Origin of the sequence: Pseudomonas orientalis, from assembly GCF_022807995.1 — a bacterium.
Classification (GTDB): Bacteria; Pseudomonadota; Gammaproteobacteria; order Pseudomonadales; family Pseudomonadaceae; genus Aquipseudomonas; species Aquipseudomonas orientalis_B.
Genome location: NZ_CP094351.1, coordinates 5,578,048 through 5,690,883, shown reverse-complemented (window position 1 = coordinate 5,690,883; position 112,836 = coordinate 5,578,048). Strand labels below are relative to the sequence as shown.

General features: G+C 61.6%; 103 protein-coding genes and 1 pseudogene (1 of these 104 only partly in view). 50 read left to right on the top strand and 54 right to left on the bottom strand.

Translation table 11 applies throughout. From position 1 onward, the window contains the following. Window positions 1-343: the 5' portion of a chorismate--pyruvate lyase family protein gene (locus MRY17_RS25625; RefSeq protein WP_243353049.1), read on the bottom strand. 221 nt of this gene lie to the left of the window's left edge; 343 of the gene's 564 nt are visible here — the first part of the coding sequence; its start codon is at window positions 341-343; its stop codon lies off the left edge, out of view. A 196-nt stretch (window positions 344-539) separates the two neighbouring features. Here MRY17_RS25625 and MRY17_RS25620 point away from each other — a divergent pair, with 196 nt between their 5' ends. From MRY17_RS25620 to MRY17_RS25610, 3 genes are all read left to right on the top strand, one after another. Continuing rightward, complete coding sequence (locus tag MRY17_RS25620) at window positions 540-707, top strand: rubredoxin (RefSeq protein ID WP_017476746.1); 168 nt, start codon at window positions 540-542, stop codon at window positions 705-707. Between the two features lie 36 nt (window positions 708-743). Beyond that, window positions 744-1,892, top strand: a complete 1,149-nt coding sequence (locus MRY17_RS25615; RefSeq protein WP_181285715.1) for an NAD(P)/FAD-dependent oxidoreductase — start codon at window positions 744-746, stop codon at window positions 1,890-1,892. Between the two features lie 190 nt (window positions 1,893-2,082). Then, a complete protein-coding gene (locus tag MRY17_RS25610; protein ID WP_003213368.1) occupies window positions 2,083-2,358 on the top strand; it encodes an HU family DNA-binding protein in 276 nt (91 codons plus the stop codon). 107 nt (window positions 2,359-2,465) lie between these two features. Here the strand turns inward: MRY17_RS25610 and MRY17_RS25605 are convergent, their stop codons facing one another. The 13 genes from MRY17_RS25605 to tssA form a co-directional block, all read right to left on the bottom strand. Further along, window positions 2,466-3,035, bottom strand: coding sequence for an imm11 family protein (locus MRY17_RS25605; RefSeq protein ID WP_243353048.1), 570 nt, complete (start codon window positions 3,033-3,035; stop codon window positions 2,466-2,468). Window positions 3,036-3,191: 156 nt separating this feature from the next. Further along, window positions 3,192-3,839, bottom strand: a complete 648-nt coding sequence (locus MRY17_RS25600; protein WP_241192227.1) for a hypothetical protein — start codon at window positions 3,837-3,839, stop codon at window positions 3,192-3,194. Between the two features lie 21 nt (window positions 3,840-3,860). Continuing rightward, entirely contained in the window at window positions 3,861-8,252 is a 4,392-nt protein-coding gene (locus tag MRY17_RS25595) for an RHS repeat-associated core domain-containing protein (RefSeq protein WP_243353047.1), read from the bottom strand. Between the two features lie 12 nt (window positions 8,253-8,264). Beyond that, window positions 8,265-8,699 carry a DcrB-related protein gene (locus MRY17_RS25590; RefSeq protein WP_191956253.1) on the bottom strand — a complete coding sequence of 145 codons (435 nt, stop codon included), beginning with the start codon at window positions 8,697-8,699 and terminating at the stop codon, window positions 8,265-8,267. Window positions 8,700-8,714: 15 nt separating this feature from the next. Then, window positions 8,715-10,655, bottom strand: a complete 1,941-nt coding sequence (locus MRY17_RS25585; protein WP_057723286.1) for a type VI secretion system Vgr family protein — start codon at window positions 10,653-10,655, stop codon at window positions 8,715-8,717. A gap of 152 nt (window positions 10,656-10,807) precedes the next feature. Beyond that, a complete protein-coding gene (tssH, locus tag MRY17_RS25580) occupies window positions 10,808-13,462 on the bottom strand; it encodes a type VI secretion system ATPase TssH (RefSeq protein WP_191952491.1) in 2,655 nt (884 codons plus the stop codon). Further along, window positions 13,455-14,498 (bottom strand): type VI secretion system baseplate subunit TssG, encoded by a 1,044-nt coding sequence (gene tssG, locus MRY17_RS25575; RefSeq protein ID WP_191952492.1) that lies wholly within the window; start codon window positions 14,496-14,498, stop codon window positions 13,455-13,457. The genes tssH and tssG overlap by 8 nt, the downstream gene beginning before the upstream one ends. Next, window positions 14,462-16,321, bottom strand: a complete 1,860-nt coding sequence (tssF, locus tag MRY17_RS25570; RefSeq protein ID WP_243353046.1) for a type VI secretion system baseplate subunit TssF — start codon at window positions 16,319-16,321, stop codon at window positions 14,462-14,464. The genes tssG and tssF overlap by 37 nt, the downstream gene beginning before the upstream one ends. Beyond that, window positions 16,318-16,833 carry a type VI secretion system baseplate subunit TssE gene (gene tssE / locus MRY17_RS25565; RefSeq protein WP_065883847.1) on the bottom strand — a complete coding sequence of 172 codons (516 nt, stop codon included), beginning with the start codon at window positions 16,831-16,833 and terminating at the stop codon, window positions 16,318-16,320. Before tssE ends, tssF begins: the two co-directional genes overlap by 4 nt. A gap of 78 nt (window positions 16,834-16,911) precedes the next feature. Continuing rightward, window positions 16,912-17,400, bottom strand: a complete 489-nt coding sequence (locus MRY17_RS25560) for an Hcp family type VI secretion system effector (RefSeq protein WP_005792512.1) — start codon at window positions 17,398-17,400, stop codon at window positions 16,912-16,914. A gap of 172 nt (window positions 17,401-17,572) precedes the next feature. Then, window positions 17,573-19,069, bottom strand: coding sequence for a type VI secretion system contractile sheath large subunit (gene tssC, locus MRY17_RS25555; RefSeq protein WP_057723290.1), 1,497 nt, complete (start codon window positions 19,067-19,069; stop codon window positions 17,573-17,575). A gap of 2 nt (window positions 19,070-19,071) precedes the next feature. Further along, window positions 19,072-19,578, bottom strand: coding sequence for a type VI secretion system contractile sheath small subunit (gene tssB, locus MRY17_RS25550; RefSeq protein ID WP_010207547.1), 507 nt, complete (start codon window positions 19,576-19,578; stop codon window positions 19,072-19,074). Window positions 19,579-19,632: 54 nt separating this feature from the next. Further along, window positions 19,633-20,652: a type VI secretion system protein TssA gene (gene tssA / locus MRY17_RS25545; protein ID WP_181285708.1), complete on the bottom strand. Its 1,020-nt coding sequence runs from the start codon at window positions 20,650-20,652 to the stop codon at window positions 19,633-19,635. 395 nt (window positions 20,653-21,047) lie between these two features. Between tssA and tagH the strand changes: the two genes are divergently transcribed. From tagH to MRY17_RS25480, 13 genes are all read left to right on the top strand, one after another. Beyond that, the gene (gene tagH / locus MRY17_RS25540; protein WP_243353045.1) at window positions 21,048-22,388 is read left to right on the top strand and encodes a type VI secretion system-associated FHA domain protein TagH; all 1,341 of its coding nucleotides are present in this window, start codon (window positions 21,048-21,050) and stop codon (window positions 22,386-22,388) included. 56 nt (window positions 22,389-22,444) lie between these two features. After that, window positions 22,445-22,954, top strand: coding sequence for a type VI secretion system lipoprotein TssJ (gene tssJ / locus MRY17_RS25535; RefSeq protein ID WP_181285706.1), 510 nt, complete (start codon window positions 22,445-22,447; stop codon window positions 22,952-22,954). A gap of 18 nt (window positions 22,955-22,972) precedes the next feature. Next, a complete protein-coding gene (tssK, locus tag MRY17_RS25530) occupies window positions 22,973-24,307 on the top strand; it encodes a type VI secretion system baseplate subunit TssK (RefSeq protein ID WP_124434504.1) in 1,335 nt (444 codons plus the stop codon). 6 nt (window positions 24,308-24,313) lie between these two features. Then, a complete protein-coding gene (locus tag MRY17_RS25525; RefSeq protein ID WP_181285705.1) occupies window positions 24,314-25,603 on the top strand; it encodes a DotU family type VI secretion system protein in 1,290 nt (429 codons plus the stop codon). Further along, window positions 25,600-29,100 (top strand): type VI secretion system membrane subunit TssM, encoded by a 3,501-nt coding sequence (tssM, locus tag MRY17_RS25520; RefSeq protein ID WP_243353044.1) that lies wholly within the window; start codon window positions 25,600-25,602, stop codon window positions 29,098-29,100. Before MRY17_RS25525 ends, tssM begins: the two co-directional genes overlap by 4 nt. After that, window positions 29,097-29,750, top strand: coding sequence for a type VI secretion system-associated protein TagF (gene tagF / locus MRY17_RS25515; protein ID WP_181285703.1), 654 nt, complete (start codon window positions 29,097-29,099; stop codon window positions 29,748-29,750). Before tssM ends, tagF begins: the two co-directional genes overlap by 4 nt. Beyond that, complete coding sequence (locus MRY17_RS25510; protein ID WP_243353043.1) at window positions 29,751-30,470, top strand: PP2C family protein-serine/threonine phosphatase; 720 nt, start codon at window positions 29,751-29,753, stop codon at window positions 30,468-30,470. It abuts the gene before it with no gap. Beyond that, window positions 30,467-33,445, top strand: coding sequence for a serine/threonine-protein kinase (locus MRY17_RS25505; protein ID WP_243353042.1), 2,979 nt, complete (start codon window positions 30,467-30,469; stop codon window positions 33,443-33,445). Before MRY17_RS25510 ends, MRY17_RS25505 begins: the two co-directional genes overlap by 4 nt. Then, the gene (locus MRY17_RS25500; protein ID WP_191952500.1) at window positions 33,445-34,149 is read left to right on the top strand and encodes an ABC transporter ATP-binding protein; all 705 of its coding nucleotides are present in this window, start codon (window positions 33,445-33,447) and stop codon (window positions 34,147-34,149) included. Before MRY17_RS25505 ends, MRY17_RS25500 begins: the two co-directional genes overlap by 1 nt. Next, on the top strand, window positions 34,149-35,333 hold the full coding sequence (locus tag MRY17_RS25495; RefSeq protein ID WP_243353041.1) for an ABC transporter permease: 1,185 nt from the start codon (window positions 34,149-34,151) through the stop codon (window positions 35,331-35,333). The genes MRY17_RS25500 and MRY17_RS25495 overlap by 1 nt, the downstream gene beginning before the upstream one ends. Beyond that, a complete protein-coding gene (locus tag MRY17_RS25490) occupies window positions 35,326-37,038 on the top strand; it encodes a formylglycine-generating enzyme family protein (protein ID WP_181285699.1) in 1,713 nt (570 codons plus the stop codon). The genes MRY17_RS25495 and MRY17_RS25490 overlap by 8 nt, the downstream gene beginning before the upstream one ends. Before the next feature lie 85 nt (window positions 37,039-37,123). Then, window positions 37,124-38,047, top strand: coding sequence for a type VI secretion system-associated lipoprotein TagQ (gene tagQ / locus MRY17_RS25485; protein ID WP_124360341.1), 924 nt, complete (start codon window positions 37,124-37,126; stop codon window positions 38,045-38,047). A 124-nt stretch (window positions 38,048-38,171) separates the two neighbouring features. Beyond that, entirely contained in the window at window positions 38,172-38,546 is a 375-nt protein-coding gene (locus MRY17_RS25480) for a hypothetical protein (RefSeq protein WP_003195530.1), read from the top strand. Between the two features lie 168 nt (window positions 38,547-38,714). Here the strand turns inward: MRY17_RS25480 and MRY17_RS25475 are convergent, their stop codons facing one another. The 7 genes from MRY17_RS25475 to exbB form a co-directional block, all read right to left on the bottom strand. Beyond that, the gene (locus MRY17_RS25475) at window positions 38,715-38,957 is read right to left on the bottom strand and encodes a DUF6124 family protein (RefSeq protein ID WP_181285748.1); all 243 of its coding nucleotides are present in this window, start codon (window positions 38,955-38,957) and stop codon (window positions 38,715-38,717) included. A gap of 489 nt (window positions 38,958-39,446) precedes the next feature. After that, window positions 39,447-40,847, bottom strand: a complete 1,401-nt coding sequence (locus tag MRY17_RS25470; protein WP_243353040.1) for an aminoacyl-tRNA deacylase and HDOD domain-containing protein — start codon at window positions 40,845-40,847, stop codon at window positions 39,447-39,449. A 206-nt stretch (window positions 40,848-41,053) separates the two neighbouring features. Further along, the gene (gene recG, locus MRY17_RS25465) at window positions 41,054-43,129 is read right to left on the bottom strand and encodes an ATP-dependent DNA helicase RecG (RefSeq protein ID WP_191952502.1); all 2,076 of its coding nucleotides are present in this window, start codon (window positions 43,127-43,129) and stop codon (window positions 41,054-41,056) included. Between the two features lie 8 nt (window positions 43,130-43,137). After that, a complete protein-coding gene (locus tag MRY17_RS25460) occupies window positions 43,138-44,058 on the bottom strand; it encodes a hydrogen peroxide-inducible genes activator (RefSeq protein WP_191956176.1) in 921 nt (306 codons plus the stop codon). A gap of 152 nt (window positions 44,059-44,210) precedes the next feature. Continuing rightward, window positions 44,211-44,957, bottom strand: coding sequence for an energy transducer TonB family protein (locus MRY17_RS25455; protein ID WP_181285696.1), 747 nt, complete (start codon window positions 44,955-44,957; stop codon window positions 44,211-44,213). Next, window positions 44,954-45,379 carry a TonB system transport protein ExbD gene (gene exbD / locus MRY17_RS25450; protein WP_003195519.1) on the bottom strand — a complete coding sequence of 142 codons (426 nt, stop codon included), beginning with the start codon at window positions 45,377-45,379 and terminating at the stop codon, window positions 44,954-44,956. The genes MRY17_RS25455 and exbD overlap by 4 nt, the downstream gene beginning before the upstream one ends. Window positions 45,380-45,385: 6 nt before the next feature. Continuing rightward, window positions 45,386-46,360, bottom strand: coding sequence for a tonB-system energizer ExbB (gene exbB / locus MRY17_RS25445; protein ID WP_243353039.1), 975 nt, complete (start codon window positions 46,358-46,360; stop codon window positions 45,386-45,388). Window positions 46,361-46,549: 189 nt separating this feature from the next. Between exbB and MRY17_RS25440 the strand changes: the two genes are divergently transcribed. Further along, on the top strand, window positions 46,550-47,401 hold the full coding sequence (locus tag MRY17_RS25440) for an SDR family oxidoreductase (RefSeq protein ID WP_243353038.1): 852 nt from the start codon (window positions 46,550-46,552) through the stop codon (window positions 47,399-47,401). Window positions 47,402-47,588: 187 nt separating this feature from the next. Here MRY17_RS25440 and MRY17_RS25435 read toward each other — a convergent pair whose 3' ends face one another. The 6 genes from MRY17_RS25435 to MRY17_RS25410 all read right to left on the bottom strand — a co-directional run bounded on the left by MRY17_RS25435 (window position 47,589) and on the right by MRY17_RS25410 (window position 52,896). Then, the gene (locus tag MRY17_RS25435; RefSeq protein ID WP_181285837.1) at window positions 47,589-48,329 is read right to left on the bottom strand and encodes a hypothetical protein; all 741 of its coding nucleotides are present in this window, start codon (window positions 48,327-48,329) and stop codon (window positions 47,589-47,591) included. A 55-nt stretch (window positions 48,330-48,384) separates the two neighbouring features. Then, window positions 48,385-48,765, bottom strand: coding sequence for a RidA family protein (locus tag MRY17_RS25430; protein ID WP_003176922.1), 381 nt, complete (start codon window positions 48,763-48,765; stop codon window positions 48,385-48,387). Between the two features lie 39 nt (window positions 48,766-48,804). Then, window positions 48,805-50,910 carry a bifunctional GTP diphosphokinase/guanosine-3',5'-bis pyrophosphate 3'-pyrophosphohydrolase gene (gene spoT / locus MRY17_RS25425; protein WP_181285838.1) on the bottom strand — a complete coding sequence of 702 codons (2,106 nt, stop codon included), beginning with the start codon at window positions 50,908-50,910 and terminating at the stop codon, window positions 48,805-48,807. 60 nt (window positions 50,911-50,970) lie between these two features. Beyond that, a complete protein-coding gene (gene rpoZ / locus MRY17_RS25420; protein ID WP_003176920.1) occupies window positions 50,971-51,234 on the bottom strand; it encodes a DNA-directed RNA polymerase subunit omega in 264 nt (87 codons plus the stop codon). Window positions 51,235-51,401: 167 nt separating this feature from the next. Then, complete coding sequence (gene gmk / locus MRY17_RS25415; RefSeq protein WP_124360338.1) at window positions 51,402-52,022, bottom strand: guanylate kinase; 621 nt, start codon at window positions 52,020-52,022, stop codon at window positions 51,402-51,404. A gap of 10 nt (window positions 52,023-52,032) precedes the next feature. Beyond that, the gene (locus MRY17_RS25410) at window positions 52,033-52,896 is read right to left on the bottom strand and encodes a YicC/YloC family endoribonuclease (protein WP_181285839.1); all 864 of its coding nucleotides are present in this window, start codon (window positions 52,894-52,896) and stop codon (window positions 52,033-52,035) included. Between the two features lie 289 nt (window positions 52,897-53,185). Here MRY17_RS25410 and rph point away from each other — a divergent pair, with 289 nt between their 5' ends. Beyond that, window positions 53,186-53,908 carry a ribonuclease PH gene (rph, locus tag MRY17_RS25405; protein WP_016975928.1) on the top strand — a complete coding sequence of 241 codons (723 nt, stop codon included), beginning with the start codon at window positions 53,186-53,188 and terminating at the stop codon, window positions 53,906-53,908. Window positions 53,909-53,930: 22 nt separating this feature from the next. Then, on the top strand, window positions 53,931-54,299 hold the full coding sequence (locus tag MRY17_RS25400; RefSeq protein ID WP_057723312.1) for a DUF4870 domain-containing protein: 369 nt from the start codon (window positions 53,931-53,933) through the stop codon (window positions 54,297-54,299). A 60-nt stretch (window positions 54,300-54,359) separates the two neighbouring features. Here the strand turns inward: MRY17_RS25400 and MRY17_RS25395 are convergent, their stop codons facing one another. Beyond that, window positions 54,360-55,139: an exodeoxyribonuclease III gene (locus tag MRY17_RS25395; protein WP_003195493.1), complete on the bottom strand. Its 780-nt coding sequence runs from the start codon at window positions 55,137-55,139 to the stop codon at window positions 54,360-54,362. An 82-nt stretch (window positions 55,140-55,221) separates the two neighbouring features. On the opposite strand from MRY17_RS25395, the gene pyrE reads away from it, so the two are divergent. After that, window positions 55,222-55,866, top strand: a complete 645-nt coding sequence (gene pyrE / locus MRY17_RS25390; protein ID WP_181285840.1) for an orotate phosphoribosyltransferase — start codon at window positions 55,222-55,224, stop codon at window positions 55,864-55,866. A 131-nt stretch (window positions 55,867-55,997) separates the two neighbouring features. Here the strand turns inward: pyrE and argB are convergent, their stop codons facing one another. From argB to coaBC, 4 genes and pseudogenes are all read right to left on the bottom strand, one after another. Next, a complete protein-coding gene (argB, locus tag MRY17_RS25385) occupies window positions 55,998-56,903 on the bottom strand; it encodes an acetylglutamate kinase (RefSeq protein WP_015886532.1) in 906 nt (301 codons plus the stop codon). A gap of 19 nt (window positions 56,904-56,922) precedes the next feature. Next, a pseudogene (locus MRY17_RS25380) lies at window positions 56,923-58,338 on the bottom strand (phosphomannomutase/phosphoglucomutase); the annotation flags it as partial. Window positions 58,339-58,584: 246 nt separating this feature from the next. After that, window positions 58,585-59,040 carry a dUTP diphosphatase gene (dut, locus tag MRY17_RS25375; protein WP_065887079.1) on the bottom strand — a complete coding sequence of 152 codons (456 nt, stop codon included), beginning with the start codon at window positions 59,038-59,040 and terminating at the stop codon, window positions 58,585-58,587. Between the two features lie 5 nt (window positions 59,041-59,045). Next, window positions 59,046-60,254, bottom strand: a complete 1,209-nt coding sequence (gene coaBC, locus MRY17_RS25370) for a bifunctional phosphopantothenoylcysteine decarboxylase/phosphopantothenate--cysteine ligase CoaBC (protein ID WP_191956180.1) — start codon at window positions 60,252-60,254, stop codon at window positions 59,046-59,048. 154 nt (window positions 60,255-60,408) lie between these two features. On the opposite strand from coaBC, the gene radC reads away from it, so the two are divergent. Beyond that, on the top strand, window positions 60,409-61,083 hold the full coding sequence (gene radC, locus MRY17_RS25365; RefSeq protein WP_181285842.1) for a RadC family protein: 675 nt from the start codon (window positions 60,409-60,411) through the stop codon (window positions 61,081-61,083). A gap of 54 nt (window positions 61,084-61,137) precedes the next feature. On the opposite strand, the gene MRY17_RS25360 is transcribed toward radC, so the two are convergent. After that, window positions 61,138-62,730 (bottom strand): ABC transporter substrate-binding protein, encoded by a 1,593-nt coding sequence (locus tag MRY17_RS25360; RefSeq protein ID WP_191952507.1) that lies wholly within the window; start codon window positions 62,728-62,730, stop codon window positions 61,138-61,140. A 458-nt stretch (window positions 62,731-63,188) separates the two neighbouring features. Here MRY17_RS25360 and rpmB point away from each other — a divergent pair, with 458 nt between their 5' ends. Continuing rightward, the gene (gene rpmB, locus MRY17_RS25355; RefSeq protein WP_003176907.1) at window positions 63,189-63,422 is read left to right on the top strand and encodes a 50S ribosomal protein L28; all 234 of its coding nucleotides are present in this window, start codon (window positions 63,189-63,191) and stop codon (window positions 63,420-63,422) included. Between the two features lie 11 nt (window positions 63,423-63,433). Further along, window positions 63,434-63,589 (top strand): 50S ribosomal protein L33, encoded by a 156-nt coding sequence (gene rpmG, locus MRY17_RS25350; protein WP_003176906.1) that lies wholly within the window; start codon window positions 63,434-63,436, stop codon window positions 63,587-63,589. A 71-nt stretch (window positions 63,590-63,660) separates the two neighbouring features. Here the strand turns inward: rpmG and MRY17_RS25345 are convergent, their stop codons facing one another. Beyond that, window positions 63,661-64,023 (bottom strand): cupin domain-containing protein, encoded by a 363-nt coding sequence (locus MRY17_RS25345; protein ID WP_191952508.1) that lies wholly within the window; start codon window positions 64,021-64,023, stop codon window positions 63,661-63,663. Window positions 64,024-64,253: 230 nt separating this feature from the next. Between MRY17_RS25345 and MRY17_RS25340 the strand changes: the two genes are divergently transcribed. Next, window positions 64,254-65,747, top strand: coding sequence for an aldehyde dehydrogenase (locus MRY17_RS25340; protein ID WP_191952509.1), 1,494 nt, complete (start codon window positions 64,254-64,256; stop codon window positions 65,745-65,747). Between the two features lie 121 nt (window positions 65,748-65,868). Here MRY17_RS25340 and MRY17_RS25335 read toward each other — a convergent pair whose 3' ends face one another. Next, a complete protein-coding gene (locus MRY17_RS25335) occupies window positions 65,869-67,437 on the bottom strand; it encodes a phospholipase D family protein (RefSeq protein WP_181285845.1) in 1,569 nt (522 codons plus the stop codon). A 62-nt stretch (window positions 67,438-67,499) separates the two neighbouring features. Then, complete coding sequence (locus MRY17_RS25330) at window positions 67,500-68,924, bottom strand: PLP-dependent aminotransferase family protein (RefSeq protein ID WP_243353037.1); 1,425 nt, start codon at window positions 68,922-68,924, stop codon at window positions 67,500-67,502. 166 nt (window positions 68,925-69,090) lie between these two features. Here MRY17_RS25330 and MRY17_RS25325 point away from each other — a divergent pair, with 166 nt between their 5' ends. Beyond that, window positions 69,091-69,315: a DUF1127 domain-containing protein gene (locus MRY17_RS25325; protein ID WP_181285846.1), complete on the top strand. Its 225-nt coding sequence runs from the start codon at window positions 69,091-69,093 to the stop codon at window positions 69,313-69,315. A gap of 1 nt (window position 69,316) precedes the next feature. Here the strand turns inward: MRY17_RS25325 and MRY17_RS25320 are convergent, their stop codons facing one another. Next, window positions 69,317-70,609 (bottom strand): NAD(P)/FAD-dependent oxidoreductase, encoded by a 1,293-nt coding sequence (locus tag MRY17_RS25320; RefSeq protein WP_181285847.1) that lies wholly within the window; start codon window positions 70,607-70,609, stop codon window positions 69,317-69,319. 113 nt (window positions 70,610-70,722) lie between these two features. On the opposite strand from MRY17_RS25320, the gene MRY17_RS25315 reads away from it, so the two are divergent. Beyond that, complete coding sequence (locus MRY17_RS25315) at window positions 70,723-71,076, top strand: YkgJ family cysteine cluster protein (protein ID WP_243353036.1); 354 nt, start codon at window positions 70,723-70,725, stop codon at window positions 71,074-71,076. 198 nt (window positions 71,077-71,274) lie between these two features. On the opposite strand, the gene MRY17_RS25310 is transcribed toward MRY17_RS25315, so the two are convergent. Further along, window positions 71,275-71,763: an Lrp/AsnC ligand binding domain-containing protein gene (locus tag MRY17_RS25310; protein ID WP_003176896.1), complete on the bottom strand. Its 489-nt coding sequence runs from the start codon at window positions 71,761-71,763 to the stop codon at window positions 71,275-71,277. 156 nt (window positions 71,764-71,919) lie between these two features. Here MRY17_RS25310 and dadA point away from each other — a divergent pair, with 156 nt between their 5' ends. From dadA to MRY17_RS25280, 6 genes are all read left to right on the top strand, one after another. After that, window positions 71,920-73,221, top strand: coding sequence for a D-amino acid dehydrogenase (gene dadA, locus MRY17_RS25305; protein ID WP_191956183.1), 1,302 nt, complete (start codon window positions 71,920-71,922; stop codon window positions 73,219-73,221). After that, on the top strand, window positions 73,193-73,546 hold the full coding sequence (locus MRY17_RS25300; RefSeq protein WP_191956184.1) for a RidA family protein: 354 nt from the start codon (window positions 73,193-73,195) through the stop codon (window positions 73,544-73,546). Before dadA ends, MRY17_RS25300 begins: the two co-directional genes overlap by 29 nt. A 77-nt stretch (window positions 73,547-73,623) precedes the next feature. After that, on the top strand, window positions 73,624-74,697 hold the full coding sequence (gene alr / locus MRY17_RS25295) for an alanine racemase (RefSeq protein WP_191952512.1): 1,074 nt from the start codon (window positions 73,624-73,626) through the stop codon (window positions 74,695-74,697). A gap of 116 nt (window positions 74,698-74,813) precedes the next feature. Next, entirely contained in the window at window positions 74,814-75,362 is a 549-nt protein-coding gene (locus tag MRY17_RS25290) for a cupin domain-containing protein (protein WP_003176893.1), read from the top strand. 180 nt (window positions 75,363-75,542) lie between these two features. Then, window positions 75,543-75,959: a c-type cytochrome gene (locus MRY17_RS25285; protein ID WP_181283398.1), complete on the top strand. Its 417-nt coding sequence runs from the start codon at window positions 75,543-75,545 to the stop codon at window positions 75,957-75,959. A gap of 136 nt (window positions 75,960-76,095) precedes the next feature. Further along, on the top strand, window positions 76,096-78,018 hold the full coding sequence (locus MRY17_RS25280) for an acetyl-CoA hydrolase/transferase family protein (protein ID WP_181283383.1): 1,923 nt from the start codon (window positions 76,096-76,098) through the stop codon (window positions 78,016-78,018). Window positions 78,019-78,142: 124 nt separating this feature from the next. On the opposite strand, the gene MRY17_RS25275 is transcribed toward MRY17_RS25280, so the two are convergent. Continuing rightward, window positions 78,143-78,712 (bottom strand): xanthine phosphoribosyltransferase, encoded by a 570-nt coding sequence (locus MRY17_RS25275; protein WP_003176890.1) that lies wholly within the window; start codon window positions 78,710-78,712, stop codon window positions 78,143-78,145. Window positions 78,713-78,770: 58 nt separating this feature from the next. Next, window positions 78,771-80,780, bottom strand: a complete 2,010-nt coding sequence (gene rep / locus MRY17_RS25270) for a DNA helicase Rep (protein ID WP_124360318.1) — start codon at window positions 80,778-80,780, stop codon at window positions 78,771-78,773. Between the two features lie 266 nt (window positions 80,781-81,046). Here rep and MRY17_RS25265 point away from each other — a divergent pair, with 266 nt between their 5' ends. After that, the gene (locus MRY17_RS25265) at window positions 81,047-82,711 is read left to right on the top strand and encodes a putative bifunctional diguanylate cyclase/phosphodiesterase (RefSeq protein ID WP_124360317.1); all 1,665 of its coding nucleotides are present in this window, start codon (window positions 81,047-81,049) and stop codon (window positions 82,709-82,711) included. 128 nt (window positions 82,712-82,839) lie between these two features. On the opposite strand, the gene MRY17_RS25260 is transcribed toward MRY17_RS25265, so the two are convergent. Further along, window positions 82,840-84,243, bottom strand: a complete 1,404-nt coding sequence (locus MRY17_RS25260; protein ID WP_191952514.1) for a NorM family multidrug efflux MATE transporter — start codon at window positions 84,241-84,243, stop codon at window positions 82,840-82,842. Window positions 84,244-84,394: 151 nt separating this feature from the next. On the opposite strand from MRY17_RS25260, the gene MRY17_RS25255 reads away from it, so the two are divergent. Then, a complete protein-coding gene (locus MRY17_RS25255) occupies window positions 84,395-85,315 on the top strand; it encodes a LysR substrate-binding domain-containing protein (protein ID WP_181283386.1) in 921 nt (306 codons plus the stop codon). A 178-nt stretch (window positions 85,316-85,493) separates the two neighbouring features. After that, window positions 85,494-87,470 carry a methyl-accepting chemotaxis protein gene (locus MRY17_RS25250; protein ID WP_191952516.1) on the top strand — a complete coding sequence of 659 codons (1,977 nt, stop codon included), beginning with the start codon at window positions 85,494-85,496 and terminating at the stop codon, window positions 87,468-87,470. 26 nt (window positions 87,471-87,496) lie between these two features. Here the strand turns inward: MRY17_RS25250 and MRY17_RS25245 are convergent, their stop codons facing one another. Both MRY17_RS25245 and MRY17_RS25240 read right to left on the bottom strand, forming a co-directional pair. Beyond that, complete coding sequence (locus MRY17_RS25245) at window positions 87,497-88,993, bottom strand: YifB family Mg chelatase-like AAA ATPase (RefSeq protein ID WP_243353035.1); 1,497 nt, start codon at window positions 88,991-88,993, stop codon at window positions 87,497-87,499. 282 nt (window positions 88,994-89,275) lie between these two features. Continuing rightward, window positions 89,276-89,539 carry an accessory factor UbiK family protein gene (locus tag MRY17_RS25240; protein WP_003195432.1) on the bottom strand — a complete coding sequence of 88 codons (264 nt, stop codon included), beginning with the start codon at window positions 89,537-89,539 and terminating at the stop codon, window positions 89,276-89,278. Between the two features lie 421 nt (window positions 89,540-89,960). Here MRY17_RS25240 and glnK point away from each other — a divergent pair, with 421 nt between their 5' ends. The 4 genes from glnK to sutA all read left to right on the top strand — a co-directional run bounded on the left by glnK (window position 89,961) and on the right by sutA (window position 92,743). Further along, complete coding sequence (gene glnK, locus MRY17_RS25235; protein ID WP_002555808.1) at window positions 89,961-90,299, top strand: P-II family nitrogen regulator; 339 nt, start codon at window positions 89,961-89,963, stop codon at window positions 90,297-90,299. Between the two features lie 35 nt (window positions 90,300-90,334). Continuing rightward, a complete protein-coding gene (locus tag MRY17_RS25230; RefSeq protein ID WP_010207459.1) occupies window positions 90,335-91,672 on the top strand; it encodes an ammonium transporter in 1,338 nt (445 codons plus the stop codon). Window positions 91,673-91,882: 210 nt separating this feature from the next. After that, window positions 91,883-92,308, top strand: coding sequence for a secondary thiamine-phosphate synthase enzyme YjbQ (locus tag MRY17_RS25225; protein ID WP_181283389.1), 426 nt, complete (start codon window positions 91,883-91,885; stop codon window positions 92,306-92,308). Between the two features lie 102 nt (window positions 92,309-92,410). Continuing rightward, window positions 92,411-92,743 carry a transcriptional regulator SutA gene (gene sutA, locus MRY17_RS25220; protein WP_169374915.1) on the top strand — a complete coding sequence of 111 codons (333 nt, stop codon included), beginning with the start codon at window positions 92,411-92,413 and terminating at the stop codon, window positions 92,741-92,743. Window positions 92,744-92,933: 190 nt separating this feature from the next. Here the strand turns inward: sutA and MRY17_RS25215 are convergent, their stop codons facing one another. The 6 genes from MRY17_RS25215 to lptM are packed head-to-tail and all read right to left on the bottom strand — an operon-like array spanning window position 92,934 to window position 97,516. Next, window positions 92,934-93,629: an HAD family hydrolase gene (locus MRY17_RS25215; protein ID WP_191956186.1), complete on the bottom strand. Its 696-nt coding sequence runs from the start codon at window positions 93,627-93,629 to the stop codon at window positions 92,934-92,936. Then, the gene (gene xerC / locus MRY17_RS25210; RefSeq protein ID WP_243353034.1) at window positions 93,626-94,525 is read right to left on the bottom strand and encodes a tyrosine recombinase XerC; all 900 of its coding nucleotides are present in this window, start codon (window positions 94,523-94,525) and stop codon (window positions 93,626-93,628) included. Before xerC ends, MRY17_RS25215 begins: the two co-directional genes overlap by 4 nt. A 2-nt stretch (window positions 94,526-94,527) precedes the next feature. Beyond that, a complete protein-coding gene (locus MRY17_RS25205) occupies window positions 94,528-95,244 on the bottom strand; it encodes a DUF484 family protein (RefSeq protein WP_057723341.1) in 717 nt (238 codons plus the stop codon). Window positions 95,245-95,257: 13 nt separating this feature from the next. Then, the gene (gene dapF, locus MRY17_RS25200) at window positions 95,258-96,088 is read right to left on the bottom strand and encodes a diaminopimelate epimerase (RefSeq protein ID WP_243353033.1); all 831 of its coding nucleotides are present in this window, start codon (window positions 96,086-96,088) and stop codon (window positions 95,258-95,260) included. A gap of 3 nt (window positions 96,089-96,091) precedes the next feature. Beyond that, window positions 96,092-97,339 carry a diaminopimelate decarboxylase gene (gene lysA / locus MRY17_RS25195; RefSeq protein ID WP_191952519.1) on the bottom strand — a complete coding sequence of 416 codons (1,248 nt, stop codon included), beginning with the start codon at window positions 97,337-97,339 and terminating at the stop codon, window positions 96,092-96,094. A 9-nt stretch (window positions 97,340-97,348) separates the two neighbouring features. After that, entirely contained in the window at window positions 97,349-97,516 is a 168-nt protein-coding gene (gene lptM / locus MRY17_RS25190) for an LPS translocon maturation chaperone LptM (protein WP_003195417.1), read from the bottom strand. A gap of 238 nt (window positions 97,517-97,754) precedes the next feature. Between lptM and cyaY the strand changes: the two genes are divergently transcribed. From cyaY to rnk, 3 genes are all read left to right on the top strand, one after another. Then, window positions 97,755-98,087, top strand: coding sequence for an iron donor protein CyaY (gene cyaY / locus MRY17_RS25185; RefSeq protein WP_124360307.1), 333 nt, complete (start codon window positions 97,755-97,757; stop codon window positions 98,085-98,087). A 2-nt stretch (window positions 98,088-98,089) separates the two neighbouring features. Continuing rightward, complete coding sequence (locus MRY17_RS25180; protein WP_181283394.1) at window positions 98,090-98,308, top strand: DUF1289 domain-containing protein; 219 nt, start codon at window positions 98,090-98,092, stop codon at window positions 98,306-98,308. Window positions 98,309-98,439: 131 nt separating this feature from the next. After that, window positions 98,440-98,853: a nucleoside diphosphate kinase regulator gene (rnk, locus tag MRY17_RS25175; RefSeq protein WP_076952006.1), complete on the top strand. Its 414-nt coding sequence runs from the start codon at window positions 98,440-98,442 to the stop codon at window positions 98,851-98,853. Here rnk and MRY17_RS25170 read toward each other — a convergent pair. The 3 genes from MRY17_RS25170 to MRY17_RS25160 form a co-directional block, all read right to left on the bottom strand. After that, on the bottom strand, window positions 98,850-101,690 hold the full coding sequence (locus MRY17_RS25170) for a class I adenylate cyclase (RefSeq protein WP_243353032.1): 2,841 nt from the start codon (window positions 101,688-101,690) through the stop codon (window positions 98,850-98,852). The two genes, rnk and MRY17_RS25170, sit on opposite strands and share 4 nt — an antisense overlap. A 167-nt stretch (window positions 101,691-101,857) precedes the next feature. After that, window positions 101,858-102,112 carry a TIGR02647 family protein gene (locus MRY17_RS25165; RefSeq protein ID WP_032894567.1) on the bottom strand — a complete coding sequence of 85 codons (255 nt, stop codon included), beginning with the start codon at window positions 102,110-102,112 and terminating at the stop codon, window positions 101,858-101,860. Between the two features lie 95 nt (window positions 102,113-102,207). Then, the gene (locus MRY17_RS25160; RefSeq protein ID WP_181283396.1) at window positions 102,208-102,492 is read right to left on the bottom strand and encodes a hypothetical protein; all 285 of its coding nucleotides are present in this window, start codon (window positions 102,490-102,492) and stop codon (window positions 102,208-102,210) included. Between the two features lie 125 nt (window positions 102,493-102,617). On the opposite strand from MRY17_RS25160, the gene MRY17_RS25155 reads away from it, so the two are divergent. After that, entirely contained in the window at window positions 102,618-103,277 is a 660-nt protein-coding gene (locus MRY17_RS25155) for a glutathione S-transferase family protein (RefSeq protein ID WP_181283397.1), read from the top strand. Between the two features lie 415 nt (window positions 103,278-103,692). On the opposite strand, the gene argH is transcribed toward MRY17_RS25155, so the two are convergent. Next, a complete protein-coding gene (argH, locus tag MRY17_RS25150; RefSeq protein ID WP_181285978.1) occupies window positions 103,693-105,087 on the bottom strand; it encodes an argininosuccinate lyase in 1,395 nt (464 codons plus the stop codon). A 501-nt stretch (window positions 105,088-105,588) separates the two neighbouring features. Between argH and MRY17_RS25145 the strand changes: the two genes are divergently transcribed. From MRY17_RS25145 to rsd, 7 genes are all read left to right on the top strand, one after another. Further along, window positions 105,589-106,335 (top strand): LytR/AlgR family response regulator transcription factor, encoded by a 747-nt coding sequence (locus tag MRY17_RS25145; RefSeq protein WP_181285977.1) that lies wholly within the window; start codon window positions 105,589-105,591, stop codon window positions 106,333-106,335. Window positions 106,336-106,473: 138 nt separating this feature from the next. Further along, window positions 106,474-107,415, top strand: coding sequence for a hydroxymethylbilane synthase (gene hemC / locus MRY17_RS25140; RefSeq protein ID WP_191956190.1), 942 nt, complete (start codon window positions 106,474-106,476; stop codon window positions 107,413-107,415). Next, entirely contained in the window at window positions 107,412-108,170 is a 759-nt protein-coding gene (locus MRY17_RS25135) for a uroporphyrinogen-III synthase (RefSeq protein ID WP_243353031.1), read from the top strand. Before hemC ends, MRY17_RS25135 begins: the two co-directional genes overlap by 4 nt. A gap of 18 nt (window positions 108,171-108,188) precedes the next feature. After that, complete coding sequence (locus MRY17_RS25130; RefSeq protein ID WP_191952524.1) at window positions 108,189-109,304, top strand: uroporphyrinogen-III C-methyltransferase; 1,116 nt, start codon at window positions 108,189-108,191, stop codon at window positions 109,302-109,304. 5 nt (window positions 109,305-109,309) lie between these two features. Next, entirely contained in the window at window positions 109,310-110,551 is a 1,242-nt protein-coding gene (locus tag MRY17_RS25125; protein WP_191952525.1) for a heme biosynthesis protein HemY, read from the top strand. A 237-nt stretch (window positions 110,552-110,788) separates the two neighbouring features. Then, a complete protein-coding gene (locus MRY17_RS25120; RefSeq protein WP_243353030.1) occupies window positions 110,789-111,340 on the top strand; it encodes a disulfide bond formation protein B in 552 nt (183 codons plus the stop codon). A gap of 179 nt (window positions 111,341-111,519) precedes the next feature. Further along, window positions 111,520-111,978 (top strand): sigma D regulator, encoded by a 459-nt coding sequence (gene rsd, locus MRY17_RS25115; protein WP_181285973.1) that lies wholly within the window; start codon window positions 111,520-111,522, stop codon window positions 111,976-111,978. 51 nt (window positions 111,979-112,029) lie between these two features. On the opposite strand, the gene MRY17_RS25110 is transcribed toward rsd, so the two are convergent. Next, window positions 112,030-112,707: an FKBP-type peptidyl-prolyl cis-trans isomerase gene (locus MRY17_RS25110; protein ID WP_191956194.1), complete on the bottom strand. Its 678-nt coding sequence runs from the start codon at window positions 112,705-112,707 to the stop codon at window positions 112,030-112,032. Window positions 112,708-112,836 lie beyond the last annotated feature (129 nt).

The window sequence follows — 112,836 nt, the reverse complement described above, 5'->3', positions numbered from 1 at the left end:
TGCCCAACTCATCCATATGCAAGCCGTCATCCTGCAATGCCCCGCGTGACGCGACACTGCGGGCAAACACCCAGGGTTGGCCATGCCCGCGCAAATACACCTCACGCACCCAGCCGACCGTGGCGTGGGGCAGCCCCAGCGCCGCACATTCATCGTCGCGCAACGGTTGCCAGCCTTCGAGCAGCGGCGTCACGCTGAAGCCGTTATCGGACAGCCCTGTCAGCCGCCGCGTCAGCGAGCCTTCATCGAACAGCCAATCGAGGGTCAAGGGCGCAGGCATCGGGCTCAGAAGGCTCTGGGGCAGCCATCGGCAAGCATAAGAAGGGGCAATTGAGTGCGGCACGGCAAGTCAATATTGGCGGCAAAAGAGGCGGCGAGCTTACCATGGCGTCCTGAACTTTTGCCGCGCTGAACCCGCCGTTTGCGCCGATCGTGCTTGCATCTGCCGGCTGCGATCAGTACAAAACGCCCTGAGCCGAGCGGCAGCGCTGGTCTATCGACCGTCGGCCAAGATGCCTGGACCCTGAGGAAGTAAGTAAATGAAGAAGTGGCAATGTATCGTCTGTGGCCTGATCTATGACGAAAAAGATGGCTGGCCGGATGACGGAATCGCTCCGGGCACCCTGTGGCAGGACGTCCCGGAAGACTGGCTGTGCCCGGACTGCGGCGTGGGAAAAATGGATTTCGAAATGATCGAAATCGGCTAATTTGAAGTTTACGAAACGTACTACAAGGAGAAAGGAATGAACTCACCTGTCGTGATCATCGGCACAGGATTGGCCGGTTACAACGTAGCCCGGGAGTTTCGCAAGCTCGACAGCGACACCCCCTTGCTGCTGATCACCGCGGATGACGGGCGTTCCTACTCCAAGCCCATGCTCTCCACCGGCTTTGGCAAGAACAAGGAAGCCGATGGCCTGAGCATGGCCGAACCTGGCGCCATGGCCGAGCAACTCAAGGCCGAGGTGCGCACCCACACCCGTATCAGCGGCATCGATCCGGGCCATAAGCGCTTATGGATCGGCGAAGAGTCGGTGACCTACCGCGACCTGATCCTGGCCTGGGGTGCCGAGACCGTGCGTGTTCCGGTCGAGGGTGACGCCGCCGAGCTGATTTTCCCGATCAACGATCTTGAAGACTACGCGCGCTTTCGCGCCGCCGCCGCCGGCAAACGCCGCGTCCTGTTGCTCGGCGCCGGCCTGATCGGCTGCGAATTTGCCAACGACCTGATCCTGGGCGGCTATGAAGTCGATCTGGTCGCGCCGTGCGAGCAGGTCATGCCGACCCTGCTGCACCCGGCGGCTGCGGCTGCGGTGCAGGCCGGGCTGGAAGGCATTGGCGCGCGTTTCCACCTGGGGCCGGTACTCAATCGTCTGCAACGCAACAGCGATGGTCTCGAAGCCCATCTGTCGGACGGCGAAGTGATCCAGTGCGACCTGGTGGTCTCCGCCATCGGTCTGCGCCCACGCATCGACCTGGCGGCGGCGGCCGGCCTGCAGATCAACCGCGGCATCGTGGTGGACCGCCACCTCAAGACCTCCCACGCCAATATCTACGCCCTGGGCGACTGCGCCGAGGTCGATGGCTTGAACCTGCTGTACGTCATGCCCCTGATGACCTGCGCCCGCGCCTTGGCCCAGACCCTGGCCGGCAACGCTACGGCCGTGAGCTACGGGCCGATGCCCATCACCGTGAAAACCCCGGTCTGCCCGCTGGTGGTCTCGCCGCCGCCACGGGGTAGCGAAGGCGTATGGAGTGTCGAAGGCGAGGGCGCCGACATCAAGGCCCTGTGCCGCGACGCCGGCGGTCGTCTGCTGGGCTACGCGCTGACCGGCAGCGCTGTGATGGAAAAACTGGCGTTGAATAAGGAACTTCCGCCGCTGCTGGCGTAAATGTCGGTCGTTCTGTCGGAATCAGCCTCTTCTTACCCGTAGAAAGGTCGCGGCGAGGCTGGCGGAGCGTGCGACGGCATGCCATCCTCACTCCCGTCTGCCGCAGAGTAGAGCCTGCGGCGCCTTGGCGCTGCTCCACCAGAGAGCAGCACGGACATAACAACAAAAAACCGTCAAAGAGGCTTCACATATGCGTAAACCAGAACTCGCCGCCGCCATCGCTGAAAAGGCCGATCTCACCAAGGAACAGGCCAACCGCGTCCTCAACGCCGTTCTCGAAGAAATCACCGGCGCCCTGCACCGCAAGGACAGCGTCACCCTGGTCGGCTTCGGCACTTTCCTGCAACGCCACCGCGGCGCCCGCACCGGCAAGAACCCGCAAACCGGTGAGCCGGTGAAGATCAAGGCCAGCAATACCGTTGCGTTCAAGCCGGGTAAATCGCTCAAAGACAGCGTCAACCCATAAGTTAAGCGGTACCGTCTCGAAGGGAGGCGGGGCGGTAAAGAAGATGGGCACGCCGACTGGGTTGGGTGCCCATTTTTTGTGAGTGGTGTAAGGGGCATCCCTGTGAGTCAGACTTGAATAGCTTGGGAGCAGTCTATGAACCGCAGTCCTTTGAGCCCCGAGGCCTCACAATGCTGTTTGAATTGAAGGGAGACGAAAATGCGCTGCGAGCTTTCCTTAGCTCTAACGATGTGATGACCCTTTAAAGCAGCAGGTTGTAGGCTTTGAAGGGTTGTGAATATCAGAGGTCCTTCGGGCATAAAACTGAACATGGGGCCATATTGAGAGTGCTCCAAGTCAATGCAAGGTAGCGTTTGGATCACATTGAATACATAGTAACCGTCTAGCTTATCTTCCTTAAGGTATACGTTTGCAGGGAAGAGCTGAACATCATCCGGGTATTCGCGTAGTACGGTAGCCATCGCATTACTGGCGAATTCAAGCGTATCACTTTGCAGAAGATCGAATGACAGCAAGCGAGCTTTGCTGATCTTTTTTTTATTTATAAAGGTCGGCGTAGTAACAACGGATGATTGTTTTTTACCGCCTATAAATAATAGATGGTCGGGCGAGATTTTCTGGTCGTATTTAAACCAGTAAACTTCTGAGTAACTTTCGCTGATGTCCAGTAGATACATATTATTTTCCGCAGCGATCTGCTTGAGAAAAGGGAGAAGGGGACGGATTTATTTTCGCAATTGCTTGGCTAGGCGATCTTTAAATAAATCTTTCCCTTTTTCTACTTTTCTACAAGATAGCCTTGAATTTTATTGGCTGAGTAAGGGATGTCGTTATCAAAGAGCAATTTCAAAAACCACTTTGCCGAGACGATTTTTGATTTTATAAGCAGAGTCATTGATTTCCGCGGTTTTGAATAAGTCGCTCCGGTCAATAAAGCCGGGCAGCTCATGCATCCAGCTTTTTTTATGTGCCGGGAAGAGCTCTTCACAATACCAGCCTTCACCGACTGCAGCATTGAGCACTCGATACACATTTATCTTGGATTTTTTATTTTTGCTGGTTTTTGAGAGCTTTTTGATTTGAGTTTCTAGTTCAAAATTTGTTTTTAATACGGCCTCAGCGGTTGAGTTGATAACATCAACAATGGCTTGATTGTCTTCTTTTTTCGTTGCAATAAGAATGAGTGATTGACGCAACGTTTCCAATAATTTTTCATCCTGGCTGCGGCGGTTCAGAGAGAGAAACTGTTTGAAGTCGAAATGTTCAACGAAGATATTAGTCACGCCTAAGACATTATCAAATACATCTTCGTCTCCGCGAGGTCCCAACGAAACAACTATTTTGCTACTACCGTTTAGCTCGACCTTGGGCAGCAACGTCATGAATATCTGGGTAACGTGATGGCTCAGTTGACGTACACGAACGCCATCTCTCAGAGCAGATGCGTCACTTTCTTGCAGAGTCAGCAGATTTAGATTCATTGCAGTATTCACTTCGAAAAACTAACGGTTATCAGGCGTACCGTACAATTTAAGGTAGCCATCTCTTGTGTCAACCTGTGGTAAGGGGTTTTTGTGAATCGGTGAAGGCATGTTGCCGTTGTTTCGCGCCGCGTGTTTGTCTGTGATTTTTTGCTCAGTAGCTTTGGCTTGAAGTCGCGTTTTGTTTTTTTCAACAATCACCGCCTTATAGCGCCCAGCTTGGGGTTTGTTCAGTGCATTGACCTGTTGGTTAGCACGGGGTGACGTCCCATTTTTATTTAACGCACGCCCGCTGATTCCTGGCTTCATCATTCGTCCTGTTTTCGTATCAACGATGACATAGACGTGATTAGGATTTTTGCTCGCATGGCTGTTGCCATGGACTTTGCCGCTGCCTGCACACGTAAGACCTAAAGGATCTATCCAGCCAAAAGGGTTGTCGGCATAGAGGTAGGTATTTATTCCCCCCGCCAACCCAATCGGATCCGGCGTCGTAAACCGCCCCACATCCGGATCATAAAACCTGAACGTGTTGAAATGCAGCCCCGTCTCCCGATCCAGATACTGCCCCTGAAACCGCAGGTTCTGCTCTTCAATGTAATAAGGCTCCCGCACCTCTTCCAGCGTGTTGCCCCACACCCGATAAGTCGCCTGCCAGACGCTGTGCCCATCGGCCTCGGTCAGTTGTTCCGGCAACCCGTTCAGATCGTTGTGGTAGTAGCGAATCTTCTGTAGCGGGCCAAGGCCGTCGACGCGGGCCAGCGGTTCGTAGCCGTCATCATCGTAAACATAGAGGCTGGTCTGGCTGTATTTATGCTCCTGCAATAACCGCAGTCCATCCCACACAAACTGCGTTTCTCCCAGCGGATACCCGTCATTGCCATGCTCGGTTTTTTCGATGCGTCGGCCCAGCGGGTCGTAGGTCATTCGCACAACGGTGCCGTCATCGTTACGCACTTCAACCAAACGGCTTTCAGCATCGTAGGTAAACCGCTGCACGCCCCGTTTCGCGCTGCGTTTTTCGATCATCCGCCCAAACGCGTCATAGCGATAACGCTTGTCCTGATACGTCAGCAGCTTGTTATGCACCACCAACCCGGCACCCGCCTGCGGGCCGTCGAGAAGATTGGCGGCGGCGTCGTAGGCGAAGGTTTCGCGCTGGCCGTGCAGGCTGTCCTGGCTGGCGATGATGCGGCCGGTGGCGTCGTAGTGCAGCAATTGGCGGTGTTGCGCAGCGGGTTGCTGGTCGAGTTTGCCGATCAGGTTGTCGGCCGGGTCGTACTCGAATTGTTTTTGCACGGCTGCTGGTAGCAGCGACGGTTGGCCTGCCAGTCGACGTTGGCGTGCGCGCAGGCGGCCACTGCGGTCGTATTCGCTGCGCGTGCTGAGTTGGCCCTGGGTACGCAGGACTTCGCGATGCAGACGGTCGCGCTCGAAGTCGCTGATCACCTGGCCGTCGAGGTTGATCTGGTGCAGGTGGCCGCTGCCGTAGTACAGGCGGTTGAGCCAACGGCCGTCGGGTAGTTGGGTCTGGATCAGGTTGCCGAGTTCGTCGTAGTGGTGGTGCAGAGTGCCGGCTGCACTCTGTTCGCCAAGCAATTGCCCGAGAGCGTCGTAGGCGAAGCCCAGGGCCTGGGTATTGCCTTGCAGATCGGTGAAAGTCACCGCCGTGAGCTGGTCCACGGCGTCGTAGCTGTACTCGGTGCGGCCATCGTCGGTGGTTTTGGCAACCAGCCGACCGACCGCATCGCGCTCCAGCCGATGAACGATGGGCGCGGGTGGTGGCTCGGGGACCACCGCCAGGCCGTTGCCATAAGGCGCCGCAATGGCGGTTACCGTAGTGATGTTGTCCAGCAGGTCGTAGTCGTAACGCTTGGAGCTGCCGTCCAGGTCCTGCTGCTCGGCCAGGCGGTCGGCGGCGTCCCAGGCAAACCGATAGCGTTCACCGTTCTCGTTGATCAGCGCTTGCAGGCGCCCGTAGTTGTCGTAGCCGAACTTCACCTGCCGGCCATGGGCGTCGGTGCGCTGGCTGACTTGGCCGCGGCGGTTGTGCTGGTAGAGCGTGGTGTGCCCGGCCGGGTCGGTATACCCCAGCAGTTGACCGCTGATGTCGCGCTGGTACTGCTCGATACGGCCATCCGGCAATTGAGTGCTTAGCAAGCGCCCCTGAGCGTCGTAGCTGAATTGCGTGCGCTCACCCAGTGCATCGGTGATGACTTGCAGATAACCGCGCTCGTCGTAGCTGAAGCGCGTCGGGTAACCCGAACAATCTATGTGCTCGACCAATTGCCCGAGCGGGTTCCAGCGCAGTTTCTTGCTTTTGCCGGTGGCGTCGATGGTTTCCACGACCTGGCCATGGGCGTCATAGCGGTACCGGGTGACGTAGCCCAGCGGATCTGTTTCGGCGATGCAGTTGCCGCGCTGATCGTAGCGATACTGCCAGCTGTTATCGGCGGCGTCGGTCTCTACCAACGGCAGTGCCCAATGCTCCAGCCACAAGGTCGAATCGCTGCGGCCCAGTGGGTCGGTTTCGCCGATCAGGTTGCCGGACTCGTCGTAGCTGTATTCGTAGCGCCCACCCTGCGGGTCGGTGGCGCTGAGCAATTGGCGCTCATCGTTCCATTCGAACAGCCAGGTCTGGCCGAGGTTGTCGCTGTAGCGAATAATCTGGTGCTGCGTGTTCCAGTGCCGGGTGCTGACGCGCTGCAATCCGTCGGTGATGCGGGTAAGGCCGGCGTTCAAGTCATAGTCGAATTGATACGCGTCGCCTTCATCCGTCCAGTGCCGCACCACGCGCCATTCCAGGCCTTCAACCAAAGCCCACTCATAGAAACAGCGCAACCCGGTCGACAACTGATGCTCCACCATGCGCCGGTCGCTGTCGTAGGCGAAGCGCCGCCGCACCTGCCCGGTGGCATCACGCACCTCGGCCAGATTGCCGGCGGTGTCGTAGCCGTACCCAACAAGCGCCTCACGGCGTTGATCGGGATACACCCGTTCGATGCGACTGACCTGTTCGCCGTCGCGAATCAGCTCAACCTGCACCAGGTCGAAGGTATCGCGCAGCCGTACCAGGCGTCCGGCCTCGTCATAATCAATATGGATGCGGTTGTCGTTGCGGTCTCCCAACTGAGCCAGGCGCAGTCGTGACGGGTGCGTCGAAAGTTCAAAAAGACGGTACAGGCCATCATCGCTCTCAATCAGCAACTGCCCATTGAGGTGCCGCCGCACAGCGAGCCCTTCACCGGCGCTGAACACCGCGCCGCCCAAGGGAATCGAGCCCATGTCGATAGGGCGCCCTTGCTCGTCGGTGTAGACCAGCGTCTCGCCGCCGTCGGGATGAGGCCGGACTTCGACGCAGACCTCATACGGCACGCTCCAGCCCGCACCAAACAGACTGCCGGTGCGTTCGTCGCGGCTGTTGTAGAAACGTTGCCAGTCAATCGGCAAGATGCCGGGCAGCACGAAGTCCAGCTCATCGACATCGCCCAATACCTTCGCGCCCGTTGCCGCATGCACCGGATTCGACGAGCCCATCGCCGCATTCGCTAGGGCCCCCATCGCGCTGCTGACCGCCATCGAGGTCGCACCGCCGATCAGCATGCACGGCAACTTGCTGAAGAACTTGCCCTTGCCACCCTTGAGCATCAACAACGCGGTGACCGCCAGCCCCACGCCCGGCGTCTTGCCACTGCGAATCTCGCGCACCACCACGGAGCCACCGCCGATGGTCACGTTGGAGGAAATCAACCCGGACGACACCACCGTCGCATCGCAGGTACTGCGATCACCGCTGCGCACCGCCGGCTGGCCGTTGATCGTGACCTTGTCCGAACCTTCGGCCAGGAATTGCGGCGGCATCGGCGGGTGTTTCATGCACACGACCAGGTCCAGCGGCTTGGGCACGGCACCTGGCGCAGGCGTGGCGACGGTCGGACGCCACATCTGCGAGAAGAAGCTCTCGGCCATGTCCAGGTAGCTGGCCTCAGGCGCAGGCGCCGGCTCTTCCAGTTCGGTACCCGCTGGCGCAACGTGAGAGCTGATTGCCCCGGCAGCGCGGGCGGCGGGGATGTTATTGGTGAGCGTGTTGGTGGAACCGGTGAGAATATTGGCCTGTACCGTGGGCGGAAACAGCGCATTGCTGAAGCTGTCGCATAAATTCGTCAGGCCTTTGTCTGCGCCCGTCTTGCTCATGGCCAGACCGACAATCGTGCCCACCACTGCGCCCAACAGGAAGCAGCCCAGCCCACCGGTGGCGACGGTAATGCCGGTGGCCGCGACCACTGCGGCAGTTGCTACAGCAGTAATCGCGATATTCGCCGCCACCTCCAGCACACCGCCGAGGATGTCGGCCATCATCGAAGTGTGGGAAAGCGCATCGCCCATCCGGGCCGCCCATAACGCGTCAGACATGCAGGCCGCTCATCAAGAAACAGCGTCGAACGACAGTGAGTTTTTTATCAAGGCCCAATGCGCCGCCTCGGCGTCACCCAGCGCATCCGCCTTCACGTAGCTGAGGGCAAGCATCTTGCGCGTGCCTGGAATCACCAGTGCCAGTTGATACTGGAACACCTTGTCATTGCCCTTGTTGAACTGGCTGCGCAACTCGATGCCTTCGACTTCCTGCGCCGCGCCCAAACGCACATCCGCGCCGGGTTGATAACGCAAATCCTGCACCTGTTTTTCCAGGCGCTGGAGTTGGTCATTGAAGTTGCTGTGCAGGGTTTCACCCTCAGCGAGCAAGCTGCGGCTGACGATCAGGGAGGTGCCCAGTTCCGGGAACTTGAGAATGTTGATCGTCGCGTCCTGCAATTGGCCGGCAGGCAGTTGAAACTGGAATTCATTGATTCGATACGTCATGGCAAACAGTTCTCGTCAGGAGCTTTTAGGCGTGGGGAACGCGGCTTTGATATTGGCGTCAATGCTGGCTTTCACGCCCTGGCCATCCGGGGTGGCGCCCGCGCCGCCACCATTGTTCAAGTGCAGCAGGCCGCCGGTATTGAACTCGGCATCGCCGCTGGCGTAGAAGCTGATTTGCACGCCGGTGAGGTTGATCTGCCCGCTGGCATTCAACTCCAGAATGCTTTCGCCACAGACCAGGCGCAGGTTTTCGCCCACTTCAATGACGTAGCTCTGGCTGATGCTGTCGGTCTTGCGCTGGCCCACCGAGAGAATGTCTTCCTGCTTGACGATGCGCAGGCGGTTGTTGCCGATGGTTACTGTCTCGTTGTGGCCAATGCTTTTGTTACGGTCATGCCCGACAGAGTGGCTCTCATCGACCTCCACTACGATGTCCTGATTGCGCTCGGCATGGATATACAACTGCTCCAGCCCCTTCTTGTCCTCCATGCGGATTTCATTGAAGTTGGCCGGCGTGCCGCCTTTGCTGGATCGACTCTTCATGCCGCTTTGGGTCGCGTTTTCCGGCAGGTCGTAAGGCACGGTCTGCTCGGCGTTGTACACCCGCCCGGTGATGATCGGTCGGTCGGGGTCGCCTTCGAGGAAGCTGACGATCACTTCCTGGCCGATCCGGGGAATCTGCATTGAGCCCCAGTTCTTGCCGGCCCAGGACTGCGACACGCGAATCCAGCAAGAGCTGTTTTCGTTGGACTGGTCGTGACGGTCCCAGTAGAAATGCACCTTCACGCGGCCGTATTGGTCGGTCCAGATTTCCTCGCCCTTGGGGCCGACCACCAGCGCGGTTTGCGGGCCTTTGACCACGGGCCGATGGGTGGTGGGCAGGGTGCGGTAGCTCTGTTGCGCGGGGATGCAGGTCAGGCTGCTTTCGAACTGCGCCGAGCCAGAACCGCCGCCGCTCTCCAGGCTTTCCTGGACGATGTAGTAGCGACAGCCGACGATCAGGTATTCGCGGTTCTGGTCCTGGCGGCTGAAGCCGGTGAGGCTGAACAAGTGGCCCGAACCCAGGCCTCGGGCATTGCCGGCGAACTCGATCTGTTCATGCAGGGTTTGCAGGGCTTCGATGCGGGTGCGCGCATAGTGTTCGCCGTCGGCGCTTTGCACGTAGGTGCCGGGATAGTCGTACAGCGGATAGTCGCCGGCGGTGTGCGGACGCGGCATGGCCGAGCGCACGTCGATGCTCGCGCTGGGGCGCTGGAAGTCGTAGTCGTTGAGCTCCAGCGAGCCGGGCTGCACCTCCTGCGCCAGGTGCCAGTTGTGCATGTGGTCGCGTTCGCGCTGCTGCTCGTCCTTGGGGTAATACGGGATCGAGGCGTAGCCGGGCACCGTCGAGTGGGCGCCATAGGCGTCGGCCAGCACCAATACATGCCGGTCCTGTTCGTGACGGAAGAAGTAGTAGATGCCTTCCTGTTCCATCAAGCGGCTGACGAAATCGAAGCTGGTCTCGCGGTACTGCACGCAGTATTCCCACTCGCGGTAAGGCCGGCTCAGGGCGTCTTCGAAGTCGGAAAAGCCCAGGTCGCGAAACACCTGCTTGATGATCTGCGGGATGCTCAGGTTCTGGAAAATCCGGCAATCGGAGGTGCGGCTGAGCAGCCACAGCCATGGGCGCAGGGTCACTTGGTAGCTGGCGAACTGGCCCTGGTCGATGTTCTGGCTGCAGCGCGCGACGAGGCCGTGAAAATGCCGTTCGCCACCGTCGGCCAGTTGCAGGCCCACGCTCATCGGCTTGCCCAGCAACTGGTTGAGGTCGATGTTGGCGTCCAGCGACGTCAGCTGCAGCTCGTAGTTGAACAGCCGTCCCAACTCTTCGCCGCCGCCCATTTCATTGAGCAGCAGCACATCCGGCCCTAGGGGGCTGGTGATCCGGGCCAGGCGTGAGGCTTGGTTGAATAGCATCAGGCGTCTCTTAATGACTAAATAACTGAAGAAACCGGTTCAAAGTGTGGGAGGGGGCTTGCCCCCGATAGCTGTGTGTCAGTTGATGCATTCTGTGACTGATTCACCGCCATCGGGGGCAAGCCCCCTCCCACAGTTTTAACCGCATTCCGTCAGCCAAACTGGTAGTGCAGCTCATTATCCCGGCTGCTGATCCGCACCCCCGCCAGCGCTTTGCCTTCGAGCATGCGCGTGAGGAATTCACGGCTCATGTCCGGCAGCAGGCTGTTGGTGAGGATGGTGTCGATCATGCGCCCGCCGCTTTCGGTTTCGGTGCAGCGCGAGACGATCAGGTCGACCACCGCGTCGTCATAGTCGAAGGCGACCTTATGGGTGTTTTCCACGCGCTTCTTGATGCGGTTCAGTTGCAGGCGAGTGATCGCCTTGAGCATCTCGTCGCTCAGCGGGTAGTACGGAATGGTTACCAGGCGGCCAAGCAGTGCCGGCGGGAAGATCTCAAGCAGCGGCTGGCGCAGGGCCTTGGCGATTTCTTCCGGCTCAGGGATGTTCGCCGGGTCTTTGCAGACCTGGGAAATCAGCTCGGTACCGGCATTGGTCGTGAGCAGGATCAGGGTGTTCTTGAAGTCGATCACCCGGCCTTCGCCGTCTTCCATCACGCCCTTGTCGAACACCTGGAAGAAGATTTCATGCACGTCCGGGTGGGCTTTTTCCACTTCGTCCAGCAGCACCACGCTGTAAGGCTTGCGCCGCACCGCTTCGGTCAGCACGCCACCTTCGCCGTAGCCGATATAGCCCGGTGGTGCGCCCTTGAGGGTCGACACCGTGTGGGCTTCCTGGAACTCGCTCATGTTGATGGTGATCACGTTCTGCTCGCCGCCATACATGGCTTCGGCCAGGGCCAGGGCGGTTTCGGTCTTGCCCACGCCCGAGGTGCCGGCTAGCATGAACACGCCAATCGGCTTGCTCGGGTTGTCGAGGCCGGCGCGAGAGGTCTGGATGCGCTTGGCGATCATCTGCAGGGCGTGGTCCTGGCCGATGATGCGTTTCTTCAAATGCTGGTCGAGGTTGAGCACCGTCTCCAGTTCGTTGCGCGCCATGCGGCCGACCGGGATGCCGGTCCAGTCGGCGACCACCGAGGCCACAGCCTGGTAATCCACGGTCGGCAGGATCAGCGGGGTTTCGCCTTGCAGCGCAGTGAGGCGTTGTTGCAGGTCGATCAGTTGCGTGCGCAATTCGTCGCTGCCGCTGTCCACCACACCGGCTTTTTCGCGCAAGGTCGCACGGGTGGCGAGCAGCTCATCCACCAAGGCTTTTTCTTCAGCCCAACGGCTTTCCAAGGTGGCCAGACGCTCACGTTCGGCACTCAGCAAGGCTTCGCTGTTGGTCTGGCGCGCACCGATGGCAATGCCGATCGCATGCTCGCGGGCGATAATTTGCAGCTCGGTTTCCAGCGCTTCGATACGACGGCGGCTGTCGTCCACTTCGGCCGGCACCGCGTGCAGGCTGATGGCGACGCGGGCGCAGGCGGTGTCCAGCAGGCTCACGGATTTGTCCGGCAACTGGCGCGCCGGAATATAGCGGTGCGACAGCTTGACCGAGGCTTCCAGGGCTTCATCGAGGATCTGCACCTGGTGGTGTTTCTCCATGGTCGAGGCCACGCCGCGCATCATCAGCAGCGCCTTGTCTTCCGACGGCTCGGCGACCTGCACCACCTGAAAGCGGCGGGTCAGGGCCGGGTCTTTTTCGATGTGCTTCTTGTACTCGGCCCAGGTCGTGGCGGCCACGGTACGCAAGGTGCCACGGGCCAGCGCAGGCTTGAGCAGGTTGGCCGCGTCGCCCGTGCCGGCGGCGCCACCGGCACCGACCAGGGTGTGGGCTTCGTCGATAAACAGGATGATCGGCTTGGGCGAGGCCTGCACGTCTTCGATGACCTGGCGCAGACGCTGTTCGAACTCGCCTTTCATGCTGGCGCCGGCTTGCAGCAGGCCCACGTCGAGGCTGCGCAGTTCCACGTCCTTGAGCGCAGGCGGCACATCGCCGGCGACGATGCGCAGGGCGAAACCTTCGACCACGGCGGTCTTGCCCACCCCGGCTTCACCGGTGAGGATCGGGTTGTTCTGGCGGCGCCGCATGAGGATGTCCACCAGCTGGCGGATCTCTTCATCACGGCCGACGATCGGGTCGAGCTTGCCGCTGCGGGCTTGCTCGGTGAGGTCGACGGTAAAGCGCTTGAGCGCCTCCTGCTTGCCCATCGCGCTGGGGGCCATGGCGCCGCTGGCTTCACCCGGCACCGCCCCGGCATTGAAACCATCGCTGGCGCTCAATGCATTTTCCGGCGAGTCGCCGACGTACTCGTCAAAACGCTCGCTCAAGGCTTCGGGTTTGATCTTGTCAAACTCGGCAGACAGGCCCAGCAGCGCATGGCGCAGGCTCGGCGTTTTCAGAATGCCCAGCACCAGGTAACCGGTGCGCACCTGGCTCTCACCGAACATCAGGCTGCCGTACACCCAACCGCGCTCCACCGCTTCTTCCACATGGGACGACAGGTCGGTGATCGAGGTCGAGCCGCGCGGCAGGCGGTCCAGGGCTTCGGTCAAGTCGCGGGCCAGGCGTGCCGGCTCCAGGTTGAACTGACGGATGATGCGGTGCAGGTCCGAGTCCTGCAGTTGCAGCAACTGATGAAACCAGTGGGCCAGTTCCACATACGGGTTGCCCCGCAGTTTGCAGAACACGGTGGCGGCTTCGATGGCCTTGTAGGCCACGCTGTTGAGTTTGCCGAACAGTGCGGCGCGACTGATTTCACCCATGCTCTGGATTCCTTGAAGTGGTGGCGTGATCGGCGTAATGCCGCGCCAGGATTAGGTCGTTGGCGTCATGCGCAGGTTGGCCGAGCCAGGTATTGAAACCCAGGCGAAACTGGCCGTTGAGCTGCAGCGCCGGGACTTCAGGTTGTTGCAGGACCAGATTCAAGTCCCAGTCCAGTTCATGGCCCAGGTACTCGGCCACCCAGGCCACCAGCTCGTTGAACGGCTGATGGCCTGGCAGCATGCCCATGTAATCGGCGAACTTGAGCGGCCCGAGGCGAATACGGAATTTGTGCTGGCGGTCCCACACATGGCTGCCCAGGCAGAAGTCCACGCCCAGCCGGTTGGCGCTCACGCCGACGCGGCTGCGTTCGGGCAGTTCCAGCCATTGGCCGACGTATTCTTCGATCGCCACCGGCACGCCGAAGTACTCGCTGAGGATGGCCTTCAAGCCATCCGGGTAGCGGGTTTGCGCCGACAAGTGGCCGCTGTAATGCAGCTTCGCCGTGTCGGGGATCAAGCCCTGGTTGAGCAAACTGGGCATGCCGCGGCCACTCAGGGCGGCGAGGCGCGCGGACCAATAGTCGTCGTCCGGTCGGTCATGGCTGACCGTCGGCCGCGCTTCGGCCCAGGCCCGGTAGAACAAGGTCAGCAGGCGATGGTGGAACACATCCAGGAACTGCTTGCTGGTGCTGTCGGCATTGTTGCGCTGGCGCTCGCGCACGTACTCGGTGATATGCAGCGGCAGCGGGCCGTTGGGGCCGCCGAGGCCGAAGAAGAATTGCTCCAGCCGCGCCGGTTTGCCGTCGCCGCCCGGGTCGACCGACGCCAGGGTGGCCGGAGCGAAGGTGCAATCGGCCTGCTGCCCCAGGCGCAGCGGGTCATCGGCCAGGCGCAGGGAATGGCCCAGGCGCGGCAGGTCCGGCGATTCGCATTCGATACGCCGCAGCGCCTGGAAGAAGTCATATTCCCAGGGTTCCTGGTGCATCGCGTCCAGGGTACTCACAGGGTCGGACGCCGTCCGGGCTTGGCTTTCCATCGCATGATCTCGCCGCGTTCGGTGGTACGGATCACCGTTTCGGTAAAACTGTTGATCGACACGTAGCGTGCCAGGAAGCGTTCCAGTACGGCACCGAGCAGGAACACCCCGGTGCCGCGAAACGCGTTTTCATCGAATTCCAGGGTGATTTCCAGGCCCCGGCCGAACACAATCGGGCCGGGCATCGGCAGGCGTCGGGTCACGGCTTTGCTGCTGACTTCGCGCAGGCCTTCGATCTGCAATTGCAGGGCGGCGTCGTTGCTGTCGCCGTACAGGCGCAGCAGTTCGCGCAGGGCCCCGGCACCCTGGCCCTGTTCGCTCAAGGACAGATAATTGAGCGACAACTGGCTGATCAGGCGCCAGGCCTTGGCATCATGGGCATGGCTGGCGCGCGGGCGGCTTGGGCCTGCCACACAGCGCACGGCCAATACCGGGGCGCTGTCGGCCAGGGTGAAGTCGGTCTTGCCATTGCCTACGGTCATGAACAATGGCAAGTCGCGGTTGGTGCACAGCGCGGTCACGCCGAGCTGGCGCAGGTCATGCCGATACGGCGCCTGACGGCTGTCCACCAGGCTGACGAAGGTTTCGCTGCCCACATAAGTGGAACGCGGGCCGTTGCGTCGCTGGTCACTGGACAGCACGCGGGGTTCGCGGCGTACCGTGTAGTAGGCCTGGTCACGCCCATAACGGGAGGGATCGCGCACGGCATAAAACGGCAAAAACGGCTGCTCCGGCCCGGTGCCGTGGCCGGTGATGCCGCTCAGGGAGTGAATCTCGAAATCCATCGGCCGTGTGCGGTCGGCGATCACATGGTGTTCGTTGACCCGATCCGACAAGTGAATACGGTCCACGCGCTTGGGGAACAGGTTGATCGCCGGCGTGCAGAACGGCAGGAATTGCGCCGCGCCGACGCTGCCTTCAAGGCTGGGTTCGTGACGGTCGAACAGCACGATCAGCTCCAGCTCCTGGCCGTCGCAACGTTTGACCGCACGGCTCAGCTCGGCGAATTCGACAAACAGGAAACGGTGGGGCAGGGCGAAGTATTCCTGCAACAACCGATAGCCCTGGAACGCCCGCGCCACCACCGGCATGGCCGCGTCGGCATCGTCGAAACCGCGTGAGCGCAACGCATCCTGAGGCAGGCGCTCAACCCAGTCGCCCCCGGGCTTGCGCGCGAACACCGCGCAGGCGTTGCCCAGCAGTTGTTCGTAGAGGCGAAACGGCTGCTCATCGGCGCCGCTGAGGTACAACGGCAGGTTATCCAGATCGAGGCTGTTGAACGGCAATTCGGCGCCGGTGCGCAGGGTCAGGCGCAGACCGGCCTTGGCTTTCGGTTCGCTGGCGGCCAGGCGGCCGAGCACGGCGGCCGGGTTGCCGAAGTATTCGGCGTTGCTCACCTGCAGCGGCCACAGCGTCACCGGGTGCGCGGTACGGTACTCGCAGCAGGTCTGGGTTTCGCGGCCCAATGCGGCACGCAATACCGTGTCGCGGGGCAGGGGGAAACCGCTGGCGAGGGAGCCTTCGTCGGGGTCGGTCTGCAGTTGCACCACGGTCATTGACGGCGTCGGCGCCAGATAGTGCGGGTAGGCGATTTCCAGCAGGTTGTGGGTGAAGGTCGGGTACTCGGCGTCGAGTTTGAGCTGCACGCGGGCGGTGAGGTAGGCAAAGCCTTCGAGCAAGCGTTCGACGTACGGGTCGGCGCAGTCCATACCGGACAGGGTCAGCCGACTGGCGATCTTCGGGTATTCCTTGGCGAACTCGGCGGCGCTTTCGCGCACGTGGTGCAGTTCCTGGTTGTACAGCTCCAGCAGGCGCGGGTTCATGGGCGTCTCCGCTGGTCGGCATTGACCACGCGCACATGCCCGGATTCCAGGTCCAGGTCGGTTTGCAGCAACAGCCGCAAAGGCACCGGCTGCGCCCACAGGTCGCCTTCAATCTCGAAGCTCAGCGCGTTGTGATTCATCTCGCCAGGGCCGACACGGGCCTTGACCCGCAGGGTATGGCGCAGGATGCGCGGTTCGAACGTGGCGATAGCCTGGTAGATCAGGGCTTCAAGCGCCTTGATATCCACGCTGGAAACGCTGTTGCCCGCCAGCGCCGGCAGGCCGTAATTGACCACCGACGTACCGGCCGGGGTGTGCAGCGTGGCATCGGCATCGAGCAACGACGTGGTGTTGAGCAGCCACGCCAGGTCGCGCAGTACCGAGGCTTTCAATTGGGTCAGGGACAGCACGCGTTTGTCGGCGCTTTCCTTGGGATTGGTTGGGTCGTCGTCGGTCAGCCGGTCCAGCAGGGACGGTTGCAGACGGTCGCGGGAAGCGATTTCAGTTACCACCAAAGCAGCTCCACGGACGGGTTGCGAGAAGGACAAAATGTCTGCAGCCGTGGCGCAAAGCCACGGCTGCAGGGGCTATCAGCGCTTGGTGTTGGAACGGATGTTCCAGCCAAACTTGATCGCGCCGCCGTCTTTGGTGCCGTCGGCTTTCTGCGGCTGGTAGTCGACCATCACCTGGGCGAAGTTCAGGGTGACGTTTTCGGTCAGGCGGTCATCGGTGCCCGAACCGCCGGTGCTCAGCGAGGTGACCAGCACTTCTTCCAGGTTGATCACCATGTACTCGACCTGGCTTTCGCCACCGGCCTTGCGCACGGTCAGCTTGACCTTGTCGATGTGCTTGCCGCTGGCGCAGTGCATCATCAGGTTTGGCGACGCCTTGTCGACGTATTTGGTCAGCGACAGGTCCTGAATGTTCACCTTGCCCGCGCCGCCGCCACCGCCCACATGCATATTGCCGGACTGGGCCATGCCCCAGCTCCAGTTCAGCACGTCGATTTCGTCCTTGTGGGCCTTGTCCATGGACTCGCCCTTGATGTCGCCGATCTTGATGAAAATATCAACAGCCATGATTTCTCCCTGTGTGGCCGGGGCCACTGAATTTGGTTATGCCCAAAAGGGCCAATGCTTTTGTGTGGGAGGGGGCTTGCCCCCGATGCAGGCAACTCGGTCTATCAGGCAGACCGAGGTGATGCTATCGGGGGCAAGCCCCCTCCCACAGGAGAGCTAGTTCATCCGAGGTTTAAGCGCTCTTGGCCGAAGGCAGCTTCGATACCAGGCGCAACGACACCGTCAGCCCTTCAAGCTGGTAGTGCGGGCGCAGGTAGAACTTGGAGTTGTAATACCCCGGGTTGCCTTCGACTTCTTCCACGATCACTTCGGCCGCCGCCAACGGGTGCTGGGCCTTGGTGGTCTCGGTGGAGTGCGCAGGGTCGCCATCGACGTAGTTGAGGATCCAGTCCTGCAACCAGCGCTGCATTTCGTCCTTCTCTTTGAAGGAGCCGACCTTGTCGCGCACGATGCACTTCAAGTAATGCGCGAAACGGCAGGTGGCGAACAGGTACGGCAGGCGCGCGGCCAGGTTGGCGTTCGCGGTGGCGTCCGGGTCGTCGTATTCGGCCGGTTTCTGCAGCGACTGGGCGCCGATGAACGCGGCGAAGTCGGTGTTTTTCTTGTGCAGCAGCGGCATGAAACCGTTCTTCGCCAGCTCTGCTTCACGGCGGTCGCTGATGGCGATTTCCGTCGGGCACTTCATGTCCACGCCACCGTCATCGGTAGGGAACGTGTGCGCCGGCAGGTTTTCCACTTCGCCGCCGGACTCGATGCCACGGATACGCGAGCACCAGCCGTAGTGCTTGAACGAACGGTTGATGTTCACTGCCATCGCGTACGCGGCGTTGGCCCAGGTGTACTTGGAGCTGTCGGCGCCGTCGGTGTTTTCTTCGAAAGCGAAGGCTTCCACCGGGTCGGTCTTGGCGCCATACGGCAGGCGCGCCAGGAAGCGCGGCATGGTCAGGCCGATGTAGCGCGAGTCTTCCGATTCACGCAGCGAACGCCAGCCGGCGTATTCCGGGGTGGTGAAGATCTTGGTCAGGTCGCGCGGGTTCGACAGTTCCTGCCAGGAGCCCATGCCCATCACGGTCGGCGACGCCGCAGCGATGAACGGCGAGTGCATGGCGGCGCAGACTTTCGACAGCTCGCCCAGCAGTTCCACATCGGGCGGCGACTGGTCGAAGTAATAGTCGCCTACCAGGCAGCCGTAGGGTTCGCCGCCGAACTGGCCGTATTCTTCTTCGTACATCTTCTTGAAGATCGGGCTCTGGTCCCACGCGGTGCCCTTGAATTTCTTCAGGGTCTTGTGCAGCTCCGGCTTGGCGATGTTGAGCACGCGGATCTTGAGCTGCTCATCGCTTTCGGTGTTGTTGACCAGGTAATGCAGGCCACGCCAGGCGCTTTCCAGCTGCTGGAAGTCCGGGTGGTGAATGATCTGGTTGACCTGGGCGGTCAGCTTGGCGTCGATGGCGGCGATGATCGACTCGATCGATTTGATCGCGTCGTTGGACACCAGGTCGGTTTGCGCCAGGGCCTGTTCGGCGAGGGTGCGCACGGCGGTTTCCACGGCTTCGCGGGCACGCTCGGTCTTGGGCTTGAATTCCTGCATCAACAGCGAGGCGAACTCGCTGGTTTCTTCGGTGGCGCCCAGGTTCAGCGCGCCTTCGCGAACGGTATTGTCAGTCATGATTACTGGTCCCCTGCAGGCTTGGGCGCACTGGCAAGTGCCTGGAGCAGTGCCGGGTCCTTGATCGCCTTCATGATGATTTCTTCAGCGCCAGTCTTGCCGTCCATGTAGGTCAGCAGGTTGGCCAGTTGGGTGCGGGCTTCGAGCAGCTGGTTCAACGAGTCGACCTTGCGCGCCACGGCGGCAGGGCTGAAGTCGTCCATGCTTTCGAAGGTGATGTCCAGGCTCAGGTTGCCTTCGCCGGTCAGCTCGTTGGGGACGTGGAACGCCACGCGCGGCTGCATGGCCTTGAGGCGCGAGTCGAAGTTGTCGACGTCCACTTCAAGGAACTTGCGGTCGGCCACGGGCGCCAACGGCTCGGCTGGCTTGCCGGCGAGGTCGGCCATCACGCCCATGACGAAGGGCAGCTGGACCTTTTTCTCGGCGCCGTAAAGCTCGACGTCGTACTCGATCTGCACTCGAGGCGCACGGTTGCGCGCGATGAATTTCTGAGAACTTTGCTTCGCCACGTTGCTGCTCCTGGTCGCTTGAGCGACGGTGTTGTTACTGCACGGTCCGGCGGCTTATTCGCTGTCCGGGCCGCGCAGGTTTTCAAATTGGGACATGCCGTCGGGAATCAGATTGCGCACGATGGCCGCGAAATCGGCATGCACCAGATTCTTGGCACGGTTCAACAGCACCGGCAGCGGGCTTGAAGGCTCGTGCCGGGTGTAATACGCAAGGATTTTGTCGAGGCTGCGCAGCACGTCGTCACGGCTGGCGATATCGCCGACCGGACGCGGCGCTGCGGGCGCAGCGGCGTAGTCTGCCGAGGGGGCATGGTCTTCATTGACGGCCTCGGGTTCGCTGCCGCCGTCGGCGCCGGGCACCGCTTGATTGAGCAATTGCAGGGCCTGCTTGAGCGGCTGCTTCAAGGCGCTGAGGTCCACGCCCTGGGCGGAACCGACTTGCTCGTTGACCTGTTGTTCGATGGCGTCGCAGGCGGCGCGCGCGGCCATCAGCGCATCGCGGGTGGCCTGCAATTGCTCCGGGTCGCTGTCGAGGAACGCGGCGTTGAGTTGCTGGGCACCGAGCTGTTCATCGGGGAAGCTCAACAGGCCGCTGGCGTTGAGCGCCGCGCGCAGGGTCACGGGGCCGAAGGTGCGCGAGCGCGTGAGGATGCTTTCGCGCAGCAGGCGAATATTGGTGTCGCAGGTCAGGCCGGTGAGGGCGTTGATGCGCACGGTAGGATCGTTATCGTCGTCGGCATCCAGGCGCGGGTGCAGGTCGGCCCAGTAGTCGCGCAGCAACGCGTCGATCAGCGTCAGCGCTTCGGCCAGGCCGGCCACGCCCTGGAGGGCGAGGGTGCTTTGCAGCAGGAAATGAGTGATGCGCAGGTCTTTGCTGCGCTGCAACAGGTCGAGGCTCTGCTGCTGGATGCTGCGCCATTCGGGCGGCTCGGCGGGCAGGATCGAATCGCCCATGCTGCGCTCGGGCTGGCCCCTGGCATCACGTTCCAATTGCAGAAATTGCGCGTCATATTCCATGTCTTCGCCACAGGGCGAAGTCGCAGAAACGGCGGTGAGCAGCAACGGCACATCCACTGAATTCGATCTCCCTATCAGCCCGTTAGATGCCGGGCATTGCATGCAATTAGTTGCGCGGTGAACTTTGCATGTTTTTCTTGGCCATAGTTTCAGCGTGCCACTATCGTGCCATCACTGATGTTCAAGAAGTTGTGCATTTTTGGTGTAGTACTTATGCCTTGTCAAGGTAAGCTATTCGCCCTCTGTGACAGATGTGCGGTGTTTAACAACCCTGCGCGACTGACGGGTCGAACGCTGCGCCCGTAGAGGATTTTTGTCATGCAAGCCGGATAAGATCAGCGATCATGCTGGCAAATGCGAATTTGGACGGTCGGTCCCACGACCTGGCGGCGATATTCAGGCACGCGTAGGCCTGGTCTCGACCGCGCGCGATGTATCAGCAAGGAGGCAAGATGTCGCTGTGTTTGACTATCACTAGTTATCACAAGATTACCCCAGGGCAGTGCGCCGAAAAGTCCATGAACCAGGGCTCGATGGCGATCGGCCGCAGTTCGGAAAATGACTGGGTATTGCCCGACCCGGAACGCCTGGTCTCCTCGCAGCATTGCGTTATCCAGTACAAGGATGGGCGTTACTACTTAACCGATAACAGCACCAATGGTGTGGAGTTGGTCAACGCCGGCATTCGTTTGCGCCGGGGTAACAGCGAGCCGCTGCAAAATGGCGAGTTGATCCGCATCGGCGATTACGAAATCCAGGCGCGCATCGACTTCAACGTGCAGGCCGTCGACAGCCAGCCGTTCGCCGGTGATTCGCCGAACAGCTTTGAGGCGTTGATGGGCGCGGTGGCGAGCCCGCCCGCGCCGACACCGATGATCGCGCCGCAGTTTCATGGCGCGTCGTCGATGGAGACCCTGCCGGACCTGTTCGACTTCCTCAGCCCCACTGCCGTGCCGCCGCCCACCGTGGCGGACCATGTGCCGTCCGAACAGCACGACTTCCGTCCGCCGGCTCCGGTGGCCGTGCCGGTGGCCGAACCCCCGGCGGTGCCCGGTTCGGTCATTCCAGAAGACTGGGACCTGCTTGGCGACGCCCCCGCGCCGCTCGCCCCTGTTGCGCCACCGCCCGCGCCACCGCCCGCACCGGTCAGTGCGCCGCCTCCCGTGGTCGAGCCGGTTGCGCTCCCCGCTGGCGACGCCCGGCCACAAGCCGACCTCTTGCAAGCCTTCCTGCGCGGTGCCGGCCTCGATCAGTTGCGTCTGGACCGGGCCGATGCCTGCGCCCAGATGGAAAGCATCGGCCGCAGCTACCGCCTGATGGTCGAAGGCCTGATCGACGTGTTGCGCGCCCGCGCCAGCCTCAAGGGCGAGTTTCGCATGCAGCAGACCATGATCCGCCCCGCCGAAAACAATCCGTTGAAATTCGCCCCGAATGCCGACGAAGCGTTACTGCTGCTGCTTCGTCACGGCAACCCGGCATTCATGGCGCCGGACGCCGCCGTGCGTGACAGCTTCGACGACCTGCGCGCTCACCAATTGGCGGTGATGGCGGGTGTGGAAGCGGCGCTCAAGCACCTGCTGCTGCGCTTTGAGCCGGCGCAGTTGGAAGAACGCATGGGCAAGCCCGGCGGCCTTTCAAGTCTTTTCAACGGCTCGCGCCAGGCCCAGTACTGGCAGCAGTTCACCGAGCTCTACAGCAATATTTCCCGCGAGGCCCAGGAAGATTTCCAGGACCTGTTCGGCCGCGAATTCAGCCGGGCCTACGAAGCGCACAGTGCACGACAGCGACGCTGAACCGCGTCGCACTGATGGATAGAACGGATAGCTAAACACGTCATTGAGGACGCAGGATGATTCCCAGGTTTTTACTTGCAGCCGCCACCGCGCTGCTGCTGACGGCGTGTGCCAAGGACGCGGTCAAGCCCGAAGCCGCCGCCGAAGCTGAAGCGGACACGGCCGCCGTCGAGCTGCATTTTCACGCGATCGCCGGGCTCAACCCCGGCGCCAACGGCCAGGCCGCCCCGGTGCGGGTGCGTATTTTCGAGCTGAAAAACGCCGCGACGTTCGCGCGCTCCGATTACTTCGCCCTGGCTGACCGTGCGCAATCCACCCTTGGCCTGGACCTGCTGGACCAGGACGAAGTGGTGATCCAGCCCGGCCAACAACTGAGCGTCCAGCGCGACCTCGACCCGGCCACCCGGCAGATCGGCCTGCTGGTGGGCTATCGCGAGCTGGACCGTGCGCAGTGGCGTGCCGTTATCAACGTGCCGCCGCGCCAATACACCGAATTTCAGATCAGCCTCGATGTGCGTGCCGTGCGCGCCGACGTCGTGGCTACCCCCTCCAGCCCAGCCCAATAACAAGCAATCGGAGCCCCCATGTCCTGGAACAATCGCGTGGTCTGGTCGGAAGGCATGTTCATCGGAACGCAGCACTTCCAGCAGCATGACCGTTACCTGGAAAACCTGATCGACGCCCGCAGCCGCCCGCTGTCCGCGGGCGCCTGGGGCTTTTCCGAGGTGCTGATCGACCAGGGCCTGCTCGCCCAGGGCAAGCTGGCAATCGTGTCGGCCCGTGGCCTGCTCCCGGACGGCACACCGTTCAATATTCCCCAGGACGACCTGGCGCCAAGTCCACTGAATATCGACGACAACCTGCGCGACGGTCTGGTGTACCTGGCCCTGCCGCTCAAGCGTGCCGGTGCGCGTGACACGGTGGACGAAGGCGAGGCGTTGGAAGCCGCGCGTTATGTGAGCCAGGTGCGCGAAGTGCGCGACGACAACGCGCCCTTCGAAAACCGCGCGCCGGTGGCCGTGGGCTCGCGGGCGTTGCGTTTGTTGACCGCCCAGGACGGTATCAGCGACTACGCCGCCATCGGGCTGGTGCGCATCAAGGAAAAGCGCGCCGACCGCGCACTGGTGCTCGACGACACTTACATACCGCCGGTATTGGACGTGGCCGCGAGCAAACCGCTGACGGCATTTCGCAGCGAACTGCTCGGCCTGCTGCACCAGCGTGGCGAGGCCCTGGCGGGCCGTGTAGTCGCGTCGGGTGCCGGTGGCGCGTCGGAGATCGCCGATTTCATGCTGCTGCAACTGGTCAACCGCGCCCAGCCGCTGATCCAGCATTTGAGCCAGTTGAGCCCGTTGCACCCGGAGCGTTTCTTCAGCGAGCTGGTGAGCCTGGCCGGTGAGTTTTCGACATTCTCCACCTCTGGCCGTCGCCCCCAGGAATACCCGCAGTACCAGCACGACGATTTGGCGCTGAGCTTTACTCCGGTGATGGCGGCCCTGCGTGAAGCGCTGTCGATGCTGATCGACAGCAAGGCCACGCCGATCCCGATTGTCGAGAAAGCCTACGGTATCCACGTGGCGATGCTGGCCGACAAGACCCTGCTCGACAATGCCAGCTTCATTCTTGTGGTGCGCGCCGATGTGCCGGGCGAAACCCTGCGCGCACGCTTTGGCCAGCAGAGCAAAGTCGGCTCGGTGGAGCACATCCGCGACATGGTCAACCTGCAGTTGCCGGGCATCGGCCTGCTGCCATTGCCGGTGGCGCCACGCCAATTGCCCTATCACGCGGGCAGCACCTATTACGAGCTGGACCGGGGCAGCGAACACTGGCAGCAGTTGAGCAATTCCGGCGGTTTCGCCTTCCACATCGCCGGGCAGTTCCCGGGCTTGAACCTGGCCTTCTGGGCGATCCGAGGATAATCCGCGATGCATCCCAATGATGATGACCGCACTCAGTTCATGCCGCGCCCGGGCGGCCGAGCGCCGGAACCTGCGCGCGCGGAGCCTGCGCCTTTGTCGATGCCGGCCGCGCCGATGCTCACCGGCAAAAGCCAGGGCCTCAACCCGCTGGAAAGCGCCGCCGGCCCGTTGCTGGCGCTGTTGACGCGCCTGCGCAACACCATCGCGCACCCGGCGCCGGCCAGCCTGCGTGCGCAGTTATTGGCCTATCTGCGCCAATTCGAAGAGCGCGCCGAAGCCGCCGGCGTGGCGCGCAACGAAGTGCTGCTGGCCCGTTACGCGCTGTGCACCGCCCTGGACGAAGCCGTGCTGAGTACGCCCTGGGGCAGTACCAGCGAATGGGGCAAACAGAGCTTGCTGATCACCGTGCACAACGAAGCCTGGGGCGGTGAAAAGGTCTTTCAGTTGCTCGACCATTGCCTGCAAAGCCCACGGGAACGCCTGTACCTGCTGGAGCTGCTGTACCTGTGCATGTGCCTGGGTTTTGAAGGCCGCTACCGCGTGATGACCGACGGGCGCAGTCAATTGGAGGCCTTGCGCGAGCGCACCGCTGCGGCGATTCGCAATGCCCGTGGCGAACACGAGCGTGAGCTGTCGCCGCACTGGCGCGGCGTGACCGTGGCGCGGGACCGACTGGCGCAATTCATGCCGCCGTGGATCGCCGTGGCAATCGGCCTGGCGCTGCTGCTGGCGTTGCTGTTTGGCCTGCGCATGAAGCTGGCGTCGGATGCGGAGCCGGTGTTCAAGAATATCCATGCCCTGGGCGAGATCCCGGTGCAGGCCATCGACCGTCCGGTGGCGCAACCGAAAGTGATCGAACGACCGCGCCTGGCCGGCTTCCTGGCCGAAGACATCAAGGCCGGGCGCGTGGCCGTGGAAGACAAGGTGGACCGCTCTGTGGTGACGATTCGTGGCGATGAACTGTTTGCGTCCGCCAGTTCCAGCATCGTCGATGACTATCAGCCGCTGATGCTGCGCATTGCCGACGCCATCCGCAAGGTCAAGGGCCAGGTGCGGGTCACCGGCCACAGCGACAACCGCCCGATTGCCACACTGCGCTTCCCGTCGAACTGGGCGCTGTCCGAAGCGCGGGCCAAGTCGGTGCTGGAGATCCTCGCGGCCAAGACCGGCCAGGCCGAGCGCTTCAGCGCCGAAGGCCGCAGCGACACCGAGCCGTTGGCGACCAACAGTACTGCCGAAGGCCGTGCCCGCAATCGTCGGGTTGAAATCACCGTATTGGCGGAGGGCGTCGAGTGAAGGCGTTTTTCAGTTTCATGATTCGCTGGGTGATCCCCGTGCTGGGCTTGATCGCCCTGGGCCTGATCATCTGGTTTGTCGGGCCGTTGCTCGACGTATTGGTGCCCGAGGGACGCCGCTGGGCGCTGATCATCCTGGTGTTTGCGCTGTGGATCGCCTACCGCGTATTGCGCATCATCCAGGCTCGCCGCCAGGCCGCCGAAGTGATGCGCAGCCTGGCCGCCGAAACCCCGGCCGACCCCAACAGCGTGGCCACCGCCGAAGAGCTGTCGACACTGCGCCAGCGCATGGACGAAGCCCTCACGCTGCTCAAGAAAGCCAAGCTCGGCGGCGATGAGCGCCGTAATCTGTATGAGCTGCCGTGGTACGTGATCATCGGCCCGCCGGGTTCGGGCAAGACCACCGCACTGGTCAATTCCGGGCTGCACTTTCCCTTGGCTGCGCAACTGGGCGCCGGTGCGGTGCGCGGCGTCGGCGGCACGCGCAACTGCGACTGGTGGTTTACCGACCAGGCCGTCCTGCTCGACACCGCCGGCCGCTACACCACCCAGGACAGCAACTCCACGGTGGATAAAGCCGCGTGGCTGGGCTTTCTCGACCTGCTGAAAAAGCAGCGTTCGCGTCGGCCCATCGACGGCGCCTTCATCGCCATCAGCCTGTCGGACCTGCTGCTGGGCACAGACGCCGAGCGCGCCGCCCATGCCGCCGCGATTCGCCTGCGCATCCAGGAGCTGTACACCCAATTGGGCGTGCGTTTCCCGATCTACCTGATGCTGACCAAGCTCGACCTGGTGCCGGGCTTCATGGAGTTCTTCGACAACCTGAGCAAGGAAGAGCGCGCCCAGGTGTGGGGCATGACCTTTGCCCTCGATGACGGCAAGCACAGCGACAGCCCGCTGGCGCACTTGCAAAGCGAGTTCGCCGGCCTGGAGCAGCGCCTCAACGAACGCCTGGTGGAACGTCTGCAACAGGAACGCGACCCGGCGCGCCGCGATCTGATCTACGGTTTTCCGCAACAGTTCGGCGCTTTGAAAGACTGCCTGCAGAGCTTCCTTGAGGGTGTATTCAAACCCAATGCCTTTGAAGAGCGCGTGCTGCTGCGCGGCGTTTACTTCACCAGCGGCACCCAGGAAGGCAGCCCGATTGACCGCCTGATCGGCACCATGGCCCAGAGCATGAACCTGGATCGCCAGCACCTGGCGCGCCAGAGCGGCACCGGGCGCAGTTACTTCATCGAAAAACTCTTCACCGCCGTGGCGTTTGCCGAGCGTGGCCTGGTGGGGGTGAACCCGAAAGTCGAGCGCCGCCGCAAGTGGATCGCCCGGGGCGTCCTCGCGGCCACGGTGGCCTTGGTGGTGGTGGTCAGCAGCCTGTGGTGGGTGAGTTATCGCGCCAACCAGGCGTATATCGCCCAGGTCGATCAGAAGGTCGCACCTCTGGGCCAGACCGTACAGAACCTGAGCCCGGCGCAGCGCGATGTATTGGCCGTGCTGCCGTTGCTCAATGCGGTCAAGCACCTGGCCGGGGATTCGCCAAGCTGGTCCGAAGGGCTGGGGCTGTATCAGGGCGACATGCTCGAAGCCGAGTCCGCAAGCGTCTATCGCAAGTTACTGATTGCGGTCTTCGCCCCGCGCCTGGTCACGCGCATCGAAGAACAACTGCACGGCGGCGGCAACTCGGACTTCCTCTACGAAGGCCTCAAGGCCTACCTGATGCTGGCCGACAACGAGCATTACGACCCGGACTTCATCAAGGCCTGGATCGCCCTCGACTGGGACCGCAACCTGCCGCGCAATCTGCCGGCCGATCAGCGCCAGGCCTTGACCGGGCATTTGCAGGCACTGTTTGACCGCCATCCACCGAATGCGCGTCTTGACCCGCGCCTGATCGACGACCTGCGCCGCCAACTGCAACAACTGCCGGTGGCCCAGCGTGTCTATGATCGGGTCAAGCGCCAGAAACTGCCTGAAGGTGTACCGGACTTTCGCCTCAACGAAGCGGCCGGCCGTGATGCCGCGCTGGTGTTCAGTCGCAAGAGCGGCAAGCCGTTGGGCGAGCCGTTGAGCGGGTTTTTCACCGCCAAGGGCTACCGCCAGGCGTTTTTGTTGAGCAGCCTGAACCAGACCGGCACCCTGGCTGAAGAGCAGTGGGTACTGGGCCAGGAACAGGCCGACCAGCAAAATGTGGTGAGCCTGGCCGCCGATGTGCGCCGCCTGTATTTCCAGGACTATCAGCGCCAGTGGGACGCCTTGCTCGCCGACATCGACTTTGTGCCGATCACCAGCGTGGCCCAGGCAGCCGATGTGCTGCGGGTGATTTCCGGCCCCACCTCACCGTTGAAGAAACTGCTGGTGGCAGTGGCAAAGGAAACCGACCTGCAAGCCGAAGAGCGCCAATTGGCCGCCAAGGGCGTGCCGGTGGAGGGCGGCGTCGACAAGCTCAAGGAGCGTCTGGGCAGCCTGCTGGGCGAGGAACAACCGAGCGTCAGCGCGCCCGCAGCGGCGGATGATCCGGTCACCGCGCACTTTGCCGAACTCAACAGCATCGTCAGTAAAAACGAAGGCGAACCGGCGGCCATCGACGGCCTGCTGTCGGACATGAATGCGCTGTATGTGCAGGTCAGCGCCATGGTCGGGGCCAGCGGCGACGCGCTGCTCGGCGAGGCGAAGAACCAGGCGGCGGCTGCGGCCACGCGGGTCAGCCTGAACGCCGAGCGCCAGCCGCCGCTGGTGCAGGGCATGGTCAAGTCGGTGGTCAATTCCACCACCAACAGCATGATGGGCGGGGTGCGTAACCAGCTGAACGCGGCCTGGGTCAGCGAAGTGGTCAACGTGTACCGCCAGTCCCTGGCCGGGCGCTACCCGATGTCGCCCGGCAGCGCGCGGGACGCGACCCTGGATGACTTCGGCCAGTTCTTCGGCGTCGGCGGGGTGATGGATAACTACTTCCGCAAGTACCTGCAGCCCTATGTGGACACCTCGGCGCAGACCTGGCGCTGGCAGCCGGGCGCGGCGCAGAAGCTCGGTATCGCGCCGGGCGTGCTGCAAACCTTCCAGCGCGCGGCGGCTATTCGTGATGCGTTCTTCAGGTCTGGCGGCACGCAACCTGTCGTGCGCTTCGAACTCAAGCCGGTGTCGATGGACCCGACCATCACCCAATTCCTGCTGGACCTCGACGGCCAGCAACTGAGCTATGACCACGGCCCGAGCCGCCCGGTGGCGATGCAATGGCCGAACCCCGGCAGCATTGGCGTGGTGCGTATTTCCATCATGCCGCCATCGGCCAGCGGGCGTTCCGGTGTAACGCTGGACGGCCCGTGGGCCTGGTTCCGCCTGCTGGAGCAATCGGACCTGACCGCCGGCAACTCGCCGGACCGCTTCAACCTGCGCCTGCGGGTCGACGGCGCGAGCATCGCCTACGAGTTGCGCGCCAACAGCGCCTTCAACCCGTTCAAGAGCCGCGTGCTCAGCGGCTTCAGCCTGCCGGAGCGGCTATGACGACGCTGGGTTTCTACGGCAAGTTGGCCAGTCGCGGGGATTTTGTCAGCCGCGCCTTGCCCCAGAGTTTTATCGGCCCGTGGGACAGCTGGCTGGCGGCGGGGTTGCTCGCCAGCCAGAACAGCCTGGGCGGTGACTGGCTCAACGCCTATCTGGTCAGCCCGCTGTGGCGCTTTGTCTTGGCGCCCGGGGTGTGCGGACCGGATGCGGCAGCGGGTGTGGTGATGCCGAGCATCGACCGGGTCGGGCGGTATTTTCCGCTGGCCGTGGTGGTGTTGCTCGATCACGACACCAACCCCGCCTCCCTGGTGGGCGGGCCGGATGGGTGGTTCGAGCAGGCCGAGGAGCTGCTGCTCGGCACCCTGGACAGCGGCGCAACCTTTGAAGGTTTCAGCGCCGGCCTCGACCGCCTTGGCGTGCCGGCGACCGAGCCGCGCGCACTCGACAGCCGCTTCGCCGGCCTGCAACGTGTGGCCGCCACCATGCCCCACGGGCGCATGGCGGCGTTGGCCGAACAGGCCTGCGAAGGTGCCAGCCTATGGTGGGGCCGGGGTTCGCAGCGTATTTCTCCCGGTTTATTACGGTGTCAGGGCTTGCCTGCCGCCAACGATTTTGCGCAATTTCTGCTCGGACAAGAAGGTGTGGTGTAGATGGGGGCGACGTACAAATCCGCGAGCAAAAGCCATGTGGGCATGGTCCGCCAGGTCAACGAAGATGCGTGCCTGGACCTGCCGGAGCACCGCCTGTGGGTGGTGGCCGATGGCATGGGCGGGCACGCGGCGGGGGATTATGTCAGCAGCCTGATTGTCGACAGCCTGCGCGCTGTGCCGGTGGGGCGCTCCCTTGAGGAGTACGCGGCGGCCTTGCGCAACGACCTGATCCGCATCAACGCGGCGGTACGCGAAGAAACCGCCAACCGTGGCGTGACCATGATGGGCAGCACCGTGGTGGTGCTGGCCGCGCGCGGCTTGCGTGGGGTGTGCCTGTGGGCCGGCGACAGTCGCCTGTATCGCCTGCGCGACGGTGAACTGGAAAGCCTCTCCCGCGACCACAGCTACGTGCAGGACCTGCAAGACAGCGGCCTGCTCAGCGAAGCCGATGCCCGCGTGCACCCGCGCGCCAATATCGTCACCCGCGCGGTGGGCGTGGAAGCGCAACTGAACGTGGCGTCGGTGGAGCTGTTGATCGCCCCCGGCGACAGCTACCTGCTGTGCAGCGACGGCCTGACCAAGACCGTCGAGGACCATGAGATTCGCGAAGTGCTCGGTCATCAAGCACCTGATGAAATCGTGCGCAGCCTGGTGCACCTGGGGCTCAATCGCGGCGCGCCGGACAACATCACCACGATCGTCGTGAAGGTCTCGCCATGAAGATCGAGATCCCGGGCTATGCCATCGAAGGCGAAATCGGCGAAGGCGCCATGGCCAGCGTCTACCTGGCGACCCAGCGCTCGCTGGAACGCAAGGTGGCGTTGAAGGTGATGGCGGCGGCCCTGGCGGCCGACCCGACGTTCTGCGAACGCTTCCTGCGCGAGGGCAAGACCCTGGCACGCCTGTCGCACCCGCACACGGTGACCATCCATGACATCGGCAACGTCGGTGAGCTGTATTACATGGCCATGGAATACCTGCCCAACGGTACGCTCAAAGAACGCATCGCCGCCGGGTTGACTCCGGAGCAGGGCGTGACGCTGATCCGCCAGATCGCCTCGGCGCTCGGTTATGCCCATGCCCAGGGGCTGGTGCACCGCGACGTGAAGCCGGCGAACATCCTGTTCCGCGCTGATGGCACGGCAGTGTTGTCGGACTTCGGTATCGCCAAGTCCCTGGACGACCGCACCCAGTTCACCCAGGCCGGCTTCGCCGTGGGCACGCCGAGCTACATGAGCCCGGAACAGGCACGCGGCCAGGAGATCGACGGGCGCGCCGACCTGTATGCGCTGGGCGTGGTGTTGTATGAGATTCTGGTCGGCGAGTTGCCCTACCGTGGAACCGATGCGCTTTCCACGGCGCTTGCGCACCTGACTGAGCCGTTGCCGGAATTGCCGGTGCACCACGGCCGTTATCAGGAGGTGCTGCGCAAGTTGTTGGCCAAGGACCCGGCGGAGCGTTTCGCGGATGCCGACGCATTAGTGCGGGCTCTGGACAACCTGCCGGCGGACTCGCCGGAGGCCACCTTGGTACGGCCGCTGCCGATTCCACTGAGTTTTGACCTGGCGGGCATCACGCCCGTCACCGTCGACATACCCACCGACAAACCGCAGCCGCAGCCGATTGTGCGCCAACCGGTCGTGACGCCAACGCAGCACAACGCGCCGTCCGAACAGCGCCGTGGGCCGGTGCTGGCATTGGCCGCCGTGGCAGTTGCGGTGGCACTGGCCATTGGTGGTGCCAGCTATTGGTGGTTGAGCAGTAGCGATGAGCCTGCCCAACCGCCGGCTGCCGTAGTTCCCAAGGTAACGCCGCCCGTGGCCGTCGCTGAAGTGGACGGTGGTCAACGACCGTTGCTGATGGCGGGCAAGAAAACTCTGTTCCAGCGCGTGCTCAGCAAGCCCGGCGCCAAGCTTTCCAACGAGGCGGGCAGCGCGCCGGGCAAAGCCTTGCCAGCGTTTTCGGTGCTTTATGTCTACCAGCGCAAGGATATCGACGGCAGCCCTTGGGTGCGTGTCGGCGCCGCCACCGATGGGCGCAGCGACGGTTGGTTGCCGGCCTCCCAAGTCAGCGACTGGAAACAGAGCCTGGTGCTCAAGTTCACCGAACGCTCGGGGCGTGCGCCAGTGATGTTCCTGCGTCAGTCTGGCGAGGTGGAAAAACTGTTGGCCGATCCGGCTGCCGCCAAAGGCGTGCTGGCCAAGGCGCAGAACAACCGTGAAGACAACCAGCAAGTCCTGGCCCTGGAACCCACCGCCAGCGCGGTGCCGCAAAACCAGTTCTACCTGTTGCCGATCTTTGATTCCAAAGAGAGCTTTGACGAAAACGGCCAGCCGGTGCAATTGCTCAATGTCGCCTCCATCGACCCTGGCAGCAGCGCAGTCGCCAAGCCTTCGACGCCCGCAACCAGTGCCCATGCCGACGCTTTCCGTACCGCCGTGGTGCTGGTGGTCGACACCACCGTGTCGATGCAGCCCTATATCGACCAGGTGCGTGACGTGGTGCACGAACTGCAAACGCGCATTGCCGATCGCGGTGAGTTGGACAGCGTCAGTTTCGGCCTGGTGGGCTTTCGCAACAGCATCAAGAAAACCCCCGGCCTGGAATACGTGGCCAAGACCCTGATCACCCTTGACCAGGGCCGCGACCCGCAGCGCTTCCTCGACCTGGCGCGGCAGGTCAAGGCCTCGACGGTGTCCAGCCACTCGTTCAACGAAGACGCGTTTGCCGGGGTGATGCAGGCGGTGGACGGCATGGACTGGTCCGGCTATGGCGGGCGCATCATCCTGCTGGTCTCCGATGCCGGCGCGTTGCGCAAGAACGACCCGTTCGCGGCCACCCAGATGAACGAAGCCGAAGTGCGCCAGGCGGCGCTGGGTAAGCAGATCAAGATCTACGCGTTGCACCTGCGCACCGATGCCGGCAAGAAAACCCACGCCGGCGCCGAAAGCCAGTATCGCGTCCTGACCGCCGACGCCAACCCGCAGATCGGCGACCTGTACACGCCGGTGCCGGGTGGCGATGTGCGCAAGCTGGGCGAGCGCGTCGATGAGATCGGCACGGTGTTCGCCAACCTCGTGCATCAGGTGCGCAGCAATACGCCGCAGCCGGTGCCGTTGCTCAGTGCCGCGCCGAGCCTGGCGGACAAGTCCGCAGCGGTCGGTTATGCGATGCACATGGACTTCCTCGGCCGCAAGTCCGCGAGCCAGGCACCGCAACTGGTCAGCGCCTGGACCGCCGACCGCGACCTGACCAACCCGGCGCTGCCGGCGTTCCAGGTGTGCGTGATGCTGACCAAACTCCAGCTGAACGACCTGCAGCAGTCGCTGAAATTGATCGTCGATGCGGCGCGCAAGACCCAAAGCTCGCCCAAGGACTTCTTCCAGGAAATCGCCAGCGCCTCGGCTTATATGAGCCGTGACCCGCAAGCCCTGCGCAAGGGCGGCAACCTGGCCGACGGCGGCCTGTTGGGCGAGTACCTGGAGGGGCTGCCGTACCGCAGCAAATCGCTGAACATGACCCAGGACCTGTGGTTGTCGTTGAGCGTGGCCGAGCAGGAAGATTTCATCGACGAGCTGGATTCGAAAATCCGCCTCTACGAAACCTTCCACAATGACTTGGCCAACTGGGTGCGGTTCGGCGATGCGGAACCTGGCGATGCGTTGTACCGCGTGCCGTTGTCGACGCTGCCGTGATGCTGAGCCTGAACGCGGTGCACAAGAGCCGGGGCGTCGGCAGCCAGCGCTACAGCCTGGTGATTCCGGCGCTGCACTTGCGTGCGGGTGAGCAACTGGCGATTGTCGGGCCCAGCGGCTGCGGCAAGAGCACCTTGCTCGATATGCTCGCGCTGGTGCTGGCGCCGGACCGGATCGGGCAGTTCGAACTCAACCGGATCGACATCGGTGGGCTGTGGCGCGCCGACCGGCAGACCGACCTGGCCCAGTTGCGCAGCCGGCATCTGGGCTATGTGCTGCAAACCGGCGGGCTGCTGGAGTTTCTCGATGTGCGCGGCAATATTGCCTTGTCCCGGCAGTTGCTGGGTTTGAAGGACGACGGCAGCGTGACGCGCCTGGCCGGGCAATTGCAAATTGGCGATCAACTGGACAAGCGCCCGGCAGCCCTGTCGGTGGGCCAGCGCCAACGCGTGAGTTGCGCTCGCGCCTTGGCCCATGCACCGCAACTGGTGCTGGCCGATGAGCCGACGGCGTCCCTCGACCCGCTCAATGCCGAGCGCGTGATGCAGGCGCTGCTGGCCCAGGCCCGTGAACACCGCGCCGCCTGTGTGATCGCCACCCATGACGAACCCCTGGCCCGCGCCAGTGGCTTGCAGGTGCGCCGCATCGGTTGCCGTCGCGATGCCGACGGCGGCGTCACGGCGACGCTCGGGGAGGCCTGCTGATGCGCATCGGCCTGGTTGCATCGCTCGCCTGGCAGGACTACCGCAATGATGCGTGGCTGTCGGCCTGCTCGGTGCTGGCGCTGGTGGCGGTCATCGCGCCGTTGCTGGTGTTATTTGGCCTGAAGTTTGGACTGGTTGGCAGTTTGACCCAACGCCTGGAGACCGACCCCGCAACCCGTGAAATTATTCCGTTGGGCGGCGGTCGATTCAGCAGCGCTTTCGTCGAGCAGCTAGGCCAGCGTGGCGATGTGGCGTTTGCCATAGCGCGCACGCGGCAGATTGCGGCGACCGCGCAGGTAGGCGCCCTGGTCCTGGAAATGCTGCCGACCGCGCCGGGTGACCCGCTGCTGGCCGGCTTGCCGATACCTGAGGGCCTGGACCAGATCGTGCTCAGCCACACCGCCGCCGAGAAGCTCGCGGCGCGGCCCGGCGATTGGCTGGAGGTGCGCTTTACGCGGCAACTGGCGGGGCGCGTCGAGGCCCAGCGGACGCGGGTGCAGGTGCGCGCGGTATTGCCGTTGGAAGCCTTTGCCCGTGACGGGCTGTTTGCGGACCTGGCGTTGCTGGAGGCAGTGGAAGATTATCGCGATGGCCGCGCTGTGCCGGCGTTGGGATGGGAGGGTGATGCCGTGGCGGCGGGCGAGCAGCGGGTGTACCCGGCGTTTCGTTTGTATGCGCGCGGACTCACCGACGTGGAACCGCTGCGTCTCTATTTCGCCGGGCAGCATCTGCTGGTGTCGACCCAGGCGCAGACCATCGCCCAGGTGCAGTCGTTGAGTCGCAACCTGTCGATCGTCTTCTGGATCATTTGCGGGTTGGCCCTGGCCGGCGCGTTTGCGGCAATCTTCGCCGGCGCGTTGGCGGCGGTGGCGCGCAAGCGCCGGGAATTGTCAGTGTTGCGTCTGTTGGGGTTTTCCACCGCCGCGCTGTTGCTGTTCGTGGTGCTGCAGGCGCTGTACAGCGCCAGTGTTGCTGCGGTGCTCAGTGCCGGGCTGTATGGCCTGGCCGAAGCGGGTTTGAACCGATTATTCGTGCAGGTGCCGGGCGAATACGCCAGTCATCTGTTGGCGCGTCACTACGGCCTGGCCCTGGCTGCCGTGCTCGGCGTCAGCGCCGTGGCGGCGGCCTGTGGGGGATGGCGAGTGGCGCGTATTCAGGCTTCTGAAGGAATCAGAGATGTTTAAGTTACTGGGCGCCTGTGTGGCGCTGAGCCTGGCCTCGCTGGCCTGGGCCGATGAGGCAAGCGACAAGCTCGACAACCCCAAGCCGTTGCCGGATGACGTGAGCCTGCCGCTGCCGTGCGAAGGCCAGATGGTGTTTCGCTACGCGTACGTGTTGGCCCAGGGCACCCTGGACGACCGCGAGGTCAGCCTCGGCTATCCCTTTGCCGAAGGCGAGGCGGGCTACCAGCAGTCGTTTATTTCCGGTTACCGGCGCGACTTCATCAACGGCCAGTTCACCCTCAAGGATCTGCCCAAGGACTGGAACAAGGTCATCGCGCCGCTGATGCCGAAGACCGACGCCAAGACCCCGCTCAAGCCCATGCTGTACTTCATCGGCAAGTACGAGGTGACGGCCCGCCAGTACGCCCAGGTGATGTCCCAGGCTCAGTCCCTGGCCAGCGGCGAGCCGGCCCCGGCCTGTGATGCACCTGAGGGCATGGCCGGGCGTTTGCCCAAAGTGAAATTGTCGCGTTTCGAGGCCGAGCGGTTCTCGGCGGTGTACAGCGCCTGGCTGATGAAATACCACCGCGAGCTGCTGCCGGTGAGCGGTCGCGGTGACTCGGTCGAAGACGGCGGCCTGGGCTTTGTGCGCCTGCCCACCGAAGTGGAATGGGAGTTCGCCGCGCGCGGTGGCCAGGCGGTGAGTCGCCAGGACTTGGAAGGGCGTCTGTTCCCACGCCGCGTCGAGGGCAGTGAAAGCGACGGGCCACTGGGCGATTACGCTGTGTTCAACCAGGTCGCCGGGGGCACCGGGCAGGCAGCGCGGTTGATGCCCATCGGCACCAAACTGCCCAACCCGATCGGTATGTTCGACGTGATCGGCAATGCGGCGGAAATGGTCCAAGAGTCCTTCCAGTTGGTGCACGCCGGGCGCCGCCAGGGCACCTATGGTGGCTTCGTGGTCAAGGGCGGCAATTACCTGGAGGGTGAAGGCACGTTATTCACCGGTATGCGCCGCGAGTACCCGCTGTTTGCCGCCGACGGCACCGAGCAAAGCAACGAGACCACCGGGTTTCGCGTGGCGATTGGCGCGCTGTCGGCGCCGCGCTCGCGCTACAAGGAACTGTTCGCGCAGTGGCAGAAAGAAGGCCGCCTCGCCTCGCTGACCGACGCTATCGACGACGCCCAGGACCCGACCAAGCGCCTGGACAGCATCATTGCCGCCAGCGTCGACCCCAAGCTGCAAGCCGAACTGGGGCTGGTCAACGAAGAACTCAAGCGCAACGTTTCGCTGATTGCCCAGCAGCGCGAAGAAGCGGCGGGCAACCTGATCCAGTCCGCCGCATTGGTGGCCGAGACCATCAGCAACTACAACATCCGCCTGGCCAACCTGCAGAAAAGTCGCCAGCAGGCCGTGGATAACAAGGATGCGGCCAGCGCGCAGTTATTCGACATGGCCATTGCCAACGGGCGCAGCGCGCTGGATGGCGCGGTGGCGATTTATATCGACAACCTGGCCACCGGCACGCGCTACACCGATGCGGTGATCCAGGCCCAGTTTCAACGGATCAAGGAAGAGTTGGATCGCAAGCCGGTGCTTGGCAAGAGCCTGGTGACGCGCGCAACACTGTTCGTTCGCCATGTCGGCAACTACCGCAAGCAACAGCGGGCCGACCCGGCAACGATCTTGAAGGAATTGCTCGCAGCGAGCGGTCAGCGGTCTTGATCGTTGGCTGTCCAGCGAGCTTGGAAGGGACTCAGACGGCGGTGGGCCGTGCTGGGCAAGTCAAAACTTAATAGAGATCACACCTATGCTTTTTTCCCGTAAGTCGGTTTCCAAGCGTCACCTGCTGCTGATCGCGGCCGGTTTCAGCACCGTGTTGACCGGTTGCGCTACGTCGCCTTCGTCCAAGGTCGCGTCGAGCACCAAGGTTGAGTACTACCCGAACTGCTACGAGCCGGTGCAGCACCTGCGCGCTACCGATTCAAACATGACCAAGTCGGTCGTGACCGGTGCCGCTATCGGCGCGGCCGGCGGTGCATTGCTCGGCGCCCTGACCGGCGACAAGGAAAAGCGCGGTCGTAACGCGGCTATCGGCGCAGCGGGCGGTGCCCTGGCAGGTGGCGCGGCGGGCTACTACACCGAGCGTCAGAAGCAGATTGCCGATGACAACCAGCGCATCGCGTCCTACTCCACCGACTTCAACAAAAGCGCCTCCGACATCGACCGCAGCACCGCCTATGCCAAGGCTTCGCAGCAGTGCTACCAGAGCGCGTTCACCAAGCTGGTGACAGACCGCAAGGCCAAGACCGTCAACGACACCGAAGGCCGCAAGCGCCTGGCGGAAATCGTGGCCGGCCTGAAGGAATCCAACGACTTGATCGTTGCGGTCAACGGCAAAGCCAGCGAAGACCTGAACAACTACACCCAGGCCTACGAGAAAGACCTGCAGCAGGTTGGTGTGCAGCGTAATGACGTGGTCACCGTCGCCACTGCCGATACCACACCGGTCGCGCCGCCGGCCAAAGGCAAGAAAATCGTCAAGCCGGCGAAAAAGAAAGTGCTGCCAGTGGTGCCACAAGAAGCGGTGACCACCGAGAAGAGCATCCAGACCGTGCAGGCCAAGCAAGCTGAAAGCAAGCAGGTCGCCAGCGCCGGTAAGGCTCAGCTCGAAGGCAGCTGCCGCGATCCAAACCTGGCCGACTGGGCGCCGGTGCCTTGCCCTAACGTCTAAGTAACATGTTGCTATAAGCGTTAAACGCCAACCGATCTCCCGCTAAAGCACGAGATCGGTGGCGTTCTTTCTGCAAATCGCTACACTGCTGCGGCCACTCAATAATTACACCGAGGCCGTGTGCATGAAATTTCGTCTTCTCCTGTGGGTGCTGGGCCTGATGATGGGCAAAGCCAGCCGCACCAATCCCGCCTTTCAGCAGCAGCTGGGTGACAAAGACCTGGCCTTCCAGTTGCAGACCCTCGACGGCAAGGTTGCCCGTCACTTCATCGTCAAGGACCAGCGCATCACCAGCCGCTCCGGCGTACACCCGGCGCCGGCGTTTGCGATTGCGTTCAAGGATGCCGCCTACGGCTTCGCCACGATGCAGGCGAAGAACAAGCAACTGGCGTTCATGACGGGAATTCAGGACAAGTCGATCCAGATCAAGGGCAACCCGGCGCTGGTGATCTGGTTCCAGGGGCTGACCAAGTATTTGAAGCCGAAGAAAAAGAAGTAGGCTTTCAGGAAGACCGAGTTGGATTCATCGGGGGCAAGCCCCCTCCCACATTTGACCGGGTTCCAACTGTGGAATACGGGCGAATGTGGGAGGGGGCTTGCCCCCGATAGCGGCCTGACAGCCTACCCAGACACAACAGGTTCGGATACTCGGCGTGTGCCCGTCATTTCACGGGTTTACCTGCGCCGAGACAGTGAGCACTCGATCAGCCAGCAACTGTGCCAGTTCGATTAACTGCGTAACACCCAGCAGTTCCTCTCGTTTCGGTCCTTCAAGGCCAAAGGCCAGGTCGCAACTCAGCGCATTGGCCGAGGCGAGTGTTTCGCTGAGGTTGACCAACAGATCTTCAGTGCTGATTCCATCGGCTACGGTAAATAGCCGCATGGGGGGATTTGGGGTGGGTTTGATCATTGTGAAGTTCCTTAATCTAGGTGGAGCTGCCACTGATCGCCGCGATGCGATGGAGGGTGGCAGCTGTGCGCAGGTTCGCGGACCGGAGATTAAGGAAGCCGGCATACCAGAAGGTATCCCGCGCACAGCCACCATAGCGCCGCACAGTAGACGATAAAAAAGCGTCAACTGAAAGGAGGCAATGCTTAATCAATCCGGGCCGCGACGCCCGACCGCTACGTGTGCAGCGGTGTACGAAGACTAGAGATTGAGTGTCCTAGGGGCAACCTCAACGCCTCGTAAGACGTTTCTGTTTTCCCAGTACCTGGCCGAACGGACAGTTGTTTGGCTTTGCGCCAGCCAAGCCGAAGAAAAAAGTAGGCTTTCAGGAAGACCGAGTTGGATTCATCGGGGGCAAGCCCCCTCCCACAAACGGCCATATTCCAAAGCCGGAACGCGATCAAATGTGGGAGGGGGCTTGCCCCCGATAGCGGTTTACAGGCTACCGATTCAGCCCTGACTGAACTGGGAGGCCAGTTCGCGGAGCAGCACTTCCGCATCCAGCACCTTGCCCACCACTTCCTCAGCCTTCTCACGGCTCAAGCCCAGACGCGCCAATAGCGCATCCGGAATCGCCTCATCCGGCCCGGAACCAATCCCCCGGCTACGCAGCAGGCGCACGGCCAGACACACCAGATTAGGGTATTCAGCGGACTGCCCGTCATAGGTGGGGTCATGCTGGAAGCGCAGTGCAGTGGACAGCTCGTCCGGCATGTCCCAGTAGCGCATCAACCACGCACCGATCTGTTCGCGGCTGATACCGAGCAGGTGTTGCTCGACATAGCTGTGGCACAGATGCGGATTGACTTCCAGGTGCCGGCAGATCAGCGAAAAATGCGGCGGGAATACGTGGGCCAGCAGCAGGTAGCCGAAGTTATGCAGCAGGCCGGCGAGGTAGGTCAGGCCGGCTTCCGGGCGCTGGGCGCGGGGCATGGCGCGGGTCAGGCCTTCGATCACGGCGGCGGTATAGATCGATTGGTGCCAGTACGGCGTGGACGGGTGCGGGCGGTCCTTGGGCAGGCTCAGGGTCTTGCCCAGGGCCAGGCCCAGCGCCAGGTTGATCACCAGATCGAAACCCAGTACGCGCACGATGGCGTCTTCCACCGAGCGGATCTTGCCCGGCGAGGCGTAGTAGGGCGATGCCGCCCAGCTCACCACTTGGGCGGCCAGGGCCGGGTCGGTTTCCACCACGCCGGTGATGTCATCGATGGTGGCGTTGGGGTCGACGCGCAGTTTGATGATCTTCTGCGCGGTATCGGCCAGCGGCGGAATCTCGATGGTCGCTTCAAGGCGTTGTTGAATACGCCGAGCGGTGAACGCCTGCATCGCCTGGGTGATTTCCTCACGGTCATCATTGGGACGGTCGAGGTTGGGGCGAATCTTGCTCAGCGGCTCGCCGAACTGCGCGGCGCTGGCCTTGGTCAGCATGCTCTTGAAGTGCTCGCTGGCGATTTCCAGCAGCAGCCCGGCTTCGCCCGAATGCACCAACAGGCTCGGCTCATTGAGCAGGCTGCCTTCATACAGGCAAGGCGAACTGGTGAGTGGCGGCAGGCCCGGCAGCAGGTTCAGTTCATGTTTGCCCAATATGCGCTCAGCGCGCTCCGGTGCCACGGCGGTGAGGCGGCGCCCGGTGAGTTCGGTAAGGCGATTGAGGTCGAGCAACTGGCTCTGGGGGAACAGCACCATGAGCTCGCCCACAGCATCTTCGAGCAGTACCGCCTGGACCTTTCGCGCGGGGTTCAGGCCAGGCTGTTCGATGACTTCCGTGTAGGGAATGGCGAGCTTTGCGAGCAGCGCCCGAATGACCGGCGGGGCGGTCAGTGGGGCTGTAGCGAGGGCGACTTCTGACATGGCCTGATCCAATTTCGTACAGTCACCGAAGTATAACCAGCTTGTTACACCTGTTGGTTGACTAACTTTGGTTTGTGATCGGGTGCGCGGCCCCTGTAGGAGCGAGCTTGCTCGCGAAAATCGTTAACGATAACGCTTGCATTCTGGATGACCGCGTCGTCAGGGTGGTTTTCGCGAGCAAGCTCGCTCCTACAGGGGGGAGGGCGTCAGACCTGGCCGTATTGCTGTCCATGCCGCAGCCAGCGGTTGAGCAGCGGGCTGACATGCTCCGGCCAGCGTTCCAGCAGGGCTTGCGCCGCATCGCGCACAGCGGGCAACAGGTCGGCATCGCGCATCAGGTCGGCGACCTTGAATTGCAGCAGGCCGGTCTGGCGGGTGCCGAGCATTTCGCCCGGGCCGCGCAACTCGAGGTCTTTTTCGGCGATGACAAAACCGTCGTTGGTTTCGCGCATGATGCCCAGCCGTTGGCGGCCGATCTGCGACAGCGGCGGGTGATACAGCAACACGCAATGGCTGGCGGCGCTGCCCCGGCCGACCCGACCGCGCAGTTGGTGCAGTTGGGCCAGGCCCAGGCGTTCGGGGTTTTCAATGATCATCAGGCTGGCATTGGGCACATCCACCCCCACTTCGATCACGGTGGTGGCCACCAGCAATTGCAGGTGGCCGGCCTTGAATTCGGCCATTACCGCAGCTTTTTCGACCGGTTTCATACGCCCGTGGATCAGCCCGACCTTGAGCTCGCCGAGGGCGCTGGTGAGGTCTTCATAGGTGGTTTCGGCGGCCTGGCAGGTCAGCTCTTCGGACTCTTCGATCAGCGTACACACCCAGTACGCCTGGCGGCCTTCGGCGCAGGCGCCGCGCACACGTTCGATCACTTCGACGCGCCGCGTGTCGGTGACCAGCACGGTGTTGACCGGCGTGCGGCCGGGCGGCAGCTCGTCGAGGATCGAAGTGTCGAGGTCGGCATAGGCGCTCATGGCCAGGGTGCGCGGGATCGGCGTGGCAGTCATGATCAACTGGTGCGGGTTCATGCGCCCGCCCACGCCTTTCTGGCGCAGCGCCAGGCGCTGCTGCACGCCGAAGCGGTGCTGTTCGTCGATGATCACCAGCGCCAGGTTCTTGAACCGCACTTCGTCCTGGAACAGCGCATGGGTGCCCACCACCATGGGCGCGCCGGCGGCGATTTGCTCCAGGGCGGCCGCACGGTTCTTGCCCTTGAGCTTGCCGGCCAGCCACGCCACTTCAAGCCCAAGCGGTTCGAGCCAACGCTTGAAGGTGATGAAATGCTGTTCAGCGAGAATTTCCGTCGGCGCCATCAGCGCGACCTGGTATCCGGCTTCCAGGGCCTGCAAGGCGGCGAGGGCAGCGACCACGGTCTTGCCCGCGCCCACGTCGCCCTGGATCAGCCGCAGCATGGGTTCCTGCTGGCTGAGGTCGTAGGCAATTTCGTTGCCGACCCGTTGCTGGGCGCCGGTGGGCGCAAAGCCCAGGTTGGCCAGGTATTGCGCGGGCAGGCGCGTGGCCCTGGGCATCGCCGGCGCGCGCAGCGAGCGCATGCTTTCGCGCAGGCGCTGCTGGGACAGTTGATGGGTCAGCAATTCTTCGAAGGCCAGGCGGTGCTGCGCCCAGTGATGGCCGAGAGCGAGTTCGTCGACATCGGCGTCGGCCGGTGGGTGGTGCAGGTAGCGAATCGCATCGGCCAGCGGAGCCAGTTGATAGTCGCGCGCCAGCTCCAGCGGCAGCCAGTCGGGCAGGCTTTGCGGGCCGAGCATCGTCAGGGTCTGCATGCACAACTGTCGCAGGCGTTGCTGGGTGAGACCTTCGGTCAGCGGGTAGATAGGCGTGAGGGTGGTGTCCACCGGCGGCGGTTCGTCGCCAGTAATGGCGCGGTACTCCGGGTGGTAGATCTCCAGGCCCGAGGCGCCCGGACGCGCTTCGCCGTAGCAGCGCACGCGGGTGCCGCGCTTGAGGCCTTCTTTCTGCGCGTTGCTGAAGTGATAGAAGCGCAGGCTCAGGCCACCGGTACCGTCCTGCAGGCGCACCACCAGGCTGCGGCGCTTGCCCATCACCACGTCAGCGCCACTGACGGTGCCTTCGATCACCGCGTCCTGGCCGGGACGCAAGTGGCCGATGGGGACGACCCGTGTGCGATCCTGGTAGCGCAGCGGCAGGTGGAACAGCACGTCCTGAAGGTTTTCCAGGCCGACCTTGGCCAGTTTCTCGGCCATGGCTTCACCGACACCCTTGAGTGCCGTCACCGGCACCTGCGACAGCTCTGTCATACCGTTACTTAGCTCGCAGCAGGCGGTTTGGCCACCGAGCACAGGCGGATCGAGTCGGCGAGGATCTCGATCGCTTTGGGCCGCGGGAAGCTGGCGCGCCAGGCGATGGCCACGGTGCGGAAGGGCACCGGTGGCGTGAGTGGGCGCACTTCGATCACACCGGGGGCGTAGTGATGGCTGTCTACCGCCGACAACGGCAGGATCGAAATGCCCAGGCCGGACGCGACCATATGGCGAATGGTCTCCAGGGAGCTGGATTCCACCGTGGTGTGCTTGGCGCCGTCGTTGCCCTTGGTCAGGGTCGGGCAGGCTTCCAACACCTGGTCGCGGAAGCAGTGGCCTTCACCGAGCAGCAGCAGGCTCTTGTCGTTGAGCAGGCCCGCGTCGATGCTTTCTTTCTTGGTCCACGGGTGGGAGGCCGGCATCAATACGTAGAACGGCTCGTCGTAGAGCGGCAACGTCAGCACGTCCGCCTCATTGAACGGCAGGGCGATGATGATCGCGTCCAGCTCGCCGTTGCGCAGTTTGTCGCGCAGCACATGGGTGAAGTTTTCTTCGATATACAGCGGCATCTGCGGCGCGACGCGGTGCAGTTGCGGGATCAGGTGCGGGAACAGGTAGGGGCCGACGGTGTAGATGGCGCCGACCTTGAGCGGTGCGGTCAACTGGTTCTTGCCGGCCTGGGCCAGTTCGCGAATGCTTTGCGCCTGTTCCAGCACCTTCTGGGCCTGGGCAACGATGCCTTCGCCCACGGGGGTCAGGCGTACGGCGCTCTTGCTGCGCTCGAAAATCAGCACACCGAGTTCGTCTTCAAGCTTCTTCACGCCCACCGACAGTGTCGGCTGGCTGACGTGGCAACGCTCGGCCGCGTGGCCGAAGTGCTGTTCCTGGGCGAGGGTCACGATGTAGCGTAATTCTGTAAGAGTCATAGCGGGCGTCCATGAGGTGCAGGCCAAGCATACCGGCTGCAATCGATAGACGCACGTTATCAGAACTTTGCTGGGGATTGAGCGGGGAATGCCGGGAATTTTGCTGAAGCAAGTGAATGTGGGAGGGAACGGGTCCCTCCCACATTGCCCTGCTAGCGGCGACGCTTGTCGATGTTGTAAACGAACGGCGCGACGAGTTCCACACTGCCGTTTTTCAACAGATCGGCGGGCGGCTTGGGCAAGGGCTGAGCCTTGCGGATCATCTCAAGCGTAGCGCGGTCCAGGTCCGCATTGCCGGAGCGGCCTTCCAACTCATAGGACAGCACGTTGCCTTCGCCATCCACCACGAAGCGCAAGCGGTTCATGCCTTCCTTGCCACGCTGCTGCGCGCCCGGCGGGTACTTCTTGTACTTCTGCAGGTGAGCCAGCAGGGTACTTTGCCAGGATGCCTGGGCGGCCAGCTGTTGTGCCGATGGGCCGGGAGCAGGCTGCGCGGATTTTTGCGCGGGCGCATTGCTCGGCGGCGTGTCGCTCGGTGGCTCCTCGGACGGTTTCTCCTTGGGCGGCTCGGGCTTCTTCTCCACCGGCTTGGGCGGCTGTGGCTTGGGTTTGGGCTTGACCGGCTTGGGCACCTGGATCGTTGGCTTGGGCGCCTCGGCCAGTTTCGGCAGAGGCAGCTCTTCGACCGGTGGTGGCGGTGGCGCTACGACCTTGGGCGGTGCCGGAGGCGGCGGTGGCGCCGGCAGGGGGGCGAGGTCGATGACCATCGCGGCCGGCGGCAACTGGATCGCCTGCGGTGCGGACCATTGGAGCGCGATGATGATCGCGACGGCATGCACGCCCAGCACGACTGCGAGGCTGGTGCCATAACGCGTCAGTTTGTGGCGCGTCGTGATCATTTCTTGGCTGCCGTCTCAAGTCCGACCAGGCCTACCTTGAGGTAGCCGGCCGCCCGGAGGGCATCCATCACACTCATCAGGTCGCCGTAGTCCACGCCCTTGTCGGCCTGGAAGAAGATCGTCGTGTCTTTCTTGCCCTGGGTCTTGGCGTCGAGCACCGGCCCCAGGGTTTCAGCCTTGACTTCTTCTTCACCCAGGAACAGGCGTTGATCCGCCTTCACGCTGAGGAAAATCGGCTTCTCCGGCCGTGGCGCCGGCTTGGCGCTGGAGGCGGGGAGGTCAACCTTGATATCCACGGTTGCCAGCGGTGCGGCCACCATGAAGATGATCAGCAGCACCAGCATCACATCGATAAACGGCGTGACGTTGATTTCGTGGTTCTCGACGAGTTCGTCGTCGCCTTGATTCAAATGCAGGCCCATGGCCGATTACCCCACTTTCACCATGTGCGGTTGCGAGCTGCGCTCGGGAGGCAGGTGATCGAGGTCGCGGCTGACCAGCAGCAGCACTTCTGCCGAGGCATCCGACACCTGGGCCTTGTAGCCGGCAATCGAACGGGCGAAGACGTTGTAGATCACCACCGCAGGAATCGCGGCAACCAGGCCCAGGGCGGTAGCCAGCAGGGCTTCGGCGATGCCGGGGGCCACCACGGCGAGGTTGGTGGTCTGGGTCTTGGCGATGCCGATGAAGCTGTTCATGATGCCCCACACGGTACCGAACAGGCCGACGAAGGGCGCGGTGGAGCCAATGGTCGCCAGCACGCCGGTGCCGCTGCTCATGTTGCGACCGCAAGCCGCCACGAGGCGCTCCAGGCGGAAGCTGACACGTTCCTTGATGCCTTCTTTTTCGCGGGTGTTGGCCGACAGGCGCATTTCTTCCAGCGCGTCGTGCACCAGGGTGTTGGCCAGGGTGCCCTTCTTGGTCGCGGTCTCGCTCGCTTCCTTGAGGGTGGTGGCTTTTTTCAGGTGGACGATTTCAGTGCGCAGGCGACGCTTGGCACCCAGCAGCTCGAAGCCTTTGGCGATCCAGATGGTCCAGGTGATGATCGAGGCGATGGCCAGGCCGATCATCACGGTTTTCACCACCACGTCGGCATTCTGGTACATGCCCCACGGGGACAGGTCGTGTGCCATGCCCAGGGTGTTGTCTTCTTCCAGCACGACGCCGGTTTCGCTGGCAGGCGCTGCAGCCTGGGCCGGGTCGGTAGCGGTTGGCGCGGCGGCAGGCGCAGCCGGGGTGGCGGCATTCTGCTCGGCAGCGGCTGGAGCGGCAGGTGCGGTGGCATCAGCGAAAGCGGCGGTCGGCGCCAGCAGTATGCTGAACAGCATCGCAGCAATCGCACGCCAGGCGCGGGATGGGCTGTGAGGCTTGGTTGGCGAAGCGGGGTTTGTATTACGTGTCATGCTGGCCGGACCTGAGTGAAAATAATGAGTGATCGTCCTGCCAGACCCCTGCGGGTCGAGGACAAATGGGTGGTTATTATTGCAAGTAATTCTTGTTAACTAAAGTGGCAGTGTTACTTTATTTCGCTTTTTACTGGCCGTTGATCCTCTCGCGCGGCTAATCTGCGCCTTTGAGAATGGAGTTTTAAGATGTCTGCGCCTTCTGTTGTGATTGCCGGTTGCGGCGATGTGGGTGGTCGGCTGGCTAGCCAACTGCTGGCCGGAGGATGGGAGGTTCATGGCCTGCGCCGCGATATTTCACGCCTTCCCGACGGCGTGATCGGTATCGCTGGCGACCTGTTCAATAAAGACTGCCCTGAGACCTGGCCGATCGGTGGGGTGGATTACCTGGTGTACTGCGCGGCGGCCACGGACCACGATGAGGCCGGCTATCGCGCAGCCTATGTGCAGGGTTTGAAGCATGTGCTGGAGTGGCTGCAGGATTACGGTCAGGCGCCCAGGCATTTGTTGTTCGTGTCCAGCAGCAGCGTGTATGGACAGCAGAATGGCGAATGGGTCGACGAAACCTCTGAAATCCAGGCCAAAGGTTATTCCGGCCAGGTCATGCTCGAAGCCGAGCAGGTTGCGCTCAACAGCGGCATCCCGGCGAGCGCGGTGCGATTGACCGGCATTTACGGCCCGGGCCGTGAGTGGCTGTTGACCCAGGTTCGCCAGGGTTACCGCGTGGCGATTAACCCGCCTTTATATGGCAACCGGATTCACGCGGATGACGCGGCGGGCTTGCTGGCGTTTTTGCTGCGCCATGTGGAGCAGGGTGGTTCGCTGGACAAAGTGTATATCGGCGTCGACGACGCTCCGGCGCCATTGGCCGAGGTGGTGGGTTGGTTGCGTGAGTATCTGGGCGTGACCGAGTGGTCCGAGGACGCCAGTGTGCGGCGTGCGGGCAGCAAACAATGCAGTAATGCGCGGGCCAAGGCGCTGGGTTGGGCACCGACCTATCCGACTTACCGGGAAGGGTATGCCGCTATTTTAAAAGGCTGAGTACGATTAAAGAGTTAAGCGTACACCGCCGTCTGTAGGAGCGAGCTTGCTCGCGAAAAACTCACAGGCACCGCGTTCATTCAGAAAGCACGCGTTATCGTTGACGTTTTTCGCGAGCAAGCTCGCTCCTACAGACTGGCATTAGGGCAAGCCCCCTCTCACATTTTGACCTGCGCTGGGACTGTTACTATCTCTCAAGCAGCCACTGGCGAGGGCCTTGGGTGAACTGTGGCACCTCATCCGCTTGCGCCGTGTTGATCGCCTGGAAAATCTCCAGCTGCTTGCCCTTGCGCGCAAAGATCCACGGGTTGCCCACGCCGTTCAGTTGCAGCCAGATGCTGTCATAGCCGCCGCTCATCGAGGCGCAATCGCCCGCCAGGCACAGGGAGTAGCGGTCCACCCCAGGCAGGCCGACAATCTTGCCGTCAGCCTGGAACTGTACCGTGGCGCCATTGCCGACACCGTCGGTGATCTTCCAGTCGCCACCCATGTAGGCCGCATAGAGCGCCCGCTCGAAGTTGGCGCCCAGTGGCGCGCCCTCCGGAGCCGGGTCCTTGGGGCGCATGAACAGCTGCTCGGGCTCATTGTCGTTGGCCACTTGCAGCAGCTTTTTGCCTTTGCGCTTGAGCTCGGTGGCAGTGCTGCCGTAGAAGTCCACGCTCCAGGCGCCGGGCTTGTCCGCTCGCAACTTGCCTTCCGCTACTTCAAAGCCGTTGTAGTAGCGTGCCTGCAAGGCCTTGGTGTTGACCTCCCATTCGAGGTTCGGGCCAAAGGTCTGCAAGGCCTCGCGCAAAGGGCCGCCCTTGGCTGCCGCATCGATGGCGGCCTGGTTGATCCAGGTCCCGCTGACATCCAGGTTGGCAGGGTTGCTGGCACAGCCGCCGAGCAGCAGGGCGAGCAACGAAGAGGCTACAAGCGCTTTGCGCATGACTAAATCCTTCTGAAACGAAGTCGGCGCAGCTGTTGAAGCTGCGCCGGGTGTTTTACTCGATGACCAGAATCGCGTCCATTTCAACCTGCGCGCCCTTTGGCAGGGCAGCCACGCCGATGGCGGCGCGGGCCGGGTACGGCTGTTCGAAGTATTTGCCCATGATCTCGTTGACCTTGGCGAAGTGGCTCAGGTCGGTCAGGAAGATGTTCAGCTTGACGATGTCCTTGAACGAACCGCCAGCCGCTTCAGCCACGGACTTGAGGTTTTCGAAGACCTGTACGGTCTGTGCTTCGAAGCCTTCCACCAGCTCCATGGTCTTTGGGTCCAGCGGGATCTGGCCGGACATGTAGACGGTGTTGCCCGCCTTGATCGCCTGGGAATAAGTACCGATGGCGGCCGGGGCTTTGTCGCTGGTGATTACTGTCTTGGTCATGAATGACTCCTTGTAATAGGCGATGGCTTATTGGCAGGGCTACGCCCGCATGCGGGTGATGCGAATCACCCCGGTCAGCGCGCGCAGCTTCTTGATCACGCGGGCCAGGTGCACGCGGTCGTGCACGCTGACCACCAGCTGGACCACGCTGATGCGCCCATCGCGTTCGTCCATGCTGATTTTCTCGATATTGCCGTCGGCCGCGTTGACGCTGCTGGCCAGCAGGGCGATCAAGCCACGCTGGTGCTCCAGCTCCACGCGCAGCTCGACATTGAATTCACCGGTGACATCCTTGGCCCACGATAGCTGGATGCATTTTTCCGGGTTGTGACGGATTTCGGTGATGTTGCGGCAGTTGTCCAGGTGCACCACCATGCCTTTGCCCGCCGACAAGTGGCCGACAATCGGGTCGCCCGGGATCGGTGTGCAGCATTTGGCATAGCTGAGCACCAGGCCCTCGGTGCCGCGAATCGCCAGCGGGCCTTCCGGGCTTGGCAACTGTTCGCCTTCGCCGAGCAGTCGGCGCGCAACCACGTAGGCCATGCGGTTGCCCAGGCCGATATCTTCCAGCAGGTCTTCGATGGTTTCCTGGCGATACTCGTGGAGCATCGCTTGCGCGCGCTCCTGCGGGATCTTGTCCAGAGCGCTGTCGAAACCGTTGAGCACCTTGTTCAGCAGGCGTTCGCCCAGGCTGATGGACTCGGAACGGCGCTGCAGTTTGAGCGCGTGACGGATGTGCGTGCGCGCCTTGCCGGTCACCACGAAGTTGAGCCAGGCCGGATTCGGCCGCGCGCCCGGTGCGCTGACGATCTCCACCGTGGAGCCGCTTTGCAGCGGCTCCGACAGCGGGGCCAGGCGCCGGTTGATGCGGCAGGCGATGCAGCTGTTGCCCACGTCGGTGTGCACGGCATAGGCGAAGTCGACCGCCGTGGAGCCTTTGGGCAGCTCCATGATTCGACCCTTGGGCGTGAACACGTAGACCTCGTCCGGGAACAGGTCGATCTTCACGCTTTCGATGAATTCCAGGGAGTTGCCGGCACGCTGCTGCATTTCAAGCACGCCCTTGACCCATTGCCGGGCGCGGGCATGGGTGCCCTTGGGCTGCTCATCGCCATTTGACTTGTACAGCCAGTGGGCAGCGATGCCGTTATTGGCCATCTCTTCCATTTCGCGGGTGCGGATCTGGATCTCGATCGGCACGCCGTGCATACCGAACAGCGTGGTATGCAGCGACTGGTAGCCGTTAGCCTTGGGTATCGCAATGTAATCCTTGAAACGGCCCGGCAGGGGTTTGTACAGATTATGTACAGCGCCCAGCACGCGGTAGCAGGTGTCGACCTTGTCGACGATGATCCGGAACGCATACACGTCCATGATCTCGTTGAAGGCCCGGCGCTTGCCGCGCATCTTCTTGTAGATGCCGTAGATGTGTTTCTGCCGTCCGCTGACGTCGCCTTCGATCTCGTCGATCGCCAGGCAATGGCTCAGGGACTCTTCGATCTTGTTGACGATTTCCTTGCGATTGCCCCGGGCGCGCTTGACCGCCTGGTAGATGCGCGCCGAGCGCATCGGGTGCATGGCCTTGAAGCCGAGGTCTTCGAATTCGATACGAATGGCATGCATGCCCAGCCGATTGGCGATGGGCGCGTAGATTTCCAGGGTTTCCTTGGCGATGCGCCGACGCTTTTCGCCGGAGAGCACCTCCAGCGTGCGCATGTTGTGCAGCCGGTCGGCCAGCTTGACCAGGATCACACGGATATCGCGCGCCATGGCCATGGCCATCTTCTGGAAGTTTTCCGCCTGGGCTTCGGCCTTGGTCTCGAAGTTCATCTGGGTCAGTTTGCTGACCCCGTCGACCAATTCGGCCACGGTTTCGCCAAATTGCGCGCTGAGCGCTTCCTTGGCGATGCCGGTATCTTCGATCACGTCATGCAGCATCGCGGCCATCAGGCTCTGATGGTCCATGTGCATGTCGGCAAGAATATTTGCCACCGCAAGAGGATGGGTGACATACGCCTCGCCGCTACGACGGCGTTGGCCGTCGTGGGCTTGTTCGGCGTAGAAATACGCTCGGCGGACCAGGTTGACCTGGTCGGGACCGAGGTAGGTCGATAAGCGATCGGCGAGGGCGTCTATGCTCGGCAAAGTGTGAACTCCTGCCGAAGGCTGTGACCCCGCGCCGTGCTACGTCGACCTGGCATAGGCTTAGACGGCCTCGTTGGACTCGTCCTCGAACGCTGCAAACAGCGGTTCGTCTTCAACGATTTCAGCGTTGGCGATGAACTCGTAGCTCATCAGGCCTTCGGCGATTTCACGCAGGGCCACAACGGTAGGCTTGTCGTTTTCCCACTGGACCAGGGGCTCTTTGCCGCCAGTGGCCAGTTGACGGGCACGCTTGGTAGAGAGCATGACCAGCTCAAAGCGGTTATCCACGTGTTCTAGGCAGTCTTCAACGGTTACGCGGGCCATGGTATTCCTCGGAGCGAATGCAAGATGCGCGCTGCCCGGTTGGGCGAGCTGACTGAGCAGTTTAAAAAATCACCAGCGTTTAGGGAAGCGCTGATTTTTCTCAGGCCCTCGCAAAAACGCTGCAAGTGCCAATGTAAAGCCCTTGCAGCCGTTTTGGGAAGGGCCAATCAGCCGAGCAGTTCGGCCAGTAATTTGCCGAAACGCTGCTGTTGGCGCTTTTGCTGCAGCTGGTTGGCGCGGAAAATCGCCTTTAAATCATCCAGCGCGTGGGCAAAATCGTCATTGATGATCAGGTAGTCGTAGTCGACGTAGTGGCTCATTTCGCTGACGGCTTCACGCATGCGGCCGTCGATGATCTCGTCGCTGTCCTGGCCGCGGTTGGTCAGGCGCTGGTGCAGGGCTTCAAGCGAGGGCGGCAGGATGAAGATCGAGCGCGCCTTGGGCATCAATTGGCGCACTTGCTCAGCGCCCTGCCAGTCGATTTCCAGGATCAGGTCGTGGCCTTCGTCCAGGGTCTGCTGCAGGTGGCTTTGCGAAGTACCGTAGAGGTTGCCGAACACTTCGGCGCGCTCGAGGAAGTCACCGTGTTCGATCATCTTGACGAACTCGGTACGCTCGACGAAGTGATAGTGCACGCCGTTCACTTCACCCGGGCGCATGGCGCGGGTGGTGTGGGACACCGAGATGCGGATCTGCTCGTCAGCGTCGGTCAGGGCCTTGACCAGGCTGCTCTTGCCCGCGCCCGAGGGGGCGGAAATGATGTAAAGGGTGCCGGTGCTGTGGGTCATGGAGGTTGCCTTACTCAATATTCTGTACTTGTTCGCGCATCTGCTCGATCAACACCTTGAGGTTGACCGCAGCCGTGGTACTGCGCGGGTCGAACGCTTTGGAGCCCAGTGTATTGGCTTCGCGGTTGAGTTCCTGCATCAGGAAGTCCAGGCGCCGACCGGCGGCGCCGCCGGACTTGAGCACGCGGCGCACTTCGAGGATGTGGGTGCTCAGGCGGTCGAGCTCTTCGGCGACGTCGCTTTTCTGGGCCAGCAGCACCATTTCCTGCTCCAGGCGCACGGGATCGAGGTCGGCCTTCATGTCGGCGAAGCGGTCCAGGACCTTCTGGCGCTGGGTGGCGAGCATCTGCGGTACGAGTTCGCGCAGGGTGACGACGTCCGCTTCGATAGACGTCAGGCGCTCGTTGATCAGGCGCGCCAGTTCGGCGCCTTCGCGCTCGCGGCCGGCCTTGAGTTCGTGCAGACCCTGGGTGAAAAGTGCCAGCGCTTCGGCGTTCAAGGCTTGCGGGTCGGTGGCATCGGCCACCAGCACGCCGGGCCAGGCCAGGACTTCGAGAGGGTTCAGTGCGGCGGGCTGCTTGATCAGGCCCGCGATGGTTTCGGCGGCGGCGACCAGTTGCGCAGCGCGGTCGCGGTCGACCTGCAGTGCTTTGCCGGTGGTTTCTTCGGTAAAGCGCAGGGTGCATTCCAGCTTGCCGCGGGAAATACCCTGGCGCAGCGCTTCACGTACGGCGCCTTCGAGGTCGCGGAAAGACTCGGGCAGGCGCAGGTGCGGCTCCAGGTAACGGCTGTTGACCGAGCGCAATTCCCAGCTGAGGGTGCCTTGGGCGCCGGCTTTTTCGACACGGGCGAAGGCGGTCATGCTGTGCACCATGGAGGTACCTCGCGTTGGATAAATAGAAAGTGGTCAGGCTGACCTGTAGGAGCGAGCTTGCTCGCGAAGAACGCAAGGGCGCCGCGTTAAATCAGGAGGAGCGCGTTATCGTTGACGTTTTTCGCGAGCAAGCTCGCTCCTACACAGTAACGAAGGGGCGCGATTGTAGCGCAGTGGGGCGAGCACGCCCAAACGCGCGTATTCGTAACCGGATTTTTAGAAGTGCCCCGAATCCGCTGGCGGCTCTATAATGCTCCGCAGTTTTTCGTCCTCAGTACAGGTATTCCCTATGAAACGTCCAAGTGGTCGCGCTGCCGATCAGCTCCGCTCGATCCGCATCACCCGCAACTACACCAAACACGCCGAGGGGTCTGTACTGGTCGAGTTTGGTGATACCAAGGTGATCTGCACCGTCAGCGTCGAGAACGGCGTGCCGCGTTTCCTCAAGGGCCAGGGCCAGGGTTGGTTGACCGCTGAGTACGGCATGCTGCCGCGTGCCACCGGCGAGCGTAACCAGCGTGAAGCCAGCCGTGGCAAGCAGGGCGGGCGTACCCTGGAAATCCAGCGCCTGATCGGTCGCTCCCTGCGCGCAGCCCTGGACATGTCCAAGCTGGGCGACGTGACCCTATACGTCGATTGCGACGTGATCCAGGCCGACGGCGGCACCCGTACCGCGTCGATCACCGGCGCCATGGTGGCTTTGGTCGACGCATTGAAAGTGATCAAGAAGCGCGGTGGCCTCAAGGGCGGTGACCCGCTCAAGCAAATGATCGCCGCCGTTTCGGTCGGCATGTACCAGGGCGAGCCTGTGCTGGACCTGGACTACCTGGAGGACTCGGCTGCCGAGACCGACCTGAACGTGGTGATGACCAGCACCGGTGGTTTTATCGAAGTGCAGGGCACCGCCGAAGGCGCGCCATTCCAGCCGGCCGAGCTGAACGCCATGCTGGCCCTGGCGCAGAAAGGCATGACCGAAATCTTTGAACTGCAAAACGCCGCACTGGCTGACTGAGCCGGTCCAGAGGAGAAGCGCCATGAATGACAGCCAGTTGCCGGTTCCGGCACCGTCCAGGGAAGTACGCCAGTTGGCGATGTTGTGTCATTTCGCGGCGTTTGCAGGGTTGGTATTCCCCTTCGGCAGTTTGTTGGGGCCGTTGATCCTGTGGCAGTTCAAGAAGGATGTGGACCCGCTTATCGATGACCAGGGCAAGGAAGCCCTGAACTTCCAGATCACGGTGGCGATTGCCTGGCTGGTGTGCCTGTTGCTGGGGTTCGTGGTCATCGGCTTTTTGTTGATGACCGTGCTGGTGATTGGCGCGCTGATACTGACGATCATTGCCGGTATCAAGGCGAATAAGGGTATTGCCTACCGTTATCCGTGGACCTGGCGCCTGATCAAGTAAGCGGTTGCCCACAAAAAAAACCGACATCGCTGTCGGTTTTTTTGTGTCCGGAGAAAGACCTCAGATGGTCAAGGTCCAGTCGTAGTCCACGATCAGCGGCGCGTGCTGCGAGAAGCGCGGCTGGCGCGGCAAACGTGCACTGCGCACGAATCGGCGCAGACCCGGGGTCAGCAGTTGGTAGTCGAAACGCCAACCCAGGTTGAGCATTTCGGCCTGTTCGTTATCCGGCCACCAGCTGTACTGATCGCCTTCACGGCTGACTTCGCGCAGGGCGTCGACATAACCCATGTTGCCGACAATCTCGTCCATCCAGGCCCGTTCCGGCGCCAGGAAACCCGGGGATTGCTGGCTGTCGCGCCAGTTCTTGATATCCAGCTTCTGTTGCGCCACGTACAGCGAGCCACAATAAATGTACTCGCGACGTTTGCGTCGCTGTTTATCCAGATAACGGGCGAAATCGTCCATTAGCTTGAATTTCTGGTTCAAGTCTTCATCGCCGTTCTGCCCCGAAGGAAGCAGCAAGGTCGCGATGCTGACCTTGTCGAAATCGGCTTGCAGGTAACGCCCATAGCGGTCGGCTGTCTCGAAGCCGAGGCCGCTGATGACCGCCTTGGGTTGCAACCGCGAGTACAAAGCCACGCCACCTTGGGTGGGCACTTCGGCATCGCAGGCATAAAGGAAGTAGCCATCCAGTTGGAAGGCTGGGTCGTCCAGTTCAAAGGCGGAGGCGCGGGTGTCCTGCAGGCAGATGACGTCGGCATTCTGTGCTTGCAGCCAACTGAGCAAACCACGCTCGACTGCAGCCTGAATACCATTAACGTTCACACTGATGATCCGCATAAATGGCCCCAAAAATCGCGTGCGTGTATGATACACGCCGTCCACCTAATTAGCTAAATCCGTGGTATCTGAGGCTTTTTTCATGCAGGCGTATCAACGCGATTTCATTCGTTTTGCCATCGATCGCGGGGTCTTGCGCTTCGGTGAGTTCACCCTCAAGTCCGGGCGCACCAGCCCGTATTTCTTCAACGCAGGCTTGTTCAACTCCGGCTCCGCCCTGGCTCAACTGGGGCGTTTCTACGCGGCAGCCATCGTTGAAAGCGGTATTTCCTTCGACGTGCTCTTTGGTCCGGCCTACAAAGGCATTCCCCTGGCCGCTGCGACGGCGGTGGCCCTGGCGGAACATCACGGGCGGGACCTGCCGTGGTGCTTCAATCGCAAGGAAGCCAAGGCCCATGGTGAAGGTGGCAGCCTGGTCGGAGCCCCGTTGACCGGCGACGTGCTGATCATCGACGACGTCATCACCGCCGGCACCGCAATCCGCGAAGTGATGCAGATCATCGCTTCCCAGGACGGCGCCAAGGCGGCAGGCGTGCTGATCGCGCTGAACCGCCAGGAGCGCGGCAACGGCGAGTTGTCGGCGATCCAGGAAGTGGAGCGTGATTTCGGGATCCCGGTGGTGAGCATCGTGTCGCTGAACCAGGTGTTGCAGTTCCTGGAGGATGATCCGCAGCTCAGGCAGCACTTGCCGGCGGTCAAGGCATACCGCGAGCAGTTCGGCGTCTAGACCAGAAGTATTGCAGGCGCAGTCAAATGTGGGAGGGGGCTTGCCCCCGATAGCGGTGGATCAGTGCTGGATACTCCAACTGATACGCCGCCATCGGGGGCAAGCCCCTCCCACATTTGTTTTCAGCGTTTTTAAGGACGCTTGCGATTGCTGATCAGCGTGCCTACACCCGTATCGGTGAAGATTTCCAGTAGGATCGCGTTCGGCACACGGCCATCCAGGATCAACGAGCTGCCGACGCCGCCTTGCACAGCTTCCAGCGCACAACGGATCTTCGGCAACATGCCGCCGTAGATGGTGCCGTCGGCAATCAACTCATCCACTTGTTGAGTGGTCAAGCCGGTCAACACCTTGCCTTCCTTGTCCATCAGGCCTGCGATGTTGGTCAGCAGCATCAGCTTTTCAGCCTTCAGCGCCTCAGCCACCTTGCCTGCAACCAGGTCGGCATTGATATTGTACGACTCACCGTTGGCACCCACGCCGATGGGTGCAATCACCGGGATGAAGTCACCCTTGACCAGCAGGTTGAGCAGATCGGTGTTGATGCCGATTACTTCGCCCACCTGGCCGATGTCGATGATTTCCGGTTGGGTCATTTCCGGCGTCTGGCGCGTCACGGTCAGTTTTTTCGCGCGGATCAGTTCCGCGTCCTTGCCGGTCAGGCCAATGGCGCTGCCGCCGTGGCGGTTGATCAGGTTGACGATGTCCTTGTTGACCTGGCCACCGAGCACCATCTCCACCACGTCCATGGTCTGCGCGTCAGTGACGCGCATGCCATCGATGAAGTGACTCTCGATCGACAAACGCTTGAGCAGGTCGCCGATTTGCGGCCCGCCGCCGTGGACGACAACCGGGTTGATCCCCACGGCTTTCATCAGCACGATGTCGCGGGCAAAGCCGGTTTTCAGCTCGTCGCTTTCCATGGCATTGCCGCCGTACTTGATCACCAGCGTCTTGCCGACGTAGCGTCGAATATAGGGCAACGCTTCGGACAGGACCTTGGCGGTGTTGGCAGCGGCTTCGCGTTCGAGGGTCATTCAGGGCTCCGGTTAAAAATCAGAACGGTAATTGGAGATCAGGGGCAACACGTTTCAACTGGACGTGGAATACGTCCTTGATGCGCTGCAACTCGGCCTCGGTATCCGCCTCGAAACGCAGCACCAGCACCGGTGTGGTGTTGGACGCGCGAACCAGGCCCCAGCCTTCGGCGTAATCGACTCGCACACCATCAATGGTGGTCAGGTTGGCGCCTTCGCCCCATTGCGCATCGTGCAGTGCGTCAATGATGCTGAATTTGCTCTCCTCGGTCACATGGATATTGATCTCGGGCGTGGAAATATCGTTCGGGAAGGTCTGGAACAACTCTTGCGCCGTGGATTTTTCCTTGCTGAGGATCTCCAGCAGGCGCGCAGCGCTGTAAATGCCGTCGTCAAACCCGAACCAGCGTTCCTTGAAGAACACGTGACCGCTCATCTCGCCAGCCAGCAACGCGCCGGTTTCCTTCATTTTCTTTTTGATCAACGAGTGGCCGGTCTTCCACATTAACGGTCGACCGCCGTATTCCTTGATCAGCGGCGTAAGACGACGGGTGCACTTCACGTCGAAGATGATTTCGGCGTTGGCGTTGCGCGCCACCACGTCACGGGCGAACAGCATCAGCAACCGGTCCGGGAACACGATCTCGCCGGTTTCGGTCACGACGCCCACGCGGTCGCCGTCGCCGTCGAAAGCCAGGCCGACGTCGGCGCCCACTTCCTTGACCTTCGAGATCAGGTCCACCAGGTTTTCCGGTTTGCCCGGGTCCGGGTGATGGTTGGGGAAGTTGCCATCGACGTCGCAGAACAGGGGAATCACTTCGCAATTGAGGGCTTGGAGCAATTGCGGAGCGATCACGCCCGCTGCGCCGTTGCCGCAATCCACCACGACTTTGAGGCGGCGGTCGAGCTTGACGTCGCGGGTGATTTCGTCGGAATAGCGCTGCAGGATGTCGACCTTGGTGATGCTGCCGGTGCCGGTGGTCAGGTCGTTGGTTTTCAGGCGAGTGTGCAGGGCCTGGATCTGTTCGTTGGCGAGGGTGTCGCCGGCGATGACGATTTTGAAGCCGTTGTAGTCCGACGGGTTGTGGCTGCCGGTCAGCATGACGCCGGACTTGCCGGCCAGGACGTTGGCGGCGTAGTACAACGCAGGCGTCGGTACCAGGCCGACGTCGCTGACGTGGCAACCGCTGTCGGCCAGACCCTGGATCAGTTGTTCCACCAGCTCGGGGCCTGACAAGCGGCCGTCACGGCCTACCGAGACATTCGGCTCGCCCTGGGCCAGGCTCTGTGAACCGATGGCGCGGCCGATCCAGTAGGCGGTTTCGGCGGTCAGGGTCTTGGGCACCACGCCACGAATGTCATAGGCGCGGAAGATGCTGTCGGGAAAGCTTGGGGCTACGCGGGCTGCGGTACTCATCGCGGGGGGAAACTCCATCTGAAAGGGGGCAAGGCTGGCCTGATGTGGCTGGCCGGCAGGCTCAAACTGAAGGGTATGACGACGTTTTCGGCAGAGAGTTCGTGGTGTAAAAGTGCCATCGGCGCGTCGGTCCTGCGCGCATATCTGCGTAACTTATTGATTTTATTTAATAAAATCCGCTGATAATTTTCGCGCATTCTTCATCCTGAAAAACCTGGCGGTGGCGTCTGGCCGGGCAATCGCACCCGGCCCTGTTCAGCTTAGTCAGTGACTGCCGGAATGCCCGAAACCACCTGCGCCGCGCTGGGTTTCGTCGAATTCCTGCACCAGTTCGAACTGCGCTTGTACCACCGGCACCAGCACCAGTTGGGCGATGCGCTCGCCAACCGCGATGTTGAACGCGGTCTGGCCGCGGTTCCAGCACGACACCATCAATTCGCCCTGGTAGTCGGAGTCGATCAGGCCCACCAGATTGCCCAGCACGATGCCGTGTTTGTGGCCCAGGCCGGAGCGCGGCAGGATCAGGGCCGCCAGGCCAGGGTCGCCGACGTAGATCGACAGGCCGGTGGGGATCAGGATTGTCTGGCCTGGCTCCAGGACCGTGTCCTGCTGGAGCATGGCGCGCAGGTCCAGGCCCGCTGAACCTGGGGTGGCGTACGCCGGGAGCGGGAATTGGCTACCGATGCGTGGGTCGAGGATCTTGGCTTGCAAAGCGTGCATGGACATTAAACCTGGTTCAGCCGTTGGGCGATAAAAGAGATCAGTTGGCGGGCAATCTTGCCCTTGCTGGTCTGGGCGAAAACGGTGGCGTGCAACTCGCGGTCGATCACGCTGATGGCATTTTCCTCGCTGTTGAAGCCGATGCTCGGGTTGGCGACATCATTGGCGACGATCAGGTCGAGGTTTTTGTCTTTCAATTTGCGTGCGGCATAGTCCAGCAAATGTTCGGTCTCGGCAGCGAAACCGACGCTGAACGGACGGTCCGGACGCGTGGCGATGGTGGCCAGAATGTCCGGGTTGCGCACCATTTGCAGGAGCAGGCCATCGCCGCTTGTAGGGTCTTTCTTGAGCTTTTGCGGTGCGACGACTTCCGGCCGGTAGTCCGCAACCGCTGCCGAGGCGATGAACAGGTCGCACGGAATAGCCGCCTCACAGGCCGCCAGCATGTCGCGGGCGCTGACTACGTCGATTCGGGTCACACGATCGGGCGTCGGCAAATGCACCGGGCCGGTGATCAGGGTCACGCGTGCGCCTGCCTCAACCGCGGCTTCAGCCAGGGCAAAGCCCATTTTTCCTGAGCTATGGTTGGTTATGTAGCGCACCGGGTCGATGTTTTCCTGGGTCGGGCCAGCGGTGATCAGTACGTGTTTGCCGGTCAGGGCCAGGTGCTGGAAGCACTCGGCGGCACACAGCGTCAGGTCGGTGGCTTCGAGCATGCGGCCCATGCCAACGTCGCCACAGGCCTGGCTACCGGACGCCGGGCCGAAGACCTTGAGGCCACGGCTTTGCAGGAGTTGGGTGTTGGCCTGGGTGGCCGGGTCGCGCCACATGGCCTGGTTCATCGCCGGGGCGATGGCGACGGTGGCGTCGGTGGCCAGTACCAGGGTGGTCAGCAGATCATCGGCGATGCCCTGGGCCAGGCGCGCGATCAGGTCGGCGGTGGCCGGCGCGATGAGCACCAGGTCGGCCCATTTGGCCAGTTCGATATGGCCCATCGCAGCTTCGGCCGCCGGGTCCAGCAGGTCCAGGTGAACCGGGTGGCCGGACAAGGCCTGCATGGTCAGCGGGGTGATGAACTCACTGCCACCACGGGTCATGACCACACGCACTTCGGCGCCCTGATCCAGGAGCCTGCGAACCAGCTCCGCGCTCTTGTAGGCGGCAATGCCGCCGCCGACGCCGAGAACGATGCGTTTCCGATACAGACGCTGCATTGGTTTGCCTTTCCAGTTCAGTGAAGCCAGTTCAGTGACGCCTGCGATAACTCCTCCCCAGGTGAAATCGCAGGCAAAAAAGAGGGCCTACGATAACACAGCGACCGCTCGGCAACAGCGGCGCATACGGCATACATCAAGGGAAGGAGGTGGGATGAGTATTCGCGATTGGCCTGCTACCGAGCGGCCACGAGAGAAGCTTTTGGAGTGGGGTGCGGCCAGTCTGTCCGATGCCGAATTACTGGCGATCTTCCTGCGCACCGGGGTATCCGGCAGAAGCGCCGTGGACCTGGCGCGCCATTTGTTGGCCCAATTTGGTGGCCTGCGTCCGCTGCTGGAGGCGAGCCAGGCGCTGTTCAATCAGCAGTTGGGCCTGGGGCCGGCCAAGTTTGCCCAATTGCAGGCGGTGCTGGAAATGTCCCGGCGCCACATGGCCGAGCGCTTGCGCAACGATTCGGTGCTGGAAAGCCCGCTGGCCGTGCGCGAATACCTCAAGGCGCTGCTGCGTCACGAGTCTCACGAGGTGTTTGGCTGCCTGTTTCTCGACTCCAGGCATCGGGTGCTGGGTTTCGAGGCGCTTTGCGAAGGCACCATCGATACCGCTCTGGTCTATCCCCGGCAGGTGGTCAAGCGCGCACTGGCGTACAACGCGGCAGCGTTGATCCTGTGCCACAACCACCCTTCGGGAAGCGTGGATCCAAGTCCCGCTGATCGAAAACTGACCAAAATTCTACAGAAGGCCTTGGAAATGGTGGACGTACGGGTGCTGGATCACATCATCGTGGGCGATGGTGATCCGTTGTCGATGGCGGAATACGGATGGATGTAGGCGGGCAGCAGCAGGTTCAAGCTGCAAGCCTCAAGCGGGCTCGCAGCTTGCAGCTCAAGGTTTGACGCTGACTTTGGAATAATCCTGCCGGCCAAACGGGCTCACCTGGTAGCCCCCGACATTTTTGCGCGTCAGGGCGAACGCAGTGGGGTGTGCCAAGGGCAGCCACAGGGCCTGTTGCTGGATCTGCGTCTGGGCCTGCTGGTAGAGCTTGCTGCGCACGCCTTGTTCGCTGGTGGTCTTGCCGGCGCTGATCAGCTTGTCCAGCGCAGGGTCGCAGTAGCGGGCGAAGTTGGTACCGGATTTGACGGCTGCGCAGGAAAATTGCGGGGTCAGGAAGTTATCCGGGTCGCCATTGTCACCGGCCCAGCCCATGAAGAGCAGGTCGTGTTCGCCGGCTTTGGCGCGGCGAATCAACTCGCCCCACTCAATCACGCGGATGTCGGCCTGAATGCCTACCTTGGCCAGATCGGCCTGCAGCAGTTGAGCGCCAAGATTCGGGTTGGGGTTCAGCAGGCTGCCAGTAGGACGGGTCCAGATGGTGGTTTTGAAGCCGTCCTTGAGGCCGGCGCGGTTCAGCAGCGCCTTGGCTTTGGCGAGGTCTTGTGGATAACCCGGCAAGTCCCTGGCATAGCTCCAGGTATTGGGTGGATAAACGCCACTGGCCGCTTCGGCGGTGCCTTCGAATACGGCCTTCAGATAGCTGCCTTTGTCGAAGGCCAGGTTGATCGCCTGGCGCACTTCGGGCTTGTCCAGTGGCGGGTGCTGGCTGTTGATGGCAACGAAGGCGGTCATGAAGGCGGCGGTTTTTTCCACCTTCAGGGCCGGGTCTTTTTCTGCCTCGCCCACATCCAGGGGCTTGGGCGACAGGGCGATCTGGCATTCATCGCGATGCAGTTTCTGCAGGCGCACATTGGCATCGGGCGTGATGGCGAAGATCAGGTTATCCACAGTCGGTTTGCCGGCGAAGTAGTCCGGGTTGGCCTTGTAGCGCACCACCGCATCTTTCTGGAAGCGCACGAAAACGAACGGTCCGGTGCCAATGGGCTGGCTGTTGAGCTTCTCCGGGGTGCCGGCCTTGAGCAGTTTGTCGGCATATTCGGCCGGGTAGATCGAGGCAAAACCCATGCTCAATGCTGCAAGAAACGTGGAATCGGCGTGATCCAGGGTGAAGCGCACGGTCAGCGGGTCAAGGGCATCGATCTTCTTGATAAGCGCCGGCAATTGCAGGGATTGGGCGTGGGGAAAGCCGCTCTGGGCGATCTTGTGCCACGGGTTGGCCGGGTCGAGCATGCGTTCGAAGCTGAAGCGCACGTCTTCGGCCGTCAGGGTGCGACTTGGAGAGAAATACTCGGTGCGATGGAATTTCACGTTCGGGTGCAATTTGAAGGTGTAGGTCAGGCCGTCCGCAGAGACGTCCCAGCTGTCTGCCAGGCTCGGCACCAGCTTGCCGGCGGTTGCGTCGTAGTCCACCAGGCGGTTCATCAGCACGTCCGCCGAAGCATTGGTGGTGGTCAACGAGTTGTATTGCACCACGTCGAACCCTTCGGGGCTGGCCTCGGTGCAAATGCTCAAGTTGGTGGCGGCAACGGCCATCGGCGCAATAAAAAGGGGGGCTAGCAACAGCGGTAGGGCAGCGAGGCGCATATTCGGTTTCCTGTGCAGATCGAAGGCCCATCTGCGAGTGCAGTCTGGAAAAAGCCTACCGTAGAGGTCTGATTGGTAAATGACTAGTCCATTTTTGCCTGTGCTTTTAGCCAAAATGCTGTTTTGATGGCGCCTCAGCGCGTTTCAACAGGCAGGTACGAGTACTTGCAGGCGCTGAAAATCATTCTGTGCGACGAGCGGTCGGCTGTTACAGCGGCCCCTCCTGGCAACGGTTCAGGCGCCAATAGCCGAGATTTGCCCAGGTAAAAACACACTCGCTGTTGTTGCACCTGGGTCTTTCTGGTATAAAGCAGCGCTCTTTTCTAGGGGCCCGGTTCCTTCGCTTGTAGGTGTAGCCGGTAAGACCCTAAAGAAACGCGGCGCCTGGCGCCAAATGACTGAGAGATTAAGCGGCCAACCCATGCCGGGTTGGGCATGTGGTTTTAGAGGGCTGAGGCATGTCGAGAGTCTGTCAAGTTACCGGTAAGGGTCCGGTGACTGGGAATAACATTTCCCACGCAAATAACAAAACCCGTCGTCGTTTCCTGCCGAACCTGCAGCATCACCGCTTCTGGGTTGAAGAAGAGAAACGTTTTGTTCGCCTGCGTGTATCTGCCAAAGGCATGCGTATCATCGACAAGCGTGGCATCACTGTCGTGCTGGCCGAAATCCGCGCCGCCGGCAAGATCTAAGGAGCTCTATCATGCGTGAATTGATTCGAATGATCTCTAGCGCCGGTACTGGTCACTTCTACACTACCGACAAGAACAAGCGTACTACCCCGGACAAGCTCGAAAAGAAAATGTTCGACCCGCGCGTTCGCAAGCACGTGATCTACAAAGAAGGCAAAATCAAGTAATTGATTTTCTTCCTTGTGAAAAAAAGCCCGTATCTCACGATACGGGCTTTTTTTTGCCTGGGATTCGCTGATCAGGCTTTCTGCTCGAACAGCACGTAGATCTTGCGGCATGCTTCCAGCACTTCCCAGGTGCCGCTGAAGCCGGCGGGGATCACAAAGCGGTCGCCGGCGCGCAACGTTTTGGCATTCCCTTGGGCATCGCGCAGTACGGAAACCCCCTGCACGATCTCGCAGTATTCATGCTCGGTGTAATTGACTGTCCACTGCCCGACTTCGCCTTCCCAGACGCCCGCGTTCATTTGTCCGCATGGGCTGTTGTAGTGGTTGTAGATCGTCTGTTCGGGATCGCCCTTGAGGATTTTCTCGGCGGCAGGGCGATAGCGGTCGGGGGCGGTGTTGGCTTGGCTGAAATCGACGATGTCCTGGATGCTCATGTGCTTGTCCCGTCTGGCCTGCGGTTGGGGAGCCCAAAGTCTATGTTTATTAAAATGAACATCGCAAGGGCGTTTACCGCCGTTATGTCAAATATATTGAAACATCCCCAGCCGCTGGTTTAGGGTGGCAGTTGCCTTGCGCCGAACAGATGGCTGGCGGGCAAGAATTCTTTGAGGCTGCCGGGGGTACATCCACCTGGCCCTCTATTCAATAAGAGGAGGACACTCGCATGACCACCCTGACCCGTGCCGACTGGGAACAACGCGCCAAGGACCTGAAGATTGAAGGCCGCGCTTACATCAATGGCGAATACACCGCCGCCGTTTCCGGTGATACGTTCGAATGCATCAGCCCGGTCGATGGCCGTCTGCTCGCCACCGTGGCCAGCTGTGACGCCGCCGACGCCCAGCGCGCCGTGGAAAACGCCCGCGCCACTTTCAATTCCGGGGTCTGGTCGCGCCTGGCACCGGCCAAGCGCAAGTCGGTGATGATCCGTTTCGCCGCGCTGCTCAAGGCCAATGCCGAGGAGCTGGCGCTGCTGGAAACCCTGGACATGGGCAAGCCGATCAGCGACTCCCTGAACATCGACGTACCCGGCGCGGCAAATGCCCTGAGCTGGAGCGGCGAGGCCATCGACAAGATCTACGATGAAGTGGCGGCCACGCCCCATGACCAACTGGGTCTGGTGACCCGTGAGCCCGTCGGTGTGGTCGGTGCGATCGTACCGTGGAACTTCCCGCTGATGATGGCCTGCTGGAAACTCGGCCCGGCGCTGTCGACCGGTAACTCGGTGATTCTCAAGCCGTCCGAAAAGTCTCCGCTGACCGCCATCCGCGTCGCCGCCCTGGCCGTTGAGGCCGGCATTCCAAAAGGCGTGTTCAACGTACTGCCGGGCTACGGCCACACCGTGGGTAACGCGCTGGCGCTGCACATGGACGTGGATACCCTGGTCTTTACCGGTTCCACTAAAATCGCCAAGCAGCTGTTGATCCGCTCCGGCGAATCGAACATGAAGCGCGTGTGGCTGGAAGCCGGCGGCAAGAGCCCGAACATCGTGTTTGCCGATGCGCCAAATCTGCAAGCCGCCGCCGAATCCGCCGCCAGCGCCATTGCCTTCAACCAGGGCGAAGTCTGCACCGCCGGTTCGCGCCTGTTGGTGGAGCGTTCGATCAAGGACACCTTCCTGCCGCTGGTGATCGAAGCCCTCAAGGGTTGGAAACCCGGTAACCCGCTGGACCCCGCCACCAACGTGGGTGCGCTGGTGGACACCCAGCAGATGAACAACGTGCTGTCGTACATCGAAGCCGGTCATGCCGATGGCGCCAAGCTGGTCGCCGGGGGCAAGCGCACGCTGGAAGAAACCGGTGGTACTTACGTCGAACCGACCATTTTCGACGGTGTGACCAACGCCATGAAAATTGCCCAGGAAGAAATCTTTGGCCCGGTTCTGTCGGTGATCACGTTCGACAGCGCCGAAGAAGCCATCGCCATCGCCAACGACACCCAATATGGCCTGGCCGCGGCGGTGTGGACGGCGGACATTTCCAAGGCGCACCTGACGGCCAAGGCCCTGCGTGCCGGTAGTGTGTGGGTCAACCAGTACGACGGCGGCGACATGACCGCTCCGTTCGGTGGCTTCAAACAGTCGGGTAACGGTCGCGATAAATCGCTGCACGCGTTCGACAAATACACCGAGCTGAAGGCGACCTGGATCAAGCTCTAACTCTGCTGGAAATAGTGCAGGGGCAAATGTGGGAGGGGGCTTGCTCCCGATAGCTTAGTGTCAGTGGCTGCATCGGGTGACTGACACACCGCAATCGGGGGCAAGCCCCCTCCCACATGGGTTAGAGCATGCGCTCCAGGCCGACGCTGGTCGCGAACCAGGCATTGAACCGTCGCCACCAACTGCCGGGCTCCCGGGTCAGGGTGTGCAACTGGCCGTTATCTTCGGTCTCCCACACGATCTGCCCGTCCTGCAATTTCGCCTCGTAGCTCAGCGCCGGCGCCATCCCTTGCAACGCCAGGTTGCGTACGTGTTCCGCCAGTTCCGGGCTGTCCACCAGCACGCCGACTTCAGTGTTCCACAGCACGGAGCGCGGATCGAAATTGAACGAACCGATAAACGACTTTTCCCGGTCAAAAATCATCGCCTTGCTGTGCAGGCTGGAGTCGGAGCCGCGAAAACTGCCGCGACGAAACAGGTGCGGCCCGCCGCTTGCACTGGGGTCGCCGGGCTGTCGACGCAGCTCATAGAGCTTTACGCCATGCTCGAGCAGCGCCTTGCGGTAGGGTGCGTAGCCGCCATGCACGGCGGGTACATCCGTAGCTTCGAGGGAATTGGTCAGCAGATTCACCGACACGCCCGCATCGGCGCGGCCCGTCAGGTACACCAACCCGGGCGGGCCGGGTACAAAGTACGCTGAAATCATGATCAGCTCACGGCTGACACCTTCCAGCTCCGGCGCCAGCTGCGTGGTGAGCAGCAATTGCGGGTCCGGGTCGGCCTTGGCCAGCACCTTGCTCGGGGCATCCCACAGCGCCTGGTTCCAGGCCCAGATCAACTCGCGACGCCAGATATCCATGCGCGGCTGGGTCTGGTAGGTGCGCAGGCGGTTATACAGGGCGTGGTTTTGCTGGCGCGATTGGGCCAGCGAGGTCTCCAGGCGCCCACGTGCGACAGCGAGGTCGACCTTGGAGGGCATGTCCGAGACAAACTCATCGATAGGCTTGCTCAGCGCGCTGTTCCAGTACTGATCGAAACTGTGGCCCAGCTGCTCGGCCACCGGCCCGACGCTGAGCATGTCGATATCGGTGAAATTCAGGTTGGGTTCGGCATCGAAATACTCATCTCCCAGGTTGCGTCCACCCACGATCGCCACGCTGTTGTCAGCCAGCCACAGTTTGTTATGCATGCGCCGGTGTTGCAGCGACAGGTTGAACAGGCGCCCCATGGCGCGGGTCACCCCCGTGCTGCGCCCCAGGTGCAGCGGGTTGAACAGGCGAATGTCGATGTTGGGATGGGCGGCAAGCGTCGCGATGATCTGGTCGAGCCCGTCGCTGGTGGTGTCGTCCAGCAGGATGCGCACCCGCACGCCGCGGTCGGCGGCCTTGAGCAGTTCGCCCACGAGCATGCGCGTGCTGATGCCGTCGTGCACGATGTAGTACTGCAGGTCCAGGCTGGTCTGGGCGTTGCGGATCAGTTCGGCGCGGGCCATGAAGGCTTCGCTGCTGTTGGGCAGCAGACGAAAGCCCGAGCGGCCCTGATACGCCGCCGCCTGGGCCTGGATCGAACGGCCGAAGGAGGACTGTGCCGCCGGCAGCGCATCACTGGGCACGCGCGGTGTGTAGGCCGTCGCGCAGCCACCCAGTGCCAGCGCTCCCATCAGGACAAGCGGTAAAAGCCGTTGAATCATCAAGGAAGCGGCATCCAGGTCAGGGCGGTTGTCGGCATATGACGGCAATTGCTCGGAAAAGGTCAGTCCGCCGTTTCGGCCAGCAGGGCGTGCGCAGCGGTACCGACCTTGCGCACCGCCTCCTCGATCTGCGGCGTCGATTTGGCAGCGTAGTTCATGCGCAGGCAATTACGGTACTTGCCGGAGGCAGAAAAGATGCTGCCTACCGCCACCTGCACGCCTTGTTCCATCAGGGCGCGGTTGAGCTTGAGCGCATCGAAGCCCTCCGGCAATTCTATCCACAGCATAAAACTGCCCTGGGGCCGGCTGGCGCGCGTACCGGCGGGGAAGTAGCGGCTGACCCAGTCGAGCATCAGGTCGCGGTTACGCTGATATTGCGTGCGCATCCGGCGCAAATGCGGTTCGAAATGGCCACCTTTGAGAAATTCTGCGATTGCGATCTGCGGCTGGGTGGCGGTCGAGCCGGTGCTGATGTATTTCATGTGCAGCACCCGGTCCAGGTAGCGACCCGGCGCGACCCAGCCAATGCGCAGGCCGGGCGCCAGGGTTTTTGAAAATGAACTGCACAGCAGCACCCGGCCGTCTTCGTCGAAGGATTTGATCGTGCGCGGGCGCGGGTAGCTGTAGGCCAGTTCGCCATACACATCGTCCTCGATGATCGCCACGTCGAAGCGCTGGGCCAGGGTCAGCAGTGCGCGTTTGCGCGCCTCCGGCATGATGTAGCCCAATGGGTTGTTGCAGTTGGGGGTGAGCTGGATGACTTTGATCGGCCACTGTTCCAGCGCCAGTTCCAGGGCTTCAAGGCTGATGCCGGTGATCGGGTCGGTAGGGATTTCCAGGGCTTTCATGCCCAGACCCTTGAGGGTCTGCATGGCGCCGTGGAAACTTGGCGAGTCCACTGCAACGATATCGCCGGGCTCGCAAATGGCGCGGATACTGGCGGACAAGGCTTCGTGGCAGCCGGTGGTGATAACAATGTCTTCGGCTGTCAGTTGGCAACCGGAATCCAATGACAGTCGCGCAATCTGCTCGCGCAATTCCATACAGCCAAGGATGTTGTCGTAATACAGCCCCGGCAGATCCTGGCGGCGGCTGACGCGGGCAAGGCTGCGAAGCAATGGCTTGAGCGTGGGCGACAACACGTCCGGCATGCCACGACCCAGCTGTATGGTGCCCTTGCGCGGCACTGCACGAATCAATTCCAGCACCTGATCCCACTGCGAAATTTCCACCGGTCGCTGGGCCGGGCGACCCACCTCGGGCAGCGCCGGCAGTTCACGCCCTGGCGGCACAAAATAGCCGGACTTGGGCTTGGGCATCGCCAGGCCGTTGTCTTCCAGCAATCGATAGGCTTGCTGCACCGTGCTCAGGCTGACCCCGTGCTCCACACTCAATGCGCGTACGGAAGGCAGGCGGTCGCCGGGGCGATAAAAACCCTGTTCGATGCGTGTGCCCAGCAATTCGGCGAGGTTGACGTAAAGGGTCACAGCGGTCACTCCCAGGGGACCAGTACAGATAGCATGAAAATACAGGATTCAGCCGCACATAGGCAGTGTCTGTATGGATTTAATAAAGATAGGTTGAATCTGTATTGGGTTTGCTCGCGCGCTCATTCTAGTCACTCAAGGCGGCAAGCTAACGAGGGACGGCAAAATGAATGGCATGAGCGATGTGCGGCTGGCGTTACACAGCCAGGAACTGGAAGCAGGGGAGGAGCGGGCGCCATCTGTGCCTGGGGATAACCGCTGGAGCCTGTTCTGGCGCCGGCGTCATACACGCAAGGTCCTACTGACGCTGACGCGCGAGCAATTGCGCGACGTGGGGCTGACGGCGGAACAGGCGCGCCATGAAGGCTTGAAGCCTTTCTGGCGCGATTGATTCAGACCAGTTCCTTGAGGCGGTGCCAGAGCATCCCAAGGGCCAGCAGCGGCGAGCGCAGGTGTTTGCCGCCAGGGAAGGTCATGTGCGGCACCTGGGCGAACAGATCGAAGCGCCCTTGTTGCTGGCCGCTGATGGCTTCGGCCAGCAACCGGCCCGCCAGGTGCGTAGCGTTGAGGCCATGGCCTGCATACGCCTGGGCGTAATACACATTGGGGTGCTCCGCCAGGCGTCCGATCTGCGGCAACCGGTTGGCGCCGATGCCGATCATGCCGCCCCACTGGAAGTCGATCTTCACATTGGTCAGTTGCGGGAACACTTGCAGCATCTTTGGCCGCATATAGGCGCCAATGTCGCTCGGGTCACGCCCGGAATAGTGGCAGGCGCCGCCGAACAGCAGGCGGCGATCGGCGGACAGGCGGAAATAGTCCACCGTTACCCGCTGGTCGCACACCGCCATGTTCTGCGGCAACAGGCTGGCGGCTTGCGCTTCACTCAGGGGTTCGGTGGCGATGATGTAGCTGCCGGCGGGCAATATCTTGCCACTCAAGTGCGGGTTGAGGCCGTTAAGGTAGGCGTTGCAGGCCAGCACCAGGGTTGTTGCATGTACCTGGCCCTGAGCGGTGTGCACCTTGACCTGCGTGCCGTAGTCGATGCGCGTCACTTCAGACTGCTCAAATAATTGCACGCCCAACTGTCGCGCAGCGCCAGCTTCGCCCAGGGCCAGGTTCAGCGGATGCAAATGCCCGGAGCCCATGTCGATCATGCCACCCACATAGCGGTCGGAGCCGATCACGCTGGCCATCTCGCTGGCTTGCAGCAGGCGCACTTGATGGCGATAACCCAGGCTGCGCAGCTCTTCGGCGTCTTCTGCGAGGCCCTGCAGGTCGCGGGGCTTGTTGGCGAGGTCGCAGTAGCCCCAGGTCAGGTCGCAGGGGATCTGAAAGCGCTCGACACGCTCGCGCACGATCTCCACGGCTTCAAGGCCCATCAGTTTCATCTGGCGCACGCCGTCGGTGCCGATCACCTTGGCGAACTGGTCAAGGCCATGACCGACGCCGCGAATCAGCTGCCCTCCGTTACGCCCGCTGGCGCCCCAGCCGATTTTGCGGGCTTCCAGCAGCACCACGCTGAAGCCGCGCTCGGCCAGCTCCAGGGCGGTATTGAGCCCTGAATACCCTCCGCCAATCACGCAGACATCGGCGCGCACCTCACCCAGCAACGCCGGGTAATCGGGGTGCGGCACGCTGCTGGCGGCGTAGTAGGACGCGGTGTGCCGAGCGCTGGCAGTCATGGGGGCTCCCTGTTTGGAAAATTTGACGCAGGATACAACGGTCGGGCGAAGCTGTCTGCGCGCAGCGATTTGAGTCAGAATCCACGCCTATTTGCCGTTCGGTATGTGTTTCGATGAGTTGCAACAGTCAGAAAGTCAGCGCATTGCGTCGGCAGATTCCTTCGTTCGAGTGTGTTCCCGGTTGCCACGACTGCTGTGGGCCGGTCACCACTTCGCCCGAGGAAATGTCGCGCCTGCCGCGCAAGACGGCTGCCGAGCAGAAAGCGGCCATGGATGAGCTCAATTGCGTGCACCTGGGGCCCAACGGCTGCACCGTGTATGACGAGCGTCCGCTGATCTGCCGCCTGTTCGGCACCACCAAGACCTTGCCGTGCCCCAATGGCCGGCGGCCGGTGGAATTGATTCATCCACGGGTTGAAAAGCAGATTCATCAGTACATGGCCAGCACTCGGCAGGTGCTGGTGTAGCGGATGTACTCGGTCAATGTGGGAGGGGGCAAGCCCTAATGCGGTCTGTAGGAGCGAGCTTGCTCGCGAAAAGCGTCAACGATAACGCGTGCTTTCTGAATGAACGCGGTGCCTGTGAGTTTTTCGCGAGCAAGCTCGCTCCTACAGACGGTCATTAGGGCAAGTCCTTCCCACATTTGAAAGCGTTGTGCCAGTGAGTCAGTCAGGAATCGGCAGGTTCAGGCTCTCCTTCACCTCTTCCATCACGATATAGCTCTTGGACTCGCGCACATGGGGCAATTTAAGCAGGATATCGCCGAGTAATTTGCGGTACGAGGCCATCTCGGAAATCCGCGCTTTCACCAGGTAGTCGAAATCCCCGGACACCAGGTGGCACTCCAGCACATGCGGCAGTTTGAGCACCGCGCGGCGAAACTCCTCAAACGTGTCGCCCGACTTGTAATCCAGGCTGATCTCGACAAATACCAGCAGACTTCCTTTCAAATGCTGAGGATTGAGCCGCGCGTTGTAGCCCATGATGATCCCTTCGCGCTCCAGCCGCCGTACCCGCTCGGTACAGGGCGTCGTCGACAGCCCGACCTTTTCCCCCAGCTCCGTGAACGAAATGCGCCCATCGGTTTGCAGGATGCGCAGGATATTGCGATCGATCTTGTCCAGCTCCCGCTTGGTCTGGGTGTTGGTACGCATAGGGGATACGCCTCTGTAAAAAGCATTTGTGCCGAGAATTGTCGCCAAATATAGGCATTTATATAGTGAAATGCACTGGTAATTGTTTTTTACACTGCGCTCATCATTGCTCGAATAACACACGTCAGCGGCTCAGCCCGTGATGAGGATATAAAAATGCGCGTTCTGGTCTTGGGTAGCGGCGTCATTGGCGTGACCAGTGCCTACTATTTGGCTCGGGCCGGCTTTGAAGTCGTGGTGGTCGATCGTCAACCCGCCGCCGCCATGGAGACCAGTTTCGCCAACGCCGGCCAGGTATCCCCAGGCTATGCATCGCCCTGGGCCGCGCCGGGCGTGCCGCTCAAGGCGATCAAATGGCTGCTGCAACGCCATGCGCCACTGGCGATCAAGGCCACCGCCGATATCGACCAATACCTGTGGATGGCGCAGATGCTGCGCAATTGCACCGCCAGCCGGTATGCGGTGAACAAGGAGCGCATGGTCCGCCTCTCCGAATACAGCCGCGACTGCCTTGACGAATTGCGCGCCGAAACCGGGATTGCCTACGAAGGGCGCAGTCTGGGGACGACTCAACTGTTCCGCACCCAGGCCCAGCTTGATGGTGCGGCCAAGGACATCGCCGTATTGCGCGAATCCGGCGTGCCTTTCGAATTGCTCGACCGTGCCGGCATCGCCCGGGTCGAGCCGGCCCTGGCCAACGTCACCGATATTCTGGCCGGTGCCCTGCGCCTGCCCAACGACCAGACCGGTGACTGCCAGATGTTCACCACGCGTCTGGCCGATATGTGCAAGCAGTTGGGCGTGGAGTTCCGCTTCGAACAGGACATCCAGCGCCTCGATTACGCCGGCGACCGTATCAACGGCGTGTGGATCGACGGCAAGCTGGAGACCGCCGACCGCTACGTGCTGGCGCTGGGCAGTTATTCGCCGAAGTTGCTCAAGCCGCTGGGCATCAAGGCGCCCGTGTACCCCCTCAAGGGCTACTCGCTGACCGTGCCGATTACCAACCCGGCAATGGCGCCTACTTCGACCATCCTGGACGAAACCTACAAGGTCGCAATCACCCGTTTCGACAACCGCATTCGCGTCGGTGGCATGGCTGAAATAGCCGGTTTTGACCTGTCGCTCAATCCTCGTCGGCGTGAAACCCTGGAGATGATCGTCAACGACCTTTATCCTCAGGGCGGCGATTTGGCCCAGGCCAGTTTCTGGACCGGTCTGCGTCCAACCACACCCGATGGCACACCGATTGTCGGTGGCACCCCGTTCAGGAACCTGTTCCTCAATACCGGCCATGGCACCCTCGGCTGGACCATGGCATGCGGCTCCGGTCGTTTGCTGGCCGACCTGATGGCGAAGAAAACGCCGCAGATCAGTGCCGAAGGCCTCGATATTTTCCGTTATGGCAATCACCAGGAGTCTGCTAAACATGTCCATCCAGCGCCAGCTCACCAATGAACGCATGAGCCAGATCGTTGTTCACAGCGGTACCGTGTACCTGGCGGGCCAGGTGGGCGACGACATGAACGCAGGCATTGAGCAGCAGACCCGTGAGACCCTGGCCAATATCGAGCGTCTGCTGGACCTGGCCGGCACCGACAAGACCCGCTTGCTGTCGGTGACGATCTATTTGAAAGACATCGATGCCGACTTCGCCGGCATGAACACGGTATGGGACAAGTGGCTGCCCAAAGGCGCCGCGCCAGCCCGTGCCACGGTTGAAGCCAAGCTGTGCGAACCGGAGATTCTGGTAGAGCTGTCCGTCGTGGCCGCGCTGCCTTAACTACACATCCCTCTCCCGGCGCCGACGTTGTTGGTCGGCACCGGTTTTTTTACTTTGCCGCCTAGAAGCCTGCCGCCATGCGTCCTGCCCGTGCCTTGATCGACCTCCAAGCCCTGCGTCACAACTACCAATTGGCCCGCGAAGTCACCGGGGCCAAGGCCCTCGCCGTGATCAAGGCGGATGCCTACGGCCATGGCGCAGTGCCTGTGGCCCAGGCGCTGGCAGGCGAGGCCGATGGGTTTGCGGTGGCGTGCATCGAAGAGGCCCTGGAGCTGCGCGCCGCCGGGATCCGTGCGCCGGTACTGCTGCTGGAAGGTTTTTTCGAAGCCGACGAGCTGCCGCTGATCATCGAGCAGGATCTGTGGTGCGTGGTGCATTCGCTGTGGCAACTGGAGGCTATCGAGCAGGCTGCGCTGAGCAAACCGCTGACCATCTGGCTCAAGCTCGACTCGGGCATGCACCGCGTCGGCCTGCATCCCAAGGATTTCCAGGAGGCCTACAAGCGTCTGCTGGGCAGCGGCAAAGTCGCCAGGATCGTATTGATGAGCCATTTCGCCCGCGCCGATGAGCTCGATTGCGTAAGCAGCAGCGAACAAGTGGCGGTATTCGAAGCAGCCCGCCAGGGGCTGGCGGCCGAGGTCAGCCTGCGCAATTCCCCGTCCGTACTGGGTTGGCCGAGTGTGCCCAGCGACTGGGTGCGCCCCGGCATCATGCTCTATGGGGCCACGCCTTTTGGTGATGACCAGGCGATTGCCACACGCTTGAAGCCGGTGATGACCCTGGAGTCCAAAGTCATTTGCGTGCGTGAACTGCCGGCGGGAGAGCCGGTGGGCTACGGCGCCAGGTTCGTCACGCCCAAGCCGATGCGTATCGGTGTGGTGGCCATGGGGTATGCCGATGGCTACCCGCGCCACGCGCCCACTGGCACACCGGTGCTGGTCGCCGGCCAGCGCAGCCAGTTGCTGGGCCGGGTGTCCATGGACATGCTGTGCGTCGACCTGACGGATGTGCCCCAGGCGGGGCTGGGTTCCACGGTGGAGTTGTGGGGCAGGAACATCCTCGCCAGCGACGTTGCGACCGCGGCTGAAACCATTCCCTACCAGATTTTCTGCAACCTGCGCCGGGTGCCAAGGCTCTATTCGGGCGCTTGATCGCCAGGTACGAATGCCGCTGCCCAGGATTCAGGCCCAAGTGTTGTAAATACTGAACGCTGTCGCCATGATAACGCTCAATTACAACAAAGCCTGAATCCTAGGAGGCACCTGCATTGGACGTCGGCGAACGACTGCAATCCATCCGTAAACTCAAAGGTCTTTCCCAGCGCGAGCTTGCCAAGCGCGCGGGCGTCACCAACAGCACCATTTCGATGATCGAGAAGAACAGCGTCAGCCCCTCGATCAGTTCCCTGCGCAAGGTACTGGGCGGCATTCCCATGTCCATGGTGGAGTTCTTTTCCGAAGAGATACTCCAGGAAATACCGACGCAGATCGTCTATAAAGCCAATGAGCTGATCGACATCTCCGACGGTGCCGTAACCATGAAGCTGGTAGGCCGAGCGCACCCGAGCCGGGCAATCGCGTTTCTCAACGAAATCTATCCGCCTGGCGCCGACACGGGCGAAGAAATGCTCACCCACGAAGGCGAGGAAACCGGGATCCTGGTGGAAGGGCGCCTGGAGCTGGTGGTCGGTCTTGAAACTTTTGTGCTCGAAGCAGGCGATAGCTACTACTTTGAAAGCACCAAGCCCCACCGTTTTCGCAATCCGTTCGACGTGCCGGCGCGACTGATCAGCGCAGCCACACCCGCGAACTTTTAAAGCGGAGGCGCCCTGCCAGCGTTGCAGGGTTCGCGCAGCTGTACACCGCGAGGCCGAATCTCCCTTTATTTAATAGGGTTGTTTCGGCCGGGCGGGCTAACCGCTATACTTTCGCCGCCTGCGAAACCGTGGCCGCAGGCGTGAATAGCCACCATTGAGGGTGAACGCGTGAACCTAATTATGAAAATGCTGGCTGCACCAGCAACCGTACTGGCCCTATGGGCTGGCAGCGCTCAAGCTGCGACCAACGATGACATCGCCAAGCGCCTGGAGCCTGTGGGCCAGGTGTGTGTCCAGGGCCAGGAATGCAAGGGCATGGAAGTCGCTGTTGCGGCAGGCGGCGCTGGCGGTGCGAAAACGCCGGATGAAGTCATCGCCAAGCACTGCAATGCGTGCCACGGCACCGGTCTGCTGAATGCGCCAAAAATTGGCGATACGGCGGCGTGGAAAGAGCGCGCCGATCATCAGGGCGGTCTTGATGGCATCCTGGCGAAGGCGATCACCGGCATCAATGCCATGCCGCCCAAAGGCACCTGCAGTGATTGCTCTGATGAGGAGCTCAAGGGCGCCATTCAGAAGATGTCAGGGTTGAAATAAACCTGAATTCGCCAAAAAACGCCGCTTTCGAGCGGCTTTTTTGTGCCCTCGATGCCTTTTTCGTCGCTGGTCATTGCAGCAAAGACCCGGCAAGCTCGGTCCAACCCCAATTCATGGAATGTTCGGGAGCAGTCGGATGGTGCAGTTGTGTTCAATCGAGCAAGCAGTTGACGACGTACTGGCACGCTTGCCGGCGCATATCCACATGGGCATGCCGCTTGGGCTGGGCAAGCCCAACCTGTTCGTCAATGCGCTATACCGGCGCATCGCCAAATTGCCCGAGCGGGCGCTGACGATCTACACCGCGCTGAGCCTTGGCCGCCCCTCCTTGGGAGACGGGTTGCAGAAGCGCTTTCTCGAACCGTTTATCGAGCGCGTGTTTGGTGATTATCCCGAACTGGATTTCCTCGCGGACCTGCACAAGGACAGCCTGCCGAAGAATATCCGCGTGCAGCAATTCTTCATGCAGCCCGGCAGCCTGCTCCACAGCGACTCGGCGCAGCAGGATTATGTCAGCAGCAATTACAGCCACGCCGCCCGCGATATCAACGCAGCGGGCTTGAACCTGGTGGCGCAACTGGTTGCCAGCAGCGCCGAGCATCCCGACCGCCTGAGCCTGAGCTGCAACCCGGATATCACCCTCGACCTGTTACCGATGATCGCCAAACGCCGCGAAGCCGGGGAAACCATCCTGGTTGTCGGCCAGGTCCACACTGAATTGCCCTACATGCCCGGCGATGCCGAGTTGGGGATGGACGCATTCGACTACCTGCTCGATGAGAAAGACAGCACCACGCTGTTTTCCACGCCCAACATGCCGGTGGGGTTCCAGGACCATTTTATCGGGCTGCATGCCAGTACCCTGGTACGCGATGGCGGCACCTTGCAGATCGGCATCGGCTCCATGGGCGATGCGCTGACCGCCGCCTTGCTGGCGCGCCAGGCCGATAACGAAGCCTATCGATTGCTGCTCACCGACGTGGATGTTTACCAGTGGGCGCCATTGATCAGTCGTGAAGGCGGCGTCGAGCCATTCGCCCGTGGCCTTTATGGGTGCAGCGAAATGTTTGTCAACGGCCTGCTGGTGCTGGCGGACGCCGGCATCATCCGGCGCAAGGTATACCCGGATGTGGCGACCCAGGAACAAGCCAATGCGGGGCTACTCGACGATGCAGCGCAGCCCGATGGCATCTCGATCCATGGCGGTTTCTTCCTTGGCCCGCGCAGTTTCTACCAGCGCTTGCAGGAGATGAGCCACGCCAAGCGGCTGCAATTCAACATGACCCGCATCAGCTATATCAACGAGCTGTATGGCCAGGAAGAACTCAAGCGCTTGCAGCGCCAGGACGCACGCTTCATCAACAGCGCGATCATGGTGACGTTGCTCGGTGCCGGTGTGGCCGACCAGTTGGAAGACGGCCGCGTGCTCAGTGGCGTGGGCGGGCAGTATAACTTCGTTGCCCAGGGCCACGCGCTGGAAGGCGCGCGCTCGATCCTGATCCTGCGCAGCTGGCGTGAATCGGGGGGAGAAGTCAGTTCGAATATCGTCTGGGAGTATGGCCATTGCACCATTCCCCGGCACCTGCGCGATATCGTGATTACCGAGTACGGCATTGCCGACTTGCGGGGTCAGACGGATGCCCAGGTGATCGAGGCGCTGCTCAAGGTCACTGACTCGCGCTTCCAGGAGGGCTTGATCGAACAGGCGCAAAAAGCCGGCAAGCTGCCCAAGGATTTCAAGCTGGATCCGCGCTTTGCCGACAATACGCCAGAGCGGCTCCAGGCGATTCAGGCCAAGCATCGACGGCTGTTCCCGGAATACCCGTTGGGCAGCGATTTCACGGGTGAAGAGCGGGACCTGTTGCGGGCACTGAACTGGCTCAAGAGCAAATTCAAGCTTACGGAGATGCTGGAACTGGGCAAGGCGGCGCTGGATGCACCGGAGCCGGAAGTGTTCCCCGAACATTTGAAGCGAATGCGGTTGGATCAACCGGAGGGGTTCAAGGAAGACCTGTACCAGCGCCTGCTACTCGCCGGCCTCCAGGCCACCGCGCACTGACAGGCAATAGAGAGCAAGGTGGGAGGGGGCTTGCCCCCGATGACAGTGGTTCAGCCAACATATTTGGTGACTGATACACCGCTATCGGGGGCAAGCCCCCTCCCACATTTTGAGCTGCGTTGATTCAGATGAAGGTGACAACCCCACCCGCCAGCGACTTCACCCGCGCCAGCGATTCAACCCGGTAACCCTGTGCATCCAGCTCGGCACGGCCGCCCTGGAACGACTTCTCGATCACAATGCCCAAGCCGGCCACGGTCGCGCCGGCCTGCTTGATGATCGAAATCAGCGCCTGGGACGCCTTGCCGTTGGCCAGGAAATCATCGATGACCAGCACGCGGTCGCTGCTGGTCAGGTGGCGCGGTGAGATCGCCACGGTGCTTTCGGTTTTCTTGGTGAAGGAATACACCGTCGCCGAGAGCAGGTTTTCGGTCAGGGTCAGGGACTGCTGCTTGCGTGCGAAGATCACGGGCACGCCGAGGTTCAGGCCGGTCATGATCGCCGGGGCGATGCCTGAGGCTTCGATGGTGACGATCTTGGTGATGCCCGAGTCCTTGAACAGTGCGGCGAATTCGTCGCCGATCAATTTCATCAGCGCCGGGTCGATCTGGTGGTTCAGAAAGGCGTCAACCTTGAGTACCTGATCGGAAAGCACGATGCCTTCTTCGCGAATTTTCTTGTGCAGTGCTTCCACGGAAAGCTTCCTCTGTTGGCGCAACAGGCGCCGAAAGTAGATTAAAAAGTAGTCGATTCTAGCGCTTTAACATCGCGCGTATATCGGCCAAGGCGCTGTTGCCGCGAACGGCCTTCACCTCGGTCGGGGTGTCGTCGTTGCCTTCCCAGGCCAGGTCATCCGGCGGCAGCTCATCGAGGAACCGGCTGGGGGCACAATCGATGATTTCGCCGTATTGCTTGCGCTTGGCGGCAAAGGTGAAGGCCAGTGTCTGACGCGCACGGGTGATGCCCACGTAGGCCAGGCGCCGTTCTTCCTCGATGGTGTCGGCTTCGATGCTGGAGCGGTGCGGGAGGATTTCCTCTTCCATGCCCATGATGAACACGTAGGGGAATTCCAGGCCCTTGGACGCATGCAAGGTCATCATCTGCACGCCTTCGGCGCCGTCTTCCTCTTCCTGCTGGCGCTCGAGCATGTCGCGCAGCACCAGTTTGCCGATGGCATCCTCGACGGTCATTTCACCGTCTTCGTCTTTTTCCAGGGTGTTCTTCAGGGCTTCGATCAGGAACCAGACGTTGCCCATGCGGTAATCCGCGGCCTTGTCGCTGGAACTGTTGGTGCGCAGCCAGTTTTCATAGTCGATGTCCATGACCATGCTGCGCAGGGCGCTGATCGGGTCTTCGCCGGCGCATTGTTCGCGCACCTTGTCCATGAAGCGCTTGAAGCGCGACAGGCGGTCGGTGAAGCGCGTGTCCAAGTGTTCGCCCAGGCCGATCTCGTCGGTGGCGGCGTACATCGAAATCTTGCGTTCGGTGGCGTAGTTGCCGAGCTTTTCCAGGGTCGTCGAACCGATTTCCCGACGTGGAACGTTGATCACGCGCAGGAAGGCGTTGTCGTCGTCCGGGTTCACGATCAGCCGGAAGTAGGCCATCAGGTCTTTCACTTCCTGGCGCCCGAAGAAGCTGTTGCCCCCCGACAGGCGATACGGCACCTGGTGGTGCTGCAGTTTCAGTTCGATCAGCTTGGCCTGGTAGTTGCCGCGATACAGGATCGCAAAGTCGCTGTAAGGGCGGTCGGTGCGCAGGTGCAGGCTGAGAATTTCCACCGCCACGCGCTCGGCTTCGGCATCTTCGTTGCGGCAGCGGATCACGCGGATTTCGTCGCCATGGCCCATCTCGCTCCACAGTTGTTTTTCAAACTCGTGGGGGTTGTTGGAGATCAGCACGTTGGCGCAGCGCAGGATACGGCTGGTGGAGCGGTAGTTCTGCTCCAGCATCACCACTTTCAGGGACGGGTAGTCGTCCTTGAGCAGCATCAGGTTTTCCGGGCGGGCGCCGCGCCACGCGTAGATCGACTGGTCGTCGTCGCCCACCACGGTGAACTGGTTGCGCGTACCGATCAGCAGCTTCACCAGCAGGTATTGGCTGGCGTTGGTGTCCTGGTATTCGTCCACCAGCAGGTAGCGCACCTTGTTCTGCCACTTTTCCAGGATGTCCTTGTGTTCCTGGAACAGTTTGACCGGCAGCAGGATTAAGTCGTCGAAGTCCACCGCGTTGAACGCCTTGAGCGTGCGCTGGTAGTGGGTGTAGACGATGGCGGCGGTCTGTTCCTTGGGATTGCGCGCGGCTTCCAGCGCTTCGGCGGGCAGGATCAGGTCGTTTTTCCATGAGCCGATCATGTTCTTGATCTCGTCGACGCCGTCGTCGCCCGCGTATTCCTTCTGCATGATGTCGGTCATCAGGGCCTTGACGTCGGTCTCGTCGAAGATCGAGAAGCCCGGCTTGTAACCCAGCCGTGCATGCTCCTTGCGGATGATGTTCAGCCCCAGGTTATGGAACGTGCACACGGTGAGGCCACGGCCTTCGCCACCCTTGAGCAGGGTGCCGACGCGCTCTTTCATCTCCCGCGCCGCCTTGTTGGTGAAGGTCATGGCGACGATGTACTGGGCGCGGATGCCGCAGTTCTGGATCAGGTGCGCGATCTTGCGGGTAATCACGCTGGTCTTGCCGGAGCCAGCACCGGCGAGCACCAATAGAGGGCCGCCGACGTAGTTCACGGCTTCTTGCTGCCGGGGATTGAGTCGGGACATACAGAGTTCAGGGAGTCGTTATTCAAAAGGGCGGGCATTTTAACAGGCTGGCAAGATTCTGCTGCCTTAGAACGACGGTGTGACGTACCACTCGATCTAAATTTGCCGGTTTTGCTACTTTGCCGCAGGATGTCGGGAGTATCGCGACTGATTTTCACAGTCTGCGTGTTTGATGAGACCTATCATTGGTCATGCATTGGTTATCGTCAGGCCGCACGTCATAATGCCCGCCGCCAACGAATTTTTGCAGAGTCTAGGGAGCTAGCTTGTCTACGCCTGTCGAACCCTTGCGTTTGCTGCTGCTGGCCGATACGCCCGCGTGGGCAGCGTTATTGCGCGAGTGCCTGGCGCCGATGGGCGATGGGGCTGTGCTGATCAGTGCACCCAACTGGGACTCGGTGAGTCGTCTGTTCGACGACGATCACGAGGCGGTGCTGTTGACCACACCCAACCTGCAACCCGGTCCCGGTCGTTGCAGCCTGCCGTGTGTATTGCTGCTGGAACAGGAACCGCTGGTTGCGCCGCTCGGCGTCAGCGATTGGCTGATCCATTGCGCGCTGGACGCCAGTACCCTGCGCCGCTGCCTGCGCCATGTGCGTGAACGTGGCGTGCTGGAAAACACCTTGCAGCGCCTGGCCGAACAGGATCCGCTGACCGGTATCGCCAATCGCCAGGGGTTCCAGACCTTGCTGGCGGCGCGATTGGCGGAAAACGAAGGCCGCGGCCTGGCCCTCGGTCATCTGGACCTGGACAATTTCCGTCACGCCAACGATGCCCTCGGTCACCAGGCCGGCGACCGCTTGATCCTGCAGGTGGTCTCACGGCTCAAGAGCCAGCTGGAAGCCGGTGATCAACTGGCGCGCCTGGGCAGCGATGAGTTCGCGCTGTTGATCGACACCCGTCGTGCGCCCCAGCGCGCCGAATGGATGGCCGAGCGCATCACCGAAGTCATGGCCGAGCCTTACTGGGTGGACGGCGAAAGCCTGCTGATCGGCTGCAGCCTGGGCGTGGCGCATGCCCGTGCCCGTGCCGGAGCCGACCCGTTGATGTGGCACGCCCACATCGCCATGCAACAGGCCAAAAGCACCCAGGGCTGTACCTTTCATATCTTCAACGAACGCATCAACCGCAACGCGCGCAGCCTGGCCGATCTGGAAAGCGAGCTGCGCCGTGCCTTGCGCCGCGATGAGCTGGAGCTGCACTACCAGCCGCGCCTGGACCTGGATGACGGGCATATCGTCGGCCTTGAGGCCCTGGTGCGCTGGCGCCACGGCGAGCGTGGCCTGTTGCCCCCCAGCGAATTCGTGCCCTTGGCCGAGCAGAGCGGCCTGATCGTACCGTTGGGTTATTGGGTGATTTCCCGGGCTCTGCGGGACATGCAGGATCTGCGCGAACGCGGCCTGCCGGCGTTGCACATGGCGGTCAACCTGTCGTTTCGCCAGTTCCAGGACAGCCAATTGCTCTCGACACTCAGCCGGTTGATTGCCGAGCGCGGCGTGGAAGCGCAATGGCTGGAGTTCGAGCTGACCGAAACCGCCGTGATGCGTCGCAGCGACCTGGTCAAACAGACCATGGACGCCCTCGGCCGTCTCGGCGTGCGGTTTTCCCTGGATGACTTCGGCACCGGTTTCTCCTCGTTCGTGCACCTCAACAGCCTGCCGATTGCCTTGCTGAAGATCGACAAGAGCTTCGTCGGCGGCATGGAGGAGCGCGAAGAGAATCGCAAGTTGGTGCACGCCATGATCAACCTCGCCCACAACCTCAACCTGGAAGTGGTGGCCGAAGGCGTGGAAACCCCTGAGCAGCTTGAGCTTTTGCGACTGTTTGGTTGCGATCAGGCCCAGGGTTACCTGATCAGTAAACCATTGCCGTTGGCTGAGTTGGTGGAATACCTGACCTCCGGCAAAAGCCAGCAGGCGTTGTCGGGCTAAGTTGTAAACTCGATTGAACATGTGGGAGGGGGCTTGCCCCCGATGGCGGTGTATCAGTCCACACATCGGTGACTGACAGTCCGCAATCGGGGGCAAGCCCCCTCCCACAGGTCTTACCGAGCAGGGCTTTACTCTGTCTGTGCCGCCTGAAAGGCAGGCTGTATGTCCGGTTCTCGCCGAATCATCCGCTTCATCTTCGCCTCGAACGCCCAGGTCAGGCTCACCGCCGCGCACGCCAGCCCCAACGCCAGGCCCCACCACACGCCGGTCGGTCCCCAGCCCAGGGTGAACGCCATCAGCCAGGCCGACGGCGCGCCGATCAGCCAGTAGCAACCGAGCCCCACCAGGAACGTGGTCTTGGCGTCCTTGAGGCCACGGATGCAGCCCATGGCTATGGTCTGCACACCGTCGAACAACTCAAACCAGGCGGCGACAGCCAGCAGGCTGACGGCGAGGACGATGACGTCATGAAACGCCGGATCGTCATGGTCGAGGAATAGCCCGATCAGCGGGTCGGAACACAGCCAGAACACCACGGCAAACCCCAGCATCACCAGAGCGCCAAATCCCATGCCGACCCGCCCGGCCATGCGCGCACTCAACAACTGCCCGGCGCCATAATGCTGGCCGATACGCATGGTCACCGCGTAGGACATCCCCGCCGGGACCATGAACGCCACCGAGACGATTTGCAGGGCAATCTGGTGCGCCGCCAACTGTGTACTGCCCATGGTGCCCATGCACAGCGCCGCAAATGCGAACAACCCGACTTCCACCGCATAGGTGCCGCCTATCGGCAGGCCCAGGCGCCACAGCTCGCGCAGGTACTGGGTGTTGAGGCGCAGCAGGCCGGTGCTCAGTGGATAGGCGGCGTAGGTACGGTTGCTGCGGATGTACCACATAAGCGCCAAGGCCATGCCATTGGCGACGATGGCCGTAACCAGGCCAATGCCCATCAGCCCGAGCTTGGGCAGGCCGAACATGCCTTCGATCAGCGCATGATTGAGCAGGTAGTTGACCACTGTGCCGCACAGGCTGATGACCATCACCGGGGTGGCTTTGCCGATGGCGCTGGTGAAGCCGCGCAGCGCCATGAAGCTGAGGTAGCCGGGCAGGGCGAAGGGCAGGAGGGTCAGAAATTGCCCGGCGGCCTGCACGTTGGTTTCGGTCTGGCCGAACATCAGCAGCACTGGCTTGAGGTTCCACAGCAGCAGCGCCGCCGCCAGGGCCATCAACCACGCGAGCCACAGCCCGGCCTGGGTCAGGCGGGTGGCGCCGTCGATGTCGCCCGCGCCGTGACGGATGGCCACCAGGGTGCCCACTGCCGCAATCACGCCGATGCAGAAAATCGCCACGAACGAATAGCTTGCCGCGCCCAGGCCACCGCCGGCCAGGGCTTCGGGGCTCAGGCGCGCCATCATCAGGGTGTCGGTCAACACCATCAGCATGTGCGCCAACTGTGAGGCAATCAACGGCCCCGACAGCCGCAGAATGGCCCAGAGTTCGGTACGTGCCGGATGCTGCATGATCATCACTCTCGAAATGTCAGGGAGGTAGAGAGGTTGGATTCTCGGCGCTTTCAGCGCATTGCACAAAAGGATAAAAGCGATCGTTCGCATGATTAAAACTCATGCCTGATCGATTCTGGTAGGGTTTGCGCATTGCGCTGTCGGAGCTATCAGAATGTCTCGTCGTCTTCCTCCGCTGTATGCCTTGCGGGCATTCGAGGCCGCGTCCCGTCACCACTCCTTCACCCGTGCGGCGCAGGAGTTGTCGATTACCCAGAGTGCGGTCAGCCGGCATATTCGTACGCTCGAAGAGCATTTCGCCTGCAGGCTGTTCCAGCGCAGCGGCCGTACCTTGCAACTCACCGAAGCGGCGCGCTTGTTGCTGCCCGGCGTGCGCGAAGGCTTCGCCGCCCTCGAGCGCGCTTGCCATACCTTGAATGCCGAAGACGACATTTTGCGCATGAAAGCACCGTCCACCCTGACCATGCGCTGGCTGCTGGCGCGGTTGAGTCGCTTTCGGGCGCTGCAGCCGGGCAATGAGGTGCAGCTCACCAGTGCGTGGATGAGCATTGATGAAGTGGACTTCAATCAGGAACCGTTCGATTGCGCGGTATTGCTCAGTAACGGGCATTTTCCGGTGGACTGGGAGGCCAGCTACCTGTTTGCCGAGATGCTGATTCCGGTGGGCGCGTCCAATCTATTGGATGACGGGCCTTGGGACGTGCAGCGGTTGGCAACGGCCGAACTGCTGCACCCGACACCGGACCGACGTGACTGGCGCTACTGGCTGGAGCGCATGGGGCTCACGTCCCGGGTCTCGCTCAAGGGTGGGCAGGTGTTCGACACGCTTGAGTTGGGCATGATCGCTGCCGCGCGGGGTTACGGCGTGTCCATGGGGGACCTGTTGATGGTCGCCGAGGACGTCGCCCAGAAACGCTTGAGCCTGCCTTGGCCAACGGCTGTCGCCAGCGGGGAAAGTTATTACCTGGTCTGGCCGAAAACCCGCCCCGGCGGTGAGCGCTTGCGACGCCTGGCGGAGTTTCTGCAGGGCGAGGTGCAGGCGATGGTTTTGCCTGCTGTGACGCGCCTCGAATGAAGGGGGCGGTCGCTGGAAAGCAATCGTTTGCGTGATGCCCCTGTGAATCGCTCAAGTATTCTAAAAGCGCGCCGAAGTAGGTGTGTTGGAACCCTCGTGAACCAACGTTTCCCACTAGATAATTCGCCGAGCAGCGCTAAGAGATCAGGATGATCCTGGCCTCGGCTCAGGAGCTGTCATGTCTCAACCTCGCGCTCGGATCGCTTCCCAGTTAGGCCTCGCATTGGCCGTGATTCTGGCTGTCGTCATCAGCGGCAGTACCGTCTTCGCTCTACGCTCCCTCGATACCGCCAACCTCGCCACCCGCGAGGAACACTTGGCCAGCGAGGCGCGCTTGCTCGCCGACCAACTCAATACCTTCCACAGCACCTTGCGCGAGAGCACTCAGCGTTTGAGCGGGCTGTTTGAAAAGCGCTTCGGCGCCGGCTTGAGCGTGCGTGCGGACCAGCCTGTCGCTGTGGCCGGTGTACAAACCCCAAGCCTGTACCTGGGCAGTGAATTACTGAACAACAACTTCGGCGAAGTGGACGAGTTCAAAGACATGTCAGGCGGCGTGGCCACGGTATTCGTGCGCAGCGGCGATGACTTCGTCCGTATCAGCACTTCCCTGACCAAGCAGGATGGCAACCGCGCCATCGGCACCGTGCTGGATCGCCAGGGTCCGGCCTACCAGCGCGTGTTCAACGGGCAGGCCTATATCGGCCGGGCAGTGTTGTTCGATCGCTCCTATATGACCCAGTACAGCCCGGTGCGTGACGCCAGCGGGAAAGTCATCGCGGTGTTGTTCATCGGGTTCGACTACACCGACGAACAGAAAGCCCAGTTCGACAACCTCAAGCGCTTCCGTATCGGCCAGACCGGCTCCCTGTCGCTGCTGGATGAACAGAAGCACTGGCTGGTGCCGCCGGCCGGTGTGCAAGCCTTGGATCAAGCTGTTGCAGTGATGCTCGACTTGGCGAAGAAACCCGGTGAAGGCCGCTTCTGGAGCGACAAGAACGAAGAATTCTACAGCGTATCGGTACCCTTCGAGGGTGGCCCTTGGGCGGTAGTGGCAAGCATGCCCAAGGCCGAGATACGTGCAGTGACGTGGGACGTCGGCATGCGCCTGGTGATCGGCAGCGTGCTGGCCATGCTGTTGGCCGTGGGGGCCACGGTATGGCTGCTGCGCAGCAAGCTTGCGCCATTGAGTGACCTGGTGCGCCAGGCTGAAGCCCTCGGCGCGGGCGACCTGAGTGCGCGCCTGAATGTCTCAAGTCATGACGAGATCGGTCAGTTGGCGCGCAGCTTCAACCAAATGGGCGAGGCGCTGTCGACCATGGTTTCGCATATCCGCAAGGCGGCCGAAGACGTCAACAGCCGTGCCCAGGCGCTGTCGGGGTTGTCTGGCGGCGCTTATGAAGGCATGGAGCAGCAGTCCGGCGAGATCACCAGCATGGCCGGCGCGGTGGAAGAGTTCAGCGCTACCTCGCTGAATATCGCCGACAACATGGGCAATACCGAGCGTCTGGCCCAGGAAAATGCACAGCAGACCCGTATCGGGCGTGCCTCGATGGAAGAGGCGTCGTCGTCCCTGGAACATATCGCCACCGCGCTCAACAGCACCGCGACGGTGATCAACACCTTGGGCCAGCGCTCCCAGGAAATCGGCGGTATCGTCGGCGTGATCACCTCGATTGCCGAACAGACCAACCTGCTGGCGCTCAATGCCGCCATCGAAGCGGCCCGTGCGGGTGAGCAAGGTCGCGGCTTTGCCGTGGTCGCCGACGAAGTACGCAACCTGGCCTCGCGCACCCGCCAGGCCACCGATGAAATTTCCGGAATGATCCAGAGCATCCAGCAGGAAACCGGTAATGCCATCACCACCATGGAACACGGCAACGTGCTGATGCAGGAAGGCCTGTCGCGCAACGCCGATGTGGCCTCGGCCCTGGCGCGCATCGACGAGCAGAGCCGTTCGGCCGGCCAGCAGTTCGCCGCAATCACCACCGCCACCCAGGAGCAGAGCAGCACCGCGACGTTGCTCAGCAGCAACTTGCAGAGCATCGCACTGGCTAACAGCGAGCAGCGTGAAGTGGTGTCGAACCTGGCGATCACCGCCAAAGAGCTGGAAACCCTGGCGGCGGGCTTGCGGCATGAGGTGGATCGCTTCCGCTAAGCTACCCATGCGCTCCAGCGTAAGGCTCAAGAGCTCGCCGCCGGGCGGTATTGCAACGCCTCTTGCAGATGGTGGCGAGCGATGGCGTCTTTCTGTTCCAGGTCGGCCAGTGTACGCGCCACCTTGAGCAAGCGATGGGCCGCCCGCAACGAAAGCGTCAGCCGCTCGCAGGCGTTTTCCAGCCAACTTTCATCGACCTTCGCCAGCGTGCAGTATTCGCGCAGCCCCGGCAGGTCGAGGAATGCGTTGGCGCAGCCCTGGCGTCGTTGCTGGCGTTCCCGCGCATCGGCCACCAGCGCCGCCGATTTCGCGGTGGTGTCATCGGTCTGTTGTGCCGGGCTCAGCGCCGTGGCTTCCCGGGCCACCGTCAGGTGCAGATCGATCCGGTCCAGCAACGGCCCGGAAAGCTTGTTGCGATAGCGCTGGACCTGTTCCGGTGTACACCGGCAACGGCCGCTGGGTTCGCCCATATAGCCGCAAGGGCAAGGGTTCATCGCGGCGACCAGTTGAAAGCGCGCCGGGAAACTCACTCGGTCACGGGCGCGGGAAATTACGATATGCCCTGATTCGAGTGGCTCGCGCAGCACCTCAAGCACCTTGCGATCAAATTCCGGCAACTCATCCAGGAACAGCACGCCGTGATGGGCCAGCGTAATCTCCCCTGGTTGCGGCTTTGACCCGCCACCCACCAGCGCAGGGCCGGATGCCGAATGGTGCGGCTGGCGAAACGGCCGGTGCGGCCAATGGCTCAACGGTGCCAGGCTGACCACGGATTGAATCGCCGCAACCTCCAGCGCTTCCTGCTCACTGAGCGGTGGCAGCAACCCCGGCAGGCGGCTGGCGAGCAGCGTCTTGCCGGTGCCGGGCGGCCCGCTGAACAGCAGGTTATGCGCCCCCGCCGCCGCGATCAGCAAGGCGCGCTTGGCTGCCAGTTGGCCCTGGACTTCACTGAGGTCCGGGTAAGGTTTGTTCAGATACAGCAAGCCGTCCGACCGGTAGGGCTCGATCGGCACATGCCCATTCAAGTGCGCCACCGCCTGCAGCAAGTGGTCCACCGCAATCACCTTCAATCCTGATGCCAGGCACGCTTCTTCAGCGTTTGCCCTGGGCACCATCAAGGTGCGCCCGGCCTTGCGCGCCGCCAAAGCGGCCGGCAACACGCCTTTGACCGCGCGTACCTCGCCGGACAGCGCCAACTCGCCGAGGCACTCGACATCATCGAGCATCAACGCCGGCACTTGCACGCTGGCCGCCAGGATTCCCAGTGCAATCGCCAGATCAAAACGCCCGCCGTCCTTGGGCAGGTCGGCTGGCGCCAGGTTGAGCGTGATGCGCCGCGCCGGGTATTGCAGGGCCGAGTTGAGAATGGCGCTGCGTACGCGGTCCTTGCTTTCCTTTACCGCGGTTTCCGGCAAGCCCACCAGCGTCAGTGACGGCAACCCATTGGCCATGTGTACTTCGACAGTGACGACGGGGGCTTCGACGCCGACCTGGGCGCGGCTGTGGACGATGGCGAGGGACATGCTCGATCCTTGAATGGGAGGCCGCTTCCTGCGGATTATTCAAGGGTAGACGAGGTGGGAATGCGCACAGTGGGGGAGGTTTTACAGAACGTATCCAGACAACGAAGTGAGGGAGGGGGCAAGCCCTGATGCTAAGGCTTTTTTGTAGGAGCGAGCTTGCTCGCGAAAAACGTCAACGGTAACGCGTGCTTCCTGAATGAACGCGGTGCCTATGAGTTTTTCGCGAGCAAGCTCGCTCCTACAGAGGGCGGCATCAGGGCTTGCCTCCCACACTCATCGGGTTTATTCAGCCGATGGGGGCGTCAGCCGCGCTTCCAGTTCCGCCACCTTCGCCTCCAGGCTCTCGAGCCGCGCACGTGTGCGGGCCAATACCACCATCTGGCTGTCGAATTCTTCACGGCTGACCAGATCGAGCTTGCTGAAGCCACTTTGCAGCAATGCCTTGAACTGGCTTTCGATTTCGTTGCGGGGCAGCGGGGTATCGCCGCTGAACAGGCGAGAGGCGTGGCCGCTCAGGGCGTCGAGGAAGTCTTTGGGCGCGAGCATGGGAAATATTCCGGAAAACAGTTGGCCGGCAGTGTATCACGCAGCGTCTATAGTCTTTTCACGGCCTTGGTGCGCACGCTTTTCGCGCATGGGGATGGGCGGTCGCGCACTGTTTTGATGCGCATCGCCGCTGCCGGAACGCCCCGCAGGTGGGCATAAGCGGGCAACGGACTGATTTCAGTGATTTTTACGGAGCTGGCAAGGTTTCTGCTTAGACCACCGTGACCCATGCACTGATGCAGTCGCTGTGACGAATGCAGTGCGCCGACGGATCAGGGGTACAGGTTTCGTCACCAGTGGTTCGCTGGCGTCGCCACGGTAATACGCAGGCGACGATGCGTTACAAAGCCAGGCACTGCGCTTAGACTTGAGACGGGTTTGTTTTCCTGGGGCAAGTCCACCAATTCGGGAGAGAGTTTTCATGAAGCTAGTCACTGCCATCATCAAGCCGTTCAAGTTGGACGACGTACGCGAGTCACTGTCCGAGATCGGCGTGCAGGGCATTACCGTTACTGAGGTCAAGGGCTTCGGGCGGCAGAAGGGTCATACCGAGCTGTATCGCGGCGCGGAATACGTGGTCGATTTCCTGCCTAAGGTGAAGATTGATGTCGCCATTGACGACAAGGACCTTGACCGGGTTATCGAGGCGATAACCAAGGCCGCCAACACCGGCAAGATCGGTGACGGCAAGATCTTCGTGGTCAATCTGGAACAGGCTATCCGCATCCGTACCGGCGAAACCGATACCGACGCAATCTAAGCCGCCAAACCCCAACGCCCCAGGAGAAAAACACTATGACTCTGCGTAAATTCGCAGGGCTCGGAGCCCTGTTGTCCATCGTAATGCCAAGCCTTGCAATGGCGGCGGACGAAGTGGCGGCTCCAGTCCTCAACTCCGGCGACACCGCCTGGATGCTGACCGCCACCGCACTGGTGCTGTTCATGACCATTCCTGGCCTGGCACTGTTCTACGGCGGTATGGTCCGCTCCAAAAATATCCTGTCGGTGATGATGCAATGCTTCGCCATCACTGGCCTGATCAGCATCCTGTGGGTTGTCTACGGCTACAGCATTGCGTTCGATACCACCGGTATGGAACAGGGCGTCGTCAACTTCAATTCCTTCTTCGGCGGCATGGGCAAGGCATTCCTGGCGGGCGTTACCCCAGCCAGCATCACCGGGCCTGCGGCGCTGTTCCCGGAAGCGGTATTCATCACCTTCCAGATGACGTTTGCCATCATCACTCCAGCGCTGATCGTCGGTGCATTCGCCGAGCGCATGAAGTTTTCCGCGATGCTGATCTTCATGGCTATCTGGTTCACCCTGGTTTATGCGCCGATTGCGCACATGGTCTGGAGCGGCAACGGCGGCCTGATGTGGGACTGGGGTGTGCTGGATTTCGCCGGGGGCACCGTGGTGCACATCAACGCCGGTGTGGCCGGCCTGGTGGCGTGCATCGTGCTCGGCAAGCGCAAAGGCTTCCCGACCACCCCGATGGCACCGCACAACCTGGGTTACACCCTGATCGGCGCGGCCATGCTGTGGATCGGCTGGTTCGGCTTCAACGCCGGTTCCGCTGCCGCAGCCAACGGCACGGCCGGTATGGCAATGCTGGTCACCCAGATCGCCACTGCCGCCGCTGCGCTGGGCTGGATGTTCGCCGAGTGGATCACCCACGGTAAGCCCAGCGCACTGGGCATCGCCTCGGGCGTGGTGGCCGGCCTGGTCGCAATCACGCCGGCTGCCGGCACCGTGGGCCCGATGGGTGCTCTGGTGATCGGTCTGGTCGCCGGTGTGATCTGCTTCTTCTGCGCAACCAGCCTCAAGCGCAAGCTGGGCTACGATGACTCCCTGGACGCATTTGGCGTACACGGTATCGGCGGTATCGTCGGTGCGATCCTCACCGGTGTGTTTGCAGCCCCGGCATTGGGCGGCTTCGGCACCGTGACTGACGTCGCTGCACAGGTCTGGATCCAGTGCAAAGGTGTTGGCTTCACCGTGATCTACACGGCGATTGTCACCTACGTCATCCTCAAGGTCCTGGACATGGTCATGGGCCTGCGCGTTACTGAAGAGGAAGAGGCGGTCGGCCTCGACCTGGCGCAACACAACGAGCGCGGTTACAACTTGTAAATACGCGAAAAAAAGATGCCCGGCTTGCCGGGCATTTTTTTGTCTGGCGTTTGTCTTTGACTATAAGTGGCATGGGTTTTTCGTCGACTTTGTGATGGGATCCTCGCGGCACTTTCAAGGGTGCGAATGTCTTACAGGCATGTGGGCGTATTCGGCACTTTGTTTTTTTCCAGAGCGCGCTAGAATGCGCGCCGATGGGCGGAGAACTGTATGTGGCAACAGACCCTGATTACTCTGCGGGCCAGGCCCCGGGGCTTTCACTTGGTGACTGACGAGTTGCTTGCCGGCTTGCCTGAATTGAAGGCCTGCCGTGTGGGGCTGTTGCATCTGTGGCTGCAGCACACCTCGGCCTCGTTGACGGTCAACGAGAATGCCGATCCGGCGGTTCGCCGTGACTTCGAACGTTTTTTCAATCTGCTGGTGCCGCAAGGCCAGGCGGGATTCGAGCACAACGACGAAGGCCCGGATGATCTGCCGGCGCACTTCAAGGCCAGTCTCCTGGGCTGCCAGCTGAGTTTGCCGGTGAAGGCCGGCCGCTTGGCGATGGGGACCTGGCAAGGTGTTTATCTGGGCGAGCACCGTGATCATGGCGGTGCTCGTAAAGTCCTCGCCACCTTGCACGGTGAAGGGGCATAAGCCGCTGGTGATCCAGCGGATGTTGATTTTTTTCCGGCGACCTCGACAGAGGATGAAGCTGGGCTATAACTAATCTGCTTTTCGCAAGTCATGAGGTAGAACATGAGCGACGATGATCTGGAAAACGACGACCTTGAAGTAGGTGACGAAGAGGACACTGAAGAAAGTCTTGAAGTGGCGGCTGATGACGTTGCTGAAGACCTCGATGACAGTGCAGGCGATGATGCCGCTCCCAAAGCCAAAGGCAAGGCCAAGGCCGCTGTTTCGGTAGACGAGCTGCCCAGTGTTGAGGCCAAGAACAAAGAGCGCGATGCCCTGGCCCGTGCGATGGAAGAATTCCTCGCCAAAGGCGGCAAAGTGGTCGAGGTCGAGCCCAATGTGGTGGCGGACCCACCGAAGAAGCCGGATAACAAGTACGGCAGCCGTCCTATCTGAGGTCAGCTGACTGCTTGTAGGAAAAAACCCGCCGTCGCTGCGGGTTTTTTCATGCCTGATGATTCATTTGAGCCTTGCAGTGATTCAACTGTGGGAGGGGGCTTGCCCCCGATAGCGGTGTATCAGCCCCCAATTTACTGGCTGACCCACTGCAATCGGGGGCAAGCCCCCTCCCACATTGTCCTCAGTGTTATTGCCAACTGCGCAGCAACGCCGGCAATTCCGTCAGGCTGCGAATCTCTGCATCCGGACGCTTTGGCGCTTCCCACGCCTTGCCTGTCGGGTTAAACCACACCGCCCGCAACCCGGCCTGCTGCGCGCCGGCGATGTCATCTCCGGGGTGATCGCCCACATGCACTGCCGCGCTGGCGTCCACACCGCCGCGCTGCAACGCTTCCTCAAACAACCGCGCATCCGGCTTGGCGATACCGATATCCTCGGCGCGCAGGGCAAAGTGGAAGTAATCCGCCAGACCTACGCGCTGTACGTCGGCGTTGCCGTTGGTGATCACCCCCAGCAGAAAATGCTGGCGTAGCGCTTTGAGCATCGGTTCGGCTTCGGGAAAGACCGTGAGCTGGTGTCGCGCATGAATGAACGCCTCAAAACACACATCGGCCATCTCTTTCGCTTCGGGCTGCGGATAGCCGGCCTCTTCGAACGCATGCAGCAATACGCGGTGGCGCAGGACGCTGATGCGGTGTTTGAGCTCAGGATGACGTTCCAGCACTTGTTGGCGCAGGCTGGCGAAATGCTCCAGAGGCAAGTCGCCAACCCTGGATGCGTTGACCGCCAACCATTCGCGCATTGACGCTTCGGCGCTGATGATGACGGGTACGTTGTCCCAGAGCGTGTCGTCCAGGTCGAAGGTGATCAGCTTGATGCTCATGAGTCGCCGCCCTTGATGCGTTTGGCCCTTGGATGGGCGCTGTCGTACACCGTTGCCAGGTGCTGGAAGTCGAGGTGGGTGTAGATTTGCGTGGTCTTGATATCGGCGTGGCCGAGCAACTCCTGTACCGCGCGCAGGTCTTGGGACGACTCGAGCATATGGCTGGCAAAGGAGTGCCTGAGCATATGCGGGTGCAGGTTTTGCCCCAGTTCGCGTTCGCCGGCGGCCTTCACGCGCAACTGAATGGCCCGCGGCCCCAGGCGTCGGCCTTGTTGGCCGATGAATACCGCATCGTCCTTCGGATTGGCCAGCGCCCGTAACGGCAGCCACCGTTCCAGGGCTTCGCGCGCTTTCCTGCCGATGGGCAGTACGCGCGTCTTGCTGCCTTTACCCAGCACCTGCACCAGCCCATCGGCCAGGTCCAGTTGCTCGAGATTCAGGCCGGTCAGCTCTGACAGGCGCAGGCCCGAAGAGTAGAACAGCTCAAGGATCGCCTGGTCGCGGTGCGCCAGGAAGTCATCCTCGACCGCACCATCGAGCAGTTGCAGGGCGCGGTCGGTGTCCAGGGTCTTGGGCAGGCGTCGCTCGCCTTTGGGCGGCGACAGGCCATTGGCCGGGTCGTGGTCGCACAGGCCTTCGCGGTTGAGGTAGTGATAGAGGCCGCGCACCGCTGACAGCAGGCGTGACAGGCTGCGCGAGGACTGCCCTTGCTGGTGCAATCGTGCGACCAGGCTGCGCAGGCTCTGGATATCCAGGGCTTTCCAGCTGGCAACCTGCTGTTTTTCGCAAAAGGCCAGGACCTTGTTCAAGTCCCGCCGGTAGGCGTCAAGCGTATGAGGCGACACCTGGCGCTCGTTGCGCAGGTGAGCGCAGTAAGCGTCCAGTTGCCGTTCCATGGCTAGCGCACCGCGCGCAGGGCAGTGGTGAAGCGTGGCAGGACGCGGCCCAGCACTTCGGCGATGTAGGTCAGGAACAGGGTACCCACCGAGCTTTTATAGTGCGCCGGATCGCGGCTGGCGATGGCCAGTACGCCGTGCAGGCCTTGGTGGCTGAGGGCAACCACCGCAGTGGAGCCGATCTGTTTGCCTTGTTCGGCACCAAACAGGAAATCCAGTTCATGCTCGCGCAGGGTGCCGCTGATGGTCTTGCCTTCCGACAGCAACCCGCCGATGGCGGTCTGTGCTTCGCCACCGCTGACCCAGCGACCCACCGGCATCGGGTTATCGCTGAACAGGATCAGGCTGACAAATGGCACCTGGAAGTCCTGGCGCAGGCTGTCTTCCACCGCCATCACGGTTTCTTCCAGGCTGGCGGCGTCCATCAGGGTCAGGATCAGGCGACGGGTCTTCTCGAACAGGCGATCATTGTCGCGCGCCACGTCCATCAGGTGCGAAAGCCGGTGGCGCATTTCGATATTGCGCTCGCGCAGGATCTTCATCTGCCGCTCCACCAACGACACGGTGTCGCCGCGTTGGTGAGGGATGCGCAATGCCGGGAGCAATTCTTCGTGCTCGACGAAGAAGTCCGGATGAGCCTCAAGGTACGCCGCGACCGCAGCGGCCTCCAGGCTTTCACTTGAGGTGACTTGTGCGGGTACTTGAGGCTTATCGGTCATTGGCTTGGCTCACTCATAGACGGACCTGTCCTTCGTATACACGCGTAGCCGGCCCGGTCATCATCACCGGGTGGCCAGGGCCTGCCCATTCGATGGACAAGCGCCCACCCGGCAGGTCGATCAGCAGCGGCGAATCCATCCACCCCTGGCTGATCGCGGCCACGGCAGCGGCGCAGGCACCGGTGCCGCAGGCCTGGGTTTCGCCGACGCCGCGTTCCCACACGCGCAATTGCGCGCGGGAACGATCGATCACCTGCAGGAAGCCCACGTTGACCCGCGCCGGAAAGCGCGGGTGATGTTCGATCTTCGACCCCAGCTCGTGCACCGGGGCATTGTTGATGTCATTGACCCGCAGCACCGCATGGGGGTTGCCCATGGACACGGCGGCGATATCGACCGTGTTGCCGTCCACATCCAGTGCATAACTGAGGGCCTGCTCGGGCGCCTGGAACGGAATGTCCGCCGGCACCAGGCGTGGCACGCCCATGTTGACGCAGATCTGGCCGTCACTGCGGATATCCAGTTCGATCACGCCACCCTTGGTCTCGACGCGAATCTGGCGCTTGGCGGTCAGACGCTTGTCCAGCACAAAGCGCGCGAAGCAGCGCGCACCGTTGCCGCACTGTTCCACTTCGGAGCCGTCGGAGTTGAAGATCCGATAACGGAAATCCACCTCCGGGTTGGTCGGCGCTTCCACCAGCAGCAGTTGATCGAAGCCGATACCGGTATGACGGTCGCCCCATTGTTTGGCGTGCTTGGGCAGGATGTGCGCGTGCTGGCTGACCAGGTCGAGAACCATGAAGTCATTGCCCAGCCCGTGCATCTTGGTAAAACGCAGCAGCATGGCTTACTCCGGCAGCAGGCTTTCGCCAGCATACAACTGGGCTACCGTCTCGCGGCGACGCACTTCAAACGCTTGATCACCGTCCACCAGCACCTCGGCGCAGCGGCCGCGAGTGTTGTAATTGGAACTCATGACAAACCCATAGGCACCGGCCGAATGCACGGCCAGCAGGTCGCCTTCCTCCAGGGCCAGTTGACGATCCTTGGCCAGGAAGTCGCCGGTCTCACAGATCGGGCCGACAATGTCGTACGCACGTGCCTGGCTGTGGCGCGGCGTCACCGCCGTGACATTCATCCAGGCCTGATACAGCGCCGGGCGGATCAGGTCGTTCATCGCCGCGTCGACGATGGCGAAGTCCTTGTGCTCGGTGTGCTTGAGGTACTCGACCTGGGTCAGCAGCACGCCGGCGTTGGCGACGATATAGCGGCCCGGCTCGAACATCAGCGTCAGGTCGCGACCTTCGATACGTTCGCGCACGGCCTTGATGTAGTCGGCAATCAACGGCGGCTCTTCGTCGCGGTAACGCACGCCCACACCGCCACCGAGATCGATGTGATGCAGGTAGATGCCGCAGTCGCCCAGGCGGTCAATCAACGCCAGCAGGCGGTCGAGAGCATCCAGGAACGGCGGCAGGGTGGTCAGTTGCGAGCCGATATGGCAGTCGACGCCCAACACGTCCAGGTTCGGCAATTGGGCGGCGCGGATGTACACGTCTTCGGCGTCGGCGATGGCGATGCCGAACTTGTTCTCTTTGAGACCGGTGGAAATGTACGGGTGAGTGCCGGCGTCGACGTCCGGGTTGACGCGCAGGGAGATCGGCGCGCGAACGCCCATCTCGGCAGCCACGACCTGCAGGCGCTCCAGTTCGTCGGTGGACTCGATGTTGAAGCAGTGCACGCCCACTTCCAGGGCGCGACGCATGTCTTCGCGGCTTTTGCCAACGCCGGAGAACACGATCTTGTCGGCCTGGCCGCCAGCGGCCAATACCCGTTCCAGCTCACCACGGGACACAATGTCGAAACCGGCGCCAAGGCGCGCCAGGACATTGAGCACACCCAGGTTGGAGTTGGCTTTCACCGCGTAGCACACCAGATGCGGTACGCCTTCCAGCGGGTCGGTGAACGAGCGGTATTGCGCCTCGATATGGGCACGCGAATACACGTAGGTCGGGGTGCCAAAGCGCTCGGCAATCGCCGACAGCGCCACGCCTTCCGCGAACAGCTCGCCGTCCCGGTAGTTAAAAGCGTCCATGAGGGTCCCTTAGTAAGTGTCGTGCTTGTGCGCTTTGGAAGGCTTTTGCGACGACTGTGCCTGTTCGTTCGGGTCTTTGCTGTCGTCAGGCAGGTACAGCGGGCCTTTTTGACCACAGGCACTAACGAGGCAAGCGACCGCGACGAGCGCAGCAAGGGAAGAGATCAGGCGCTTCATGGCGAAATCCTTGAATATGCATTAATTGCGCCCGAGTATACCGACCACCCGCCAGCTTGCCTATGCGCTGGAATACCCGTCCGGCGGGGGTTTGCCGAGATAGTCGGGAAGCGGGCTACGCTGGTTGAGGATATTTCGTACCGCCATCTGTGATGAAATCGGTATCCTTTGCAATCGGCGGGGCGCGTCCGTATCGTGCGGCGCTTGAGCAGAACCAGACACTTTCGAGGTTGCCACAATGAGTTTGACCGAAGCCCGTTTTCACGACCTGGTGGATGCGACCCAGCAGGCGCTGGAAGATATTTTTGACGAGAGTGACCTGGACATCGATCTGGAGAGCTCCGCCGGTGTGCTGACCGTCAAATTCGAAAACGGTACTCAATTGATCTTCAGCCGCCAGGAACCGTTGCGCCAGTTGTGGCTGGCGGCGCGTTCCGGCGGTATTCACTTCGACTACGACGAAGAAAGCGGCAAGTGGCAGTGCGACAAAAGCGAAGAGCAGTTGGGCGAAATGCTCACGCGCCTGGTTCAGCAACAAGCCGGCGTCGAGCTGGATTTCGACGAGATCTGATCGTGACCCAGCCTGCACCCATTCGCCCGCCCAAGCCGCTGTTCAGTAATGTCAGCCCGGCGGTGCCGTCACCTTGTATCAGTTTGTGTCGTCTGGACGAGCAGAAAGTCTGCCTCGGTTGTTTCCGCCATGTGGAAGATATCCGCGAATGGCGCTCCGCCGATGATGAGCGGCGCCGAGTGATCTGTGCCGAGGCCGAGCAGCGGCGGGGCCGCGCCTGAGGTCGTCTTGTTTATTTGTGACGCTGTGGTAGTGTCCGGGTACGCCTCAACTCATCGAGGCCCGTGAGAACCCCGCCTTTTCCTGGCGGGGTTTTGCTTTTTTGTGCAGAAAAAAGGAGTCTGCCTGAATCATGACCACCGCACCGTCCATCATTCTCACCCGTCTTGACGTGCAGCGTCTGGAGCAACTGATCGACCGCTTGGGCGACGAGTTTCCCGGTGTCGAAGCGTTGCAGCACGAACTCGACCGCGCCGAAGAAGTGGTTGGCCACGATGAAGTGCCTGCAAGTGTCGTGACCATGAACTCCAGCGTGCATTGCCGCGAGCAAGGCAGCGGCAAGGATTACCACCTGACCCTGGTTTACCCGAAGGACGCGAACGCCGATGAAGGCAAGATCTCGATCCTGGCACCGGTGGGCAGCGCGTTGCTCGGCCTGCAAGTGGGCCAGCATATTGACTGGCCGGCACCGGGCGGCAAGACCCTCAAGCTCGAGCTGCTGAGTGTCGAAGGCCAACCCAAGGACGGCGGCGCTTTTCCTCTTTAAATCTGGTCCAGCGCTTGATTGAGCGCGAGCTCAAGCTCGGCCTTGTAGCGCAGGTACAGATTGCTCGGGCTTTGCACGTCGCCAAGCAGGCCCGACAGATCCAGATCGGTAATGTAGCAACGGTAACGCTCGGGTTCCCGGCGCTGGCCAACGATTTCCCGGGCGACCACCGTGAACAGCTGGTCGCCAAATTCCAATTCGGAAAATTCCCGCTGGTTGCAGTACAGCGTAATACCCACCTGGCCGGGCGCCGCCTTGGCGATAATCGCCTGCACGTCATAAAACGGCTTGTTGGCCGGGTTTTGCGGAGCCGGCCTTGGTTCGACCAGACGAGCACGGGCGTTGCCCGACGGCAGCAGTTGGTAATACGAGATCTGGACTTCGCCCATCGGCTGTTGGGGGTCCAGGGGTGACAGCGCTTCGCGGCGATAGATGATCGAGAGCAGGAAACGCTGCAGCGGTGCCAAGAGGCTTTGCTCGTCATGGAACGGCAAGCGCTGCTGCCAGAGCGCATTGAATTCGTCGAGCACATACAGCTCGGCAAACCCTTCATTGACCCGGTAGAACACCTGTATGCAATCGGCCATGCCCATCGGCAGCAGCAGCGCCAGGTCGTGGTCTTCCAGGGCCATGGCGTCCAGGTGCCACGGGCTGTAACTGACCAGCTCTTCACTGAGGTAGGCGATCAAGGCATCCTGGGTCGGCAGCGGCACATGGGTGGCTTGGCCGGGGACCAATTCCATGACGTGATAGTGCTGTTGCACCTGGATGAGGTAGCGGTGATTACATCGGCCAAGCAGCAGGTTCTGCGCCGTATCGAATATTTCCTCCACGCGCTGGGCAATGAACTGTGCCCGGTTGTGACAGAAGCAGCGCACCCGCAACCGGGGCAAATGATCCGGCGGCAGTTGGTTGAGGTAGTCGCGCAGACAGTCGAGCAGCGCATGGGGGCCGTCGTAGCGGCTGACCATCACCTCGTTCCAGCTATTGAGGGTGACCTGGTCCAGGGTCAATACCAGGTTCTCACGTACGCCGGCATAACTCAGGGAGTCGGTACGCTCGGTGGTCATCAGAATATTCAGGTCGCGGTGATGCTTGAGCGGGTCGACGCCGACGTTGATCAGCAACAGCACTTCTTCCGGCACCGCTGAACGTAACAGGCGAGTTTCATCGACGCTGACCATGGGCAGGGCGATGGTCTGTTGCAGGCTGCCCAGCAGGTTGAACAGCTCAAACTCGGTCATGTCGCTGACGCCCGGGTGCAGCGCCAGGCGCGTACTGCTGTCGATCACACCGTTGCGATGGCACCAGGTCAGCATTTCCAGCAGGTCGCGGCTGCGCTTGATGGGCGCGAAGTGCTCCCATTCCAGGGCGGTGAGGTTGCCGTTATACAGGCCCCAATGGTGCTGCCCCGGCTCCTTGCGGTTGGGCGAATGCACCAGGGTCAAGGTGTCTTCGGCCAGGTCCGGGGCAATCCCGGGATTGATGAACTCGACCTTGCCGGCCTTGCGTTCAAAGGCCGCGTACAAGCGACGGCCCAGCACATTGAGGTCGCGCCGGTTGATCAGGCTGACGGTCTGTTCCGTGCGGGCGAACTGGGTGAGGAAGCGATAACTGTAGTTCAGCTCGTTGACCAGGGCGCGGCGCTCGGAGGCGACCTGACGCACCTTCCATTGGCTGCGGCTGTCCAGCAGGGTCAGTTGGCGCGGGTCCCAGCCCCATTCATCGGCCAGGCGTTCCAGCAGCAGTCGTTGCCAACTGGCGGTGCGCTGGCCGGCGCTGAGCTTGCGGTTGACCTTCAGGTACAGGCTGCGCCGTACCAGTTCCAGGCGCTCCGGTTCATTGCGGGCCTTGAGGTATTCCTCGATGCGGCGGTAGACCACGATGTAAGGGTCCAGCTCATCCAGGTCCATCTGATTGGCAAACACCGCGCGTTTGAAGCGCAGGCTCAGGCACTGCACATCGGGATGTTCGCTGGCGTAGACCTCGATCAGCAGCAGCTTGAGCACCGATTTATAGGGCGACTCGATACCCTTGAACAATTGCCACAGCCCGGCACCGATGAACTCCCCTGGCGGAATGTGTGCCAGATGGCCGAGGTCGAGGGTTTCGTCAGCGCGAATGAAACGTTTGGAGATCAGCGTGTGGGTGTACTCGGCATAGCGGCTTTCTTCATATACCGGCACCAGCCACCAGATCGGTGTGCGCCCGGCCAGCCAGATTGCCGTGCGGTAGAACTCATCCAGCAGCAGATAGTGCTGAGTGGTGCCGCAATCGTCGGAGCTCAGTTGGGTGTCACGTTCACCGAGCACAAAGCGCGTCGGTTCGATCAGAAAGAAGTGGGCTTCGGCGCCCATGGTCTGGGCCCAGGCTTCCAGCAGCTGGCACTTTTTGCGCAGCTCGGCCAACTCGTTGTCATTCAGGTCGGGCGCATGGCATACCCACACGTCCATATCGCTCTGATCCGCCTGGGCCAGCGTACCCAGGCTGCCCATCAGGAACAGGCCGTGGATGGGCGTTGGCGGGTTACCGCGACGCGCCTTGTAGGAAAACGAGCGGGTCAGGCGCTGGGCTTCGGTCAGGGCCTGGGTGTCGGGTTCGAAATTCGACAAACCTGCTGGCGTACTGCCCGATACATAGCCCGGCAGCAGCGGATGGTTGACGTGAAAAAACAGCGGCAACAGGGTCAGCACGCTTTGTTGACGCGGCGTCAGCCCTTCGATCGCCCGGGCCAAGCGCCCTTCGTTGAGGGCCATGAAACGCGCGCGCAACTGGGTCAGCACCTTACGGTCGATGCCTTCGTCCAGGTCGGGGCGGATTTCATGGGTGCGGGTCATGTCGAACTCGGTGGCTCGCAGGGCCCGACATGGGCGGCCGTGTAGGAGTTTACAGACAGAAGCGTAGGACGTTTAGAGGAAATGGAGGTTGGCGGCAGAATTTTGTGAGCTGCACGGCAACGCCCGCGGAATCCGCAGAGGGGCGGACTCCATGGGCGGGTCAGGTGTCAGGCGGCTTCTTTGGTCGAGGCGGTGGTCAGGATAGTCAGCAAGGTCTGGGCTTGCTCGGCGGCGTCCCGGCCAAGGCTGGTCAGGTAGCCTCCGTCCGGTTGGTCGATAAGCCCTTTGGCGTGGAGGCGCTTGGCAGCGGCGACGGCAGTGGGAGCGGCGGTCTGATGGACTTTCAGACCTTCCTTGGTGCTGTCCAGGGGGAAGAGTACAAGGATTTCCAGTTCGGCAACCAACTCAGGGGTATACGACATAAGGACTCCAGACTTTCTAAAATTTATTAGAGACTAGCAGGCCATAAGGTGAACGCACTTTGCCGAACTGTCCAGCGTGTTGCAGCGCGGCTGGGTTATTCCTTTTCGGGCGGCAGCTCGGGCAGTGCCCGCAACGCGGTTTCATACCATTGGGTATCAAAGGCGCGGTCCTCATCCAGCATCGCGTCGATCTCGAAGGCCAGCACGTGAGCCATGAGATTCAGGATCTCTTCTCGCTCATAACCTACCAGCGTCAGCTTGTTGAGCGTGGCCTTGGCCGCCGGCGGGTTATCGCTTTCGATCTGGTTCTCGATGGCCTGGATCAGCGTGCTTTCGGTGAATTCTTCTTCGTCATTGTCGATATCGGTCGGCTCGCTCATGGCAGGCTCCTCAAGGAAAGGGCGCCAGTCTAACTCCATTCAGGCGGGTGATGCTGCTGGTCAGGCCCGGCCTCAGCGTCTATAACGCTTGCAGCCAACCCCGCACCCGGCCTGGAGGCTTTGCGATGCTCAAGCTTTACGGATTTTCGGTCAGTAACTACTACAACATGGTCAAGCTGGCGCTGATGGAGAAAGGGCTGCCTTTTGAAGAGGTGCCTTTTTATGCAGGACAAACACCGGAAGTCCTGGCGGTGAGCCCGCGAGGCAAAGTGCCGGTGCTTGGCGTCAAGCAAGGCTTCATCAACGAAACCAGCGTGATCCTCGAATACATCGAGCAGACTCAGGAAGGGCCTGCGCTGCTGCCAGCCGACCCGTTCCAGCGTGCCCAGGTGCTGGCGTTGTGCCGTGAGATCGAGCTGTACATTGAATTGCCTGCGCGGGCGTGCTTCGCCGAAGCCTTTTTTGGCATGACGGTGCCGGAGGCGATCAAGGAAAAATCCCGAGCTGAATTGTTGCTGGGGGTCGGTACGTTAGGCCGGCATGGCAAGTTCGCGCCGTATGTGGCGGGAGAGCACTTCACGATTGCCGATCTGTATTTCATGTACAGCTTGAATCTGGCCTGTGGGGTAGGCGAAAAGCTGTTCGGGCTGGACCTGCTGGCGCAGTTGCCACAGGCGAAGGCGTTGCTGGAGCGTTTGAACGAGATGCCCAATGCGCAAAAGGTCGAGGCGGACAGGCTGGCGGCGATGCCGGGATTCCTGGCGATGATTGCAGCCAGGAAATAATCAAATGTGGGAGGGGGCTTCCCCGATAGCCATACGTATCTACACACCTGCGTAGCACCTAACCGTAATCACGATGCGAAGCGAGTCGCTCTTGATCTTGATCTGCTTTTGATCTTAGGCGCCCCGTTAAACCACGCTGGCCGGAGTGAGGGCACACCGAGCCTAAGCGAGGTGCCGAGTGGTGGGGCAAGAGCGTTTTGCTTACTTTTGCGCTTTTCAAAAGTGAGCCGCTGTAAAAGCGGAACCATTAGCAGCCGTTACCGCAGAAACGGATATGTACTCAACCCAATCCAACATCCTGGTCGGCCCAGATGCCGCCATCGGGGGCAAGCCCCCTCCCACATTGGACCGAGGCGTGTCAATTGGGTACCTGTCGGCTGGAAGCCGCGACGGGAGCAAGCTCCCCCCACATTTTTTAGCGGCTGGCGAGCAATTCCTGGCCGCGCACGACTGCCGCCTTCACTTGCGCCGGCGCAGTACCGCCGATGTGATTACGCGCATTCACCGAACCTTCCAGCGTCAGCACGGCAAACACGTCCTGCTCGATCTGGTCGCTGAACTGGCGCAGTTCTTCCAGGCTCATTTCCGCCAGGTCCTTGCCGGTGTCCACGCCGTATTTCACGGCATGGCCGACGATTTCGTGACAGTCGCGGAAGGGCAGGCCACGACGCACCAGGTAGTCGGCCAGGTCGGTCGCGGTGGAGAAACCACGCAAGGCTGCTTCGCGCATGATCGCATGCTTGGGCTTGATCGCCGGGATCATGTCGGCAAACGCACGCAGTGAGTCGCGCAGGGTGTCGGCCGCGTCGAACAGCGGTTCCTTGTCTTCCTGGTTGTCCTTGTTGTAGGCCAGCGGCTGGCCTTTCATCAGGGTCAGCAGGCCCATCAGTGCGCCGAATACGCGGCCGCTCTTGCCCCGTACCAGTTCGGGTACATCGGGGTTTTTCTTTTGCGGCATGATCGAGCTGCCGGTGCAGAAGCGGTCCGGCAGGTCGATGAACTGGAATTGCGCACTGGTCCACAGCACCAGTTCTTCGGAAAAGCGCGACAGGTGCATCATCGCGATGCTGGCGGCAGCGCAGAATTCGATGGCGAAATCACGGTCCGATACGCCGTCCAGGGAGTTGCCGCCGACGGCGTCGAAGCCCAGCAGTTGCGCGGTGTACTCGCGGTCGATCGGGTAGGTGGTGCCGGCCAGCGCGGCGCTGCCGAGCGGCATGCGGTTGGCGCGCTTGCGGCAGTCGACCAGGCGCTCGTAATCGCGGCTGAGCATTTCGAACCAGGCCAGCAGGTGGTGGCCGAAGGTCACGGGCTGGGCGGTCTGCAGGTGCGTGAAGCCGGGCATGATGGTGTCCGATTCACGCTCGGCCTGTTCCAGCAAACCTTTCTGCAGGCGGGTGATTTCAGCCAGGATCAAGTCGATTTCGTCACGAAGCCACAGGCGGATATCGGTGGCCACCTGATCGTTACGGCTGCGACCGGTATGCAACTTCTTGCCGGTCACACCGATGCGATCAGTCAGGCGCGCCTCGATGTTCATGTGCACGTCTTCCAGGTCGACGCGCCAGTCGAACGTGCCGGCTTCGATCTCGCCCCGGATGGTGGTCAGGCCATCGATGATGCTGTCGCGCTCGGCGTCGGTCAGCACGCCGACCTTGGCCAGCATGGTGGCGTGGGCGATGGAGCCCATGATGTCGTGGCGGTACAGGCGCTGGTCGAAGTTGACGGAGGCGGTGAAGCGCGCGACGAAGGCGTCGACGGGTTCACTGAAGCGGCCGCCCCAGGACTGGTTGGTCTTGTCGGTGCTCATGAATTCGCTCGTGATCTGCTTAAAAGAGGCGTGAAGGTGTGCCGCCGATAATAACAGGGTTGCTCGCGGACGCGATGCTGTGGGTGGACGGCAATTTATTTGTACAAAGGATGGCTAAGTGCCTTGCCGCCGACCGCATCCAGGACGAGACTGGGAACAAGACCTTATTGAAACGATAATTGACGATTGAGCAATATCGTCTCAGCGAGCGTCTACAGTTGGACTGAGAGTGTGTGAATGCACCAAAGTCGGGTCATGCGGTCAGAGCCCAGACTATCCATTGAAAACGGGGGTATTCGGATTGTGTATCAGCAAACCCTATGACAATGCGCGAAGTTGGCGGGTCTCGGGCGCTATTGAACAGGTCCGGGTAAATTTGGGTGCCACTTCAAGGGCACTTTTTGCCGCTTGCGCCAGTCTTAGCGTGGATCGCTGTGACGTCAGTCACCGCACCTGTCTACGCTATCCTTGTGCGAGACTCACGCAGGAATCCAGCGCTATATGAATGTCCTGATCGTTGATGACGAACCCCAAGCCCGCGAGCGACTGAGCCGACTGGTCAGTGAGATCGAGGGTTATACAGTCCTTGAGCCGAGCGCCACCAGCGGCGAAGAGGCGTTGACGCTGATCGACAGCCTCAAGCCGGATGTGGTGTTGCTCGATATCCGCATGCCGCTCCTCGATGGCCTGCAAGTCGCTGCCCGCCTGAGCGAGCGCGAATCGCCGCCGGCCGTGGTGCTGTGTGCGACACAGGAAGAGTTTTCTGCACAGACGCTGGAAGACAGCGGTGTCAGTTTTCTCGTCAAGCCGGTGGCCGGCGAAGCGTTGCTCAAGGCCTTGAAGAAGGCCGAGCGTCCCAGTCGCGCACAGCTCGCCGCCCTGACCCAACCCGCCGCCCAGAGTGGCAATGGCCCGCGCAGCCATATCAGCGCACGGACCCGCAAGGGTATCGAGCTGATCCCTCTCGCTCAGGTGGTCTATTTTATCGCCGACCATAAATACGTGACCTTGCGTCACGAAGCGGGCGAAGTGTTGCTCGATGAGCCGCTCAAGGCCCTTGAAGATGAATTCGGCGACCGCTTCGTGCGCATTCATCGCAATGCGCTGGTGGCCCGCGAGCGAATCGAGCGCTTGCAACGCACGCCCCTTGGGCACTTTCAGCTATTCCTGAAGGGGCTCAACGGCGATGCCTTGATCGTCAGTCGGCGCCATGTCGCCGGCGTGCGCAAGATGATGCAGCAGCTTTAGTCCAAGGGCTGTGGCGAGCTCTTCAGTCCCTATCCCGGTGCGACGCGGCCAGGGAGGCCCCGCACTTGCTGATTCAAATCAAAGCGCATTTGCCTGAGCTGTTATTATCTGCCGTATCTATTCAGTACGGATTGATCCATGTCTTCTCGCGAAATCCGCATCGCCACCCGTAAAAGTGCCCTGGCCCTATGGCAGGCCGAATACGTCAAAGCACGTCTTGAACAGGCCCACCCTGGCCTCAAGGTGACCCTGGTGCCCATGGTCAGTCGCGGCGACAAGCTGCTGGACTCGCCGCTGTCGAAAATTGGCGGCAAGGGCCTGTTCGTCAAGGAACTGGAAACCGCGCTGCTGGAAAATGAAGCAGACATCGCAGTGCATTCGATGAAAGACGTGCCCATGGACTTCCCGGAAGGGTTGGGCCTGTTTTGCATCTGCGAGCGCGAAGACCCGCGCGACGCCTTTGTTTCCAACACGTACCCATCCCTGGATGAATTGCCGCTGGGCAGTATCGTGGGCACCTCGAGCCTGCGTCGTCAGGCCCAATTGCTGACCCGTCGTCCCGACCTGCAGGTCCGCTTCCTGCGTGGCAACGTCAACACGCGCCTGGCCAAGCTGGATGCGGGCGAGTATGACGCGATCATCCTCGCCGCCGCCGGCCTGATCCGCCTGGGCTTCGAAGACCGCATCACCCGCGCAATCAGCGTCGAAGACAGCTTGCCCGCTGGCGGGCAGGGCGCGGTCGGCATTGAATGCCGTACCGCCGACAGCGAAATTCACGCTCTGCTCAAGCCGCTTGATCACGCAGACACGGAAATTCGCGTCACGGCCGAGCGTGCCCTGAACAAACACCTCAACGGTGGCTGCCAGGTACCGATCGCCTGCTATGCCGTGCTTGAAGGTGAAAACCTGTGGTTGCGTGGCTTGGTGGGCGACCCGGATGGCGGCACGCTGCTGACCGCCGAGGTGCGCGGCCCGCAATGCGAGGCCACGGCCCTGGGCATTCAGGTCGCCGAGGAACTGTTGGACAAAGGCGCCGGCGCCATCCTGCAAAAAATCTACGGCGAGGCCGGCCCGCAGTGACCCAATGGCGATTGCTGCTGACACGGCCTGCCGAAGAATCGGCAGCCCTGGCGGCGACCTTGGCCGGCGCGGGAGTATTCAGCAGCGAGTTGCCATTGCTGGAGATCAAAGCCTTACCGGTCACGCCCGAGCAACAGGCTGTCTTTGCGGCACTGCAGCGTTATTGCGCGGTGATCGTGGTGAGCAAACCAGCTGCACGTCTTGCCTTGCAACAATTGACCGCGCCCTGGCCGCGGCTACCGTGGTTCAGTGTAGGTGCCGCCACCGCACAGATACTGGCCGATCAGGGGCTGGACGTACACTATCCGCCAGCGGGTGACGACAGCGAGGCCTTGCTTCAATTGCCAGCATTGCGCGAGGCTATCGCAGTTCCCGGTGCCAGGGTGTTGATCCTGCGTGGCGAGGGCGGTCGGGAGTTGCTCGCGCAGCGTTTGCACGAGCGAGGTGTTAGTGTCGACTATCTGGAGTTGTATCGCCGTTTTCTTCCGGCCTATGACGCGGGGGCACTGACGCAGCGCATCCAGTTGGAACGCTTGAACGGCCTGGTGGTCAGCAGTGGGCAAGGTTTTCTACACTTGCAGGCCCTGGCCGGCTCCGATTGGCCTGAGGTGGCGCAGCTGCCGTTGTTCGTGCCCAGCCCGCGTGTCTACGAAATGGCGCGGGCCGCTGGCGCAGAAAAAGTTGTGGATTGTCGCGGCGCGAGTGCTGCGGCTTTGTTAGTGGCGTTAGGGAGCAATCCCGTTCCCACTCTCTGATACGCAAAGGACGGATACGTGAGCGAAACAGCCTTGCCTAAAGATGAAGCTCAGCCCGCGCTCGATGCGCCGGTCGGAACGCCAGTGGCCGCGCCACGCCGTGGCAATGGCCTGGCAGTCGTCGCTTTGCTGCTTGGCGCCGCAGGCGTTGCCGCCGGCGGCTGGGGGATCTGGCAGGTCCGTGCCCTGCAAGCCGGCAGTCAGCAGCAGCTGGGCCAGGTACAGACTCTGGATGAACAATCCCAGAGCCTCAAGCAGAGCCAGCAACAGTTGGCGGCCCGCCTGGCCCAGTTGCCTGGGGCCGACGAGCTGGAAGAGCGTCGGCGCCTGGTCGCACAGTTGCAGGGTGATCAGCAGCGTCTGAACCAGCGCCTGGAAACCGTACTGGGCGCCAGCCGCAAGGATTGGCGCCTGGCTGAGGCCGAGCATCTGATTCGTCTGGCCAGCTTGCGTCTGTCGGCTTTGCAAGACATCAACAGCGCCCAGTCGCTGGTCCAGGGTGCCGACGAGATTCTTCGTGAGCAGAGCGACCCGGGTGCGTTCGCCGCGCGCGAGCAACTGGCCAAGAGCCTGGCGGCGTTGCGCAGCACCGAACAGCCGGACCGCACCGGGTTGTACCTGCAGTTGGCGGCGTTGCGCGACCAGGTGGTGCAATTGGCGGCTGTCGCTCCGGAGTATCAACTCACGGAGCCTGCCTCCCAGGGTCGTCCTACCAGCGATACGGGTAACCAGTTGAGCCAATGGTGGGAACAGATATCCCGTTATTTCCGTATCGACTTCAACCCTGATGACAACATTCGTCCGCTGCTGGCGGGTCAGGGGTTGAATCAGGTTCGTCTGGCCTTGAGCCTGGCGCTGGAGCAGGCACAGTGGGCAGCGCTCAACGGTGAGTCGGCTGTGTATAGCCGTTCGCTGGGCCAAGCGCGTAGCGTGTTGCAGGACAACTTCAACCAGGACAATCCGCAGAGCAAGGCGATGCTGGCGCGTATCGCCGAGCTTGAGCCCAAGGCCGTTTCGGTGGTGACACCTGACCTGGCCGCGAGCCTCGCGGCCGTGCAGGCGTACCTCGAACGTCGGCATCTGTCTGCGGACGAAGCCAAGGCTTCGGCTGCCAAGCCTGCGACCCAGGAGTAGAACCGATGAAGCGTTTCTATGTAATCCTGGTGCTGGCAATTGCGATCGCCCTGGCGCTGGCGGTGGGCATTTCGAAACACACCGGCTACGTATTGATTACCTATCCCCATTTGCTGCACTACGAGTCGAGTTTATGGGCCACCTTGGTGGCGGTATTTGCCATCGGTCTGGCGATCTACCTGATCCGAGTCCTGTTAGGCCTGGTTACTGTTTCCGGTGGCGTGGTCAACCCATGGTCGCGGCGCAATCGTAGCCGTCGCGTGCAGATTGCGATCGAGCAAGGCCAGATGGACCTTGCCGAAGGCCGCTGGGCCAGTGCCGAACGCCACCTGCACCGCGCCGCGGAAGCCGAGCGCCAGCCATTGCTGTACTACCTGGGTGCGGCACGTGCGGCCAACGAGCTGGGACGTTACGAAGAGTCGGATGCTTTGCTGGAGCGCGCTCTGGCTCGCCAGCCCCAGGCGGAACTGGCCGTTGCCTTGAGCCATGCGCAACTGCAGATGGATCGTGGCGATACTGAAGGCGCCCTGACCACCCTGCAGGCGATGCATGAGCGCCATCCTCACAACGCTCAGGTCCTGCGACAGTTGCAGCGATTGCACCAGCAGCGTGGCGATTGGTCGTCGGTGATTCGCCTGTTGCCTGAACTGCGTAAGGACAAGGTGTTGCCGGCCAGCGAACTGGCTGAACTGGAGCGCCGGGCCTGGGGAGAAAACCTCAGCTTGGCCGCCCACCGTGAGGAGCAGAGCGAGGCCGGCTTGCAGTCCCTTGACCGCGCCTGGGAGCAATTGACTTCAGCCCAGCGCCAGGAGCCACAGCTGGTGTTGGCTTATGCTGATCAACTGCGTCGACTGGGCGCTGATGCCAGGGCCGAGGAAGCACTGCGCGGTGCGATCAAGCGTAGTTATGACAGCCATCTTATTCGGCTCTATGGTCTGCTGCGCGGCAGCGACCCGGCCCGTCAGTTGAAATTTGCCGAAGGCTGGCTGAAGGATCACCCAGGCGATGCCAGCCTGTTGCTGACTCTGGGTCGTCTCTGTCTGCAGAACAGCCTGTGGGGAAAGGCGCGGGATTATCTGGAAAGCAGCCTGCAGGTGCAGCGCAATCCCGAAGCCTGCGCCGAATTAGCCCGTTTGCTGGCTCAATTGGGTGATACCGAGCGCAGCAACCAGCTGTTCCAGGAAGGCTTGGGTTTACTCGACAATCGTCTTCTGGCCTCGCCGTTGCCAGCACCGGCGCAAGCTTGAAGTAGGAAAGTGTTCACGGGTTGGCTCAGACCTATCTGTCAGCCAATCCTTTAACCCTTTGTAATTACTCGGCTTAAGTGGGCCTGTAATCAATTCTTACGTGTTGTAGGGCGATTTCCCCGGTGTGTTGACGGAATCTCCTCGTCCCTTCGCGGAATTGTCCGCTCCAAGGCGTATTGAAAGGGGTCGGGCCTTTCCTCTACCGTAGCGACCTATCTCTTGCGGTGCGGATAAACAATGTCTTTGGCCCCCTCACGCTCCTTGTTTCTCCTGGCGTTCATGGCCGGTGCGCTGACGTTGGGCGTGTCTTTCTATCTTGAATATGGTGCGCTGTTACAGCCATGCTTTTTGTGCCAGGTACAACGGTTGTTTCTTGCCGGCTTTGTACTGATCAACCTGGTCGCCGCCCTGCATAACCCTGGCCGCACCGGCGTGTGCCTGTATGGGCTGGCGAGCATCGGGTGTGCGTTGTTTGGCGCCGTCACCGCCGGGCGCCAGGTGCTGCTGCAGAACACGCCGTCAGATCAGATGCCAGATTGCTGGCCAACCCTTGATTATATGATTGAACACTTGTCGTTCTGGCAGGCTGCCCAGTCAGTCTTCAGGGGGACTGTCGACTGCGTCGAAATCAATTGGACGCTATTTGAGCTCAGTCTTCCGGAGTGGAGCCTGCTGTTTTTCCTGGCAATGCTGATTCTGTGGGGCACATCGCTTTTCCGGTTGTTGCCTGGCCTACGTCACGTGCCGCAAGGCCAGGAAAATTCGGTTCATGTGGTAGGACGGGATTAAACACTTGTATGAACTTTCTCTCCTGCGTACCTTGAAGCCATAGTGATGCGGGCATAATCTGGCCCGCACGCGTTACCGAAACCGCTTGTCAGACGCGACCTCGTCCGATTGCCGCTTCAACCCTGAAGCATTGCGCGGGCATGGGGCAGCAGCGTCCCCTATAGGGAAGAGAGATCATCATGTTGGAACGTTGCAAGAATGCTCGCGAACGCTGGGGTGGCGTGCACACGCTGATCGACAAATGGTTGGATGCACGTCGTAAATTGGTTCTGGCGTTCGATGAGTTGGGTGCCGAGCCTGGAGCGCTCGCTGAGAAGCGTGAGCCGTTGCAGGATTTCTGCGTTGTATTGGTGGATTACGTTTCTGCCGGCCACCTGAGTATTTACACTCAGCTCACCAAGGAGGCCGAAGCCTTCGAGGACAAACGGGGTCTTGAGTTCGCTGAGACGATTTACCCGCGCATTGATGTGATTACCGAGAAGCTGCTGGCTTTTAACGATCTGTGCGATGAAGGCAAGTGTGTAGCGGAAAAATTCAAAGAGTTGGGCGGTCTGTTGCACGAGCGTTTCGAGCTTGAAGATTGCCTGATCGAAGTACTGCACAACGCCCACAAGGAAGAGCCTGCTATTCAGGTCTGATCGGGGCGATGAGATAGAGAACGGTGCGCTTGTCGCACCGTTTTTTATGCGTCAGTGGCGGGTCCCGAGTAACTCGATTTCGAAGACAAGCGGTGTGTAGGGCGGAATCAATTCGCCTGCGCCATCCGCGCCGTAGGCTTGGGCCGAAGGTATGACCAGGCGCCATTTCGCTCCTGTCGGCATTTGCTGCAATGCACTGCGCCAGCCACTGATCACGCTGTCCAGGCGAAACCACTGTGGTTGCGCGCTCTGGTCGAACACGCTTCCATCGGGCAGCCGACCCACATATTTCACTTGCACCTCATCATTTGCCGACGGCTTGTTGCCGGTGCCCGGCGTCAACTCGGTGAGCAGGATGCCATCCGCCAACTCACGCACACCCTTTGCAGCTTTTTCCTTCGACAAAAATTGCTGCTCGGCGGCGAGTGCTTTTTCGCTCTGCGGCGCCGGGTTGTCGGTGGCGTTCTGCGCTTCATGCAGTGCAAGAATCTGTTCGATGCGTGCGTCGTCCAGTGCCAATGGTTTGCCCTGGTAGGCCTGTTTGAGTCCATCGATCAGGGCCTGAATCTGCAAGTCGGGGACCTCCTGGCGCAAGCGTTCACCGAGGCTGGCGCCTAGGCTGTAGGCGAGGTCATGCGGGTCTTGGTCAGCTGTTTTTGGCGGCGATTGCTCGTTCGCATTGGCGCTGAAAATCGCCAGGCCAAACACTAAGAAAAGGTAACGCGACATGGGTGTTCTCCCGCCTGAAGTGCGACGGATTATGCCAGCGTAAATGGCTGAGCAGTGGCGCACTTTTCCGTTATATCGATAAGAATTTTCGTACGTTGCAACGCAACGCAAACGATACTGTCAACATGC

Bases quoted from the DNA above. Each gene is read 5' to 3' on its own strand.
- MRY17_RS25620 (WP_017476746.1), top strand. From the start codon at position 540: ATGAAGAAGTGGCAATGTATCGTCTGTGGCCTGATCTATGACGAAAAA.
- MRY17_RS25615 (WP_181285715.1), top strand. From the start codon at position 744: ATGAACTCACCTGTCGTGATCATCGGCACAGGATTGGCCGGTTACAAC.
- MRY17_RS25610 (WP_003213368.1), top strand. From the start codon at position 2,083: ATGCGTAAACCAGAACTCGCCGCCGCCATCGCTGAAAAGGCCGATCTC.
- MRY17_RS25605 (WP_243353048.1), bottom strand. From the start codon at position 3,035: ATGTATCTACTGGACATCAGCGAAAGTTACTCAGAAGTTTACTGGTTT.
- MRY17_RS25600 (WP_241192227.1), bottom strand. From the start codon at position 3,839: ATGAATCTAAATCTGCTGACTCTGCAAGAAAGTGACGCATCTGCTCTG.
- MRY17_RS25595 (WP_243353047.1), bottom strand. From the start codon at position 8,252: ATGTCTGACGCGTTATGGGCGGCCCGGATGGGCGATGCGCTTTCCCAC.
- MRY17_RS25590 (WP_191956253.1), bottom strand. From the start codon at position 8,699: ATGACGTATCGAATCAATGAATTCCAGTTTCAACTGCCTGCCGGCCAA.
- MRY17_RS25585 (WP_057723286.1), bottom strand. From the start codon at position 10,655: ATGCTATTCAACCAAGCCTCACGCCTGGCCCGGATCACCAGCCCCCTA.
- tssH (WP_191952491.1), bottom strand. From the start codon at position 13,462: ATGGGTGAAATCAGTCGCGCCGCACTGTTCGGCAAACTCAACAGCGTG.
- tssG (WP_191952492.1), bottom strand. From the start codon at position 14,498: ATGGAAAGCCAAGCCCGGACGGCGTCCGACCCTGTGAGTACCCTGGAC.
- tssF (WP_243353046.1), bottom strand. From the start codon at position 16,321: ATGAACCCGCGCCTGCTGGAGCTGTACAACCAGGAACTGCACCACGTG.
- MRY17_RS25560 (WP_005792512.1), bottom strand. From the start codon at position 17,400: ATGGCTGTTGATATTTTCATCAAGATCGGCGACATCAAGGGCGAGTCC.
- tssC (WP_057723290.1), bottom strand. From the start codon at position 19,069: ATGACTGACAATACCGTTCGCGAAGGCGCGCTGAACCTGGGCGCCACC.
- tagH (WP_243353045.1), top strand. From the start codon at position 21,048: ATGTCGCTGTGTTTGACTATCACTAGTTATCACAAGATTACCCCAGGG.
- tssJ (WP_181285706.1), top strand. From the start codon at position 22,445: ATGATTCCCAGGTTTTTACTTGCAGCCGCCACCGCGCTGCTGCTGACG.
- tssK (WP_124434504.1), top strand. From the start codon at position 22,973: ATGTCCTGGAACAATCGCGTGGTCTGGTCGGAAGGCATGTTCATCGGA.
- MRY17_RS25525 (WP_181285705.1), top strand. From the start codon at position 24,314: ATGCATCCCAATGATGATGACCGCACTCAGTTCATGCCGCGCCCGGGC.
- tagF (WP_181285703.1), top strand. From the start codon at position 29,097: ATGACGACGCTGGGTTTCTACGGCAAGTTGGCCAGTCGCGGGGATTTT.
- MRY17_RS25510 (WP_243353043.1), top strand. From the start codon at position 29,751: ATGGGGGCGACGTACAAATCCGCGAGCAAAAGCCATGTGGGCATGGTC.
- MRY17_RS25505 (WP_243353042.1), top strand. From the start codon at position 30,467: ATGAAGATCGAGATCCCGGGCTATGCCATCGAAGGCGAAATCGGCGAA.
- MRY17_RS25500 (WP_191952500.1), top strand. From the start codon at position 33,445: ATGCTGAGCCTGAACGCGGTGCACAAGAGCCGGGGCGTCGGCAGCCAG.
- MRY17_RS25495 (WP_243353041.1), top strand. From the start codon at position 34,149: ATGCGCATCGGCCTGGTTGCATCGCTCGCCTGGCAGGACTACCGCAAT.
- MRY17_RS25490 (WP_181285699.1), top strand. From the start codon at position 35,326: ATGTTTAAGTTACTGGGCGCCTGTGTGGCGCTGAGCCTGGCCTCGCTG.
- tagQ (WP_124360341.1), top strand. From the start codon at position 37,124: ATGCTTTTTTCCCGTAAGTCGGTTTCCAAGCGTCACCTGCTGCTGATC.
- MRY17_RS25480 (WP_003195530.1), top strand. From the start codon at position 38,172: ATGAAATTTCGTCTTCTCCTGTGGGTGCTGGGCCTGATGATGGGCAAA.
- MRY17_RS25475 (WP_181285748.1), bottom strand. From the start codon at position 38,957: ATGATCAAACCCACCCCAAATCCCCCCATGCGGCTATTTACCGTAGCC.
- MRY17_RS25470 (WP_243353040.1), bottom strand. From the start codon at position 40,847: ATGTCAGAAGTCGCCCTCGCTACAGCCCCACTGACCGCCCCGCCGGTC.
- recG (WP_191952502.1), bottom strand. From the start codon at position 43,129: ATGACAGAGCTGTCGCAGGTGCCGGTGACGGCACTCAAGGGTGTCGGT.
- MRY17_RS25460 (WP_191956176.1), bottom strand. From the start codon at position 44,058: ATGACTCTTACAGAATTACGCTACATCGTGACCCTCGCCCAGGAACAG.
- MRY17_RS25455 (WP_181285696.1), bottom strand. From the start codon at position 44,957: ATGATCACGACGCGCCACAAACTGACGCGTTATGGCACCAGCCTCGCA.
- exbD (WP_003195519.1), bottom strand. From the start codon at position 45,379: ATGGGCCTGCATTTGAATCAAGGCGACGACGAACTCGTCGAGAACCAC.
- exbB (WP_243353039.1), bottom strand. From the start codon at position 46,360: ATGACACGTAATACAAACCCCGCTTCGCCAACCAAGCCTCACAGCCCA.
- MRY17_RS25440 (WP_243353038.1), top strand. From the start codon at position 46,550: ATGTCTGCGCCTTCTGTTGTGATTGCCGGTTGCGGCGATGTGGGTGGT.
- MRY17_RS25435 (WP_181285837.1), bottom strand. From the start codon at position 48,329: ATGCGCAAAGCGCTTGTAGCCTCTTCGTTGCTCGCCCTGCTGCTCGGC.
- MRY17_RS25430 (WP_003176922.1), bottom strand. From the start codon at position 48,765: ATGACCAAGACAGTAATCACCAGCGACAAAGCCCCGGCCGCCATCGGT.
- rpoZ (WP_003176920.1), bottom strand. From the start codon at position 51,234: ATGGCCCGCGTAACCGTTGAAGACTGCCTAGAACACGTGGATAACCGC.
- gmk (WP_124360338.1), bottom strand. From the start codon at position 52,022: ATGACCCACAGCACCGGCACCCTTTACATCATTTCCGCCCCCTCGGGC.
- MRY17_RS25410 (WP_181285839.1), bottom strand. From the start codon at position 52,896: ATGGTGCACAGCATGACCGCCTTCGCCCGTGTCGAAAAAGCCGGCGCC.
- rph (WP_016975928.1), top strand. From the start codon at position 53,186: ATGAAACGTCCAAGTGGTCGCGCTGCCGATCAGCTCCGCTCGATCCGC.
- MRY17_RS25400 (WP_057723312.1), top strand. From the start codon at position 53,931: ATGAATGACAGCCAGTTGCCGGTTCCGGCACCGTCCAGGGAAGTACGC.
- MRY17_RS25395 (WP_003195493.1), bottom strand. From the start codon at position 55,139: ATGCGGATCATCAGTGTGAACGTTAATGGTATTCAGGCTGCAGTCGAG.
- pyrE (WP_181285840.1), top strand. From the start codon at position 55,222: ATGCAGGCGTATCAACGCGATTTCATTCGTTTTGCCATCGATCGCGGG.
- argB (WP_015886532.1), bottom strand. From the start codon at position 56,903: ATGACCCTCGAACGCGAAGCCGCTGCCAACACCGCCAAGGTCCTGTCC.
- dut (WP_065887079.1), bottom strand. From the start codon at position 59,040: ATGCACGCTTTGCAAGCCAAGATCCTCGACCCACGCATCGGTAGCCAA.
- coaBC (WP_191956180.1), bottom strand. From the start codon at position 60,254: ATGCAGCGTCTGTATCGGAAACGCATCGTTCTCGGCGTCGGCGGCGGC.
- radC (WP_181285842.1), top strand. From the start codon at position 60,409: ATGAGTATTCGCGATTGGCCTGCTACCGAGCGGCCACGAGAGAAGCTT.
- MRY17_RS25360 (WP_191952507.1), bottom strand. From the start codon at position 62,730: ATGCGCCTCGCTGCCCTACCGCTGTTGCTAGCCCCCCTTTTTATTGCG.
- rpmB (WP_003176907.1), top strand. From the start codon at position 63,189: ATGTCGAGAGTCTGTCAAGTTACCGGTAAGGGTCCGGTGACTGGGAAT.
- rpmG (WP_003176906.1), top strand. From the start codon at position 63,434: ATGCGTGAATTGATTCGAATGATCTCTAGCGCCGGTACTGGTCACTTC.
- MRY17_RS25345 (WP_191952508.1), bottom strand. From the start codon at position 64,023: ATGAGCATCCAGGACATCGTCGATTTCAGCCAAGCCAACACCGCCCCC.
- MRY17_RS25340 (WP_191952509.1), top strand. From the start codon at position 64,254: ATGACCACCCTGACCCGTGCCGACTGGGAACAACGCGCCAAGGACCTG.
- MRY17_RS25335 (WP_181285845.1), bottom strand. From the start codon at position 67,437: ATGATTCAACGGCTTTTACCGCTTGTCCTGATGGGAGCGCTGGCACTG.
- MRY17_RS25325 (WP_181285846.1), top strand. From the start codon at position 69,091: ATGAATGGCATGAGCGATGTGCGGCTGGCGTTACACAGCCAGGAACTG.
- MRY17_RS25320 (WP_181285847.1), bottom strand. From the start codon at position 70,609: ATGACTGCCAGCGCTCGGCACACCGCGTCCTACTACGCCGCCAGCAGC.
- MRY17_RS25315 (WP_243353036.1), top strand. From the start codon at position 70,723: ATGAGTTGCAACAGTCAGAAAGTCAGCGCATTGCGTCGGCAGATTCCT.
- MRY17_RS25310 (WP_003176896.1), bottom strand. From the start codon at position 71,763: ATGCGTACCAACACCCAGACCAAGCGGGAGCTGGACAAGATCGATCGC.
- dadA (WP_191956183.1), top strand. From the start codon at position 71,920: ATGCGCGTTCTGGTCTTGGGTAGCGGCGTCATTGGCGTGACCAGTGCC.
- MRY17_RS25300 (WP_191956184.1), top strand. From the start codon at position 73,193: ATGTCCATCCAGCGCCAGCTCACCAATGAACGCATGAGCCAGATCGTT.
- alr (WP_191952512.1), top strand. From the start codon at position 73,624: ATGCGTCCTGCCCGTGCCTTGATCGACCTCCAAGCCCTGCGTCACAAC.
- MRY17_RS25285 (WP_181283398.1), top strand. From the start codon at position 75,543: ATGAAAATGCTGGCTGCACCAGCAACCGTACTGGCCCTATGGGCTGGC.
- MRY17_RS25280 (WP_181283383.1), top strand. From the start codon at position 76,096: ATGGTGCAGTTGTGTTCAATCGAGCAAGCAGTTGACGACGTACTGGCA.
- rep (WP_124360318.1), bottom strand. From the start codon at position 80,780: ATGTCCCGACTCAATCCCCGGCAGCAAGAAGCCGTGAACTACGTCGGC.
- MRY17_RS25260 (WP_191952514.1), bottom strand. From the start codon at position 84,243: ATGATCATGCAGCATCCGGCACGTACCGAACTCTGGGCCATTCTGCGG.
- MRY17_RS25255 (WP_181283386.1), top strand. From the start codon at position 84,395: ATGTCTCGTCGTCTTCCTCCGCTGTATGCCTTGCGGGCATTCGAGGCC.
- MRY17_RS25250 (WP_191952516.1), top strand. From the start codon at position 85,494: ATGTCTCAACCTCGCGCTCGGATCGCTTCCCAGTTAGGCCTCGCATTG.
- MRY17_RS25245 (WP_243353035.1), bottom strand. From the start codon at position 88,993: ATGTCCCTCGCCATCGTCCACAGCCGCGCCCAGGTCGGCGTCGAAGCC.
- MRY17_RS25240 (WP_003195432.1), bottom strand. From the start codon at position 89,539: ATGCTCGCGCCCAAAGACTTCCTCGACGCCCTGAGCGGCCACGCCTCT.
- glnK (WP_002555808.1), top strand. From the start codon at position 89,961: ATGAAGCTAGTCACTGCCATCATCAAGCCGTTCAAGTTGGACGACGTA.
- MRY17_RS25230 (WP_010207459.1), top strand. From the start codon at position 90,335: ATGACTCTGCGTAAATTCGCAGGGCTCGGAGCCCTGTTGTCCATCGTA.
- MRY17_RS25225 (WP_181283389.1), top strand. From the start codon at position 91,883: ATGTGGCAACAGACCCTGATTACTCTGCGGGCCAGGCCCCGGGGCTTT.
- sutA (WP_169374915.1), top strand. From the start codon at position 92,411: ATGAGCGACGATGATCTGGAAAACGACGACCTTGAAGTAGGTGACGAA.
- MRY17_RS25215 (WP_191956186.1), bottom strand. From the start codon at position 93,629: ATGAGCATCAAGCTGATCACCTTCGACCTGGACGACACGCTCTGGGAC.
- xerC (WP_243353034.1), bottom strand. From the start codon at position 94,525: ATGGAACGGCAACTGGACGCTTACTGCGCTCACCTGCGCAACGAGCGC.
- MRY17_RS25205 (WP_057723341.1), bottom strand. From the start codon at position 95,244: ATGACCGATAAGCCTCAAGTACCCGCACAAGTCACCTCAAGTGAAAGC.
- dapF (WP_243353033.1), bottom strand. From the start codon at position 96,088: ATGCTGCTGCGTTTTACCAAGATGCACGGGCTGGGCAATGACTTCATG.
- lysA (WP_191952519.1), bottom strand. From the start codon at position 97,339: ATGGACGCTTTTAACTACCGGGACGGCGAGCTGTTCGCGGAAGGCGTG.
- lptM (WP_003195417.1), bottom strand. From the start codon at position 97,516: ATGAAGCGCCTGATCTCTTCCCTTGCTGCGCTCGTCGCGGTCGCTTGC.
- cyaY (WP_124360307.1), top strand. From the start codon at position 97,755: ATGAGTTTGACCGAAGCCCGTTTTCACGACCTGGTGGATGCGACCCAG.
- rnk (WP_076952006.1), top strand. From the start codon at position 98,440: ATGACCACCGCACCGTCCATCATTCTCACCCGTCTTGACGTGCAGCGT.
- MRY17_RS25170 (WP_243353032.1), bottom strand. From the start codon at position 101,690: ATGACCCGCACCCATGAAATCCGCCCCGACCTGGACGAAGGCATCGAC.
- MRY17_RS25165 (WP_032894567.1), bottom strand. From the start codon at position 102,112: ATGTCGTATACCCCTGAGTTGGTTGCCGAACTGGAAATCCTTGTACTC.
- MRY17_RS25160 (WP_181283396.1), bottom strand. From the start codon at position 102,492: ATGAGCGAGCCGACCGATATCGACAATGACGAAGAAGAATTCACCGAA.
- MRY17_RS25155 (WP_181283397.1), top strand. From the start codon at position 102,618: ATGCTCAAGCTTTACGGATTTTCGGTCAGTAACTACTACAACATGGTC.
- argH (WP_181285978.1), bottom strand. From the start codon at position 105,087: ATGAGCACCGACAAGACCAACCAGTCCTGGGGCGGCCGCTTCAGTGAA.
- MRY17_RS25145 (WP_181285977.1), top strand. From the start codon at position 105,589: ATGAATGTCCTGATCGTTGATGACGAACCCCAAGCCCGCGAGCGACTG.
- hemC (WP_191956190.1), top strand. From the start codon at position 106,474: ATGTCTTCTCGCGAAATCCGCATCGCCACCCGTAAAAGTGCCCTGGCC.
- MRY17_RS25125 (WP_191952525.1), top strand. From the start codon at position 109,310: ATGAAGCGTTTCTATGTAATCCTGGTGCTGGCAATTGCGATCGCCCTG.
- MRY17_RS25120 (WP_243353030.1), top strand. From the start codon at position 110,789: ATGTCTTTGGCCCCCTCACGCTCCTTGTTTCTCCTGGCGTTCATGGCC.
- rsd (WP_181285973.1), top strand. From the start codon at position 111,520: ATGTTGGAACGTTGCAAGAATGCTCGCGAACGCTGGGGTGGCGTGCAC.
- MRY17_RS25110 (WP_191956194.1), bottom strand. From the start codon at position 112,707: ATGTCGCGTTACCTTTTCTTAGTGTTTGGCCTGGCGATTTTCAGCGCC.